Below are 115,343 nucleotides of genomic sequence, written 5' to 3'. Positions count from 1 at the left end.
TTCGAATGATGTAGTTAAACAATCGATTGAATTTTCTGAACGGAGCTTATTTAAAGATGCAGCTGGTGCACATCGTGTCGGCTTTAGCCTGGATACAAGCTTGTTAACCAACCTTAAAAATAGCTTTGCTGAAATCAAAAGTGGCGCAGATGTAAATAAAGCTGCACTTGCAGAATTGTATAAACAATTTGCAGAAGCAGCAGTACGTCATTTTATGAATGATTTTAATAAAACATTAGATTTGGGCATGATCAAACGCAAAGCTGCGGATATCGGCTCATCTGCTGTGATTAAAGCCATTCATATTGCAATTGATAAAATCTTTCCAAATTTGACCAAAGATGAACTTATAGCACTTGCTGAAGCACATGACGATATGTTCAATTTGAACTAAATATTGTCTTTCACAAAAAACCTAGCTTAGCTAGGTTTTTTTGTATGAATAACCATACTATCACGGATGAAGAACAGATCACGTGATAGCATCGCGCCCAACTTCATGTGGGCGGATGATAACGATTATGCCTTTACAATCAGATATTCTGCTAAAATTTTTACGCAATTCTCCACGCGATGGGCTCAGTATCAAAAATGAGCATCATTTTTTCACACGTATTCATCTTGATCCGTGGCTATGCCTTTTTATACTGCTGACTGCTTGTCTCGGCTTAATGACCTTATATAGTGCTTCAGGTCAAAATACGTCTATGGTTTTAAAACAAGCCATGAGTTTCGGCATTGGATTTGCCGTCATGTTTTTTCTAGCACAAATCCCACCTAAAATTTACCAAGCATTATCACCATTTTTTTATGTTTTTGGTTTGTTGTGCCTATTTGCAGTATTTGCATTTGGTGAAGTCCGCCTTGGCGCTAAGCGTTGGATTGGTATCCCCGGATTCGGCAGTGTGCAACCCAGTGAGTTTATGAAAATTGCTATGCCCATGGCCGCTGCATGGATGTTATCGAGAGCATCTATCCCGCCTGCTTTGAGTAGAATTTTTAAAGCATTATTACTCACGTTAATTCCATTCTTTTTGATTGCAAAACAACCTGACCTAGGAACATCTGCATTGGTCTTAGCAAGTGGGATTTTTATTTTTAAGTGGCTTGTCATGGAAATTAATTGGTAGTGCAACGGCACTCATTTCTATTATTGTCCCTATGCTTTGGGAGTTTCTATTACATGACTACCAAAAAACCCGAGTACTGACTTTATTTAATCCTGAGGCAGATGCATTAGGTGCAGGCTGGAACATTATTCAATCCAAAATTGCCATTGGCTCAGGTGGATTCTTTGGAAAAGGCTATTTAAATGGCACGCAGTCTCACCTTCATTTTTTACCTGAAGGACATACAGATTTTATTATTGCTGCTTTTTCTGAAGAATTTGGACTGATTGGCATCATCATTTTATTTTCGCTTTATTTGGCCATTATTTTACGAACACTGCAAATTAGTATGCAATCCTTTCATCATTATGGAAAATTGCTCGCAGGTGGCTTAGGTTTGTCTTTTTTTGTATATATTTTTGTAAATGCAGGAATGGTTAGCGGTATATTACCTGTAACGGGTATTCCTCTGCCGTTCATAAGTTATGGCGGAACTGCAATCATTACTTTGATGGCATCTTTTGGCATCGTCATGTCGATTTACACCCACAAATAAAATTCGTGGAATTGAGTTTTTATGCATACACACTTTTATAACAAACTGAAAAGCATTTTATTAATTACTGGCGCGTTATCGCTGACCAGCTTTTGCCAAGCTAACGATTTTCAATCCAACCCTGCTTACCCCAGCTTTAAACAAAAAACCATGCAAACCTATGGTTTAACAGCCGAACAGGTTGATTGGGCGATGAATGGTGCGAAAAATATACCCAACATTATTAGTATTATGAACAGACCTGGTGAAAGCAAACCATGGTATGACTATAAAACCAACTTTTTAGCCAACAGCACGATTCAGCGTGGTGTCCGCTTTAAACAACAATATTCCGACACACTCAATCGTGCTGAACAACAATTTGGAGTTCCACAATCAGTCATTTTAGGCATTTTAGGTGTAGAAACAGGTTTTGGCTCAAATAAGGGTTCATTCGTGACCCGTGATGCGCTCGCAACCCTAGGTTTTGGCTATGAACGTCGTGCTGCTTATTTCCAAGATGAGCTAGCAGCTTTAATCGCTTGGTCATACCGCGATGGGATTCCAACCAACTCGGTAGTTGGCTCATACGCTGGCGCAGTGGGTTACCCACAGTTTATGCCGAGCAATGTAGCCAAACTCGGTGTCGACTACGACGGCAATGGTCATGTTGACCTTAGAAATTCCGCTGTAGATGCCATCGGCTCGATTGCAAATTATTTAGCACAACATGGCTGGCAACGTGACCAACCGATTGCATTTGCAGCCCGTTATGCTGGCAATAATCCAGATAGCGTTATTTCTAAAGATTTAACACAGCCCGTACCCTACGGTGTGCTAAAGGCTCAAGGCATTAGCCCATTGAATCCTATCGTAAAAATAGATGACTTAGATCTTGTGAATGTCATTCAATTGCAAGACAGTTATGGGCCAATTTATTACATTACCTACCCCAATTTTCAAGTCATTACCACCTATAACAAAAGTCGTATGTATGCCACTGCTTTATGGCTCCTAGGTAACGAAATTACAAGCCAATAAGGCTTGTAATTTAAAACTGACAAAAAATGTCAACATTTTTTTTAGCCAATTTGATCACATTTCGCACTTTCTACATATCTTGTTACATTATTGATTATTTTTTATACAACAAATGTTATTTTTTCGTACAATTTTAAATTATTTTAATTAAACACTAGACAGCGGAATCGGAGGATGAATATTATCCATTTCGTTAAATGTAGTTGCAAAAGTGAAATATCAGACATGTTGGTATGAATATCAATCACTTGAATGATTCATGCTAAATGTCCTTGGGAGATAAACAATGCAGTCGTCGATTATTAAATATATCTTAGCGGTCGCTACCACAGTTGCCCTGAGTCAATCGCAAGCTGAGATGGTTCAATCATCATCATTCAATAATGATAATGATCATTCACGTCTAGCCGCTCGTGCCCTCAACAAAGAAGCACAGAGCTTTAATTCAAATTTTAAAAACCTAAGCAGCCTTTCAATCACTGAGCGTTCTGGCGATAAAATTCGTCGCGAAACAATCGCTGCTAAAATTGAAATTCCTGAAGACGAGCCTTCAGTGATTGAAAAACTGAACGATGTTGCATCAAACACCGTACGTCGCTTTAGCCAAACAGGTACAGCGTCATGGTATGGTCGTCAATTCCACGGTCGTAAAACTGCCAGTGGTGATACATTCGATATGAATGCATTGACAGCAGCACATCGTAGCTTGCCACTCAACTGCTTTATTCGTGTAACGAATAAAAACAATGGCAAAAGTATTGTTGTAAAAGTAACAGATCGTGGTCCATTCCACGGCAACCGAATCTTAGACTTGTCTTATGGTGCTGCAAAACAACTCGGCATTACCAACAGTGGTACAGCAAGAGTCAATATTGAACGTGTAGATGGTCCATCTTCATAAGGCTCCCTATGAATTTGCATACATTTAACAAAAAAACCGCTTATGCGGTTTTTTTATATCTTGTGTTTATATATGGGCTTCACGTATATCAGCTCCGCCCTATCTTGATCCAACATTTTTTTGCTTCGTTTTGACCAACACATCAAACTGAATTATATTTTTAGCTATACCCGATTAAACTACGCGAAGGACATCGCAATGAAAACTATTCAGGAATGGTTTGATGAATATAGCGAAAGCCACCAAGATCCCACTAATAAATTAATGCATTGGGTCTGCGTGCCAACCATCTACTTTTCCATCATCGGCATCTTGGCCAATTTTAGTGTGTTGTTGGCGGCATTGGTGTTTATTTTAGCCCTCATTTTTTATGCGCGTTTAGATGTCGTATTAGCCATTGCAATGGCTGCCCTCACCTTGGTCATGGCATGGCTTATTTTTCTCTTACCGAAGGGCTTTGGTTTATATATTTCGCTGTTTGTTTTGGCATGGATTGGCCAATTTTATGGACATAAAGTTGAAGGGAAAAAACCTTCTTTCTTTAAAGATCTTCAATTTCTCCTGATTAGCCCTATTTGGTGCCTAGATGCATACCTAGGTAAAGTTAGCGCAAAATGGGAAACACGCCATAAAACGCAAATGACGAGTATTTAGCACATATATTTTTTAATTATGCTGAGAATTACTTTTTAAAATGTATTTTTCAGCTTTTTTAGTCTATTTCAATATGCAATTCGAAGGGCTTAAGCAAAGTTAAAATAAATACAGCAATCCATAAAAAAACAATAAACTTGCCACAATACTGAGGAGCATTTTTTGGGTGATTGCTGTTATTAAAATGCAAAAAATAGCACCATAAATATATTCATTATGCCCCATGCCTTTCCATGTAGCATGATCAAAAAACACGATAGGTGTTGCAATTGAAATCATTAAACAGGGTACAGCATATTTCAGCATACACATCATAAATTTAGGCACAACAACACCTGTTTTCGGCTCCAAAAAAAGATAACGATTAAAAAATGTCACCATTGCAAGACTGATTAATAATACCCAACTCATGTTTAAGCCTCCTGCAATGTATCGAGACATGCTGATACAAACATACCGCTCAACCCAGCAAGTAAAATCGCCACATCCAATTGCATCCACGTTAAAACAATGGCCATAACAGCAGAAACACATATCCCAACGATCGCAATTTTATTTTTAATGAGAAGAATCGCCATCACAATAAAAATGGACACAATCGAAAATTCTAAATGAAAGCTATTTAAATCGGGAATCCGAGTAGCCAAACGTATTCCTACAAGGCTAAAACCCACCCAACAGACATAAAAGCTCAAGCCAGCCCCAAGTAAATACCAATATGGACGGTGATGTTTTAACATTGCTGTCGCGTATAGCTCATCTGTCAGTAAAAAGCCAATCGTGATGCGTTGAATAAGTGGCCTATGACCGATGTCTTTTTGAAGTTGTAATGCATATACAAAATGCTGACTGGTGAGAAAAAAATAGTTAACACAATACTAAAAATTGATGCGCCTGCAGTCAGCATACTTAAACTGACCAGTTGCGCAGTGCCAGCAAATACCAATGCTGACATTCCTAAGGCTTGCATAAATGTTAATCCAGCATGCACAGCAACAGAACCTGCCAGCACAGCCCAAGGAATAACAGCAATTGATAATGGCAATATATCTTTCATGCCCTGCAAAAAACCTAAAGATGGGTGTTTATTATCCTTACAATCTGACCTATTCATCGCCAACCACTCAATTCAACATTTTGACCTTGCCAATATGCAACTTCAGCACGTGTGATACTTGTACAAAATTGCTCATGTTTTTACTCAAATAGTAGAAGCACACGTTGAATAAGCTTCAATTGTCTTAACACAAGATCATCTTATTTATGATGCAATGTATATTGAGCAGGTGTACAGCCTAAGGATTTTTTAAAATGTCGATTAAAATGGCTTTGATCTGAAAATCCGCACAATTGCGCTGTAATGGCAATCTCTTGACCCTGTTTTAATAATTTTAATGATTTACGTAAACGGCACTGGATGAGCCATGCATGTGGTGGCAATCCTGTATGCTTTTTAAACTGTCGTAACAAATACCACTGGCTTAAGCCCACCATTTGCGCTAAATCCGCAAGCTGGTGCTCTTTTTCTGGCTCAGCGACTAAAAGATCTTGGATAATTTTTATTTTATCCTGCACCTCGGTGCATATTTTAAGTTGTTGTTTTTGTTTAGCATACTTACTGCACAAATAGGCCACAGTTGACACATATAAACTTTGTTTAAACAACACATTTTTAGGTTGTATTAACAAGTCAAAGAGTAAATTTAATTGTTCAGCTAGCCCCTGATCATGTATGACAGCTTAAGGAAACCAAGGTGCCATACTACGCTCATTAAAAAATCGCAGCTCATCTCTTTGATCATTTCAGGTGTTGGATAAATAGCTCGATAACACCAACCCGTTTCAACAGCCGATGATCCCGTATGCACCTCATCAGCATTGACTAAAATAATGTCACCTTTGCGTGCAATATGTTGAGAGCCCGTACGTAAGAAGGATTGCGCACCTTCATCAATCAAACCAATACAATAGCCCTCATGTGTATGTTTTGAAAAATGTGTTTGTTGATAGGATGCTTTTAAGAGCTCTAAGCCCCCCCCCAACTCTTGGACATGCCAATAATCTACAAACTCAATCACATTAGTGTCTTGCATACTCATTCCTACGCGCTAAGAATTTACATTAGCAAGAACGTATGAAAAGCATAGAACAAAATTGCTCTCCACTTCATAAAATATACAATTATTGGTAAATTTTACCCTGATGTTTCAGCCAACCATCCACATGGCGACCATTTGGATCATGATGCGTCCAATGAATTACACCACCTTGCGCCGAATATTCGTACTCACCATAAAATTCCACAGTATCTCCTTTTTGCAAATGATCAATTCGCGGTGAAAGATCAATATTATGTGCAACCAATACTGTCTGCCCATTATTCAACTTTAAAATAAATTTTTGATGGCGCGATCCTTCGTTATCATCTTTTAACACAGCTTTAACTGTACCGACAGATTGCACCTGTACATTACTTTTCTGTTGAGCAAAGGCTTGCTGAATTTTTGCAAGGTCATCCTGCGATACAGTATCTGTATTTTTTTGATGATCAAATGTTTTAGGCGTTTCTTTTGGCTGAACTTTGGACTCATTTGCCTGTTCAGCTACAGATACCTGCTGCGATACAGATTGCTCTGATTTAGACCCTACATCTAAACCCAAATATGCTGCAATCAGTAAAACGATGACCGAGCCAATTCCAAGATGTGTTTTATTCGCCATTTTTAATCTATTTCTTCCTCTATTTGCTCATTATCTTAAAGCAGTTCATCACATTCTAAATGCACAATTTTGCTGCAAACTTACAAAACTTAAAATAATGTTCATATAAAAGTGCAAACATAAAAAAAGCCCCCAGTGGGGACTTTTTTTAACACTTAATTTTTAGCGAAATCGCAAAAAATTATTGTGCAGCAGCAGCTTGAGCAGCAGCAACTTCGTCAGCGAAGCTCATTTCTGCTTTTTTCTCAATACCTTCACCAACTTCGAAACGTACGAAGTTTGCTACAGTAGTTGAAGTCGCTTTAAGAATTTCAGCAACTTTCTTGTCGTTGTCAATTACGTACATTTGGTTAACAAGTACAACTTCGTTAAGGTACTTTTGAACTGAACCAGTAACCATTTTTTCAACGATGTTCGCTGGTTTACCAGATTCAAGTGCTTTAGCTTCAGCGATTTCTTTCTCTTTAGCGATAAGATCAGCAGAAACGTCAGCTTCAGTTACAGCAACTGGGTTGAACGCAGCAACGTGCATTGCCAAACCTTTACCAGTAGCTTCGTCACCTGTGTAAGATACAACAACACCGATTTTTAAACCGTGTTTGTAAACAGCAAGGTTTTCGCCTTCAACGATAGTTGCGCGACGAACTTGGATGTTTTCACCGATTTTTTGAACAAGAGCAATACGAGCTTCTTCAACTGTAGCGCCATCTTCAAGTTTTAATTCAGCAATTTGAGCAGCATCAGTTACGTTTGCAGCAAGCGCAGCAGCAGCAACTTTAGCAGAGAAGCCAGCAAAGTTTTCGTCTTTAGCAACGAAGTCAGTTTGGCAGTTAACTTCTAAAAGAAGCGCTTTGTTACCTTCTTGAGCGATAGTGATCGCACCGTCAGCAGCAATGTTACCAGCTTTTTTAGCTGCTTTTGCTTGACCAGATTTACGAAGGTTGTCAATCGCTAATTCGATGTCACCGCCCGCTTCTGTTAATGCTTTTTTACATTCCATCATCGCAAGACCAGTACGGTCGCGCAATTCTTTAACCATGCTTGCTGTAACTGCAGTCATGTTATTCTCCTAAATACGGTAGAAAATGAATTCTTTTTAGAACAGAAACGGCCCAGAGGTATCTCATGGGCCGCCTGCATACATAACGCTTACTTTGCCACCATCACATGTCGCAAAAATGACAAGCTCACGTCAAACGCATTAAGCCTCAGAAGCAGGAGCTTCTTCGCCTTTAGCTTGTGCATTTGCTTGTGATTGAGCATATTCTTTACCAGCAAGAATCGCGTCAGCCATAGCAGAAGCATAAAGAGTAACTGCACGGATCGCATCGTCGTTACCAGGAATAACGTAGTCTACGTTGTCTGGGTTAGAGTTTGTATCAACGATACCGATTACAGGAATACCAAGGTTTTTAGCTTCTTTAATTGCAATAGCTTCGTGATCAACGTCGATTACGAATAATGCGTCAGGTAAACCACCCATGTTTTTAACGCCGCCAAGACCGCGTTCAAGTTTTTCCATCTCACGAGTACGTTCTAAAGCTTCACGTTTAGTAAGCTTAGCGAAAGTGCCATCTTGAGATTGAGTTTGAAGGTCTTTTAGACGGTTGATTGACTGGCGAAGAGTTTTCCAGTTAGTCAACATACCACCCAACCAGCGGTGATCAACGTATGGTTGACCTGCGCGTTGAGCTTGTTCACGGATGATTGCAGAAGCTGCACGTTTTGTACCAACGAACAAAACTTTGTTCTTTTTGCTAGCCAAGTTGTTAGCAAAGTTCAAAGCATCATTTAACGCAGGAACAGTGTGCTCAAGGTTGATGATGTGAATTTTGTTGCGCGCGCCGAAGATGTATTCGCGCATTTTTGGATTCCAAAAACGTGTTTGGTGACCGAAGTGAGCGCCAGCTTGAAGAAGGTCGCGCATGCTTACGTTGTAATCTGCCATTTTCTTTACCTTAAAGTTTGGGTTAGGCCTCCATATACCCGCATTCTCCACCTAAAAAGGCACCCAGAGATATGTGTCGATATATGTGCGGATTTTAATGCCCCATCGCACAAAGCTCGTGAAAGATATTCACGAAAAAGCATTTGATAAAATGGGCGGCTATTTATACCATAGTCACATACAAATTTCCAAAAGTTTTTAGAGATCATGAACAGTACTTACGAAGCTCCCCGCCGTTTAATTAAAACTCCAGACGAAATTGAAAAAATGCGTGTGGCTGGTCGGCTGGCTGCAGAAGTTTTGGATATGATCAAACCGCATATTGTTCCAGGTGTGACTACCCTCGAACTTGATACGATTTGTCATGACTATATTGTCAACAAACAAGATGCTATTCCAGCATGTTTAGGTTACGGTGCAGCGCCTGGTCGCCCAGCGTTTCAGCATGTAATTTGCACATCTGTTAACCACGTGGTATGCCACGGCATTCCATCTGAATCTAAAGTGCTGAAAAAAGGCGACATCCTCAATATTGATGTGACTGTAATTAAAGATGGTTATCATGGTGACACCAACATGATGTATATCGTCGGTGGTGAAACATCTATTTTGGCCAACCGTTTGTGTAAAGTAGCTCAAGAAGCAATGTACCGTGGTATGGAAACTGTTAAACCTGGTTCTACCATTGGTGACATTGGCCATGCGATTCAAAAATATGTTGAATCTGAACGTTTTGGCGTAGTACGTGAATATTGTGGTCACGGTATCGGCACAGTGTTCCATGATGAGCCACAAGTATTACATTATGGCCAAGCAGATTCAGGCATGATTTTAGAAGAAGGCATGACTTTTACCATTGAACCTATGGTAAATGGTGGTGACTGGAAAACTAAACTTCTTGGTGACAAATGGACTGTGGTAACTAAAGACCACAGTTTATCTGCTCAATACGAACATACGATTTTAGTGACTAAAACCGGTATTGAAGTATTAACTGCACGTCCAGAAGAAGATTTATCACGCTTCCAAAACTAAGTGTGAGATAAACATAAAAAGGCCGCCCTGTTGCGGTCTTTTTTATTGCGCATGTGAAATGGTATATCACTCTATTTTTCTCAAAAAATTTAGATTTAATCTGTAGTTCTCTTTTATCCATATTCATATTAATGGCTAAAAATTCAAAATAAGTTGAAGTCTCCACTTCATTTTTATGCTTTTTCAAAATTTATGTAGACTTTTTTATGATTAAGCCAATTCACACTCCCCTTTATGCACCATTTTAGGCTAAGATAATGTGCTTTTTAATTTTTAATCCCTATAAGAAGGAATACTGCCGTGGACGTACGTCTCTCTGATCGTGTAAATGCCATCAAACCGTCCCCAACTCTTGCTGTAACGAACAAAGCAGCTGAATTGAAAGCTGCGGGTAAAAACGTTATTGGTTTGGGCGCTGGCGAACCTGATTTCGACACACCACAACACATCAAAGATGCAGCAATTGCAGCAATTAACAACGGCTTTACAAAATATACAGCTGTTGACGGTACTCCAGGCCTTAAAAAAGCAATTATCGCAAAATTAAAACGTGATAATAATCTTGACTATGCAGCAAACCAAATCTTGGTTTCTTGTGGTGGTAAACAGTCATTCTTCAACTTAGCACTTGCTTTGTTAAACAAGGGCGATGAAGTGATCATCCCTGCACCATTCTGGGTAAGCTACCCTGACATGGTCATCATCGCTGAAGGCGTGCCTGTAATTGTAAAATGTGGTGAAGAACAACGCTTCAAAATCACACCTGCTCAATTAGAAGCAGCAATTACTGACAAAACTCGTTTAGTTGTTTTAAACAGCCCATCAAACCCAACAGGTATGATCTACACTAAAGCCGAATTAGAAGCTTTGGCTGAAGTTCTTCGTAAATACCCAGAAGTTTATATCGCTTCTGACGATATGTACGAACCAATCCGTTGGGACGACGAATTCTATAACATCGCAACTGTAGCGCCTGACCTTTATGACCGTGTAATCGTTCTTAACGGTGTATCTAAAGCTTATGCAATGACTGGCTGGCGTATCGGCTACGCAGCGGGCCCTGCTAAACTGATTGGTGCGATGAAAAAAATCCAATCTCAATCAACTTCAAACCCAACTTCAATTTCACAAGTTGCTGCAGAAGCTGCATTGAATGGTCCTCAAGACGTTCTTGAGCCAATGATTGAAGCATTCAAACGCCGTCACGACTTAGTTGTGAAAGGTTTGAACGACATCAATGGTATCACTTGCCTTCCTGCTGACGGTGCATTCTATGCATACGCAAACATCCGTCCTTTAATTCGTGCAAAAGGTTTAAAATCTTGCACAGAATTCTCTGCATGGTTGTTGGAAGAAACTGGTGTTGCAGTAGTTCCTGGCGATGCATTTGGTCTAGGTGGTTACATGCGTATTTCTTATGCAACTGCAGACGAAGTACTTGTAGATGCGCTTGCACGTATTAAGAAAGCTGCTGATTCAATCGAAGGCGTAGATGCTGCGATTGCTTCAATTGCTGCTGAAAAATAATTTGATTTAAATATCAAATTTGAAAAACCCGCGAATTTCGCGGGTTTTTTTATACCTACTCATAAGTCATGAGATAAATCAAAGCACTCCATCTTCCCACACAACCAATTAAATGAAATTCACGATTCAAGCTAGATCAGTAAGCTCATTTGGCCTTTTTTCCAAAAAAATTAACTCAAATACAAAACCTAAAAACTTAAAATTGACTTTTGCATTCAAATATTGAATTTGCATTCTTTTTATATATTCAGCTATGTTATTCAAACCAGTTCCTTTTTAGAACCCACAACCAACCACAAAATTAATTTATCTCGAGAAATAGCAATGAATATAAAAGAAATGACTGGACTTGAAATTTTAAAGGCAATGATGCAAGGCCAAATTCCACCAGCAAGCATTAGTGAAATCATTCCTATGCAACCGCAAAAGATTGAACAAGGTCATGTAGAGTTTGTTGTACAAGCTGATCAGCGCCATTTAAACCCACTTGGTGGGGTACATGGTGGCTTTGCCGCAACGGTATTAGATACGGTCACAGGATGCGTCGTACACTCAGCATTAGGTGCTGGTATCGGCTATGGCACGATTGATCTCAATGTCAAAATGTGTCGCCCAATCCCTAAAAACCAAGAGCTACTAGCAATAGGTAATTTAATTAATATCAGTAAAAATTTAGCCATTTCGGAAGGGAAAATTATTGATGCTGAAGGAAAGATATATGCACATGCCACTGCAACATGCATGATTATTCATCCTTAAAAAGTTTTCTGCTCGCATGGTCATGCGAGCATTTAATTTTTAACTTTAAATAGCGGACTGCAATGCACGAATTAATTGATGCTGCGTCAAATCAATTCGATTGCTACCTTTCTGAAAGCAATAATATTTGAGTGTGCTATCTAGCTCAACACTTAACACTTTCTGTTCAGACACAGACCAGACTTTTGATCGGTTTGAACCAGAGAGTGCACTACCCGCCAACTGAAATAAAAACAGATCATGATCACGCTGCAAGGGAATGCGACGGCCGTCATCCTTATGTTCAAAGCGCAAATGACAAGAGGCATTAATTAACCACTTTTCACTAAACCATAATTGCAATAAATCACCCAACTGCAAGTCACGATGACCCAAAGGCCAAACGTTAACATACGCACCTTCTACAGGTGTTTGATATTGAGTTTGATCAGCAATAATCGACAAGTAGTTGTCTTGATAGAATTTGAAATTTGAGAAGATTTGAGAAATGCTAAGCGTATTCATTCGCTTTCTCCTATTTAGCCATTTTAGTGCTGGCAAGTTGGGTTTAAATCCACACTGTCTAAGCTTTCGCCTAAACGCTCTGTTGTTAAATTCAGACTATCAACTGAATTTTATTTTTGCAAGCCCACATTTAACATTTCAGTAAAATTAAATTCTTTTGCGCAAATAAACAACATCCAAATCAAATATCAACGAAAGATCGCAATTTCTTCTTGACCCTCCCTCAAATGTCCTTATAATCGCACTCAGATTCTCCCATAGCTCAGTCGGTAGAGCGACGGACTGTTAATCCGCAGGTCCCTGGTTCGAGCCCAGGTGGGAGAGCCAAATACTTAAAAAAACCGTTCATTGCGAAACGGTTTTTTTATTAACTATTATTTTTACTTTTCTTTCTTTTCATTCCTTTTAATCATCTTTACTCACGATTAACTTGCACTCTAGCTCAAAAAATCCAACATCCTTACAACACAATGCTAAACAAGCAACAAACCAAACAGAGTGTTTCTCAACATCTCAATTCAACAGATTTAACACCCACCCAATACCCAGCCTTAAAAATAAAGTTCTTTCAAAAAGTAAAAAATGATTTATGAGAAAAGTCTAATACTGCTTAAATTTAGCATCAATTTTTAAAAAACATTTTAGCAAGATTATGCAATATCGTATTTAACAAGCATTTTTTTTGATTAAATAAAATTTACGACTTGTCAGCAAAATACCAATATTGATAAATAGCTAAGAAAAACAAAAAAACCGCATAAATGCGGTTTTTTTGGTTGCATTGACTGCAACATAAAGCAATCGCATGGGCGTAAAGTCCCACTTATATTGCTCTATATAGAGAAAATAACCATATTTTTAATCTTTGTCAAAGTTTCAATATAAACCCACAACCCTTTTAAACCATAAAACCAACGACAAAAATTATAACAACAGTCTAAAACTTCTCTCAACTCAAGTTAGATATCACATGCCCTATTGATTCAAAAAAATGCCGACTTCAAGTCAGCATTTTCATGATCATGTTATTCAACAACGTTAAATGCCAATGTGTATTTATAACGTTTTAACTGATCCCCTTTTGCAGTAAACGGTTGCTGATAATCTACAGTCAAAAGATACTGGCCTTGATCTTTAATCACAAAATTTAAGTGACCTTTATCATCAGATTGCAGGGTTTGATAAACACGATCTGTACGTTCAAAAGCATAACTTTGTGCCAACACCGATGCTTTTACATCTTTCACACCTTGAGCAGAGTCAACAACTTGCAACTGAATTGGCTGATTTACTTTCAACGTATTTGGATGACTTATAAAACGCACATCAAAACCTTCATGCACATGCTTTACAGAAACATCTGACATAGTACGACGTGAAATAAAAGTTTCTATAATTTCCTGTGTTTCTACAGTTTTAACTTTGCTATTTTTTTTCAAATCAGATTGATACACCACATTTGCTTTAAGCGGCTTAGCTTCATCACGTTTTGCTTGAATTAGCGCTTTCCACCGCCCATCAACCAAAGCAAAGCGAGATGCAGAACCTTGTTTTACGCCACGAATACGGTAAGTACCATCTTGTTTATTTTCTAAACTAAAACTACTTAATGTTTGAGTTTTTGCCCAAGCATCATCTGCAATTTCAATTTTTTCACCGTCAGGCGTGTGATAGTGGAATTTGAAATTCTTAATCGCGATCTCAGACACAAAAGGATTGTCATAAAAGCCTGAAACCACTGCGCTATAATTATTAAAAGTCTGATAATTTAATGGTGCATTATAAGGATAGTGCGCAAAACCTGCTGTACTCAACAAGCCCAATGACAAGAACATCCAAGGTTTTAAAAAAGAATGCATAAAAATTTGAATCATCGATTAATAATGTCGACATTTTAAAAACCAAAAACCCAATTGTAAATGATTATCAATTATATTTATTTATTGGTATAAAAAATCCCCCATTTATGGAGGATTTTTTTAACTTAAGCAGCCTGAACTGGCACACCACTATGAAAACGAAATAATTCATCAGGTGAACTAATCAGATTCTTTTCTACTTCACGAATATGATCAATCCGCTCCTGAATATCTTCTTTCGGGTTTTTCAGTTTAGACGTCGTAGCTACATCCATTGCAAGCGACAGATAGTCCTCATAATGGCGTGATTCAGACTTAAGTAAATAACGGTAGTAACGACCTAACTCTTCATCTACACGCGGTGCAAGCGCATAAAAACGCTCACATGAGCGTGCTTCTACAAAAGCACCAATCACCAAAATATCAATTAAGGCTTCTGGCTCATAAGTACGTACTTCTTTTCGCAAACCACCCGCATAACGACCAGCACTAATTGCCGTCCACTCTTGACCGCGCTTTGCCATCAACTCAAGCACTTGTTCATAATGAAGCATTTCTTCACGCACCAATTGCGCCAGTTTAATCTGTAAATCTGAGAAAAAACTGTAACGGAACATCAAGTTCATGGCCGTGCTGGCAGCCTTCTTTTCACAATTGGCATGATCCTGCATCAGGATATCCAAATTATCCACTGCCATATCCAACCATGCAGTTGGCGTTTCACAGCCCAAGAAGCCAATGACTGGCTTCATGAGTTCATCATAATTAATATTCGACATTATCTTTACTATTTAATTAACGAGCGGCTTTAATCACAGCTTTCATCTGTTGCACAGCTTGTGCCAAACCAACAAATACAGCATCTGCAATGATTGAGTGACCAATGTTTAATTCGTGAATCTGTGGGATTTTCGCAATTGGCGTCACATTGTCAAGGTTTAAACCATGCCCAGCATTTACAATTAAGCCCTGAGATGCTGCATATTCAGCACCTTTCACAATACGCTCTAATTCATGTTGCTGTGCTTCTGCTGTTTCGGCGTCCGCATAAGCACCCGTGTGCAATTCAATGGTCGGCGCACCACATGCAACAGCCGCATCAATTTGCGCAAAATCAGCATCAATAAATAATGACACTTCACATCCGATTGCTGCTAATTCTTGTGTCGCTTTTTTAACATCTTCAAAATGCCCCACCACATCTAAACCACCTTCTGTGGTAACTTCTTGGCGTTTTTCAGGCACAAAACAAACATGATGAGGTTGGATCTCTTTTGCAAAAGCCACCATTTCATCTGTAACTGCCATTTCCAAATTCATGTGTGTTTTTAATACAGGACGCATACGACGCACATCATCATCTTGAATATGACGACGGTCTTCACGCAAATGCAAGGTAATACCCTCTGCACCTGCTTGTTCGCAAATCAGCGCCGCATTTACAGGATCTGGGTAAGTGGTGCCACGTGCTTGTCTTAAAGTCGCGACATGGTCAATATTTACACCAAGTAATGCAGCCATAATATTTTCCTAAATTACGCTTTCGTTTGAGAATTCTGTATCCAAAGCTGGCGACTTTTTAAAGGTCTGTCACCCAACAAAGAGCTAATCATTTGCCGATAGAGCTTAGAGAGTAATTGTAACTGTTCTGAATTAAAATCCATACCCTTTTCATAATTACACATAGACAAGATCTGCTGTCCACTTAAGCTCGCTCGACTGGCTTGCACAATCGGCATAAAGCCTGCATTCAGTTGAAACTGATAATACTGTAGGGGATTAATATCGGCCTGTGATGCATCAACAGAAAAGTCTAATGGATAACCCAATTCTTCAATCAATTCATGTTCAAATTTTCTTAAAATTTGCCTTAAAAATTCATTTGGATTGATCTGCCGGGCCATCGTTTGCAAACTACTTAGGGTTTCTGCATATTGTAAAAATGTTTGAGGCATTTCTACTTCTAATGGGCATAGTCGCAACAAAATTTCATTTAAATAAAAGCCAGAAAAGAAGGCATCACCAAAAAAGAAAATCGGCTGATTGACAATTTCTAATTTTGTAAAATTTTTTAGATCAGATTTACCTGATGCTTGCAGTGAGATTGGCTGATATTGAGGAGGTGGCGTTTGCCTAAGAATACCATCGACACGGCCGTGTTCTTGTGTAAATAAATGCACAATATGACTACGTTCACGGTATTTTCTATGATGGATGAGATAACCATGCAAAATTTCATTACGCATGATTCAGGCAATTATTCCTTGCTCTGTTTATCTTGTTCTTTACTGCTATCTTCTTCACCATCTGGAATGATAGCTCCAACTACAGCTGCAGTGCTTTTCACTACACCTTTCGTCGTTTTATACGCAACTTTAACAGGAACAGTCACAATTTTAGTAATACAGCCTTGTAGTAAAAAAACACTCGCTACAATGAATACAACTTTTATCATGACCATTCCTTTTAAAGTTTAAACTTTAGATATCGCTATATCCTAAGCTTTTTAATGCACGCTCATCATCAGACCAACCGCCTTTCACCTTAACCCACAGTGTTAGCATGATCTTTTGTTCGAACATTTTTTCCATGTCCACACGTGCATCCATACCAATTTTTTTCAGCTTCGCGCCTTTTTCACCAATCACAATGGCTTTTTGACCTGGGCGATCCACAAAAATAGTTGCATCAATATAAGTACATGCCGCCTTCGGACGACCTGTTTTTGGATTGATGGTTGCTTCTTCTGTTTTAAATGATTCAATTTGAACCGTTAAATCATACGGAAGTTCTTCACCCAATTGACGCATAATCTTTTCACGAATCACTTCAGATGCAAGGAAGCGCTCTGAACGATCTGTAATTTGATCCATTGAATACAGTGGTGGCTGGAATGGCAAATACTTTTCAATTGTGTCACGCAGGTGATCTAAGTTTGCACCACGTAATGCTGATACAGGAACAATTTCCGCAAAATTCATCAGTTTTGCACGTTCTTGAATCAATGGTAATGCGTGGTTCTTGTTTTCTAGCGTATCAATTTTATTGATCACAAGAAGCACAGGCATATCTGCATTTTTAAGTTTTTCCAAAACTAAATCATCGTTTTGAGTCCACTTATCTGCGTCAATCACGAATAACACAAGGTTAACGTCACGCAGTGCCGAATGCGCCGCACGGTTCATCATTTTATTGATAGCGCGAACTTCTTTTTTATGCATCCCTGGTGTATCCACAAATACAGCCTGAGATTTTTCTCGCGTATCAATACCAACAATTTTATGTCGTGTAGTTTGTGGCTTACGTGAAGTAATAGACAATTTTTGACCCAAAATATGGTTCATTAATGTCGACTTACCTACGTTTGGACGACCAACAATCGCCACAAAACCACTTTTGAAGTCTGACGGAATTTCAGTACCTTGGGCACTAAAAAACTGACTAATTAAATCGTTACTGTCGCTTTGCGACTCGTGATCAGCATCAACGTGATCGGAATGAGTAGTCATTAAGACTTTTGCTCCAAAATTTTTAAAATATCAGCCGCCACTGCTTGTTCAGCAAAACGACGACTTGATCCTTCACCATATTGCACAGCAATACCCTCAACAATACATTCAACTTTGAAATGCTGATTTGGAGCATCACCTTGAATATCTATCACATCGTAAACCGGGAGAGGCTTTTTACGTGCTTGTAAATATTCTTGCAATCGCGATTTTGGATCCTTCAATTGATCTGTTGGTTCAATGTGGTCTAAATAAGGTACATACCATTTCAGCACGATTGGCTCTAAAACCTTCAGGTCTTGGCAATCCACATAGATTGCACCAATAATCGCTTCTACCGTATCTGCCAGTATAGACTCACGATGATGACCGCCAGATTTCAACTCACCCGTACTTAAAATTAAGTTTTGGCTGAGTTTTAAATCGTTAGCAATTTTACCAAGTGCTTCCTGACGTACAAGCGTTGCACGCATACGCGTTAAACGCCCTTCATTTTCATCAGGATAAGCGTGGTATAGATAATTGGCAATTATCATACCCAACAATGAATCGCCTAGATATTCTAAGCGTTCATAGTTGTATTTGTGGCTCACCGATCGGTGGGTCAACGCCAGTTTCAGCAATTCAGGCTGTTTAAACTGATAACCGATTCGACTCGCTAAACGGGCCTCATTTAGCTTGGACTGAGCTTTGATCAAAACGTTTCTCGAACTTTAACACAATATCTATATTCAATAAGAATGGCTTTCTTATCTCATAATCTTTATTTACTTGGATACCACTTACATTTGTGACTTGAGCAATATCCGCAAACTTAACATCTCTTATGTTGTTCATTGATAACCGACGATCCATCTCTTGAACAAATTTAGCAGGTGCAAGGTTTTTTTGCCCATTTAACAATTGCTCTTCGATTTGATTATTAATCAATCGATCATCTAAATATGGTCCCCAAACAGCAACTGCAATTTTAATAATAAATGCAATACCTATGACTGCAAATAGAATTGCAATATAAGACGCCCCTTTTTGATGTCGCATTTTTATTTTCCTAAAGACATATTAATCGATCGCACCATTTCGACCAAATGATGGGATTTTAAAGCCAGGCTCTTTATGCATCCATTTGTAGAATGCACGACCTGTTAAGTTCTCTTCTGGTACAAAGCCCCAAAAACGACTGTCAGCACTTTGATCACGATTATCCCCCATCGCAAAGTAATGACCTTCTGGCACTTTCACTTCCCAATATAAACCATTTTCATTGGCATACTTACCATTGTCAACATAGTTGATAAACGGTGCTTGACGCGCAACATTCACCCCTTCAAGTTCACGCATCGTAAATGTATGCGTACCTAAAGTTTCTTTATGATAAATAGACGTTGGTGTATCTAAACTATCTTTGTCTCGACTAAATTCAGTCGGAACTTTTGGAACCTTTTGACCATTAATAATCAACTGCCCATGATCATATACAATATGATCCCCTGGCAAACCCACAATACGCTTAATATAACTAATTGTTGGTTGTGGTGGATAACGGAAGACCACGACATCGCCACGCTCTGGCTCGCCTACGTTAATAATTTTCTTATTCACGATTGGTAAGCGTACACCGTATTCAAACTTATTCACCAAAATAAAATCACCTGTTTCTAAGGTTGGTACCATAGAGTCCGAAGGGATATTAAATGGTTCATATAAAAATGAACGCAGAATAAGTACAACGGCTAATACAGGCCAAAAATCATAAGCCCATGTAATGATGACATTTTCATTACCCTTGCCCTTGGTTTGTCTTTGTTTCCAAACCAGTTTATCCAACAGCCACACTAAAAAGAAAATTAATGTAACTGGTACAAGGATTAAATTAAAATCAAAATCCATGAGCTAAATGACCTCTGTCTTTATTATCTTTCTACTTTCAATACTGCAAGGAACGCTTCTTGTGGGATTTCAACACTACCCACTTGTTTCATACGTTTCTTACCTTCTTTCTGCTTCGATAAAAGCTTTTTCTTACGTGATACGTCGCCGCCATAACATTTTGCCAATACGTTTTTACGCATTGCTTTTACGGTTGAACGAGCAATGATTTGAGCACCAATGGCCGCCTGGATTGCCACATCAAACATTTGACGTGGAATCAAGTCTTTCATTTTCTCAACCAATGCAATACCACGATGACGTGCATCTTGACGATGACAAATCATTGCTAAAGCATCTACCTTATCACCATTAATTAACACATCAACCTTAACTAAAGATGAAGACTCGAAACGAACAAAGTTATAATCAAGTGATGCAAAACCACGTGAGCATGATTTCAACTTATCAAAGAAGTCCATGACAACTTCAGCCATCGGAATTTCAAAGGTAATTGACACTTGGTTCGCCATAAACTTCATGTCTTTTTGCACACCACGGCGCTCTACACACAATGTCATTACATTACCCAAGTACTCTTGTGGAACTAAGATATGACATTCTGCAATCGGTTCACGCAGGTCTTCTACTGTCGAACCATCCGGCATTTTAGATGGGCTATCAATGTAAATGGTTTGACCATTTTTCATGACCGCTTCATAAATTACTGTAGGCGCTGAAGAAATAAGGTCTAAATCGTACTCACGTTCTAAACGCTCTTGTACGATTTCCATGTGTAGCATACCTAAGAAGCCACAACGAAAACCAAAACCTAAAGCATCTGAGCTTTCTGGTTCAAAGAACAACGCTGAGTCATTAATTTGTAGCTTGTGCAATGCTTCACGGAATGGTTCAAACTCGCTGGCATCAATTGGGAATAAACCTGCATAAACCTGTGGCTTCACCTTTTTAAAACCAGGCAAAATTGCAACATCTGGTGTGCTTGCCAAAGTAATGGTATCACCTACTGGTGCACCAAAGATGTCTTTAATACCCGCAATAACGAAACCAACTTCACCCGCTTCTAGGATGTCAGTTTCGGTATGTTTTGGATTAAACACACCCACAGAAGTAATAATGTGCGTTTGACCTGTTGATTTCATCAACATTTTGTCACCTTTACGCACACGACCTTCTTTAATTCGTACCAGCGAGACAACACCTAAGTAGTTATCAAACCAAGAGTCAATGATCAATGCTTGTAATGGTGCATTTCGATCGCCTTGTGGCGCTGGAATCACATCTACCAAACGCTCAAGCACGCCTTCAATGCCTAGGCCTGTTTTTGCTGAGCATGTTGGCGCATCGGTTGCTTCCACGCCAATAATGTCTTCAATTTCTTGAATTACACGTTCTGGCTCTGCCTGTGGTAAATCAATTTTATTTAGAACAGGAAGAACTTCTAACCCTTGCTCAATAGCGGTATAGCAGTTTGCTACTGATTGTGCTTCTACACCTTGTGCAGCATCTACAACCAACAATGCACCTTCGCACGCAGCAAGTGAACGTGAAACCTCATACGAGAAATCCACGTGTCCTGGTGTGTCAATAAAGTTCAGCTGGTATTCTTCGCCATTTGGATGTGTGTAGTACAAGGTAACTGAGGCAGCTTTAATGGTAATGCCACGCTCACGCTCAAGCTCCATAGAGTCGAGGACTTGCGCTTGCATTTCTCGATCTTGTAAACCGCCACACGTTTGAATAAATCGATCGGCAAGCGTCGACTTACCGTGGTCGATATGCGCAATAATCGAGAAGTTACGAATGTTTTTAATATCAACAGATTTTTTAGCTTGCGCCATGGGCTACCTTGAACAAAATAAAACGCTATGCATTAAATCTCATGCATAACAAAAGCCGAATAGAAATTGCCGTGGATTATAGCAGATGGTTTTTTTAAAGTATCGAAAATAATGAACTCGTTTGCGTGCATTTCTAACCCAGCTAAACAATGAACCTAACTTGTATGTTCCCCAGTCATATCCTCTGTATGATACTGCTGAAAGTCCGTTGGATTTTGATCTGCATCTAGCGGCTGATAAGCTTGGGTAAATGAAGGAGATAAACGTTTTGGTCGACCTGTGGCAATTTCAATACAAGCCCATTGCGTATTGCCCATAAACAAAATTGCACGATCCTTTGGTCGATAAAACATATATTGGCGATATGAATACAGCGCATTAATATCACTAAGCCATGTTCGCAAAATAATTTCATCCCCCAACATCGCAGCTTTGCGATATTGAACATGATGTTCTACCGCAACCATGGCATGTTTTAAAGCCAAATATTCATTTAAACCTAAACCTAAAGCTTCGATATGCGCTGTTGCTACATCTTGCATCCAACTTACATACACCACATTATTGACGTGACCCAATACATCTATATGTTCTGGCTGTACTGTCAGTTTTAAATCAAATGGGGTACTCATGTTGGCCTTCATTTTTACTTTTCAAGATCCCTACAGTCTACGGTAAAACACATATAGGTAAATGACCAAATATTAAAAAACCGTTTCTTTCGAAACGGTTTTTAGCTATGCATTCATCAATAACCAGTTTTTTATTGAATACGCATTCCAACGATTGCACGTTGCCCTTCACGAATAATCGCCACTCGTGCAATCGTTCCTTTTTTCAGCTCAGAAACGGCTGATACAAAATCATTGGCATTATTAATGGTCTTATTGTTTAGCTGTGTCACCACATCGCCTGGCAAAATTTTCGCTTGGGCAGCAATACCATCTCGTAAGACATCCTGAATTAAAACACCACCCTTAACATCTAAACGGCTTAATTCAGCTTCGGTTAAATTGCGAATACTCACTCCCAAAACTGGCCCTTTACTTACCGGTGCCTTATTTTGTGATTGTGCAGGTGTATCATCTGGAGCAACCACTAAAGTCGCACTAATATTACGGCGCTTATCATCACGTAATACTTCTAATTGAATCGTTTGATTTGGCACAGATCGATTCAAGTTATTTAATAAATCAGAAGTTCTTGAAATTGGTGCACCATCTAATTTTAAGATGACATCACCCGCTTTTAATCCTGCTCGAGCAGCTGGAGAATTTGGAGTGACTTGAGTAATTAAAGAACCTTCAGGTTTAGATAAGTTATAAGACTCTGCTAAATTACGGTCAATATCTTGCAAACTCACCCCTAAATAAGTTCGCGTAACTTTACCGTTCTTTTTCAATTGCTCTGCGACATCCATTGCAACATCAATAGGAATAGAGAATGACAAGCCCATATAACCACCCGTTCCACTAAAAATACGTGAGTTCACACCCACGACTTCTCCACGCTGGTTAAACAATGGACCACCTGAGTTACCTGGATTTAGCGCGACATCTGTTTGAATAAATGGTACTGAGGTTTCCCCCATCATATTACGCATTTTTGCACTGACAATACCTGCAGATGCTGAATAATCAAATCCGAATGGCGATCCAATTGCTAAAACTGGCTCACCCACTTTTAATTGCTCAACATTCCCCGTGCGTAGTTCAGGAAAATTAGTCCCTGTAACTTTTAATAAAGCCACATCGGTACGTTCATCACTACCAACTACTTTGGCATCAATTTCACGGCGGTCATTCAATACAATGGTGACTTTAGATGCATCTTCCACAACATGGTGGTTCGTGAGTAAATAACCATCTTTACTGATAAAAAACGCACTACCATACGCAGTTTTTTCTTGTGGCATACGTTGCTGCGGAATAATAACTTGATTACCGAAAAAACGCTTCAAAATCTCAGGGACTTGCTGTTGTAGTAGTTCTTCTTGACTTAACTTTTTAACTACATTCACACTGACCACAGCAGGACTGACCTGCTCTACCAAATTGGAAAAATCGACAGGTGCCGCCGCTTGAACTTGCGTCGCCGCTACAGTGAAAACCGCCGCGTATAATCCTTTTTGTAGGTATTGGTTTTTCATAACAAGTATGCATCCCTTTTTATTGAAGTTTTGAAATAAAATTGTTTTTATCACAAAGTAAAAGCTTCATTCGTAACAATATGTTTAGATATACATCCTAATAAACAATAGCTTAATTATTCCTTAAAAACACACGGTGTATGAATAATATTCATCATTTTTCAATCAACAAAGGCTTGCCTTTTTGATTAAAAAGCGCTGTTATTACCAAACTTTTTTCAAATTAGCTTAATGGATATGCCTAATTTAGAAACAACACATCATTTTGATGTAATTATTGTAGGTAGCGGTGGTGCTGGCCTGAGTTTGGCCTTGTCATTACCCGCACATTTTAATATTGCAGTTTTGGCTAAATCGACACTCACCGATGCCAGCACTTATTATGCACAAGGCGGTGTGGCTGCAGTACTAGATAAAACCGACTCACTTGAACAACATATTGATGACACCATGATTGCTGGTGCATATTTATGTGAACGTGATGCAGTCAAACAGACGGTAGAGGGCGGTAAACCCTCCGTCGATTTTCTACTCGATCATGGTGTGCAATTCACCCTAGATCAGGATGAACAATTACACTTAACCCGTGAGGGTGGCCATTCACAGCGTCGTATTATTCATGCTGCAGATGCGACAGGGCGCGCAATCTCGACTACCTTAGTACAACGGGCACAAGAAAAACAAAATATTCATATTTTTGAAAACTATATTGCGATTGATTTAATTACTTCGCAGAAGCTTGGCCTTGCAGGTAAGCATCGAGCTTTAGGCCTATATGCTTTAGACGATCAAAATAATCAAGTCCACACGTTCCTTGCACCATTTACCGCACTGGCATGTGGTGGTGCAATGAAAGCTTATTTGTATACCTCAAACCCAGACATTGCGACAGGTGATGGCATTGCGATGGCATATCGTGCGGGTTGTCGTGTCGCAAATATGGAATTTAACCAATTTCATCCGACCTGCTTATACCATCCTCAAGCACGTTCTTTTTTAATTACAGAAGCCATGCGTGGTGAAGGTGCATATTTACGCCTTCCAGATGGCGAACGCTTTATGCTCCGTTTTGATGAGCGTGCCGAACTCGCACCACGTGATATTGTCGCACGTGCAATCGATTATGAAATTAAACGTTTAGGCATACGTCATGTTTGGCTTGACATTAGCCATAAACCTGCTGATTTTGTCAAAGAACACTTCCCGACACTCTATGAGCGTCTATTGGAATTAGGCATCGACATTACTACAGATATGATTCCTGTGGTACCTGCTGCCCACTATACCTGTGGTGGTGTGGTGGTTGACGAAAATAGCGAAACAGATATTGCAGGATTATATGCAATTGGTGAGACATCTTATACGGGCTTACATGGCGCCAACCGTATGGCAAGTAACTCACTTTTAGAATGCTTTGTCTACGGTATGGCCGCTGCCAAACATATTGAAACGCATCTACAGCCTGAGTATGTTTCTCCTGAAGTTCCTGCTTGGGATGATTCTCAAGTTACCAATCCTGATGAAGATGTCGTGATCTTGCAAAACTGGGATGAATTACGTCAAACCATGTGGAATTATGTGGGGATTGTACGTACGACCAAGCGTTTGCAACGTGCTTTGCATCGAATTGAAATGCTTAACCATGAAATCACAGAATACTATCAAGACTATCAAGTCAGTAAAAACCTGATTGAATTACGCAATTTGGTTTTAGTTTCGGAAATGATTGTACGCTGTGCGATGGAACGTAAAGAATCTCGTGGATTACACTTTACACTTGATTATCCAGATTTGGCTCCTGAATTACGTAAAACCGTTTTAGCACCTCCTAATTTCCAAGTCGATTGCCCACTGGTGAACGAAGACTAAAACAATGTAAATCATTGCAAACGATTTTAATAAAAAAACGCATCAGGTCGTGGCTTACACGGCCTGATATTTACCCGATTTTCAGCCTGCTATGGATGATGAATTCCATAAGCCTCTTGAGCAGCCCGAAAGCTCAATAAGTGTAATTGCACCAAATCTTCTAATTTTTGATAGCCACCTGCTAATACAAACATCATGGGTATTTGACTGCGATGCGCGAGTTTAAACACCATTTCTTCACGCTTTTGAATGAGTTCAGTACTGAACCATGAAGAACCAAAAGGATCTGCTTGATGACAATCCATCCCTGCTTGATACACAATTAAGTCCGCTCCCCAGTCTTTTGCCATTTGAAAAGCCTCATGCACGGCCAGCGTATATTGTGCAAAACTGCCTTTATCTTTATGAACATGCCGTGTCACGGAACGTGGATATGTAGGGCAACCAAAAATTAAGCCATAAATACTAAAGTTAAATAGATGACTGAAGCGTCGCGTAAATTCAGCAGTACCGTCTCCACCGTGTTGATCACAATCTAAAACAAATATTCTTTTATTGGGAAACTGCTGTGCAACCAGTGCCAAACCATTAAATGTGCAAAATGACCCACCAAATTCAGGCATCGCATGATGAAATCCTTGTGCGATATTGGCAGCAATACCATTTTTCCATGCCAGTTCTGCAGCCAAAATTTGCCCTGCATTAATATTGAGTACTGCATCACGTAGCTGTGTATTCCACGGTTTAAAACCAGAAAATGTGGCTAATTTTTCAGGTATTCCAGTATTAACAGCATCAACATAAATTGGGTCATGTAACTGTTTTAAAATTTCTATATCCAGAACTTCTGGCCTGTGGAAACGAATATTAGGCCATGTCCCCAATGCATCTGCAACCGCTTTAAGCTTTTCCATACTATTGGTATGTGTATGTGCCACATACTGAGCTGAATAGCAGACATTTAACATGCAAATTATTCCAATTGTGCTAAAGCAACATCCATTAATTGTTGTAACTCTGTGGTCCCTGGGCTAAATAACCCATTGGCCACTTGCTGTTCAAAATGCGTACTAAACGCTCGTTTTCGATGTACTGGAGAAACAGCCAAAGTAGTTAATCTTAAAAACCAGAAACCATCAATGGCATTATGTGGAATGATATAGCCACTATATTCTTGGTTTGGAATTTTTTGCGCAATCTGCGTAATGTCATAATCTACTGAAAATAAAGAACCCGCAGGAAGTCGTACTCCGTTCATAATCACTGGGCGCAAACTAATACAAGAGTGATTATCTCCCATATTCATTTTTTCCATGAGTAGAGGCTCCCCCTGTTCATCAATAAAAATATTAATTTCACCCTGTCTTAATACTCTACGATGTGCAATTTTTAGAAAAAAATTCTCTGCCATTGGGCAAGAACCCACTTTAGGCTTTTCACTCCGATTTTTTAATTCAACCACCCCAGTTCCATCACGGGTCTTAGGCAAAATGACATCCTCAATTAAATCGCAAATGAGCTTACTTTCCTCTAGCTGTGCATGTTGACTCAGTCCACGTAATGCCTTTTGACGCTGATATTCCGCTTGTAATTGTTGCTTATAATCCGAGTCTGGCGCATGTGCTAAGAATTGTTGAACTTGCAGATTTTGATCCAGATTATGCCAGTCATTGACCTCTAGCTGATACGAACTACTTTGGTCTTTTAACTGGCGTAAGTTTTTAGCTTCCCATGTCTCAAATAACTTTAAATCTTGATAATCTGCGATATCTCGTGCGGTATTTACATACTCAGCGAGCACACGTGTGGCCTGAGTATAGCCACAACCACGACGTTCACTTTGATGTGAATAATGTTCATTGAGCATTTCACTCAGTTTTACAGACAAAGGATGTACACGAGAAGTGAAAAGCTGAAGGACTTCATGATCTTTATCTGCCATTTTTATTATTCCTGTCTAACTGTTTTTATTATATTTTTTATTTTTTTTTGCAACATAAGTATTTTGTATGTCAGTCCATTTTCCCGCCTAGTAGCCAACATAAACACCAACAATTGCAATAAAGTTGGCATTTATATTCGACAAATGGTCATGCGCATTTTTCATTTACATGATTAGTCTTTATTCAGCCTCACGTGTTGGAGGGATCGAATATGTTCCTGTGACATGCGCGACGGGATCTTCTGAATCAACTGAATAAATCCACACCTCTCCCACAACCAATACTTTACCTAATTTGATTAAGCGGCATTCAGCCCGCAAATTTAATCCCCCAGTAGGCTTGCGTAAAAAGTTAATGTTCATATTTGTGGTGACAGCCAGCCCCACTAAACCAATTTCTCCCAAAATGGCCACATACATTGCAAGATCGGCCAATGCCATCATGGTGGGTCCTGAAATGGTTCCGCCTGGGCGAATATCAATGCTACTCACTTTCCACAATACGGAAGATGAACGTTCATCTACAGCCAAAATTTCACACTTTTCTAAACTCGGCGGATAGACCAATGATAAAAATTGAACCACCTCTTCCAGTTTCACAGACATTAAAAATCACCCATCACGATGTAATGGATGATTTTTAAAGTAGTTTGCTGGTGAAAACTATGACCATTTGGACAAGTGTAGTGAATTTATTTATCCAGTCATCGCAGTATTATTCATACATGGTCACAGATCTATGCAAAACTTATAAGTAGTTCATTGCTTGTGTAAAAACATGTTCAGGGCTTTGTGTCGCATCTAAGCGTTTCACACGCTGTGGTTCACGCATTGCCAAACTTGCATAACCAGACCTTACTTTCTCAAAGAAAGTGACTTTCTCTTGCTCAAAACGATCCAGCGCACCACGTGCTCGTGCACGATCCATACCCAACTCAATAGGCGCATCTAACCAAAATGTGACATCGGGCATACGACTAACAAAATGCTCATTTAGCATCTGTAGTTTGCTTTCACTTAAACCTCGGCCTGCACATTGATAAGCAAAACTTGCATCAGTAAAACGATCACAAAGTACGATTTTCCCTGCTTCTAATGCTGGCATAATCACTTGTGCAATATGTTGCGCACGTGCGGCATACATCAGTAGAAGCTCAGTATCATTACACATTTGCTCTTCGTGATTTACTGCCAAAAGTAAGCCACGAATCTGCTCTGCCATAGGTGTACCCCCTGGCTCACGTGTAAGAATCACATCTTGAGCTTGGCTTTGAAAGTGCTCATAGATTTTACGAATGAGCGTGGTTTTACCAACCCCTTCAGTACCTTCAAAACTGATAAACATGCTCACTCCTTATTTCTTCGAACGTATCACAGCAAGATACTCTTGCACTGCGCGATTATGATCTTGCAAATTTGCGCTAAATTTATGCCCACCATTGCCAGTTGCAACAAAGTAAATATTGTCTGCAGCATCTGGATGCATAGCCGCTTCTATGGCTTTTTTACTTGGTAAAGCAATTGGCGTTGGCGGTAAGCCACTCATGGTATAGGTATTATACGGCGTTGGCGTACGCAAATCCTGACGGGTAATATTGCCTGTATATTTATCACCCATGCCATAAATCACGGTTGGGTCGGTTTGTAAACGCATGCCTAATTTTAAACGGCGTACAAATACACCTGACACCTGTTCTAACTCACTGTCGAGGCTGGTTTCCTTTTCAATAATGGATGCCATTACCAGCGCTTCGTATTTATCTTTATATGGCAAATCTGTTGCACGATTCGCCCAAGCTTGATCTAAAGCTTTCATTTGACGGCTGTATAAGTCTTTTAAAATCTTTTTATCCGACTCACCTTTGGCAAAGAAATAAGTATCTGGTGCGAATAAGCCTTCAGGATGGTCAAAAGGAATATCTAATGCCTTTAACAGCTCAGCTTGAGATAAATGAGATACATCATGTTGTACCAATGGATCTTTTTTTAGTGCTTCAATCAATTGTTTAAAGGTTGTGCCTTCAATGACTAAAATGCGATTCATTTGAGCATTATCAACATTTGAAATCATTTGCATAACTTCGCGAATGCTCATACCTTCACGCACTTCATATACACCCGCTTTTAAGGTGTCGTGTATCATCAATTTTTGATACAGCTTCAAAACAATTGGAAAACTAGCTTTATCTTCCTTCACCAATCGATCGATAAAACCTGAATATGTATCGCCCTGACCAATGGCGAGCATCTGTTTTTTACCCTCAATTGGATAAGACTTAAACAAGCTCGACCATAGTACAGCACAGAGCATCACAGCCATGAGCAAAAGCACAAGTAAAATGACTTTTGGCTTTTTAGAAGCAGGCTGTGGCTTTTTATTTTTAGATTTTGGCTTAGCGGATGACATATTCATGAATCTGATTTAATTGAAGGATATGAAACAATTCAGTACAGGCCTGAACATCTAAAGGTGTCGCATTTAAGTGTGAAACAATTTTCATTGGGTGTAAGGCATTGCAAAAAAATAAGCTTTGAATATTTACTATCTCACTCATATCTATTGAGCGTTGCACACACTGAACGCCAGATTGTTGCATACGCATTAAGATGGCTGCCCGCATTACACCATGTACGCCATTATAACGAAGTTCTGGCGTAATCCATGAATCGTTTATACGAATAAAACAATTACTGCTCACACCTTCAACAACTGTCCCTTGTATATCTAAAACGAGTGCTTCACTCCAATTGCTTTGATCGGCCTCTTGTTTAAGCAATACTTGCTCTAAGCGATTCAATGTTTTAAGACCCGCCAAATTAGGCATACTCAGCCCTATCGCCTGCTCCAATACACCACTTTTAATGATGTCGTATTCAAAATTAGTTTGCGCTTTAGGATAATAAAACAGCCATACATCTGCAGGGTGCTGTGGCCAACTATAACCTCGCTGTCCTTCACCACGGCTCAACACAATTTTGACTGTGCCCGACGCTTTTGCATTTGCCTGAACAATTAATGCTAATGTTTTTAAAATAAGTGATAAATCTGCGTTTAGCCCTAATCGCTCATTGGCATGTTGTAAACGTGCCCAGTGTAAATCGTGTAATTCAAGTTGCCCTTCACGTAAACGCGCGGTACTAAAGCAACCATCCCCATAATGAAAAGCACGATCCGACAAAGCAATTGTTGCCTGTTCTGCCCCATTTTTAAAACACAGCATGCACTACGCCCCGCCTTAGCAACTTAATTTTGCGCCTAGTTTAAAAATTGTGAGTCACAATTCCTAGTGTTTATTGGTATTGCATTTTTACAGATATCAAATGCATTTCTTATTATTTTTTCTAAAAACAATCAGCAGATATTCTGCACCCAAGCTATCTGATAAATCAAAATCCAAAGGATAAATAATCATGCATACACTTAAAATTGGGGTATTGGCGGCACTCATTTCAGCGACGTCATTCAGCGCTTTAGCAAAAGACTTTCTCAACGTTTCATACGATCCGACACGCGAACTATATGATAACTTTAACAAAGACTTCGGTGAGTATTGGAAAAAGAAAACTGGCCAAGATATTACATATAAACAATCACATGGTGGTTCTGGCAAACAAGCTCGTTCTGTAATTGATGGCCTAGGTGCTGATGTCGTTACTTTAGCGCTCGCTGCCGATATTGATGCCATTGCAGAAAACTCAAATTTATTGCCTAAAGATTGGCAAAAGAAATTTCCAAATAACTCAACACCCTATACTTCAACCATTGTCTTTTTAGTGCGTAAAGGCAACCCGAAAGGCATTAAAGACTGGGGTGATTTGGTTAAAAATGACGTAGCCATCATTACACCTAACCCTAAAACATCCGGTGGTGCACGTTGGAACTACTTAGCAGCATGGGCATGGGCAAAACACCAAGCAGGCGGTAATGATGCCAAAGCACAAGAGTTTGTACGTCAAATTTATAAAAACACCAAAGTGCTAGACTCAGGTGCACGTGGTGCTACCACTACATTTGCTGAGCGTGGTATTGGGGATGTACTCCTAGCTTGGGAAAATGAAGCCTTCCTTGCACTACGTGAACAGCCGGGTAAGTTTGAAATCGTGACACCGTCTTTGTCTATTTTGGCTGAGCCACCTGTGGCTATTGTAGAGAAAAATGCCGAAAAAGATGGCAATCTGAATTTAGCCAAAGCTTATCTTAACTACTTGTACTCACCAGCGGGTCAAACCATTGCAGCAAACAACTACTATCGCCCACGTAATAGCGCTGTAGCTGCCAAATACACGTCTGTATTTAAGCCATTAAAGTTAGTCACCATTGATAAAGAATTTGGTGGCTGGTCTAAAGTACAGAAAAAACATTTTGATAACGGCGGTATATTTGATCAAATCGTAAAAACCAACAGCGCAAAATAATTTTTATTCGATATTCAAACGCTTATTTTTATATCAAACAGCAGCAATCTTCGGATTGCTGTTTTTGTTAGTCATGCCTTCAGCACACTTATCTTATAATTTCATATTAAATTCATTTTTTATTATTTTTTATGCATAAAGATTGGCGCTATTCTTCTCTGCATTGATAAACATTCAAAAAATTGAGGTCTGTATGCGCTTTTCAGCACAATTGAAACTTGGGGTAATCGCCCTCGCAGTATCAACATTTTCTTTAGGTGCTGCTGCCAAAGACTTTTTAAATGTTTCTTATGATCCGACACGCGAATTATATGAAGCGGTAAACAAAGACTTTGGCAAATACTGGGAAAGCCGTACAGGACAAAAAATTAATTTCAAACAATCTCATGGTGGGTCAGGCAAACAAGCTCGCGCCGTGATTGATGGCCTCGATGCTGATGTTGTAACTTTAGCCTTAGCTGCCGATATTGACGTCATTGCAGAGAAAACCAAAATCTTACCAAAAGATTGGCAAAAAAAATTACCAAACAATGCCACACCATATACCTCAACTATTGTGTTCTTAGTGCGTAAAGGCAATCCAAAAGCTATTAAAGACTGGGGCGACTTAGTTAAACCAGGCGTAGGTATTATTACACCTAACCCTAAAACTTCGGGTGGCGCACGTTGGAACTACTTAGCAGCATGGGCATGGGCAAAACACCAAGCAGGTGGTAATGATGCCAAAGCACAAGAGTTTGTACGTCAAATTTATAAAAATACGAAAGTGTTAGACTCAGGTGCACGTGGCGCAACCACAACTTTTGCTGAACGTGGCATTGGCGATGTACTCCTAGCTTGGGAAAACGAAGCATATTTGGCGCTTCGTGAACAACCAGGCAAGTTTGAAATCGTAACGCCATCATTGTCTATTTTGGCTGAGCCACCTGTTGCAATTGCCGAAAAAAATGCAGAGAAAAAAGGCAATAAATATTTAGCACAAGGTTATTTAAATTTCTTGTATTCACCACGTGGACAACAACTAGCAGCTGAAAACTTCTACCGTCCACGTAATGAAAAAACTTTAGCGCAATACCGTCACGTATTTAAACCACTCAAATTGGTCACGATTGATCAAGAGTTTGGGGGCTGGGACAAAGTACAAAAAGCCCACTTTGATAATGGCGGTATCTTTGACCAAATCGTAAAAACGAATAACGGAAAATAATTCCGACACCGTATAAGGAGTATAGACATGACGCATACTGTAGTTGTTCCTGGTGTAGGCGGTAGTGAATACAATCACTGGCAGTCTTGGCTTGAACGCCAGCTCATGTCATGCTCACGTGTACAACAAAAAGATTGGAACCAACCTATATTAGAGCAATGGATTGCACAATTTGTGCAAACCGTAGCTCCAATACAAGACCAAATTCAGATTGTTGCGCACAGCTTTGGATGCTTAACCACTGTAGCTGCTCTTACACAGCACCCAGAATTCAATCAAAAAATTAAAAAATTGATTCTGGTTGCACCAGCAAACCCTGCTCGCTTTGGTGAGGCTGGTTTTGCTCGTGATAGTCAAAATGACTATGAAGCTTATTTTCATCAATTAAGCATTCATGTCCCAACGACTTTAATCATTAGTGAAAATGATCCGTGGTTAGCTTTTGATGATGCACAGCGTCTGGCAAAATCTTGGCAATTGACACCAGTCAATGCGGGACTTGCAGGACATATTAATGTTGCGTCTGGTTTTGGGCCATTTCCTGAAGTATTTAACTATCTTGTTTCAGAAAAAACCATGCCACATATCAGTAAAGCTGATGACAGCAAGTATTTTTTTAAATTTGCAATTTAGTCATCGCCACTTATGCTTGAGCCAATTTTTCATATTTTTGTTGACTGACTTCAGTCAACGTTCTCTCTTTGAGGAGTAATCATGTCGCAGCGATCCCGAGTGCTGCCAGGATTTGGTCTGTCTCTAGGCTTTACCCTAGCGTATTTGTCTTTAATTGTGCTCATTCCTTTATCTGCGGTGTTTATCAAATCGTTAGGTATTGGTTGGGACGGTCTTTGGGAAATTTTAAGTTCTGAGCGAATTTTAAAATCCTTACAATTAAGCTTTAGTGCCGCCATTATTGCGGCCTTAATCAATGTCGTATTTGGCTTATTGTTGGCTTGGTGCTTAGTGCGCCATACCTTCCCAGGTAAACGTATTGTTGATGCCTTAGTTGACTTACCTTTTGCATTGCCAACTGCAGTTGCAGGTATTGCCCTAACGTCGCTGTATGCACCAACAGGCTGGATTGGTCAGTATCTTGAGCCCATTGGCATTAAAGTGGCATATACCCCGATTGGTATTACCCTCGCTTTAATTTTTATTGGTATTCCTTTCGTTGTACGTACCGTACAACCTGTACTGAGTGACTTGGAAACTGAGCTTGAAGAAGCTGCTTCTGCTTTAGGTGCAAACCGTCTGCAGATTGTGACCAAAGTGATTCTGCCGATTTTATTCCCAGCACTTATTACAGGCTTTGCACTCGCATTTGCACGTGGTGTGGGTGAATACGGTTCAGTCATTTTTATTGCAGGTAACCAACCGTTCAAAACGGAAATTGCGCCACTAATGATCATTTCTCGCCTAGAAGAATATGACTATGCAGGTGCAACGACTATTGCTGTCGTTATGCTGGTTATTTCGTTTGCAATTTTGTTCCTCATTAACTTGGTACAAGCTTGGGCGAGCCGCCGTACAGGGAGAACTGCACGATGAACGTAAACAGCAATGCTTTAGCTGAAAAATTGCAGTCACGTGATGCAACGCGTGAACCGACTTGGGTTCGTCGTACACTCATTATCATTGCCATGATTTTCTTTGCCAGCTGCTTAATGTTGCCATTGGTACTGGTATTCGTTGAAGCCTTTAAGCAAGGGGTCGGTGTCTATTTCCAAGCTTTGGTTCATCCAGATACTTTATCTGCAGTTAAACTCACCTTGCTTACGGCGGCAATTGCTGTGCCATTGAACGTCGTATTTGGTGTGGCTGCTGCGTGGTGTGTTGCTAAATTCAATTTCCGTGGTAAGTCTATTTTAACCACCATTATTGATATGCCATTTTCAGTATCGCCTGTTATTGCAGGTTTAATGCTGGTACTGATGTTTGGTACTCAAGGCTGGTTTGGTGGCTGGCTCATGGACAACGACATTAAAATTTTATATGCCGTTCCTGCGATTGTATTAGCCACTGTGTTTATTACAGTACCTTTTGTTGCACGTGAGCTCATTCCTTTGATGGAAGCACAAGGTACCGAAGAAGAAGAAGCTGCGATTGTTCTTGGTGCTTCAGGCTGGCAAACCTTTTGGAAAGTCACACTTCCAAATATCAAATGGGGCTTAATTTACGGCGTGATTCTGTGTAATGCACGCGCAATGGGCGAGTTTGGTGCGGTGTCGGTTGTTTCTGGTCATATTCGTGGTGAAACTAACACCCTACCCCTGCACGTCGAAATTCTTTATAACGAATATACCTTCAGTGCAGCTTTTGCGGTTTCATCTCTCTTGGCATTACTGGCAATTATCACCCTGATTTTAAAAACATGGGTTGAAATCCGCCAAGAGAAACAAGACAAACGCAATAATGATTCAACAGCTTCTTAAGGAATGACCTCATGAGTATTCAAGTAAAAAATATTGAAAAACACTTTGGTGCATTCCATGCGCTGAAAAATATTTCACTCGATTTTCCAGATGGCCAATTGGTTGCACTCCTTGGCCCATCTGGCTGTGGTAAAACAACCCTGCTACGTATTATTGCTGGTCTAGAATCTGCAGATGGTGGTCAAGTGATTTTAGAAGGTGAAGATGCGACCAATGTGCACGTTCGTGAACGTGAAGTTGGTTTTGTATTCCAGCACTATGCCTTGTTCCGCCACATGACTGTATTTGACAATATTGCCTTTGGCTTACGTGTACGCCCACGTGCTACGCGCCCTTCTGAAGCTGAAATTAAAAAACGTGTAACGCGTTTACTTGATTTGGTTCAACTGGGTTTCTTAGCGGATCGTTATCCTGCTCAATTGTCTGGTGGTCAACGCCAACGTATTGCTTTGGCACGTGCTTTAGCTGTTGAGCCACGTGTACTTTTACTCGACGAACCATTTGGTGCCCTCGATGCCAAAGTACGTAAAGAACTCCGTCGTTGGTTGCGTACTCTTCATGATGAATTACATATCACCTCTATTTTTGTAACGCATGACCAAGAGGAAGCTCTGGAAGTTGCCGATCAAATTATTGTGATGAACAAAGGTAATGTTGAGCAAATTGGTTCGCCACGTGAAGTCTACGAAAAACCAGCAACACCGTTTGTGTTCGACTTTTTAGGTCAAGCTAACCGTTTTGAAGGTCAAAATAGCAATGGCATTATTCAAATTGGTGAAGACCGCATTCAATTGCCACAAGCACCAAATTCGCCACAAGGCCCAGTGATTGCCTTTGCCCGTCCTGATGAACTGCGTATTCATGCACAGCCTCAAGACAATGCCATTCAAGCAACGTTCTTACGTGAAGTATGGATTGCAGGCAAAGTACTGGCTGAACTACAAGATCGCCAAGGCAATTTAATTGAAATTACCCTTACACCAGATGATGCAAAATTGCACCAATTCCGTCCAAATCAGACGGTTTGGTTAAGTGCTACTGCTTTGCATTTATTTGAAAATCAAGTCGCATAATACTTATAGATGGGGCTAGGAAAGCCCCATCATTTTTGAGGTAGTCAGAATTATGAATTTCCAACAACTTAGAATTATTCGTGAAACCGTTCGACAAAGCTTTAACCTTACTGAAGCTTCAGCAGCGCTTTACACTTCACAATCTGGCGTAAGTAAACATATTAAAGATTTAGAAGATGAACTTGGCGTACAACTTTTTATTCGTAAAGGTAAGCGTCTTTTAGGCTTAACTGAGCCTGGCCAAGCTTTACTTGGCATTGTAGAACGCATGTTGGTCGATGCCGATAATATTAAACGCCTTGCCGATGACTTTAACAAAGTAGACGAAGGTACATTGACCATTGCCACCACACATACCCAAGCGCGCTATGTGTTACCGCCGATTGTGAATCAATTTAAAAAAGAATTCCCTAAAGTTCATTTGATTTTACAACAAGCAAGCCCAGTCGAAATTACAGAAATGCTGTTACAGGGTGAAGCAGATATTGGTATTGCAACTGAATCACTTACAACTGAAAGTAATCTAGCAAGTGTGCCTTACTATAACTGGCAACACAGTATCATTACGCCACAAAATCATCCATTGGCAAGTCAAGACAATATCCAAATTGAAGACCTTGCCCAATATCCAATTATTACTTATCACGGTGGCTTTACAGGTCGTTCTAAAATTGACCAAGCCTTTGATGATGCAGGCTTAGATGTCGACATCGTAATGTCTGCCCTCGATGCCGATGTTATTAAAACCTATGTAGAGCTGAACATGGGTGTGGGCATTGTCAACAATGTTGCTTATGACAATGAACGCGACTATCGCCTAAAACAAATTGAAACGGATATTTTTGGTATCAACACCACATGGCTTGCCGTACGTAAAGGTCATTTATTACGTGGCTATGGTTATGAATTTATTTCACTCTGCTCACCTGATGCAGATATTAAAGCGCTGAAAAAAGTCGCCTACCCAGAAGATTAAACATAAAAACATAAACAAAAAGAGGCTTCGGCCTCTTTTTTTATCTTAAAAAAAATTTTTTGTGCTTTTTTTAACTTACACTATGGAACAAAAATCACCCAATATTAGGCCCGTTTATGAAACCTGCATCTATGCTTGCGCTACTCCCCCTATGTATCGCATGCCACACGCAAGCAGCAGCGCTCGAACGATCTGGTCAAAGTACATTAGCCTTCCTCGAACCCAACAATTATACGGAATTTAATTTTGGCGTTGTTACGGGCAATCTAAGTGGTGAAAACTCAAATAAAGAAGAGTTGTCCCAAGTCCTGAATGTCACTGATTTTTCAACAGGGAACTTAATTGAAGATTTCCATTTTGTGCAAAGTGCTATTAAATTACAGCTCAATCCACAGGTCTCAGTAGGATTATTACTCGATCAACCCTTTGGCGTTAAACTGAATTATGACTATTCACCTGAATCTATTCTTGGACATGAACAATTAGAAGCTATTGATATTCATCTTAAATCAGAAAATATTACTGCACTAATGGGGTATCAACCCACACCTCAATGGAATATTTATGGTGGATTGGCCTATCAAAACTTTGGTGGCGACCTGAACTTATTTGGACAAAGCTTCTATTTTTTTAACGGCTACAACGTCACCTTAAAAAATGATCGAGCATTAGGATGGCTGGGAGGTATCAGTTATCAGATTCCTGAAATTGCATTACGGGCCAACTTAACTTATCGCTCTAGAATCAAACATAAAAATCAAGCAATTGAAAGCACAGCCATGCATGGCGATTTTTCCGATCGCACTGAAATTGTCACACCTCAATCTGTTAATTTTGACTTTATGAGTGGCATCACCACACATAATCTGATTTATGGTTCTGTAAGATGGGTGGATTGGTCAAATTTTAAAATTAAGCCTAAAGGCTTTGACCAAATTATTCAAAATACCATTTCCGATTTTAAGGCCTTAACACCCACACCAGAAATTTCTGCATTTATTCAGGCATTGGCTAATTTTAATTTAATCGATTACCAATCAGATCAATGGTCAGCCAAAATTGGTATAGCGCATCAGCTCAATGCTCGCACTTTCGCAAGCTTAGAAACGGTATGGGACAGTGGTAGTGATAATCCCGCTTCAACCATTAACCCCGCAAATGGTTATAACGGATTAGGCACAGGTCTTCGTTATCAATTTAGCCCCAAAAGTTTTATTTCTGGTGGTTTGTACTATTTAAAATTTAAACCCTCCAAAGAAGACAAGGGCAGTATTTCAGTAAGTTCTATTTCAACCTTAGATGACCGTACTGCTTGGGCTTATGGTCTAAAAATTGGGCATTTCTTTTGATATTTCAATCGCGAATCTTTTAATATCAGACCATAAAAAAACAGGCCGGAGCCTGTTTTTTTATATGCGGTGAATGCAGCTTACCAATGGTAGCTCACACCCACTTTGCCGACTGGAAGCCATTCAAATTTATCATCATTGGCAATTTGATTCGCTTCGTCATCGACTGCAGCCTGCGCGCCCGTTGGGTTGCCGCTGACTGGACTTAAATTATACTGAGACAATTGTACAGAAGGATTGCCGGTATAATAAGCGCCTACTTCACCGAACACACCCCAGTTTTTATTGATTTTTGGCGCCCAGCCTAAACCAAGGTATGGCGCGATATCATTTTTATATCCCATGGTGCCGCGCACACCGCCTTGACCGGCTGCTGTACTTGCAACTTGGTAGTTTTTACCGTCAATAGATAAGGTTTCGCCCGGGTTGATACGTTTTTGCAGGTCATAGTCGTTATCGATATAGCCAATACCCGCTGCAACATATAAACCTTGCGCCCAAGGGTTTTCACTTGCGCCCCAAGGACGGATTTCAGCGTTTAAATAGACATTGTTGTTTTCCATGTCTAAATCGTATTTAGTGCCGTTGACAGATACATCATCGGTCCATGAAATATCGCCACCGTTATAACCTAGAGCTAAACCAACATAAGGATTGGCTGTCCAAAGTAAAGCACCACCATAACCTGTTGTACCCACTTCAAGGCGTGCGCCAGTTGGAATCAGTTTATTTTGATCAAATGCATAGCCATCATGCACAACTGCTGAATCGGCCATTGCTGTACCAGCTGTAGCCAACATTGCAACTGCTAGAATTGTTGTATGTAGAGCTTTCATTTTGTTTCTCCTCTCAAATAACAACATTAGATAAATTGTTTTACAAATTGATTTTTCATTCTGAGTTGCAATATAAATTAGATACCGATCACGTTTTATTCAAATTTTGCTGAGTTTTTGTTATTTTTTGATACAAATTTGACTGAGATATTGATTTTTAATTTATTTAGAGCATTTTTTAACCACATCTCGGCTTGGTTTTTAACTTCCATTCATTTTAATTATTAATTCCGATCTATTGGTTATTTTCCATCTATTTTTAGCCCAATTTAGTGTAAAATCGATGAAAATTTTTTTCTGGATGGAAGATCATGTCTCAGCTTTCAACAATCATTGAACAAGCGTTTGACAACCGTGCTAACTTCACTGCAGCAAACTGCCCTGCTGAAGTACGTGCAGCAGTTGAGGAAGTAATTGCTGGCCTTGATAACGGCTCTTTACGTGTAGCTGAAAAAATCAATGGTGATTGGGTTGTTCACCAATGGGTTAAGAAAGCGGTATTGTTATCTTTTAAATTAAATGACAACAAGCCAATCGAGTCATGTGACCTTCAATTCTACGATAAAGTAGACACTAAATTCACAGGTTGGACTGAAGAACAATTTAAAGCTGCAGGTGTACGTGTTGTACCACCAGCTGTAGCACGTAAAGGTTCTTTCCAAGCGAAAAACGTTGTATTAATGCCTTCTTATGTAAACATTGGTGCTTACGTTGACGAAGGTACAATGGTAGATACATGGGCAACTGTAGGTTCATGTGCTCAAATTGGTAAAAACGTTCACCTTTCAGGTGGTGTAGGCATTGGTGGTGTACTTGAACCACTTCAAGCTAACCCAACAATTATTGAAGACAACTGCTTCATCGGTGCACGTTCTGAAATCGTTGAAGGCGTAATCGTAGAAGAAGGTTCTGTAATTTCTATGGGCGTGTTCATTGGTCAATCTACTAAGATTTATGACCGCGCAACAGGCGAAATTCACTACGGTCGCGTTCCAGCGGGCTCTGTGGTAGTTGCAGGTAGCCTTCCTTCTAAATGTGGTACTTACAGCCTATATGCAGCAATTATCGTGAAAAAAGTTGACGCTAAAACACGTGCGAAAACAAGCTTGAACGATCTTCTACGCGACGAATAATTTTTTATTCATCTCTTTTGTGTCTCTACGATCAGTCATGATCGTAGAGATTTTTGTTTTCTAAACTATGGTTTAATTTTGCTATGAGTACGCTTCGATCTTCCGCCATTCCTGTTTCTGATCCTTCTGCGGGTTTACGTATTACGGAGATCTTTTATTCATTGCAAGGCGAAGCCAATGCAGCGGGTTTACCGACTGTATTTATCCGTCTTACAGGTTGCCCTCTACGTTGCACCTATTGCGATACCACATATTCGTTTGAAGGTGGTCAACGCCAATCATTAGAAGAAATTATTCAAACCACACTCGACTTTAAAACGCCTTATATTTGCGTTACAGGTGGTGAGCCCTTAGCTCAGCCCAATGCACTTCCACTCATGACCAAACTTGCAGATTTAGGTTGCCAAGTGTCATTAGAAACCAGTGGTGCTTTGGATGTGTCCAAAGTAGACCCTCGTGTATCTAAAGTTTTAGATTTAAAAACCCCAACTTCCGGCGAATCTGCACGGAATTTGCTTAGTAACCTCGATTATTTAACTGAGCACGATCAAATTAAATTTGTCATTTGTAATCGTGAAGATTATGAATGGTCAAAACAGCAAGTTGAACAGTTCCAATTGCATCAAAAAGTCAGCACCGTATGGTTCTCTCCTGCGTTTGCTGTAGAGAAAGGTGCTGTACGTCTTCCTCAACTTGCACGTGATCTTGCGCAGTGGATTTTAGATGACCATCTCCCTGTCCGCTTCCAACTTCAGTTGCATAAACTTCTTTGGAATGACGAAACTGGTCGTTAATAGTATTAAAGAATGTTTGGAGATTTGAACATGCGTCCTCGCGCGATTGTCTTATTATCTGGTGGCTTAGACTCTACTACTTGCTTAGCATGGGCACAGTCAAACTATGAATGTATTGCGCTTAGCTTTATGTATGGTCAACGCTCAACGACTGAATTAGTCGCTGCACAGCAACTGACTAAACAAGCAGGTGTTGAACACCGTGTAATTAATATCGACTTGGGTAATTTAGGTGGCTCTGCACTTACTGATCACAGTATTGAAGTACCTGACCATGAGCAAGAAGGCATTCCTGTTACTTATGTACCAGCACGTAACACGATTTTCTTATCTTATGCCCTCGCAGCAGCAGAAGTTTTTGGTGCTGAAGCAATTGTCATTGGCATCAATGCCGTTGATTATTCAGGCTATCCAGACTGCCGTCCTGAATTTATTGAGGCTTTTGCTAACATGGCGCGCTTAGCAACAAAAGTTGGCGTTGAAGGAAAACCTCTTAAATTTGAAACACCTCTGTTACATTTATCCAAAGCAAATATCATTCGCTTAGGTATAGAACATGGCGTAGACTATAGCCAAACGGTGTCTTGCTATCAAGCAGATGACCAAGGACGTGCTTGTGGTAAATGCGATAGCTGCCGTCTGCGTAAGCAAGGCTTTGCAGATGCAGGAGTTGCAGATCCAACACGTTATATACCGGTATAACAAGGTAGAGTTTATGAATATGCTAAAATCAAACATTATGCTTTCTATTGCAGTATCTGCAACAGCACTATTTGCTTCTGTTGCTCATGCTGACAATGACAAATTACAGCAAGCTTATAAAAGCACTAACGTTAAATCTGCGTTAATTAATGTTTGTAAAGAAGAAACTGGCAAAGGTAAAAAGCTATCTGCTGCTGAAGTCAGCAAATACTGTACTTGTGCTGTTGAAGCAGACGGTCGTTTGACGAATGCACAAAAATGGGACATCCAAAGTGCAATTAACCAAAAGAAAAGCCCTGCATCTTTAGCTTTTGTTCAAAAACAAAATAAAGATTTACAAGCATGTTTTGGCCCTCAGTTAACAGGTAAATTAAAAACCTTAACTGAAGAAGCAATGAAATCTGCTCAAGCATCTAAATAATTTTTTGATGCACTAAAAAGCCTGCAAATTGCAGGCTTTTTTATCTTTGGCAATCTCTTGCTTACGTATATCCAAGCACTCACTGTACCTCTTCGTACGAACTTCTGTATGATAGATTGATTATCTTCACTATATATTTTGATATAACAGCATCATTTTTGAAGGAACAGCCCATGTCTGATTTGACCCTACCTCAACACGCCTTCCCTGCAACAACAGGTGAAGTCAATTTAGCTGAATTGGCAACTGAATGGCTGATTGTTTATTTTTACCCAAAAGACTCAACGCCTGGCTGTACCACACAAGCAGTCGGCTTTTCTTGCTTAAAAGACCAATTTGATGCACTTAATACCACGATTATTGGTATTTCACGTGACTCCGTAAAAGCACATCAAAACTTCACTGAAAAGCAAAACCTCAGCATTAATTTAATCAGTGATAAAGAAGAAGTTCTTTGTCAGCTATTTGATGTCATTAAAGAAAAAAATATGTATGGCAAAAAAGTGATGGGCATCGAGCGTTCGACGTTTATTTTCCATGAAGGTAAATTGGTAAAAGAATATCGTAAAGTAAAAGCTGCTGGGCATGCTGAAGCAGTTCTAGAAGACCTAAAAGTCCTTCAATCTGCATAAGCACAAGCACCGCGCGCGACAAAATTACACGCACTTTTTCAAGCAAAGCTTCTCAATCAGCCTATTTTAAAATAGGCTTTTTTATTACTAAAAGATTAAAGACCAAGCAATGCTCCACATCACCAGCGCAATGAGACCATCTAAAACTTGCCATGCTTTAGGACTTTTAAACACTGGAGTTAATACACGTGCTCCATAACCCAGTGCAAAGAAAAATAACCATGATGCCGTAATTGCACCTGCTGCAAAATATGCAACAGCCTCAAATTGTGCAGAAATAGAGCCCAATAGAATAACGGTGTCTAAATAAACATGTGGATTTAACCATGTCAGACTTAAACTAATGAATATCAAATGTTTTAAGCCTTGTACACTTGCATTATTGAGTTCAATAGCAGACTGGCCACGTCGTGCTTGCTTAGCATGCATATAGCCATACCAAAGCAAAAATAATGCACCGCCCCATTTTGCTAATTGCACAATTTCTGGATAATGTTGCAACACTGTTGCAAAACCAATCACACCTAAGACAATCAAAATTGAATCTGATAGCGCACAGCTCAAGCAAATCCAAAACACATGCTCTTGTCTTAAGCCTTGCTTTAATACAAACGCATTTTGCGCGCCAATCGCCACAATTAAACTAAGGCCAACCAAAAGACCTTGAATATAGGTATGCCACATAAGCATCAAACATGAAAAAGATGAGGCTTATTATCAATGCTTCTGTTTAAAATTGAGTATTATTAAGAAAATATCAACCTAACTAAATTATTTTAAGTAAAGATCAATATGCTGAACCATAAACAATGCGATGCATTTTTAGCGGTGGCTGAAACAGGCAGTTTTGAGGCTGCGGCCATCCGTTTATCCATTACTGCTTCTGCTGTGACTTTGCGTGTACAAAGCTTAGAAAAAAACTTGGGACATATTTTAATTGTGCGTGAACGGCCATGCTATGTAACAGATGCTGGACGCAGTCTATTAAATTACTTACAACATAACCGATTACGTGAACAGGATTTTTTACATCAATTAACTGGGCAGGCTCAGAGTTTTTACACGGTCAATATTGCGACCAATGCCGACTCGCTCGCGACTTGGCTACTTCCAAGCATAAAACCCTGCTTAACTCAGCATAAAATTATTGCGCATTTTCATGTAGATGATCAGTCCGAAACGCATCTATTAATGCAAACAGGCTTAGTCAATGCCTGTATTTCCGCAGAGCCACGTGCTATGCAAGGTTGTATTGCACAGCCTCTAGGCCAAATGCGCTATCGCTTAGTGGCAAATCCTGAGTTTGTAAACACATGGTTTAGTCAAGGTCTCACACGTGAAGCCTTAACTCATGCGCCAGCGATTATTTATAACAATAAGGATCAACTGCATAGCAACTTGCTTTTGCAACATTTTGGATTAAGCCCCGCATGCTACCCACACCATGTTATTCCCTCATCTTCCGCTTTTGCTGAGGCTATTTTTATGGGTTTAGGTTTTGGCCTAGTCCCAGACCACCAAATTGAGCAACGTTTAAAGACAGGGCAATTAATTGATTTAATGCCAAAGCTAAACGTTGAAATAACGCTATATTGGCATCATTGGAAGCAACAAGCCTTGGCTCTTGATCAACTGACACAACACCTTTTACAGCATGCAAGTGAAAATATGAATGGTGCTATTAAGTAATTAATCTTATCCAAATGAATGATTAAAATAGCGAGCACATTATTTTGACTGTAACTGCCCTTTTAAACGAATATTCACTTTTTCCCCTACGCCACCATAGGCCTTTTTCATCCCAAAATCACTGCGGTTAATTGAACCCACTGCGTTCACATCCAATAGCCTTGGATTGGCTGTATTTGGCTTGAGTAAGGTCATAAATACTGTTGGTTTGGTAATGCCTTTTAAGGTCAAATTGCCATAGACGTTATAATGATCGGCATCAATAGGAACAAATTCAGTGCTCTTAAACATCATGGTTTTATATTGATCGGCATCAAAGAAATGTTCACTCAAAATCATTGGCCGTAATACAGGTGGATTAAACTGCAAACTGTTGGATGATAAAGTCACAACGACTGATGCATTTTTAGGTTGATTGATATCAAAATATAAACGTGCCTGAGCCTCGTCTGAAACACCTTGTACCACCGTTAAACCGACAGTTTTAATATCAAAACTAACCAAACTTTCTTTGGTTAGCCCCCAGACTTCTGCATGCGAAGTTGAATAAAGCAATGCTGATATACCAACACTTGCCCCAACTTGCATGACACCCCTCAGCCTCATGAACAACACTCCACGCTACCTAAAACGTAGCCTTATATTTATAATTGCTGTATTCCACGCCTTGCATAGTAATTGGCATTAAAATACAAGCTTAGGATAAATTGCTTTTGTCTTGATTTTTGAAGTGTTTTTGTAACTGCTTGTATGTATCCGTGATTTGAAAATTCTGTAAAAATTTTACTGTGCCTGCTGGAAATGCATGTTCATCAATCTCACCGCGGTAATACGCTTCACGGATGGGTGTTGCAGACATAGCGCCTTTTAAGCTTTCTAGCTCAACCAAAGGCCATTCTGGGAAGAATTTTAAATAATAAGATGAGTCATCTTTAAAATGCCCAATTAAACCAACTTTTGCATTCTCATCCACTATTTCAGCAACCAACGATTTCACCAGTTTTTGCCATTTCTCATCGTTATACACATCAATCACATGCACAAATTTAATCCGTACTTGATCTGCTTCAGAAAAATTCGACAAAATCATCTGCTCACGTTCAGTCGCTAAAAATGGATTTTTGATATTGCGTTCATTTTGTGCCGAGCCCAAAGCCAAAAGCACATTGCTACTTTGTTCTAAGGCAATTTTTATCGTTTGCAGGTGCGCCAAATGAAAAGGCTGAAAACGACCGATAAAAACCAAATAATCGAATGTATATTTCATATCAAATCAAACTTTTTATGAACTGAGCAGTTGTGCCACTGGCTGAAATATGCGACATAATGTCGGGCATAAAATCAAAACGAACTTTAACGCAAGGATAGTACGATGACACTGAGCTGTATTCAACAACCTCATGAACATTTGAATGCGAATTTGGACAATGGCGTACTGACCTTAGCCATTAACCGCCCTCAAGCAAAAAATGCGCTGTACAGCGAACTCTATCTTTGGATTGCCAAAGCGCTAGATGAAGCAGATCAAGACTCGTCTGTGCGTACGGTTATTTTACGCGGTGCAGATGCAGACTTCAGTGCCGGCAATGACATGCAAGACTTTATGAAGTCTGCTGCCATGAAAGATCAAATTCGCGCTGAAGATGGCCCTCCATTTGTACTCTTAAAATCTGCTGCAAAATTTTCTAAACCGCTCATTGCTGCGGTACGCGGTGTTGCCATTGGCATTGGTGTGACGATTCTTTTGCATTGTGATTTAGTCTATGCAGACAATACTGCCTTATTCCAAATTCCTTTTGTGAGCCTTGGTTTATCGCCTGAAGGTGCTTCAAGCAAATTGCTTGCACGCCAAGCAGGCCACGTAAAAGCAGCTGAATTACTGCTTACTGCAGACCGCTTTAACAGCGAAAAAGCGCTTGCGACCAATCTCATTAACAGCATTGAAGAAGATGTCTACACAACTGCTCAGAAAAAAGCAGCTCAGCTTGCAGCATTACCGCTTGCATCATTGGTGCAATCTAAAGCGCTTATGAAACATGATGTCGATGAAATCGTGTCGTGGATTGACCATGAAGCGGTGATTTTTATGAGCCGTGTCGGTTCTCCTGAAATGATGGAAGCTGTGGCTGCCTTTATGCAAAAGCGCAAGCCAGATTTTTCTCAGTTCAATTAATCTTAAAACTGCATCATCGTTAACAGAAACCATCCAAAATTTTGGGTGGTTTTTTTACATTTGCCCCCATCTCTATTGCAAAACAATCATGGTACATTTGTTATGACTGAATCTCAGAACACTGAAAAAAAGCGCTACTTTGAGCCTGCGCCTGAAGGCATCGATATTGAAAATTTTAAAAAAGTAGTTCAAAGCCGTCGTTCAGTACGTAAATTTACGGATAAAGCGATTCCAAGCGACGTATTAGATGAATGCTTAGACCTCGCCCTGCTTGCGCCAAACTCATCAAATTTGCAGCCTTGGACTTTTTATGTTGTGCAAAACCCTGCAAAGAAGAAACAGCTGGTAAAAGCCTGTTTAGGTCAATTGGCAGCGAAAACCGCAGCTGAGCTGATTGTATGTGTGGCGCGTACTGACCGTGTAGATGAAATGGCAAAACTGAATATTTCTGAATTTCCATTTCCTGAAGCACCTCCTGCTGTGCAGAAGTATTACAAGTTCATTCCTTATAACTACAAAACAGGTTACTTCAATGCACTAGGTAACTTTAAGAAAGTCGCTTTCAAAGTTGCACGTACATTGGATAAACAATTGCCTGTGACTGCCTTTAATGAAGCAGATGCGAAACTTTGGGCAAGTAAAACCACAGCCTTGGCTTGTGAAAACTTAGTTTTAGCTTTGCGTGCTTATGGTTTTGACAGTTGCATGATGGAGGGTTTTGATGAGCCGTTGGTGAATAAAATTTTAGGTTTAAATAGTCAGCAATACCCTGTGATGGTGATTGGCGCAGGTGAACGTGCAGCAGATGGTGTGTTCTTTCCGCAGTATCGTTTTGACCGTGATTTATTTATTCAGAAGGTTTAATTCAAACTATATTTACGTTTAGCAGTAATATGAGACGCGGAAATGTCATCAGCAGCTGTACGAGGCAGGACTCGATTCAATAATTATCGTTTTTGCGATGTTATTCATCACATGACGGAATATAACGAGTTCTGCTGATGACAATGGTTTTGCCTACTTTTCCCGAAAGAAAAGTAGGTCGAACCGAAGGTTATTCCCAAAAGTAAAATGTCTAATAGCAAGACACCGCTACAACCTTATTCTTTTAGAACGTTATATCCACCATTTGAATAAACTCAAAAGCTGGCTCTTCATAAGGATGACTTGCCTTTAAAGCTCTTGCTACCTCGCTCGCCCTTTCTTCAGACACTATCGTTTCCACTCGCCATTCTGGAATTTGCTCCAAAGCGTCCAGCTCACCTATAAACGGATTTGCGCCTTTAACAGGTTTAAATTGCCCTGTACCTAAAACTTGCCAAGCGCAGTGTTCATAGTTTCCTATACCGCCTGCACCTGCTTCAAAAATCGCAAGTTTTGTAGATTCAAGATGTGATTCGGGTACGTAGTAGATGAGTTTGAGCATTTCTATTTAAGATGTATTTCATTAATATCAAAATAATAATATGAAGCGGTTAGTACAATGTCTAATAAAAATTCAAAAACAGATTTAGTTTTAACTTCAGCTGAGAACCTTGCAGATGAAATTCTCTTTAAAACTGCCAACACTTTTTTAGAAAATGCTGCTAAATCCATTCCCTTTGCATCACTTATTAGCAGCTCAATTCAAGCTTATACACGATTTCGAACGCTTAAGGAGCAAAAACAACTTTTAGCTTTTATTCAAGAAACAGAAGCTAATAATCAAGATTTTATAAAACATTTTTTTCAAGATAAACACAACACTGAGCTCGGTTTAGAGCTACTAGGTATATTGGATCAAACCTATTTAGAGCATCAAGCTCGAATGATTGGACGCGCTGTTTTATTAAAATATAATGGGGAAATATCAAAGCAAGAATTTGATAAATATACTTATATTATTACAAAGTTAAACAATCACTTAATTTATTTAATTCAATCTCTAGTTAATACTGGAAAGGATTTTGAAGCTGAAATGCATGATACTGGAAACCCTTTAATTACTGTTATCGGCGTAGGGATGCAAATGTCTTTTCCTAGTCCCAATATGGACTTAGTTAGTTTTGGATTCCTAGAAGAATACTCAAACGAAAATAAACAAATGATAAACTCTCTTTCTCAATATCGAAGAACTCAATTCTTTTATCAATTTTACGAAACCATTTTCAAAGACTAAATCTAATCACATGACTAGCGACATGGATGTCGTCCGTTAGACTGTGGGACAGGACGTCCCATCAGTCTGACAAAGCATTTTTGTTACTTTTGATGCTTCAAAAGTAAGGCTAAAATTACTATTAACTCATTACAAAAGATCACATCTGCAACGCATAACCCAAAACTAAAAACACTAACTGCAAACATATAACTGCACCAAAAAGCTTCCAGCCCTTTTTACGCAGCGCAGACTTATCAACTGCCGAATACTCTACTGTTTTAATCATGTCATCACCTCATCATGAGTGTTGATACTGAACTCGTTTAGTTAGCCATCTTTCTTTTATTTTGCATAGTTATTGTGCATAAATTACACACTAGTATGTTTCCACAAATATAAAAGCAAAATCTAAACCAAGTTCAGCATGGGAGACTGCAAAAGTTGCAGACACAAAAAACCACCAAATAGGTGGCATAATAATGAGGCATCTTAACCAATGTTTTAATATTTTTCCATAAGGTAAAATTAAGAAATTATTTTACAATATTATTTATTACATAAATTACTATTAGCCAATGTCATTACAGTTCCATCCAAAGCCTGACTAAATGCTAAATGCGCTTTAAAACGTATTTTAGTATTCATGGTAATTGCACTGATATCTTTAACAACCGTCATTGCTTTCGGCAAAGTATCTACTGGAAAACGTTCATAGATGCACCCTATCGCACGTGATTTCTCAAATGAAATATGTTTAACCTGCGCTAGGTTCTGTTTATCTACTAATAGGCTATTTTGTAATTGCACCGCATATTGGCTAACTGCCCTTTGCTGCTCTATCTGTTTAAAATTTTGAGCGATATAAAGATCAATATCATCACGAATACCATTCAGATCTGTATCCGAACCCATTAAATTGTGATCAGTATTCAGTTGAAGTTGTCCGCTTCTTTTTTCCACTTCATTGAGCTGTACAACATTCTGTCGCCACATATACACTTCACAGCCATTCAGAAAAATAATACTCGGAATAACAATAAGGGGAATTTTTACTAATTTTTGTAGATTCATAAGTTATCTATATTTTTATTTTAGCAACTCATCTTAAACGAAAAGCTGAACCATTTAAAACGCTGAAGGATGATTATCCCATTGCCATAAAAAAAGCCCCTTTCGGGGCTTTTTCAAATTGTTGATTAAATCAATTAACCAATAAATTTACGGGCATTACGGAACATACGTAACCATGCACCATCTTGATCCCAATCTTCTGGTTTCCAAGAGTGCTGAATCGCACGGAAGTTACGTTCAGGGTGTGGCATCATAATCGTTGCACGGCCGTCTTTAGACGTTACACCTGAAATCGCTTCTGGCGAACCGTTCGGGTTCATTGGGTAATGCTGCGTTGGGTTGCCTTGGCTATCTACATAACGCAAGATCACTTGATCGCCAGCATTCAATGCTGCAATGTTTTCTGCGCTTGTAACCACACGACCTTCACCATGTGCTACAGCGATAGGAAGAATCGAACCTTCCATACCTTCTAACAATACAGAATTTGATTTTTCAACGCGTACGTTTACAGCACGCGCTTCAAACATCTCTGAAGTATTGCGGTGGAAACGAGGCCAAGCTTCTGCACCCGGAATTAACGGCGCAAGCTGAGACAGCATTTGACAGCCGTTACAAATACCTAGAGAGAATGTTTCATCACGGTTGAAGAATTTCTCAAATTGGTCACGAAGTTTTGGATTGAACAATACAGATTTAGCCCAACCGCCGCCTGCGCCCAATACGTCACCGTAAGAGAAACCGCCACATGCTACTAAACCTTCAAAGTCATCAAGACTGATACGGCCAGCAAGCAAGTCGCTCATGTGTACGTCTACAGTGTTGAAGCCGACTTTATCGAATGCAGCAGCCATCTCTACATGACCGTTAACACCCTGCTCACGCAGAATCACCATGTTTGGACGGCGTTCATTGATGTACGGTGCTTCGATTGGCTCGTTCAAATCAAATGTTGGTTTTGCAATTAAACCTGCATGTGATTTGTCCGCGATTAATGCATATTCTTGATCCGCAGTTTCTACGTTATCACGCAGACGTTGGATTTGATGTGACACTTCAGTCCATGCTTGCTGTAATTCAGCACGGTCTAAGCTCAAACCATTTACAGTTAAAGTATCTGTATCGTTTACAGTACCTACAACTGCAATTGCATCTTTAAGGCTAGACGCTGCAACTTCAGCTTCTAATGTAGCCCAATCCGCTTTGCTGATTTGAAGCACTGCACCAATTTCTTCTGCAAATAGGCTAGCAGTAGATTGATCTTCAAGTGCTGCACCTAGGCGTGAAGCGAACATCATTTCTGCAACAGTTGCCAATAGACCGCCATCACCAATGTCGTGATACGCTTTAATTAAGCCACGGTTGTTCCAATCTTGAACCAATGCAAAGAATGCTTTGAAGTCATCGAAGCTGTCTACGTCAGGTGTTACAGAACCGATTGCTTTATAAACCTGAGCAAGGATCGAACCGCCAAGACGGAATTGACCTTTAGAAAGATCGATACGTACCAGTACAGACTCGATATTTTTAAGTTCAGGTGTCAATATTTTGCGAACATCAGTCACAGGTGCGAATGCTGTGATCACGCCTGACATTGGAGAAGTTACAGATTTATCTTCGCCTTCGTCATTCCACGTTGTACGCATAGACAATGAGTCTTTACCCACTGGAATTGCGATACCGAGTGCAGGACACATTTCCATACCGATGGCTTTAACACCTTCGAATAGCGCTTGGTCTTCACCTTGTTGACCTGCAGCAGCCATCCAGTTCGCAGACAATTTAATGTCGCTGATTTGGTCGATTTTTGCAGACATGATGTTTGAAATCGATTCTGCTACAGATAAACGTGCAGAAGCAGCAGGATTCAACAATGCAACTGGCGGACGTTCACCCATTGCCATTGCTTCACCTGTATAACCTACAAGGCTAGTCGTTGTTACTGCAGCATCCGCTACAGGCACTTGCCACTTACCGACGAACTGATCACGTGCAACCATACCTGTAATCGAACGGTCACCAATGGTGATCAAGAACGATTTAGACGCAACCGTTGGGTTTTTAAGAACGCGGTAAATCGCATCTTTCAAATCTGTTACTGTTTCAGCAGTGAAGTCATCGCCTTTACGTTCAATCGTTTCGTATGAACGGCTCATACGCGGTGTACCGCCAAGCATTACTTGCATTGGCATATCCACAGCTTTGTTTTCAAACAATGGATCGTTTACTGTCAATTGACGCGCTTCAGTTGCTTCACCAAGTACGGCGAATGGGCAGCGTTCACGTGCACATAGTGATTCAAATAATTCTAATGAGCTTGGACGAATTGCCAATACATAACGCTCTTGCGCTTCGTTCGACCAAATCTCCATTGGAGACATGCCTTTTTCCAATGATGGAATTTTACGAAGATCAAGGATTGCACCTAACTCGTGATCGTTCACAAGTTCAGGCATTGCATTTGAAATACCGCCCGCACCCACGTCATGTACAGACACGATTGGGTTATGGTCTTCCATGCGCCAGCAAGCATCAATCACTTCTTGGCAACGACGTTCCATTTCTGGGTTTTCACGCTGTACAGATGCGAAATCTAGGTTTTCACCTAACTTACCGCTGTCTACAGAAGACGCAGCACCACCGCCTAGACCGATCAACATTGCAGGACCGCCAAGTACGATTAAAAGATCGCCCGGTTGGATTGCATCTTTTTCAACGTGGTCAGGACGGATGTTACCGTAACCGCCGGCAATCATAATTGGCTTATGGAAGCCTTTTACGTCACCATTTACATTTTGTTCAAATGTACGGAAGTAACCATTTAATGCAGGACGACCAAATTCGTTGTTAAACGCAGCACCGCCCAATGGGCCTTCAATCATAATTTGAAGCGGAGATGCCATACGAGACGGCTTGCCGTAGTTTTCTTCCCAAGGCTGTTCAAAGCCCGGAATATTCAAGTTAGAAACAGTGAAACCTGTTAAACCTGCTTTTGGCTTACCGCCACGGCCTGTTGCGCCTTCATCACGGATTTCACCGCCTGAACCTGTCGCAGCACCTGCAAATGGAGCAATTGCTGTCGGATGGTTATGCGTTTCCACCTTCATTAAGATGTGAGCAGCTTGGCTCTTATATTTGTAAACGTGCTGACCTGTTTCTTCGTCTTTTTTCGGATAGAAACGTTGAGTGTCAAAGCCCACGATCACTGATGCGTTGTCTTTATATGCAGACAAAACGTCATCTGGAGATTCTTTATAGGTGTTCTTAATCATTTGGAACAATGACAATGGCTGAACTTCGCCATCAATTGTCCATTCTGAACCAAAGATTTTATGACGGCAGTGCTCAGAGTTTGCTTGAGCAAACATCATCAATTCGATGTCATGCGGGTTACGGCCAAGCTTGTTAAACGCTGCAACTAAATAATCAATTTCTTCGTCAGATAGTGCAAAACCAAACTCAGAGTTTGCTTTCACTAAAGCGTCTTTACCTTGACCTAAAATATCAATTGCATTTAATGGCTTTGGTTCAGTTTCAGAGAACAGCGCAGTCGCTTCTTCAATTTGATTGAACACGCTTTCTGTCATGCGGTCATGCAATGCCAGTTTTACTTCATCAGAAACAGCATTTACGCCCTTCAAAGTAAATAAAACACCGCGTTCAAGGCGATGAACCGGTGTATTACAGTTTGCAAAAATATCCGTTGCTTTCGATGACCACGGAGAGATTGTCCCAACGCGTGGCGTCACTAATATTTGGACTTCATCACTTGCTGGCTGGCGCAATTCAAAAGATTGACCATCATTAAGCAGCTGTAAAGCAGATTGCTGTTGCTGTTCGCTTAGCGCTTGGTCAAATAGATAGACCAATTGGCTTTCAATTTCTTGAACAGAACTAATCGAAGATAGACGTGTTAATAGTTGCGTTTTCTTAAAAGAAGAGTGTGCTGGTGCACCGGCCACGATAAACATGCTGATTTTGGCTCCACGGGCTGGTCTTTTGAACCAAGCCGCAATGTGACTTGAAGAGAGCGCATATTCTACTGTGAATTAGTTAAATCAGCTAGATGCCAAAAGCAGTTTCTATCCGAGAATGACACAAGATTTTTTAAATTTTGTTTTTATATTCAGTAAGCAATATTGAATCTAGTCGCACAGATTACCATAGTTTTAATTGTAAAAATTATTAATTCTAAATAATTCTCTATCTGATGAATTTTTCAGCATATAAGCGTCTTACCGCATACAATTTACCCTAGCGCAAAGCGCTATAAATACTGACGCTTTTGATTCAAAATTCACTCAATATTCACAGCAATTAATACCAGCCTTATTCTTTCTCAGGCTTACTTCAGGTTTTGACTATCTACATAATGCAGTAAATTTAAAACCGCTTCTGAAGCCAGCTGCAATGATGCAGGATCAATCAAGTCAATGGTGTCACAAGCCTGATGATAACAAGGTGCAAACTCCAAAACGTCACCCTGCATCTGCTCATTAAATAAAATGATTGAGGCCACTGGAACTTTCCCAAGGAACGGCGCAGTATCACTCGCTGTTAAAGTCGAAATATCTTTTTTAACCGCAACTCCTTTTTGCTTAAAAAATTTGCTTAAGACCTGCTCCAATGCCGCATCTCCTTCATGCACGGGTACGGCGCGCAGCCCATCCAGCAGCGGTTTGAATTCTGCATCTTTCATACCGCGCTCTTTCAGCATTTTCTCCATTTCATCTACAGAAGATTTCGTCGCATCTGCAATCATAATTTCTGGATTTTTTGTTCCTACCATATCAACATTAATATATGCCAACGTATGCTCGAGTTGTGAAGGGGTCATACTTTTAACAAAGGCCTGTGAACCGCCTATGCCTTCTTCTTCAGAATCCCAAAAAGCTAGATAAACGGTATTGTTCGGTTTGTTTTCCGGTTTTGCATAATGGTGCATCAATTCCAGCAGCAGCGCAGTGCCTGAACCATTATCGTTAATCCCCGGACCTGTTTTCACAGAATCATAATGTGCACCCACAATGACCGCGTCATCTATATTTTTACCTTTGATTTCGACAATAATATTTTGACCAACCACTTTTGCTCTATTTTCAAAGGCAATCATCTGCGCTTGGAATCCTGCTTCATTGGCTTCATTCATAATGTATTTTGCACTTGCCAGCCCACCCGCAGTTCCTACCGCACGGTTGCCTGCATGTTTTACAGCAATATCCTGTAAAGCCTGCAAATGCTCCATCATTTTCGTGCTGCTGAGTGAAACTGTAGAGTATTGAACTTCTGCTGGCGAAATACCCAGTGTTTGAACCGAAGCACAGCCAAATAATGAAATACTGCAGCCAATTGCCAATAACGGCGCTAAAAAATTAAATTTCATTCAATTCCCCTCATCTTTATATGCATCAATATTTAGAGAATTCTAATTCAGCATATATATGAGGATATAGGCACTTTAAGTAAGTCACTGCCTCTTCATTTTTCAAAAATTGTTAAGCTGATTTGTTTAAAGTAAAGCCGGCGGCAGCAAATTCAATCACGCCATTTTCTTTGACATAAACTTTCCAGTCTTCCAGCAATTCATGCAATTTTTCTGGATACCGCTCTGCCAAATCATCAGTTTCACCAGCATCTGCTGCCAAGTTATACAGCTGCCACTGATTTGGGCCATTTGGCGCAGGGATAAATAAGGCTTTCCAATCGCCTTTACGCAATGCTTTTTGCCCGAACAGCTCCCAGCCTGTAATGTGGTCTGCATCATGAATATGATCTTGCTGCTGGTTTAAGTATGGCAGAATACTTTTACCGCGCAGCGGCACTAAATCACGGCCTTTGTATTGTGTACCCGGATGCTGTACATCCAAAACATTTAAAAGTGTCGGCAGCCAATCCATCACGGTAAGAAACTCATGGCTAATTCCTTGCTGACGCCCAAAACCTGTGTGCTTAATAAAAGCTGGTGTACGGATGCCACCTTCACTGGTATGCGCCTTATATAGCCGCGCTGGCGCTGTAGCTGCCTGTGCCCAATGTTCGCCATACCAGACATACGAATTGCCATTGCCGATATTTTCAAAACTATTGTCATAATACTTAGAAATCACCGTTGCCAAATCAGGGCCAAATACTGGCAGCGCTTCCAGCTGCGCGCCTTCTGCGCCATTATCAGACAGGAATATAATAATCGTATTGTCGTATTGCCCTGTTTTCTTTAAATACTCAATCACACGGCCAACGTTTCGATCCAGCCGATCCACCATCGCAGCATAAACTTCCATGGTGCGCGCAGATTGCTTCTTATCAGTATCAGACAGCTCATCCCAAAATTTAGTTTTCGCCAGTACTGGATGAATCGTTGCATCTGCCCCGACCAAGCCCAGTTCGCGGACACGATCCAAACGTTTTTGACGTAACACTTCAGGGCCTGCATCATATACACCCTGATATTTTGCAATATCATCACGATGAGCTTGCAGTGGCCAATGTGGCGCCGAAAATGGCAGGTAAGCAAAAAAAGGACGGCTTGCACGAGCTGTATCATCTGTTAAATAGTCCAGCAATTTATCCGTAAAATAATCTGATGAGTAAAAGTCAGCTGGAATTTCATGAATATATTCGTCATTTTCAGCATATAAACCGCGTGTCACTTTTAACAAACCCGGCACTTCTTCTTCAGGTATATCTGCTTCAAATGCATAATGATTGGCAGCCCCTGGCAATAAGGTAAAAGACTTTTCAAAACCGCGCTTTGCTGGAAAACGGTCCGCTGTTAAGCCCAAATGCCATTTGCCCGACATCACCGTGTAATAGCCCGCATCCTGCAGCAATTCAGGCAAAGCCGCCACCTGATCATTCAAATAGCCTTCATAGCCCGGCTGACCTTTTTGCTCTGGCCGAATAGACTCTGCCATCGAACCAAGTCCAGCCAAATGGTGATCTGTGCCTGACAGCAGCATCGAGCGGGTTGGCGAACAAGTTGAAGCCGTATGAAAATTGGTAAAACGTAGTCCTTCCAGCGCAATTGCATCTAAATTGGGGGTTTGTATTTCCCCACCAAAGGCACCTAGGTCAGTAAAACCCAAATCATCTGCGACAATGAGTAAAATATTTGGCTGCTGTTGTGACATCTGTTTTTATCTTCGTTTTTATAAAAAAACTACAGTGCCTGAAAACAGGACTGAAACCCTGTCAAAGATTTGACAATCTCTAGCTAAATTTCCGCAAAGCTATGCACTGAATAGCGTAGGAAAAGTGTCAAACTATAACGCGTTGCTCTAGTGCATTTCCTGTAATTTTGGCATGATGCATACAGTAAATAACTGAATAATGATAAATGACTCACATGCGTTGGCTTGAACTGCTCTCCACAGTTCGTATCGGCAGTAAAAAACAAAGTTCTGAACAGGCGCGCAGCCCTTTTCATAAAGACTATGACCGTATTATTTTTTCGCAAAGCTTTCGCCAGCTCAACCGCAAAACCCAAGTCCATCCGCTGACACAGCATGACGGCATTCATACGCGTTTAACACACTCGCTCGAAGTGTCTTGTATCGGCCGCTCACTTGGCATGCTGGCTGCTGAAAAAATTAAAGATCAGCTTCCGGTTTGGATTTCCCCTGCAGATGTCGGCGCAATCATTCAAGCTGCCTGTCTGGCACATGACATTGGCAACCCGCCATTTGGCCATGCTGGTGAATATGCCATCCGTGAGTGGTTTGATGACGCATCACATACCGATTTTTTAAAAGACTTAAGCCCTGAGCAAGAAGCCGATGTACGCCAATTCGAAGGCAATGCACAAGGCCTGCGCTTACTGACTAAAATTGATTATCACCCCAATGACGGCGGGATGCGCTTAACTTACGCAACCTTAGGGGCTTACTTAAAGTATCCATGGCTGTCCAAAACCATTGCGTCACAAGGCAACACGCCAGCCAGTAAACGCGCAAAGTTTGGCTGCTACCAATCTGAAAAAGAAATATTGCAGCAAATTGCTGAACAGCTCGGCCTGATCCAGCTCGGTGATTTCCACTATTGCCGTCACCCGCTGACCTACTTGCTCGAAGCTGCCGATGACATGTGCTATGCCCTAATTGATTTGGAAGACGGTATTATTCTCAACATGCTGAGCTATGAAGAAGTTGAGCCTATTTTTCTGAATTTGATTGGCGACTATGGTATTCCATCTGAGCTTTCAATGAATACCACGTGGCAGCAGAAAATTGCCGCGCTGCGCGGGCGCGTCATGAAACGCCTAGTAGATGAAGTGACGACCGCTTTTGCCAAACATCATTTTGAAATTCTTTCAGGCCAGCTGCAAGGCAGTCTACTGGACTATTGCCCAAATGATATTGGTCAAGGCATTAATCGTGCTAAGGATTTAGCACGGGATAAAATTTTTGAACATCCGCAAAAAGCTGGTTTAGAAATTATTGCGCATCAAAGCTTACAAAATATTTTAGATGCGTTCATTCCGCTAACCACGCCAAATAAAACGCTGAGCTTTAAAGAGCAGCGCCTAATGTCTATTTTACAGCGTTCAGGCACACAATTTGGTGAAGATCACTATGAAAACATCATGAGGGTATTAGATATTATCTCTAAATTTTCAGACCATCAGGCCTATAATTTGTCGCAAGAACTACAAGGCAATAAAGTTGGTTTTTTTTAAACCTATTCATTAAAAAAATTTTTGTAGAACAGTGAATTAGAATAGAATCTTTCGATGTTAAAAATGTAAATATCATAATTAGGAGAATAACTAAATGCTTAACTGGAATGATGATAAAACTATAAATGAAATCTTATACACCTCACTAACTCTCGCCACTGCTAAAACAGGCCAATCATTAATCGGCGAAGCAGATCAGGCTGCACGTAATGCAATTCATTTTTGCCAACAAACTCCCCCAGTATCAGGATCTTTTACCCAAATCAAAAACGCTTATATTTTTAAAAATGTCAAACATGATAATTTTGGTGGGGTGAATGCAGCGATCGATGGCATTGTCAAAATCACACCTTCAAATCCAATTATTCGGGAAGATCTAGAAATAACGCTTACGACCATTGAAATGAACTTAACTATTGAATATTTAGAAGGTAATGAGTTTATTCAAGGTGACAAAAATACTTAGCTCGGACGAATTACAACAACGACTGTCAAACCACACACACAAAGTCGACTCATTAACGCGCAACAAGCGAGTAAAATTAGATTGGTTAATAAATCAGATCAACTTGTTGTTTACTCCCAAACAAAAAAAAATCGCTTTGCTATGACTACATATACTTTAACTGATTTTGAATCTGCACAATATTCAACATTGGATCAAAATGAGAATAAAATTAATTGGTTATCAACCAAAGCAAAATTACATGTAAAAAATAGTCCCATTGGCACCTATGAAGTTAGCTTCGATAATCAAGAACAACCCTTTATGATGGATATCCATTTTCCTATTTCGGGACATCTTGAAATCAAAGATCAAAACTCTTCTAACCTCATTCGTATAAGTGCAGATGAAAACGCCAAAAGATTTAATTATCAAGTTTTCCATCAAGGTAAGCCTCAGGATAAAATAACTAAAGATTGGGAAAATTTCTTAGGTTGGGAATCTGAAATTTATTCATTTTTATAAAGATAATTTTTATATTCTATTTTATAAGTTGATATTCATTCGAATGAGCTTAAACAAACATTTAATTTGAGTTTGTTATTTAGGGCCAAACAAATTGTTTATAACAATGAGCAATATTATGCATAATATTGCTCACTCAATTTACACTTTTCGTTTAAGAAGATAACTACATGATCGGATGCCTGATTGGTGAAGTGCTGGCGCTTGAAGCCCCAACTGTACTTTTAAATGTAAATGGCGTTGGCTACGAAGTTGACACCCCGCTCTCAACATTTTGCCAATTGCAAAAAGGACAAAAAGTCACTTTATGGACCCATTTGGCTGTACGCGAAGATGCTCAGCTGCTTTATGGCTTTGCCAATGCGCAAGAAAAAACCATTTTCCGCACACTGATTAAAGTGAATGGTGTCGGCCCTAAAATGGCACTTGGCATACTATCCACCTTAAGTGTCGAAATGCTAATTCATACCGTTGAAAATGGCGATGTGAAAACACTGGTGAAAGTACCAGGTGTAGGCGCCAAAACAGCTGAACGTTTGATGATTGAACTGCGTGACCGTTTTAAAGCCATGTCAGCTGTATCTGTTCCAAATAACTCGACCAGCCCGCAAATTCAATTTACGGGCAACTCCGCTGTGGCTGAGGCAGAAGCTGCTTTACAATCTTTAGGCTATAAACCTGCCGAAGCACAAAAATTAGTGAATGCGGCTAAAGGTGACTTTACTGAAGCCAGCGATATTATTCGAGCGGCATTAAAGTCGATGAATAAATAAGCCACTTAAAAAACATCCCGGCCTATTATTTGATATGTGCTGGCGACATGGATGTCGCCGTTAAACTGTGCTAAAAGAATGTAGCATCAGTTTAACAAATGGGTTTTGTCACTTTTGCCCAGTCAAAAGTGAAAATCGCCTATACAATAGGTATAAATAGTCCAAAAGTTATTTAAGGCAGTGCTCACATTGACCTTGAGTTTTAGAGATTAATTACATCAATATGCAAGACCGTCTCATCAGTGGCTCCGAAAAACCCGAAGACCACTTCGACCGCGCCATTCGCCCAACATCCCTCGAAGACTACATCGGACAACCCGTCGTACGCGAACAAATGGAAATCTTCATCGGGGCTGCCCGTGGTCGTGCTGAAGCACTCGATCACACCTTAATTTTTGGCCCACCAGGTTTGGGTAAAACCACACTGGCCAATATTATTGCCCGCGAAATGGGTGGTAATCTAAAGTCCACTTCAGGCCCTGTATTGGAGCGTGCAGGCGATTTAGCCGCGATGCTGACCAATCTTGAAGAAGGCGATGTGCTGTTTATTGATGAAATTCACCGTCTTTCACCAGTCATTGAAGAAATTTTGTATCCCGCAATGGAAGACTACCAGCTGGATATTATGATTGGCGAAGGCCCTGCTGCCCGCTCCATCAAACTAGATTTACCTCCATTTACGCTGGTGGCAGCAACCACTCGTGCAGGATTGCTCACCTCGCCACTGCGTGACCGTTTTGGTATTGTGCAACGCTTAGAGTTTTACTCTGTCGAAGACTTAACACATATTGTTAGCCGTTCAGCCAATCTCATGGATGTGCCCATGACCGCTGAAGGCGCTCAAGAAATTGCCCGCCGTTCACGAGGCACACCACGTATTGCCAACCGCCTATTGCGTCGTGTACGTGACTATGCACAGGTCAAAGGCACTGGCGAAGTCACTCAAGATATGGCACAGCGCGCATTGGATATGCTCAAAGTTGATAAAGATGGATTAGATATACTGGACCGTCGCTATTTATCTATGCTTCTAGAGCGTTTTGACGGTGGGCCTGCTGGCGTTGAAGCACTCGCCGCCGCCATGGCTGAAGACTCTGGCACACTTGAAGATGTCATTGAGCCATACTTAATTCAGCAAGGCTATGTGATGCGTACAGCACGCGGTCGCATCGCAACCAATATGGCTTATTTACAATTTGGAATGACTCCACCAGAACCCAAAGATAAATAAGGCCTAGACCACAAGATAAAAAAGCAACTTCGGTTGCTTTTTTATCTTTCAATTGAGTGAATAATGCAGTGAAAACCTAAAAAAACGTCTTCAAATTTGGGTTGAAATCAACATCCTTACAGCTCATAACATGCCATATAAATATGAGCGCTTAGTTAAAAAAGATACTTGGTTTTTTATTTTTAAAATCATAATCATAATCATAATTTATACAAATGAATAAAATCGTCTTCCTCAGTCGCAGAAATCACATTCCAACTACATTTTAAACAATAAAACAACAATTCATTCATCAAAAGATCTTGTTTAAAACATAATGCTCAGTTAATTTTATAAATGTGATTCATTTAACACTATTTTTGTAAAATGTAAGTTAAACAATAAAACAGCGGAACATAAAAATAAAATCTAAACCCGTATAGCCAGATCAAAAGAAGTACAAAAGTTTTATTGCTGTTCTATGTCAGCGTACATAGACAGCAATAAAACACTTAAATTACTTAATACTAAAGGGAAACGGTCATGAAAAATTTTATTTTATTTGCGTGCGCATCTTGCATAGCAACAGTTGCTTTAGCAGATTCATCTTGGCAATGTGCCAATTCAATTGCTGAAATATCTTGTGCTAAACAAGGATATTGTCAAATTCCTCAGAACCTAAACAATACATTTAGCATTACCATTAAAAATAACAACCAAATTGCCGTATGTGCGCAAAATAACTGTTGGCGTGGTTCTAGCCAAGCCGTACAAAATGGCAACCAAACCACCTATGCCATTAAGCAATTTAGTTGGACTACCCTTGATCAACCCAATAGTGAATACCTACTCGCTGTAGATCAAAATACACAGCACTTATCACTACAAGGTGCAGGTAAAAAATATAATCTACAATGTGTGAATGCCTAACCCCATACACCTAGAGGAATGAGAAGGATATTATATGCACCACATCAGGCTGTGAGCGCTAGCACATCGAACAAAAAGAATACCCTGTGCTAGCGATCTTCCAGTTGCTCATTTGAGCTTGAATTGAACTACTCAATAATAATTCTAAGCTATTAAAAATTTATGCCTGCTCCTACTGCATGCAATGACTGGTCTTTCTAACTTTTAAAACACCAAATACTCTTATAGAAGTCGAATGCTGATCAAATAAGCTACAGCCTTGCAGAGCAATCTAGATTTGAAATCTTGTGCCATTGGACTAAGCAGTCATAGTGCTAAAATTTTCGCTCACAACGCTTGACCTTTAGCTAAGTAAAAGTCAATTTAAAGACCTTAATCTTAAGCTCAATCACAGCAATCATTTTAAAATAGATCCAAAAACGGAATAAACACATGGCGAATAAATTCGAGTTCAATATTCGTGTCTATATTGAAGATACTGATGCAGGTGGCATCGTCTACCACGCCAATCATATTCGCTTTATGGAACGCACTCGCACCGAATGGCTTCGCGCATCAGGCATTAGTCATTATTGGCATCAAAAAGACTATAATTTTGTCGTACATAAAATTAGTGTGAAATATGCACGCCCTATACTTATGGATGACTTAATTACCGTAACTGCTTCTGTGGTTTCATGTAAAGCTACGTCATTTGTATTGCAACAAAATATTTATCGTGGTGAAATTATGCTTGCATCGGGTGAGGTCGAATTGGCATGTATTAATGCAGATATGCGACCAACCCGACTTCCTGAAGAAATTCGTGATCTAATTCTAAAAGAATTGGAACAAGATTAAAAAAATTACTTGGCTTAATGTAACTATGGCAACACAACTAGAATCTTCTCTGCACGTCACTGATCTAATTTTACAGGCGAGCCCTGTTGTACAGCTGGTGATGCTTCTCCTTCTATTCGCATCACTGTATAGCTGGTATCTGATTGCCAAATTGCATTTAAGCTATAAAAAAGCCCAGACCGATGATGAACATTTCCAAAAAATCTTTTGGTCTGGTGCTGAACTAAATACGCTATATAACAATGCCCAACTCAACTCTAAGCGTGTTGGCCTCGAAGACATTTTCTATCAAGGTTTAGGCGAGTTTTTAAAACTTAAAAAGCGTCAAGCAAGTTTGCCACAAAGCATTGAAAGCACCGAACGTATTTTGCGTGTTGGTTTAAGCCGTGATCAAAGCTATTTAGAACAAGGCCTTGGTGCTTTAGCCAGCATTGGCTCTGTTGCGCCTTATGTGGGTTTATTTGGTACTGTTTGGGGCATTATGAATGCATTCATTGGTCTTGCAGATGTTGACCAAGTGACTTTGGCAACGGTTGCGCCAGGTATTGCAGAAGCCTTAATTGCAACAGCCATCGGTTTATTTGCCGCAATTCCTGCTGTACTTGCATTCAACCATTTTACTGCTAAAGGTGAAGCAATTTATTCAGATCGTGCCTTATTTTCTGAAGAAATGGTGGCTTTATTACAACGCCAATCTTTGGGTTCTGATCAGGAACAAAAATAAATGGCTATTCAACGTTCTGGACGCTTTGAGCGTATTAAAAAGCCCCTAAAAAGTGATATGAATGTGGTTCCCTACATTGATGTCATGTTGGTGCTTTTGGTTATTTTCATGGTCACTGCACCCATGATTACCACCGGTGTAAAAGTCGACTTACCACAGGCCAATAGCAGTCCTATTCAATCTGAAGACCGCCCTGCCATTGTGACTTTAGAAGCTGACGGCACAATTAAACTTGAAGATAAAACCCATAAAAATGATGTACTCAGTTTGGCTGAGCTGACTGTGGCATTAACAGATGCTCAAAGTCAGGCAAAAGCTGAGCAAAAGCAATTGAGCGTACTCATAAATGGTAGCGAATCTCGCCCTTATGGCGAAGTCATTAAACTTATGTCCGCATTACAAGATGCAGGATTATCTCAAGTTGGATTACTGACCGAGCCATTAAAATAATTTATGAAAGATTTTAAGAAGCCTCCGTTTAAGCAAAAAAAAATTGCCATTGGTTTTACGCTCGGCGTACATATAGTGGCAGTTGTTGGTTTGCTTTATCTCGGCATGAGTAAACCACCTGAACCCCCTAAACAAATTAAAACGGTTCTGATCAAACCAGAAGATTTAAAGCCTGTTACACGTGAAGAAACAGCCTTTGATGAAACTGCACATGAAAATATTGCACCTGAGATCACACAAACTGCTGAGCCGAGTCAAGAGCCTGCACCGGTTGTTCCAACAGCCCCACCACCACAAACAATACCAACACCTGCACCAACGCCTGCAGTAGACACTAAAAAGCTAGATGCTCAAAAAGCGGCGCAGCAAGCTAAGTTAGCCGAAGAAGCTGAACGCAAAGCGGCAGATGATGCGAAACGTGCAGAACAAAAACGTTTAGCTCAAGAAGCGAATCAGCAAAAAGCGAAAGCCGAGGCTAAGGCAAAAGCTGAAGCTCAAGCACAAGCCGAAGCAGATATTAAACGCAAAGCTGAATTAGAAAAGGCAGCGCAAGATGCCAAACGCCAAGCGGATTTGAATGCTAAACGTCAAGCTGAAAATGCAAAATTAAAAGCAGATGAGGCAAAACGTAAAGCTGAAGCAGACGCGAAGGCTAAAGCTAACGCGAAAGCCAAGGCAGATGCCGACGCCAGAGCGAAAGCAAATGCAGAAGCGAATAAACGTAAAGCAGATGCTGATGCCAAAGCAAGAGCCGATGCAAAAGTAAAAGCAGATGCAGACGCCAAAGCGAAAGCAAATGCGGAAGCCAATAAACGTAAAGCTGACGCGGATGCGAAAGCAAGAGCCGACGCTAAGGCCAAAGCAGATGCTGATGCCAAAGCGAAAGCAAATGCGGAGGCCAACAAGCGTAAAGCAGAAGCTGATGCGAAGGCTAAAGCCGATGCAAAAGCTAAGGCAGATGCAAAAGCCAAAGCAGATGCAGAAGCGCGTGAACGTGCTGCCGAAGAAGCCAAAGCCTCGTCTGCACGTAAAGCTGCTGAAGAAGCTGCTGAGAAAAAAGCGGAAGCGAAAAAAATTGCATCGTCTGCAAAACGTGATTTTGAAAATAAAATCCGTCGCGTATGGGACACACCTTCTGGTTCAGCAGGTAAAACTGCAACTGCACGAATTAGCTTAACCGAAAGTGGTTCAGTTCGTTCCGTGGTTGTCACAGCCAGCGATCCTGATATGAAAGCGAGTATTGAAGCGGCAGTTCGTGCCGCTGCTCCCTATCCAATGCCATCAGATCCTGATGCAAGACACGAAGCCATGACTTTAACGTCTACGTTTAGGTCTGCAAATTAAATACAAGCTATTCAACATCTTTAAAATCCCTGCACATCTGTCAGGGATTTTTTGCAAGTGCTTCAAATAAATCACTAGACTAATATGCTCAATAAAATGCAATTAATAACCCTAAAAATTCAAAATAATTCCACATTCCGCAGTTAATTTATATGCATGGAAAATACTGTCATAAAAAATTCACTGCCTAATGAACACTGCAACACAACAAGCTGATAATATTTGGACAGTTTTTCACACTCCAATAACAGATTAATCATAATGTGATGCTTTTAATATTTTTAAAACATGCCATTATATGACACATTCACAGTAACAAAAATTTATAGATTTAGAGTATTCAGCGAATGATGGAAATGACGCGTAAACATCTGCTTTGCTTAGCCGTTTTGACTGCATTTAGTCCTGTTTTAATCACTCAATCCCATGCACAGTTGCATTTGGAAATTACCAAAGCACCTGAAGAAGCCCCAAAGATTGCCATTATTCCTTTTGCCAATGATCAAAACATTTATCCAATTGTCGAAAATGATTTAAATCGTTCAGGCAAATTTAGCAGTGCATCGAAGAATCTTCCTGCAACAGCGGCATTAAATGCACCCAATGCAGAAGCTTGGCAAGCAGCGGGTATTCCGTATGTTGTGACAGGTAACCTAAAACAAACTGCGGACGGTTCATACGAGATTCAATATCAACTCTATGATGTTGAAAAAAAACAGTATCTACTCAATGAACTTTTGAATGTGCCTGCTTCGCGTACACGCCAAGCAGCACACATGATTAGTGATGCAATTTACGAAGCACTCACTGGCATTAAAGGTGATTTTACTGGCCGTATTGCTTATGTATTACGTAATCCTGCTACACCAGAACAACGTTATACCCTACAAATAGCAGATACAGATGGCGAACAACCACGTACCGTATTAACCTCGCGTGATCCTATCTTATCGCCTGCTTGGACACCGAATGCAAAAAAAATCGCTTACGTTTCATTTGAAACCAAACGACCTGCAATTTACATTCAAGATTTAGCGACTGGCAGTCGCGAAAAAGTTGCAAGTTTCCGCGGTTTAAATGGAGCACCAAGTTTCTCACCTGATGGTAAAAGCATGTTGTTTACAGCATCTATGCACGGCAACCCAGAAATTTATCAAATGGACTTGGAAACCCGCCAACTACAGCGTATGACCAATGACAGTGCAATTGATACTGAAGCACGCTATGCCCCAGACGGGAAATCTTTTATTTTTACCTCTGACCGCGGTGGCTCACCACAGATTTATCGTTATAGCTTTGCCGATGGCAGCAGTAAACGATTAACTTTCCGTGGTGCATTTAACGCTCGTGGCACCCTGAGTGCTGATGGTAAAAAACTGGCATTGGTACATCGTCCAAGTGGTAGTAACTACAAAGTCGCAGTACAAAATATTGACTCGGGTGTAACCAATATCTTAACGCCGACCAGCTTAGATGAATCACCAAGTTTTTCTCCAAATGGACAAATGGTGGTCTACGCAACACGTGAAGCCAATCGTGGCCTTCTATCAATCATGTCACTTGATGGTCGTTTCCGTATGAACTTACCAAGTGAACAAGGTGAAGTTCGTGAACCCGCATGGGCACCAAAATAATATTTACTTTTAAAAACTTTATGGAGATATAAATATGCAAGCAATTAAACTTTTTGTTTTACCTTTATTGGCTACCGCTGTTGTGATGACTGGCTGTGCAAGTCGAAAACCAGTGAATGTTGCTGAAGCAGGTCAAAATCCATCAACTTCTACAACTGTAAACACTGAAGGTCTTAGCGAAGACGCAGCTTTAAATGCGCAGAACCTTGCTGGTGCATCTTCAAAAGGTGTTACGGCTGCCAACAAAGCATTTTTAGCAAAACGCGTTGTGCACTTTGATTACGATAGCAGCGAATTAAGTAATGATGATATCCAAACATTACAAGCACATGCGCAATTTCTAATGGCCAATGCAAACTCACGTGTTGCTTTAACAGGCCATACAGATGAACGTGGTACGCGTGAATACAATATGGCACTTGGTGAACGTCGTGCAAAAGCAGTCGAAAGCTTCCTTGTAACAACAGGCGTAAATGCCAACCAACTCGAAGCAGTAAGCTACGGTAAGGAAATGCCGATTAATGCGGGCCATGATGAAAATGCATGGAAAGAAAACCGTCGCGTAGAAATCAACTACGAAGCTGTTCCTCCATTACTTAAATAAGTCGCACATTTGCTCAAGTAAATCATTTTACTCAAGCAATAAAAAAAGCCCTCATTCATGGAGGGCTTTTTTTATTGCTTAATGTTTGAAGGAAATGCTACCAGAATATGTTATTCAGCTGATTCAGCAGGCTCTTCTGAACTTTGCATAGACTCAATAAGATCATGCTTATTAAATTTTTTATATTCAGGCTTAGCGTCGTAACCACTCCAAGCTTCCTTAACCTTTTCTGCAGAAATTTCATCCAATGAAATTCCTTCTGTAGGTGATGGAGTCGCATCAAATTTTTGAATCGTCATTGTTGTGCTCCTATGTATTAAAAATCAATCCCCATTCCTTCAACATAGCATGTTCTTCTAGACTTGCAAGCGCAAAATCACGGCAAATAGTCGAGTTTAATTGTTCTTTTAACTCATTCTCATCTAAAATACGCACATATTCAATTCCGATCATTTTGACCGCTTTATTTTGGAGCCATCCAGTTATGTCACGTTTAAGCTTATCCCAATTTTTACAACAACAAAGTGGAAATTTAACGCCTGCTTTAGCTCAAGTTATTGAAACTATTGGTAATACGTGCAAAGACATCGACGTACTCCTTCAAAAAGGTGCTTTAGCTGGTGTATTAGGTAGTGCTCAACACGAAAACGTGCAAGGCGAAGAGCAAAAGAAACTCGACGTTATTTCAAATGACTATCTTATCGATGCTTTAAAAGTTCATCCACATGTTGGCGGCTTAGCTTCTGAAGAACTTGATGAGTTTACACCAGCACAAGAAAATGGTGATTACCTTGTGTTATTTGACCCACTTGATGGTTCAAGCAACATCGATATCAATATGTGTGTAGGTACAATTTTTTCAATTTTGCCAGCTAAAAATGCGGTAACGCAAGCTGAAGACTTTATGCAAGCAGGCCGTGAGCAAGCAGCTGCAGGTTATGTCCTCTATGGTCCATCGACCATGATGGCATTAACAGTCGGCGCTGGTGTTGTATTCTTTACTTTTGATCCAGAAACTAAAGAATTTTTATTAACTGCTGATGCAATTCAAGTAGCCGCAGATACCAAAGAATATGCAATCAATGCATCAAATGCACGTCATTGGGAAGCACCTGTACAACGTTATATCGATGAACTACTTGCAGGTAAAACTGGCCCACGTGAAAAAGACTTCAACATGCGTTGGGTTGCATGCATGGTTGGCGATATTCACCGCATCTTATGCCGTAGCGGTATCTTCATGTACCCATACGACTTAAAAGATCCGAAAAAAGCTGGTCGTTTACGTTTAATGTATGAAGCGAACCCAATGAGCATGCTTATGGAGCAAGCTGGTGGCGCATCAACTACAGGTCGCGTACGTATTCTTGATATTCAACCGACTGAATTACACCAACGTGTTCCTGTCATTATCGGTTCTAAAAACGAAGTTGATTTAGTCACAAGCTACCACAACTAAAACCTTATTTTTCTATAGACCCATAGTACCTTGTACTATGGGTTTTGAGTCTCCCCAATATGTCTATTGTATTTTTAGAATCTAAAGATAATGCCAAAATTAAACACCTCCGTGGTTTAATTGAGCAAAGTAGCTACCGAAAAAAACAAGGTCAAACCGTACTTGAAGGTACACATCTTGGTTTAGCGTGGGTTGAACAAAAACGTCGTATCAACTCGATTTTCACCACAGAAAAGTACCTCGAACATCCAGATATCTGCGATATTTTAGATGAATATGATGGCTCAGTTTTTGTCATTGCCGAAAGCTTGTATCGAGACCTCAGCACTTTAGGTACAACCTTGCCCTTCTTAGCGATTGTTGACCTGCCAAGTTCTAGCCAAGCATTACAATTTGATTTAGACACGCTTATTTTAGAAAACGTACAAGATCCTGGTAATGTTGGCACCTTGTTACGTTCAGCTGCTGCTGCGGGTATTCAGCAAGTTGTATGTACTAAAGGTTCAGCATCACTTTGGTCGCCTCGCGTGCTCCGTGCAGGCATGGGTGCTCATTTTTCAATTAAAACCTTTGAAAACATTCAACTCGAAGATATTTTAGAACGCTTTGAAATTCCAGTTTATGTGACCAGCTCACACCGCTCAACCAGTTTATATGATCAAGACTTAAAACAGCCTAGCGTTTGGGTTTTAGGCAATGAAGGTCAAGGCGTAAGCGAATATGCACTTGCGCATGCAAAAGCTGTAAGCATCCCACAACCAGGTGGTCAAGAATCATTAAATGTTGCAATCGCAGGTTCTGTTTGCTTCTTTGAAATGGTTCGCCAACGTATTTAATCGTTATTTTATTTTAAATCGGCTAGCCGATTTAAAAAAATAGATTACACTAGAAAAATAACAAGTATTTTTGTCAACCAAACCATTATTTTCAACGTTATATGTAGTATGAATTTGGAAATAATGGTGGGTATCCAATGACAGGATTTTCCATCTCTATGGATTTAGCGCCTAAACAGTCAGACAGTACACCAGCTAGTGTTCTTAAGAGCACGGCTGAGTCTCGTCTAAAAAACTTCATGCATGAAGTGACTGGTCGCGCCCTTGTCATGATCGAAAGTGCAACACAAGGTCAACAAGGTATTGCAATGGACTTGGTTCAAGAAGCCTTTATTTCATTACATAAGTCCTATGCAGAAAAATCCACAGAAGAATGGTATCCATTGTTCTACACCATTTTAAATAACAAATTACAGGATTGGCGTCGTAAAGAAGCGCGTCGTGCACAGCCCTTCTCTTTTTTCAGAAAAGTTTCATTAGATGATGACGAATTTGAAGTACAAGATGTGGTTGACGAATCGACCCCAAATCCCTCTGATTTTTTAACTCAAGCAGTGACTGCAGAAGAAATTCAAGAAGCCATTGCTCAATTGCCTGTGCGTCAACAACAAGCATTTATGCTCCGCGCATGGGAAGGCTTTGACACGCATACCACTGCAGAAATTATGAATTGCACCGAAGGCAGTGTTAAAACGCATTATCACCGTGCAATTCAGGGCCTTCGCGCCTCATTAGCACATTTAAATCCCAATTTGGGAGGGTCATCCGAATGAAGCAAGATGATTTTGTAAAAAACGTGAGCCAAAAGCTTGATCGGCTTGCACAGCAACATCAACATAAAGCACAAGTGATGAATAACGTGCTTGACCAAATCCATGAGAGAGAAACATCTCGTTATGGCTTATGGAAAATGTCTAGCTTTGCACTCGCCGCAGCTATTGCTGGTTTTATTGTATTACCTAATTCAGTCACTTTGAATGAAAAACCTGATACTCAAGTTATTTCTACACCTAAACTTTCACCTCAAATGGTTGAAGATTTAGAAATGTTAATGGTTTTGGGTGAGGATAAATCTTCTCATGGTAGCTAAAAAGTTAGCATTGGCATTTTGTGCATTCAGTTTTCTGCAAACTAGCTTTGCGGGCTTTGAACGTTTTTGGATTTTTTCAAAAGATGCCAATACTCAAGTCAGTGATACCTGGGACTCTTTGTCTGATGCTGAACAACTGGCACTGATTAAACGTTATCAGTCATTGAAAGAAATTCCATCTGAGCAAAGTACCAACTTACAACAACGTATGGATTGGTTTAATCAGCTGCCTGATGCAGATAAGCAACGTATGCGCGAAACTTGGCAAAAAATGAGTACTCAAGAACGTAAAGACTTGGCTCACCGCTTACAACGTGCTGCACCTGATGATCGTGCTAGTATTCGAGAAGAATACATCAATAAATATTTAAAGGTTGAAAATCTTAGCCATTAATGATGCATGACAAGCTTAAAAAGCTCATTAAGATGCCAGCATAATCGCTGGCATTTTTGCATAAATTGCAACATTAAATCCGTAAGTACAAACTACTTTTAAATAATGCGATAAAACTTCAACATAACTACTCTGTCAAATAGGTACAAAAAAGCCAGTACATGAGTACTGGCTTTTTATATAAAGGGCTAGCCATAAAATAATACATAGCTAACCAAGACTACAGATTATGCTTTTGATTTACGACGGAATACTGCTAAGCCCATTAACGCAAATACACCCAATACTCCCATAGAGCCTCCACCACCACTCGATGAAGTATTGGTGTTTTTAGCTGCATTTTTAAGTGTAATGGTAGCTTGATTTGATTCCGTACCTTCAGAATCAAATACTGAATATTTCACAGGATAATCAAACTGACTGAGATTATTTTTCACAGAAAATTCAATATTGCCACCATAGCATGTCTCACGTGCATAAGCTTCAGGACATGGCCCACTAAATTCAGCTTTAAAGTTTAAACCTGCAGGAATCGTGTCAAATTTAATTGCTGTGTTCTGACCTAACGCATTTTGGAACCAGATTTTTTTACCAGCAGGTACTGTATTTTCTGGCCCATCTCCGTGATCGTGATCATTTTCCAACGGATTAACGCTTACCGTTAAATTATTATTACTACTAATGCTGTATTCATCAGATACAGCCACTGGCGCAATGTTGTTAAATGTAGACTTTAAAATGCCTGAAGATGTAACTGTTGGATTTTCTTTATCCGTTAGCGTATATGTGCAATAACCAATTACACCTGGAGCGCTCACCGCACCACTAGTACGATACAATACTACCTGTTTTAAACTTGAATTCCACTCACAGACTAAATCAGAATCAGCCCCAGTATTCACTACAGTTGGTATACCGCTGTTAATCACCAAATCTGTACCTAAGCCAAGTGTTTTCACACTGACGTTATAGTGATCTGCATCCAAGCGTTTAACAATTTGATTCCCAGAAGCATCCGTTGTTTTTTCACTCGCCAATGCTAACTTGAATGGATCGAAATAAATCGCACGATATTTCAAATTCGCTTTTAAGCTATTTAAATATGGCTCCATTTCAGATAAATCATCTTGGTTCGCAATTTTGTATTGTTTAAAGTTTGGATCTTCAATGTCTTTTTTCAGTTGATCAACAATTTTTTCATAGCTATCAACCAAGGTCACCAAAGATGTATTTTTTAAGTCTTGTACATCTGCAGCGGTTAAGTTCATTACTTCAACTGAACCAATTTCACACAGGTTACGTTGATCCGGTGATAACAATAACGTCGCATCAATGACACGCTGAATCCCTCGTTGATCCGCTGAAACGGTACTAAAGGTATTACAGTTAATAGAAGAGACATCAAATAAGTCATAGCCCGTTGAATATCGCTTAGGATAATACAATGGTAAGAAAACGTTATATGCAGATGCTGGCATTAAATTCGACAAGATATTCGACATCACTGTATTACTGACATCGACATTTTTATAGTCATCTACTGCTTCATCTAATGCAGACTTTGGTAAATCACATTTTGATGCGCTCAGTTCTAAAGCATTGTTAAAAGCAATGAAGCTTAATTCATCATCAGGTTTTGCATTATTTATAAAACGACATGATTTAGAGTTTGCAATATTTTTACCATTATATGCAAAGACATTAAAGCCTAATTGCTTAGTACCATTTTTGTCATAATACAGACCCGTATATGCATCATTTTCTACAATAGTATTATTCGCAAGAACGATATTTGAGTACTGACTTAATAAGTTATTTCCTTCTGATATCGCCTTAATCACGCTACCATTGTTTGGATTTGCAATATTTTGCGCAATGGTATTAGTCGATATCGTAGCAGAGACATTTCCACAAAAGTCTAAAATACTTTGGTTATCCGTCGCGCCATTTTTAATAATACTGCTTTGCAATAAGCTAAGAACAGGCTTGCTATCACTCATATTGCTGACGCAATCCATGGCTAATACGCTACCTTTCGTAGCTTTATTGCCTTGTAATAATGTACTGTTAATCGTTAAAGTTCTTTCACCATTTTGTGCCAAAGCATAGATTGCACCACCAGCCTGTACGGCAGTTGAATCTAGAATTGCACTTCGGTTTAAAGACAAATTACCGCCAGAAAAAATTGCACCGCCCAAATCAGCTTTACCATTTTTCAATGCGACATCGGTCAAGTCTAAATTGGCAAAAGTTTGCGCTGTATTAAAGATACGATGTATTCCATCTCCAACAATAAAGGTTTTTAAATCCTCATAAGCAGGATAAGCATCTGTAAGCACATTGCGTTGATCGTAGTTATAGCGTGTCGCACCTCGAATATCGACTGCTGACTCTGGCTTTAATTCTCCACGAGTCAACTTGTATCTACCTTCCTTCAACTGAATAACATCAGCTTGTGTAGAATTGGTATCACCTGCGCTACAACCACCAAACGCGGCATTTTTATGCGCCGCAAAAATGGCTTCACGTAAAGAACAGTTATCTAAGTTTTCACCATTCTCATCTTCAAATGTGTTGACTTCAATGGTTTTTTCTTCTGCTGCCATCAATGACATCGCAGAAAGAACCATGAGCGCTAACAATCCTTTTTTATAATTTTTCATGGCAATTCCCTTCTTATTTTTTTAGACGGCGTAAACCAATCAATCCAAACAAGCCCATTAATCCATAAAGGCCAAATGCGCCACCGGAGGTTTTTACAGACTTACTATCAATATCGTTGTCTGGTTCTTGATAAATACGGACTTCCGCAGAAATATACTTATTTGCTGGGTTATAACGTGTTGAAGACGTTACGACTTGAAGCTCAAAAATATCAGCGCCATGCCAAGCACCATTTGGAATATATTCTAAATCGCCATTCAAATTGAGCGTTGTTTTTCCTTTAGATACCGTTTGAGTCTGTTTGATGACTAAGCATCCATCTTGCCAAGCTGCACCTGTTGGGTTTTTACCAACAACAGCATCACATTGTTCTTTTGGAATTAAATCGCTATCCCCCAAGTATTGAAGGATATTAAATTTAGCGGTTTGGCCTGGTTTAATGTCATCACCAATACGTGGAATACTGGTTGGAACAATAATTTCAATTGCACCACGGTCGCACCACAAATTATTTGTTTCACGACTCTTATCACGCTGGTCCGTACTTTCACACGCTACGAATTGCTTATTTCCATTCGCTTCAGTTTGGCCTTTATTCAAGATAGGACCAGAAAAAATATCGGCAAAACTTACTAAAATACGTGGACGCAAATAACCCAAAAATGCATTGTTAGGAACGCTATATGGACACAATAATGAAGTTGTATCATCATTTAGATTCTTACAAACACCTTCGTCTTCACCCGCAATTAAATCATTTTTTGCCCATACCGTATTATTATTTTCAACAGCCGCCGTTGGACATTCAGCAGTCAGTAAGTTGTTATAAATAACGCTTTTATCGGTACTTTGATCTACAACTTTACAGTTCATTGAGCCACTGGCAGTACCATTGCCCAACAAGATACTATTTGCAAGATATCCCTGTCCGTCTTGAACATCTAGCAAAACACCACCACCATTTTTAATAATAGTGAGGTTATTTAAACCAATGCCATCTTTAAGATTCAGTGCAAAACCTGAATTTTTAAAAAATGTTGAATTGGTAATTAAATGATCACGTGCTGGAAAAACTAATGAACTTGCATTCGCCAATGGATTTTCGGTATAAATCGTCACATCGCCCGTATTTCCTTTAAATACAGAAGAAGCGATCCAGAAATTTGGCGCAACACTATAAATCGCCGCTCCGTTATTGGCTTGGTTATTTTCGAAGAGCACATTATAAGTTTGAACGACGCTGCCTAAAGAGGCACTTTCACTTGAAAAACCAACATTATAAATAGCACCGCCTTTATCTGCACGGCCACCTTTTAATGCACTACTTTGCAGTGTTAATTTCTCATTATTATAAATAATACCGCCTAAACTTGCACAAGCACTGTTTCCACAACCTTGAAAAGAAACTTCTTGGAAGTTGACTGTAATCAAAGCTTTATTGCCATCATCAATATGGAAAATTTGATCTTGGCCATCCATTTGAATCGTGGCATTGTTTAAGCCAACCGCGACTGATTGATTTTCAGTACTATCATAGGTGGTTTTAAGGGTCAAACCTGCTTTTATATCAATACGGCTTTTTAATTTATATGTTGCTTGTTTTTCAAGCAAAATAATTGAGACGGCACTCTCGCCACCACAGCCGTGATAGCCTTCTTTTGGCATGCCTGCATTAATATATTGAATTGCTTCACGTAGAGAACAAACACTATCATCTACATCATTATCATCAGTCGTTGTTACTGCAATTTCAGCACTATAGGCGTGCCCTGCAAAACACAGTAAACCCATGACTATGCTCCGTTTGAGCATCACATTCTCCTTGATTTTTTTTTATCTTTTTATATTTCGCTGTTCGTTCCTGACAGCTACATACTATTTTTGTGTACTTTGTCACAGCTAGAGCAATTACTCAAGTTTTTTATCGATTAACGGTATTCATCAATCAGTGCATAAATTTGACGTAAATTTGCATGGCTAATTTTCAGCTTTTCACCTTTAAGTAGTTGAATTAACTGCTCAAGCGTTTGTAATAATACCGAGGTTTGATGCGGGCCATGTAAAAGTAAATAATCTATGATTTGCGGGTCAATATGTATTCCTCGACGGTTCAACACTGAAGTGACCAAAGCCTGTCGATCTGCATATAAACTACCATTTGGCACCTTTACACTCACCGCTTGTGTTAAACGCGACTGTAAATCAGGTAATTCTAGTTTGAGCTCAATGGGTGCAAAGCGGGATGAAAACACCAACTGCCCACCGCCTTCATTATTATAATTGATTAAATGAAATACTGCTTTTTGCCAATGTGGTACACCGCTAATCGCTTCAATGTCATCTAGTGCCACCAGATCATAACGATCGAGCGATGTAATCGCTTCTGTCGGGGCATCTAACAGTTCTAACAACGAAACTTGTATCGCGGTTTTACCAATTTCCAGATATGAATCGCAAATCGCCGAGAGTAAATGGCTCTTTCCAGACCCTGCTCCCCCATAAACATAAAAGCGATTCATGAGACCTGCATGTAGCTGTCGAACCGCATCAATGACATGCCCCCAGCTCGGCCCTGAAAAATCACTGATTCGGGCATCAAGTTGGGGTTCTATATCTAATTGCAATTGACGCATTTATTAAGCAGGCCTTATCTATCTTTATTTTCTGGTTTTTCAATCTTACTCGAATTTTCAGCGTCTTGCAGTGTATTTAGCGCGCTGTCTTTCAATTCAATATCAATATTGGCTTGTTCGGTTTCAATGCTAATTGAACCTGCACCATGAGTATTCACATGTGCGTTTGCACCAACATATATTGTACTACGTTCATAAGTCTCATGCGCATGGCGCAATAACACCACAATAACCGCAGCAACAGGTAATGCAATCAACATGCCCAAGAAACCAGCCAACTGTGCACCAGCCAAAACAGCAAAAACTACTGCAACAGGTGATAACCCAATTTTATCGCCTAAAAGGAAAGGTTGTAGAATATAGCCTTCTACAGCCTGACCAATTAAAAATACAACCAGCACCAGTACCAACTGCATCCAATCCATACCAAATTGGAAGAAAGTTGCAATGACAGCAGCAATAATACCTACCGCAAAACCTAAGTAAGGAATAATACTGGCTAGGCCTGCAATCATGCCGATAATTAAACCGACTTCCAAACCAATAACTTGTAGCCCGACTGCATATACCACGCCAAGCAAAAACATCACCAAGAACTGACCTTTTACAAATGCACCTAATACACTGTGACATTCACCTACAATTGTCATGGTGCTAGCTTCATATTGGCGAGGAATTAAACGACGCATACGCTCAAGCATCGGCTCCCAATCCAGTAAAAAATAAAAAGCAATCACTGGAATAAGTACAACCGTACCGCCAATTTGGATAAAGTTCAGACCAGACTGTGCAACCTTCATCAACATCGCTTGAATGCTGTCTGCACTATAATTTGTTTGGATATATTCCATGATTGCCGCCGACATCTGCTCGGTGTCAATTTCCATTGGCACAAGATTAAATGTATGAGACAGCCATGGCAGAAAGGTATAATTAATCCAATGAATATTTGCAGGAATATTTGTTTTTGCATACATTAATTGTTGCCAAATGAGAGGTACCAAGTACCAAATGGCAATCGTTAATGCGACACCAATACCGACAAATACTACGCTGATTGATATCCAGCGAGGTAAGCCAATTCGATGTAGTTTATTCACCAAAGGACTAAACAAATAGGCGATTAAAAAAGCACCTACAAAAGGAATCACCACAGGTTTGAGTAAATAAATAACCCAAAGAATAAGTGCAATGCCAGCCAGAATAAAAATGCGGCGCAAGGTGCGATCGCCCATAAAACTCACCTTTATGTCAGTGTAATCGTTATAAAAGAGAAATATTTTAATAAAGATAGCATTTTAGCGCATAAATAACATAAGAGTTTCGTTTATTCAGGTTATAATCGCCGCGCGAATGCGGAGACTTCATTATGAGCAACTCAACTTCTACCCCAAACACTGGTTTAAGCTACAAAGATGCAGGTGTCGACATTGAAGCGGGCGACGCGTTAGTCGATCGTATCAAATCAGTCGCTAAGCGCACAAAACGTCCTGAAGTAATGGGCGGTCTAGGTGGCTTTGGCGCACTTTGTAAAATTCCTAAAGGTTATGAAGAACCTGTCCTCGTATCCGGCACAGATGGTGTTGGTACTAAATTACGTTTAGCATTGAATTTGAACCGTCATGACACAATTGGTCAAGATTTGGTTGCAATGTGCGTAAACGATCTTTTGGTTTGTGGTGCTGAACCATTATTCTTCCTCGATTACTATGCAACAGGTCACTTAAATGTAGACGTTGCTGCTAATGTCGTAACAGGTATTGGCGCAGGTTGTGAACTTGCAGGCTGTGCGCTTGTAGGTGGCGAAACTGCTGAAATGCCAGGCATGTATGAAGGTGAAGATTATGACCTTGCAGGCTTCTGCGTAGGTGTAGTTGAGCAAAGCAAAATTATTGATGGCTCTAAAGTTAAAGCGGGTGACGTTTTAGTTGGTGTTGCATCAAGTGGCGCGCACTCAAACGGTTATTCACTTCTTCGTAAAATTTTAGATGTGAAAAACGTTGATATGACTCAAATCGTTGATGGTCGTCCACTTGCTGATACAGCGATGGAACCAACACGCATTTATGTCAAACCAATTCTTCAGTTATTAAAAGAAGTTGATGTACACGCAATGGCGCACATCACAGGTGGCGGTTTACCAGGTAACCTACCTCGCGTACTTCCAAATGGTGCTCAAGCTGTAGTCAATGAAGCATCTTGGGAATGGCCAGAATTGTTCAAACTTCTTCAAAAAGAAGGTGGTGTTGAACAATTTGAAATGTACCGCACATTTAACTGTGGCGTAGGTATGGTATTGGTTGTTGATGCTGCAGATGCAGAAAAAACAGTTGAATTGCTCAATAGTCTTGGCGAAAAAGCATTCGCAATGGGTCATATTGCAGACAATGCTGAATCTGTTGAAGGCGCTGACGAAAAAATCCGTGTGATTTTTGCATAAGCACTTCCAATGATTAAAATTGCTGTTCTTGTTTCAGGAAGTGGCTCTAACCTTCAAGCCTTAATCGATGCAAATCTATCTGGGAAAATTGTTGGAGTCATTTCAAATAAACCTGAAGCATTTGCACTACAACGTGCAAAAAATGCAAACATTGCAACTGCAGTGATTGAGCATAAACAATATCCAAATCGTGAAGCCTTTGATGATGTGATGCATCAGCAACTACTCGACTGGGATGTTGATTTAGTCATTCTTGCAGGCTTCATGCGGATTTTAAGTGCCAAATTTGTGCATGCTTGGGAAGGGAAAATGATCAACATTCACCCTTCTCTATTGCCTCATTACAAAGGCATGCATACGCATCAACGTGTACTCAATACAGGTGATGCCCTACATGGTTGTACAGTTCACTACGTGACTGGAGAACTCGATGCTGGCCAAGCGCTTGCACAAGCAGTGCTTAAAGTGAATACGCATGATACTGCTGACAGCTTAGCAAACCGCGTACATGTTTTAGAACACATCATTTACCCACAAGTAGCTGAATGGATTTGCACTGGCACCATTCAACACACTGAAAATGGTGTACTGTTCCGTGGTCATCCAATGACTGAAGCAGTTCAATTCTGCAAATTTTAAGCCGTATATCAGATATAAAAAAACGCATCCTAGGATGCGTTTTTTATTGTGCTGAACCTTAGTTCTGCTAATTTTTTGTTGCAAGCAACTGCTTAAGCAAATTCGCAACTTCGACAGGTTGCTCTAATGGAAACATGTGCCCGCCTTCGGTCATACGTAGTGGTATGTCAAATTTTTTGCTCACCTGTTGCGGGAACTTATGTTGCAAAAACGGACTGCCTTTAGGCACCAGCAACTGTGCAGGAACTTTGGTCTTTGACTGTGGTAGCCAATACCAAGACGGATTCGTGTTGAACATTTTGACTTCATCATATTTGCTAATGGTCAGTTCTACACCACCGCGAATATGGTCTTCAGTCAAAGCATAGTCAATATAGTGTTGAAAACACTCTGGATCGAAATCTTTATAAAAGCCTTTCGTCACTAAAGATGTAAATGCTTGCTCACGAGATTCCCAATGATCACGACGATTTTTTGACAGTCCTGCAGGTGACAACTTATCCAACATTTTAAGCTTCAAAGTTTTCACTACATGTAACATGAATGATGCAGTGCCAGTCACAAACGGCGGATCCATCAAAATAAGTTGTGAAAACAATTCTGGACGTTGCTGCGCTGCTTTAAAAGTTAGTACCGCACCTAAAGAGTGACCAAGACCAATGACTGGGCGCCCTTTGGCTTGCCTTACAATACTATCAATCAGTTGTTGTGTCAGACTCTGCCAATGATTATCAATAGGATAACGGCGATCTGGGCCAATAAGTGGCACATAAATCACGTCAAAGTCATCTTCAAGTGCTTGAAAAAACTTGGTGTACACTTGTGCAGGTACACCATTGGCATGTGCAAAATGAATAATCGGCTTCATTGTAATTTTGCACTACCTTCAGTCTGTACTTGCTGACTTAGAGACGTTGCAAAACCTTGTCCAATTGAAGCCCCCATACGACCTAAAATTGAATCGAATGGACTATATTCAACGGTATAATTCACAGTTTTATCAGTTTTTAATTCACGTTTTAAACTTTGAATACTGCCAGTACGGTCTGCAATACCCAATTTAACTGCTTGTTCACCAGTCCAGAATAAACCAGAGAAAATCGCTGGATCTGTAGATTTTAGTTTTTTACCACGACCCTGTTTAACCGCATTAATAAAGTGGTCATGGACATTATCCAATACACCTTGTACATGTGCTTTTTGTGCAGGATCTACAGGTTGAGTCATCGACAGTAAGGCTTTGTTTTCACCCGAAGTCATGGTGCGATCTTCTACACCTAACTTTTGCATCAATTGATTGACGCCATAATTTGGCATAATCACACCAATTGAGCCAACTAAACTTGATGGGTTTACAATAATTTCATCTGCTGCCGAAGCAATATAATATGCACCTGAAGCACCAGTATCACCAATCACGGCATAAAGTTTTTTATCTTTGTGCTGTTGTTTTAGATACTGAATTTCTTGCCAAATTTCGTCAGATTGAACAGGTGAACCACCTGGTGAGTTAATATTTAACACCACAGCTTTGCTCTGTTTATTTTCAAAAGCACGCTTTAATGAACGAATGGTATCTGTGCTATTTACACTTTGTTTATCCGCTGCAATCGTTCCAACAATATCAACAACCGCAATGTGTGAACTTGAAGCGGCTGCATCACTTGAAGTTGAACTTGCAGTACTACAGCCCTTACCTAAAGCAACCAATACAAAAAGGATATAAGCAAAGGTCAAAAATTTAAAGAAAATCCCCCAGCGACGTGTGCGACGTTGCTCTTCAACTGACGCTAAAACCGCTTTTTCTAAGATTTTCCATTCATTGCCAGTAGGCTGATGGACGTTATTTGTTGATGTTGTCTTCTGAATTTCACTTTCAGGCTTTGGTGGCCAATCGGACATAAAAAATCCAATATTCAATTATAATGTTGTCCCATTATATACATGTAAATGGTGAAAACTGTCTATACCACGCAATTTCGCCTATAATTAATTTAATTTTTCTCCATTTGAAATAATCCAATAAAACATGAATGATCAAAGCCCTCATAACGCCACCCACCGTGCATTGAGTTTTATCAGTCGTATGCCGATTCAGTTCTCGCGTTTTTTTGCTCGTGGATTAGCGGCATTGGTCAATACTTTCAAAATTTCAAAGACTTCTGCCACAATTCGCTTAAATTTAAATATTGCACTGCCAGAACTCGATCAGACAACACGTGAAAAAATTACAGAACAAGCGATTCGTAATGAGTTAAGTTCATATTTTGAATTTTTCAGCATTTGGGGTTCATCTGCTGAGAAAAATTTAGCGCGTATAAATAAAGTATATGGCGAAGAGTTTTTTTACGAAACTTTAGCTAAAAATAAAGGCTTAGTTTTGGTGGTCCCACATTTTGGTACTTGGGAAGTCATGAACGCTTGGTTTGCCCAACACAGCAAAATGACCATCATGTACAAACCCGTCAAAAATGAAACTGCGGACCAGTTTGTGCGTAATGCACGTAGCCGAGAGCAAGCCACACTTGTCCCTACAGATGAATCTGGTGTGCGCCAAATTTTCAAAGCGCTCAAACAAGGCGGTATGACCGTCATATTACCTGATCATACCCCTAATGTTGGCGGTGACATGATTGAGTATTTTGGTTTACCCCTGGCAACCAGCAATCTGAGTGCTAAACTGATTCAAAAAACCAAATGTGGTGCTTTATTTGTCTATGCAATGCGTAATGAAGATGGGCTTTTTGATATACACATCGAAAAATTAGATTCACGTATTTATGAAGGTACGGCAAATGATGGCTCAGGTGTAATTTTCTCAGCTCTAGAAAATCTGATTCGCCGTTATCCAGAACATTATCATTGGAGTTATAAACGCTTTAAGGCCAATCCTGTTTTAGAAGATATTTATAACATAGCACCTGAACAAGCGATTGAAATTGTGCAAACATTGCGTTCAGAGACTGCACACTTAAAACACGTGGATTACACTGCGCAAAATACCGTAAAGGCATAACACTTCAACAAATTTCGAGCTCAATGATTTAACCATTGCCATTGATCTCGAAATGCGATGAGCTGTATTCGACCATCTTTGGCTTTAAATTCTATACTGCCTTTTTCGGCTGTACTCAACAGCGGGATATTTAAAGCCTTCAGTCTTGCCAGAGTTTCTTTACTCGGGTGTCCATAGCGGTTCCACTTTCCAGCCGATGCAATAGCCAATTTAGGCTGATAGTGCTGTAAAAAATCAAATGATGAACTGTGTCGACTGCCATGATGGCCCAAGACCAACACATCGACTTGTAAATTTGGATAAGCTTTTAATAACTCATATTCCGTTTGCCAGCCTGCATCCCCCATCAATAAATAGGATTGATAAGGCATTGCATGGTTCATTCGAATGTACAGCACACATGAGTTTTCATTACGCTCAGCCCCTGCTCTCACCGCTTGTATATTATTGGGTGAAAGGACTTCTATCTGTACATTTTCCCATTGCCAAACTTGTCCCTGTTGACAGTATTCAAATTGTGTTGCATTAGGCACAGCTACATGCTCACTGGCATATAAGCTTTTAATTGCCAGTTGATCTTGTATAGAAAAATAGGCCCCACTATGATCTTGATCTAAATGCGTCAACACCAATTGATCTATGCTTGATAGTCCTTGCCTCGACAGAAAAGGCAAAATAATATTCTTACCAATACTAAATTTCTGCTCATCATAATAACCACCTGTATCGACCATCATGCTGTGCCGACCTTCACGCACCAAAATAGACTGACCTTGCCCTACATCTAATACCGTGAGTTGAAAAGGTTGCGGTGTATAGGACTTCAAGCAAATCGCAACTAAACCTAATAACAACCACGCTTTCGGTACAATGCCATCTGGAAGATAAAAAATAAAAATACATAGGCTCAGAAGTAAAATCGTCGCAGGATTAAAAGTAATATTTAATAATTGTGGATTAAATACATGGTCAATTACATTCAATAGGCTCAAAAGTAGCGTTAGACAAAAATCATTGAATTGAAAAATCACCGATGCAATGCCCGGCGCAAAAAAATTAACGAACGCCGCCAGCACATCTAAAGGTACAACCACCAAACCTAAGCTTGGAATTGCCAATAAATTACTTAAAGGTGCAATCCAAGCCACCTGCTTAAAAAACAGTGCCATCATGGGAAAAAGTGCTATAAAAATTTTCCATTGTGATGTGATCAGCACATGAAGGGATAAGCGCAGTTTGACCCACCAAGCCGTATTGGCTTCAAGCGATTGCTGTTGTAGCCAAAGTGTTTGATAAATTCTGAGTAAAATAAAACATGCGCCATAAGACAACCAAAACGCTGCCGATAAAATACTAAAAGGATCAAATAACAATAAAAGCGTTGCACTATAAACCAATAACTTAAGGGCATAGACTCTTAAGCGTAAAACCAACATGCCACTGGCAACGACCGTCATAATAAAAGTTCGCATTGCAGGAATTTCAAAACCCACAAAAGCACAGTACACAAATACACAGCCCATAAATGGCCAAATTAAAATAAATTGGCGTGGTATTTTTAAATACAACCGCGGTGCAAATTTGCGTATGCAACGCGTGATGATCCAACAGATCAACATGGCAAAAATTAAGACATGGGGCCCAGATATGGCCAACAAATGACTGATGCCAAAACGTTGAAATTGATCTACGGTCGCTTCATCTAATAAGCTTTTATCTCCTGTTAATAAGGCCAGTAACAATCCTTTATGTGCTAAGGGCAAATGAAAGATTTTGACTCTAAACGCCAGCCTTTGTTTTTCAGTCCACAGACGAAACTGAGGGATTAACTTTTGCTGTTGATACAAAATATCGCTATAACCCAATGCTTTAATTTGAGCTTCATTTAGCGCTATGGCACGTTTAACTCTAAAAGTGGCCTGAATATTTTGCTGGAGTAACCATTGTTCTTGATCAAATACACCAGCAGTTGCATAAGTGTGCGCAGGCTTTAACTGGCCTTCGAGTTGATAATAATGACCTAATTCCAACTCTAAATCTGAAGATGAAACCGTCTTGGTTTTAGGCAAATAAAGTAAATACTGCAAAGGTTGCCGAGCGGCATTTAACACCATAACGCGTTGTTGAATACTGTGTTCACTATATTGATTTAAAGCATGCACATAAACCAATATGCTGGTATTTTCAGGCTGATGTACTGTGTAATGTAACCGTTGCTTAAGTTGTTGATTGGCGTACGCAAAGCCCAAATAAGCACCTAAACACAAAATCAATGCCGTACTTAATGTTTTGAATACAATGCCTTTTTGAGCAATAAATTTACTACTGATGATAATGAATACAAAGCTCAGTAAAGCCAATACTGTGCTCATCTGCGCATCAAATCCTGTTGTTCCCATCCACGCTGTGCCAAAAATCCAGCCCAAGCAAAAACAAAGCAACATATTTTTTATTCTAATATTTTATGATTGCTGGCAATAATAAAGCCCACCGAGGTGAGCTTCAATTCATAGCGGAATATTCCAATAATATGCTTATAGACCAAGCACTCAAATGATACTCAGTGATCGACCCAAACACCATCTTGCATGTGCAAAACAGCATCTGCGGATTTTGCCAATTGCTCGTCATGCGTCACAATCAGCATCGCCATATTAAATTCTTGACGTAACTCCGAAAGTAACTCAAAAATTTTCACCGCAGTTTTACGGTCAAGGTTACCCGTTGGCTCATCTGCCATCATCAGTTTGGGTTTAGTCACTAAAGCGCGAGCCAAAGCCACACGCTGACGCTCACCACCTGATAATTCGCCTGGTTTATGGGTTAAACGATGAGACAATCCCACACGTTCAAGCAAATACTCAGCTTGTTGGTTTACTTCTTTAAAATTTGTCCCTTTGCGAAGCATCAATGGCATCGCTACATTTTCTAAAGCGCTAAATTCAGGCAATAAATGATGAAATTGATAAACAAAGCCTAAATGCTCATTACGGATATAACCGCGCTCAGCCTCACCCAAATTGTCAAAACGGCGTCCCTGTACAAATACCTGCCCCGTTGTTGGGCGATCTAGGCCACCCAAAACATGAAGCAATGTACTTTTACCTGAGCCACTCGAACCCACAATCGAAATAAACTCGCCTGTTTTAACCTGAAGCGACAAATTACGAATCACATCAACAGTTGTTTTACCATCGGTAAATGACTTACTGATATTTTGCGCATCTAAAACTACATTACTCATAACGCAATGCCTCCGCAGGTTGAATTTTAGCTGCACGCATTGCAGGGTAAATCGTTGCCAAGAAACTCAACAACAATGACAACACCACGATTAAACACACATCTTGCCATCTTAAATATGATGGTAAATAGTTAATAAAGTAGGCATCAAACATGTGTAAGCCTAATGCTGTATTTAACCAACCAACAAAACCACTAATCCCTGAAGCTGCAATAATTCCCAAAATTGCACCAGACACCGTACCAATCACCCCAATAATGGTGCCTTGAACCATAAAGATTCGTGTAATTGTCCGCGGTGAAGCACCTAAGGTACGTAAAATTGCAATATCTGATTTTTTATCCGTAACAACCATCACCAAAGAAGAAACAATATTAAACGCAGCAACCAAGACTATTAGGAACAAAAGCAGACTGACCATGGCTTTTTCCATTTGAATCGCACTAAACAAATTCCCGTGGGTATACGTCCAATCCGAAGCATAGAAGTTTGCAGGTAACTCACGCACAATTTCTTGTGAAACTTGTGGCGCCATAAAAATGTCGTCCAACTTCATTCGTATGCCTTGCGCACCATCTGGTAAGCGCAATAAAGTAGATGCGTCATTTAAGGCAATATAGCCCATCATAGAATCGACTTCTGCACCAATACTAAAAATCCCCACCACTTTAAAACGCTTAAAGCGAGGTACAACCCCTGCAGGCGACGGCGTTGCTTCAGGCAATACCAAGGTAATACTATCATTTAAGCCCAAACCTAAAGCGTCAGTCATTTGCTTACCCAGCACAATACCAAACTCACCTTGTTTAAGGTTATCTAGGCTACCAGCGATCATGTGATCTTGGATAATTGAGACTTTTTTCTCATACTTTGGTTCAATACCATTGACCATAATACCAGCAACTTGGCCTTGTGCTGTCAGCATTCCCTGCAATTGCGTAAAAGGTGCGACACCTTGAACATGGGAATGATGCTCAATTTTCTTTGCAAGATCGGGCCAATTTGTTAAAATTTGTGTTGATGAAACAGTGGCTTGAGGTATCATTCCTAAAACACGGTTTTTCAACTCACGGTCAAACCCATTCATTACGGAAAGGACCGTAATGAGCACAGCCACACCTAACGTGAGGCCGATCATAGAAACCAAAGCAATAAAAGAAATGAAGTGGTTACTGCGCCGTGCGCGAGTGTACCTCAACCCAATATATAGCGAGATCGGTTTAAACATAACCATCTAGTCCGAGGTAATTTAATTATGGAAAATGTACAGCATCAAAGCGGTTTAACGGAACGTCGCGTAATGTCTCGTATCGATGCTGCCTTGCGCATCAACTATCAGATTATTTCTGATGAAGTTGCGCTAAATGATCCTTACGATCCTAATTTTATCTTGCCGCGCTATTTTCTACTACTTGCAGAGTTAGATCAATTTGATCATGCGCTCAACTACGAATTAGAACAATTAGCTGAAAAAGATCAACAAATTTCTCGAATATTATCCTTATTCAACCAAAAGTTAAACCTGATTACGGGCTCTTTATACGACGCAATTGTACAAAGCATGTTACCAGTACCTGAGCATGTGAATTTTTCAGAAACAGGTTTAAGCTTTTTTAGCGACCGTCCAATCATGGAAGGCACCTATTTACACATGACGCTTAGTCATCCTGAAAATTTCTTTCATATTGCAGCGACAGCGCATGTAGTTTATAGCCGTCAGGAAGAAAATGGAAAATATCGTACGGGTGCATACTTTATTACTTTACACCCGCAAGACCGTGTAAAAATTGCAGAATGTGTAGAACTCACACAAAGTAAAAACTGAGGTCTTTATTTTTTCAGGTTGTGGGCGAGCGTTCGATTCGCCCTAAAATCTTTATAAAAATAAACACATAACCCAAAAAGTAAAACTGCAGTACCGCACAATACCAACAATGTTAATTTTTCATGGTTGAATACTGCCCCCACCACAATCGCTAACATGGGCGTCATCACTGTGGTTAAAGACAATGTCGTCGCTTTAATATTTTGCACCAATTTAAAATAGCAGAACATTGCAATCAGCGACGCCATAATCACAGCATATAACAAGGCCAACACTGACTTAGTGGAAGGCATCTGAGTGGGTAAATCTACCCAAATAAAAGGCACCATACATAATGCAATGAGCGAAGAAATTAAAATAGAGCCCGTTGCTTGGGCTATTGGATTCAGAGGCGCATTGACTTTTTTTACCCAAAATATAGATGCACAATAAATCAGCACACTCATAAGCATGAGTAATATACCTATAGGCTGTACATGCTGACCACTACCACCCATACAGATAATTCCAAGGCCACATACTGCAATACACATACCTAACCATTGCAGACGATGCAAATGCATACGAAAAACAAAATGACCAATCAACCCAGTAATAATGGGAGCTAAACCAAACATTAAGGCAATAATGCCTGAGCTTAAATAACTGGTTGCCATATACGTAAAAATTTGCGAGCCAATAAAACTACATGAACCAGCAATATAACTATGTATGGACTGTGCGTCATAAGGCAATGCTTGGCGCATAAGGAGCAATAACACACCAGCTAAAGGCAAAGCTAAGAAAAAACGTAGTGCTAAAGCCCAATATAGGTTGATATCTTCCACACTCCATACAATCGCCAAGGGCGTTGTGGCCCAAATGATGATCAATAGCACATACGTGGACATGAGATTGAGTTTTGAAGGCATGGGGCTTATACCGAGGTCTTACGTTTTTGTTTCATAATGGTCTGGTCTAAACTACTTGAAAACTCACGCTTATCTCGCTCTGAAATCGGTGGTGGCCCACCTGTTTGTACCCCTGCACCACGTAAGGTGTCCATAAAATCACGCAGATGAAGGCGGGCTTTCACATTGGCTATTGTGTAAATTTCACCACGTGGATGAATAGCAATCCCGCCTTTTTCAATCACTTGCGCTGCCAGTGGAATATCTTGCGTCATCACAATGTCGTTTTCTTTCATCCGATCGATAATTTCTTTATCGGCCGCATCCGCACCACTCATGACCTGAATAGAATTAATCCGTACCGATGGTGTAATGCCCACGTTTTGATTGGCAACAAAAGTGACTTCGAGTTGATAACGGTCTGATGCGCGAATAATGACATCTCTAAGAATGCGAGGTAATGCATCGGCATCTACCCAAAGTTTAAATGGCAACAAAAAAACGCTTCCAACACAAAATACAAAGAACTAGTGTAGCAAAGAAGCATGACAACTCGATGCCAAAGCTCTACGATTTACCACATAGAATTCAAATCAATCTACTTATTTACATATATAAAATGAATGAAAGAATCTACAAAATGGCAGTTATTGCCAATCCTTTGCGCCATAGTTGAGAGGTTTTTTGGCATATTCTTAAAAATTTGCACTATTTCATTGCGATTTTTTCATGACTTGACTTGAAAATTGAAAATAACCCTCGATTTAATATATAGATAACAACCCAGCATCAATTGTGTATATGAAAAATCAAAATAGACCAGAAATTATCACCATTGAAGACCAAAACTTCGGTAGTCATATTGAACATTGGTCCCTGCTGACAGATCAACCTGCCTCAGACGTACCAAAATGGTTAGGCCAAGCGCTTGATCAACCTATTATGCCTATGGGGCTTTGTACTGCTGAATGTGATATGGATGCGACGACATGGCTCATTCAAGGGCCAAATAAAGCATCTGTGCAACTCTCCCAAGTGATTGCTGTAGAAAACAATAAACCGAAAGCAGTAAAAACCGCATTTCCGTGCTTTGATAGCCCGTATAAAGTTACGGCCAAAGTCGAACGGATTATTCGTTGCACAACCAACACACAAGCGGTCTTACAACTCAATGTTGGTGGCAATAGCGTGGTCTATGCTTTTGATAATTTATATAGCGTAAATTCTGCACACTATGACAAAGCACAAAATTATGCAGTACAGTTAAATGCATGGGCATATCAATTAGAAGCCGTTGCTGAACAAGAGCAATTGGTGGTTGATGATCCTGCTTCAATTAAACATCACCGTGCTTTAAATGACATTTTGGCACAGCATAATGGTGTGGCGCCAGAAAACTTACAAGACTTGCTCGATGCTTGGGAGCCTCAATCTGAAGATGACAAAGCGCCTGTTACTGTTAACTTTTCTAAAATGGTTGCTTACCTATACGGCGAAACACTCGGTCAAGAAGATGAGGCGTGGTTCCAAGGCAGTATTGTAGGTAAAACTGAAATGCAATTTATGCAACAAAGCTACACACTCTATGATGTTACGCTCATTCATGAGGAAAACCAGCCTGCAGTATTGATGCGTATTGCTACCCGTGATGCGAATTTTAAAGATTTTCAAATTGGTCAATTTATTCGTGGTAACGTTTGGCTACAAGCGAATATTTATAGCAAAGCTTAGTCCTCAGTAACGACTTCGCTTCAAAAGTAAAAAACAATCATCCCTGCACATGCAGGGATTTTTATTTAATTAAAATCAATTATTTAAAGATATTCCATTGATTTTATTTCATTAATTTTTAAGCAACATGCTGGTCATAAAACTTTAATTAAATAGAATTACCCACAGTTTTAGATTTATTAATGCTTTTTAAATTCATTTTAAAATACACTTATCCACAATTTTAAATTCAAAAACTATCTTAAATAAATCACAAAAAATATACCGATATAATCATAAAATGCCTGCAAGAAATAGAAATAGCCTTAAAAATACGTTGCTTAATGTAGATGCTCATCCTTGGACTAATAAAATAAAAGCATTGTGTTATTTAATTGAGATTAGTACTTTATTTAATCAATTATTTGTGCTAAAAATGCAATCTTGAAATAGGAATTAACGATAAATAGATCGGAAAATAAATATCTATGAAAATCGTGCAAGAAGAAAATATTCAGAGCGTCGAACACCAACTGAATTCTCGATACCAAGTCGATGGAATGTCATGTCTATTTTTTGCATTAGGCATGTTGATGTGCGCATATATTTTGCATACATTTATTCTTTAATTTCCAAACAAATACAAAAAAAGCCCATCAATTTGATGGGCTTTTTTCGCTACAGAAATTATGCATTACGTTTTGCAAAATCATCCATAAAGTCAACCAAAGCTTGTACGCCTTCAAGCGGTACAGCATTGTAAATGCTCGCACGCATACCACCTACTGAACGGTGACCCGCCAAATTAAGTAAGTGATGTTCTTCAGCTTCTTTCAAGAACTGTTTTTCAAGCTCAGGCTTAGCCAAAGTAAATGGTACATTCATAATTGAACGGTTTTCTTTAGCAATTGGATTTGCATAAAAGTCGCTTGAATCAATATAGCTATAAAGCAGTTCAGCTTTTGCAAGATTGGCTTTATGAATGGCTTCTACACCACCTTGTGCAAGTAACCATTCAAAAACTAAACCTGATAAGTACCATGCATAAGTTGATGGCGTATTCACCATAGAATCATTTTTTGCTTGTGCAGAATATTTCAAAATACTTGGAATTTCAGCTTTTGCTTGATCTAACAAATCATCACGAACAATAACGATTGTTAAGCCAGCTGGGCCAATATTCTTTTGCGCACCAGCGTAAATTAGACCGAACTTGCTGACATCAATTGGTGCAGACAAAATACTTGAAGATAAATCCGCAACCAAAGGTTTATCAGTTTCTGGAATATTCGCGAATTGAATACCACCAATCGTTTCATTGTCTGCATAGTGTACATAAGCAGCATCTGCAGATAAATTCCATTCACTTTGGTCTTTAATTGCAAGCTTACCGTCTACAGTTGTACCCGCTTCAACAACATTAATGTCGCCATAGCGCTGTGCTTCTTTGAGTGCTTTTTCAGACCAAATCCCTGTATGGATATAATCAGCTTTGCTGTTTTTACCCAATAGATTCAGTGGAATTGCAGAAAACTGCAATGATGCACCACCTTGTAAGAACAATACTTTGTAGTTCTCTGGAATATTCATGAGCTTGCGTAAGTCTGCTTCTGCTTTTTCAGCAACAGCAACATAGTCCGCACTACGGTGGCTCATTTCCATGATCGAAAGACCCTTGCCTTGCCAATCGAGCATCTCAGCTTGAGCTTTTTCTAAAACGGCAGTAGGTAATGCAGCAGGACCAGCACAGAAGTTGTACGCGCGCATGATTTTTCCTTTCAAAGTGAAACACAATAAAATGATGGCATTTAACCACAGATAGCCTGTGCTTGCAGTAAATTAAGTTGAAAAAATTTCAATGCTGTCGGACATTTAAAGCTAAAACTTCAATAAGGCGCTGATCTTTTTGTGAGTTTTACTAATAATATTTCCTAACCTACACATACAAGATCATTCAATTTTTTTGCTGGATTGAATTTCATTCGATCTATTACCTAAATGCCTACCCCAATTTAAACCGACTGAGATCACCTTCATGTGTGAGCTATGCCTTTTCAATTGCGCAAAATTTTCCTTAAGCTTCATACTGTTTTGCGTCCAATTTTCAGCTTATACTCAAGCTAAATAAAGTATATATTTCAAACAGAATTAAAAAATTGATATGCATGCGGTGCGAATTAAGCTGTTCTTTGTTTTATACTGCAGTTGAAAATACGGAGAATCGATTGAATGTTAAAATATTTCGTACATTTCAATAGTGCAGATTTATGCCTCAATACAATGATAAAAATGAATAGCGCAACAAAATGTACAATGCTAGTTTGCACGTTGCTGGCAAGTCCATTCTGCACAGCACAAAGTATGAGTTTTCAACAAGCCGAGATTGATTTACTCAACAACTCCTACAGTAATCAAGCCAATTTAGCATTACAACAAGCCTCACAACTAGAAGCTGAAGCCATTAAAGGCATTGGCTTACCCCGCGTGGATCTTAACGTACGTGCATACGCTTTTCATAATGAATTAGACGTGCCTTTAGGGGCCGTTAAAAATAACCTTGAGCAGTCGCTCACGAATGGTTTAAATGCCAAAATTGATGAGTTTAATTTAGGTGCAATTGCAGACCCACTCAAAGAAAGCTTAAAACAACCTATCCATGACGGTGTTGGTTTAATTCCAGATTCGTCACAGGTTGTATTGGATGATCAAGTGATTCGTCCTTCTGTCTCTGTCATGATGCCTCTTTACACAGGTGGCTTAACCCAGAGTGCCAAAGACGTTGCTAAAATCAAAGCACAGCGCAGTGAATTAACCACGCAGCAACAACAAGACACACAGCGTTTTGAGTTAATCCAAGCCTATTTTAATGCTCAACTACAAAAACAATTATTGGCCAGTAGCCAATCCAATCTCAGCGCGATGCAACTCCACTACCAAAATGCACTTAAATTAGAACGCCAAGGCTTTATCAGTAAAGGTCAGCGCATGCAATTTGAAGTGGCTCAAAATAATGCAACACGTTCTGTCAATAATAGCCAAGCACAGTACCAAGCCAGCTTATTTAAGCTGAATAATCTTTTACACCATAGCCAAATTAACGATTTAACCACGCCACTGTTTATTAACACCCAACCGCAACGTGCGCTACAACAGTGGCTAGATAGTTTTGCAAATGAATCCACACTCATACAAAAAATGCAGATGGACACTGCACTAGCCAATGCCAATGTAAAAGTTCAACAGGCAAGCAAAAAGCCGAATGTATTTGCCTTTGGTGAATACAGCCTAGACAGCAATCAAAACTGGATTGTGGGTGTCGGTGCCAAATACAATCTTTTTTCAGGTATCGATAAAAACAAAAATGTGCAAGCTGCCGAATTACAACGTTATGCCTCTGAACTATTAACTGCACGAACCAAGCAAGAAATTGAAAATACAATTTTTAGCGCATTTAGCGAGGCACAAACTGCACAGCAAAGTGATGTGCTGCTACAACAAAATATAAAGGCAGCTCAAGAGAACCTACGCATACAGCAATTATCATTCAAAGAAGATATGGGTACTGCGACCCAAGTGATTGATGCACAAAATACACTGAACGGCTTAAAAGCCGAAACAGCATTGAATGCTTTTAAATATGTCATGTCATTGGCAACATTATTACAAAGCCACGGCTCGATACAGCAGTTTCAAAGCTTTATCAATCAACCCAATACACACTACATTCGTTAAATTCACATGGGGAATCGTATGAATCAGGATCCAAATTCAAAAGAGACCATAGAAGAGCTCCCAAGCCCTGAAACGAATGCTAAAAGTGATGTAACAGCAAACAGCAGGCTCGATCATTCAGATTCAACTCAAAATCGTCATTCCGTAGCTCAATCTGCACCCACGTCAGCTGAAAATCAGAAACAAGAGCAGACAGAACCCACAAATATGCAAAAAAAACCCGTTTCGAGCATCGTGAAGCTGATTGCAATTGTGCTACTGATTTGTGTATTAGGACTGATTGCTTTTGGACTCTGGAAAAGTTATCAACCCAAAGAGGTAGAACTACAAGGTCGAGTTGAGGCAGAAACCATTCATATCGCGACTAAAGTGCCGAGCCGAATTGAAGAAATTTATGTGCATGAAGGGCAAAAAGTACATAAAAACCAAGAATTAGTACGACTATATAGCCCAGAAGTCGATGCTAAAAAACAACAAGCACTTGCCAGCTTACAATCTGCTTTAGCTTTACAGTCCACCACAGATCGCGGCTCACAAGACGAAAATATTGCCAGCTTATACGCCAATTGGCAGTCGTTAAAAGCTCAACAAGAATTAGCACAAACCACCTATACCCGCGGTGCTCATTTGTTTCAAGAAGGTGTTATCTCTCGTCAACGTCGTGATGAAATGCAGGCAGCCGCGCGCTCTTCTGCACAAATGACTGAGGCCGCTTATCAGCAATATGCCCGTGCACAACGTGGCAGTACGCCCCAACAGAAATCTACTGCCGACGCACAAGTCGACATTGCCAATGCTGCAGTTGCTGAAGCCAATGCGCTTGAAGCTGAAACTAAATTGCTCTCACCAGTAAATGGAACCATTTCCAAAACCTATGCCAAACCGTCTGAGTTAGTGGCAATCGGTGTGCCTGTGGCCAGTATTATTTTAGATGATGACATTTCAATTAGTTTAAATGTTCGTGAAGATCAATACCGTTCGGTCTATCAGGCTCAAACCATGCAAGGCTATGTTCCTGCCTTAGATAAAACAGCAAACTTTAAAGTAAAAAATATTGATGCCGAAGGTGAATTCGCCACCATCAAAACGACGCGTCAAACAGGCGGTTATGATATTCGAAGCTTTAAAGTGCATTTAGTGCCTGAGCAGGCAATGCCCGAGTTAAAAGTGGGGATGAGTGTCTTATTTAAAGTTAAAGAGGCACCATAAGTATGTGGGCAGGGATCAGCCGTGAATGTCGCTACTTATTAAAACACAAATGGGATTTGTGTTTGGTCAGCCTTGCCCCCCTATTTGTGATTGTTCTATTTAGCTGTATGTTTGCCCAAGGTAAACCGTCTCATTTACCCATTGCAATATTAGACCAAGACCACGGTGCCTTAAGTCAAAACATTGAACGCTATTTGGCACTCAATGAAACACTACACATTCAAACAGTCAGTGAAAACCAAGCTGAAATAGAACATCTATTGAACCAAAATAATATTTGGGGCTATGTGTTGATCCCTTCGGGTGCAGAACAGCGCTTTGTACAAGCCAAAGATGCTGAAATTAGCATTATGTATAACCAAAGCTATTTTAGCGTAGGCAATACTATTTCTTCTGCCATGCTGGTAAGTACCTTACAAGCACTCGCTAACTTTGCAGGACAAAATTATTTAGAACAAAAAATTCCTTATTTGGAAGCTCCTACACCAAATGTCAAAATATCTGCACTTTACAATCCAGGCTTAAATTATGAGTTCTATTTAGAACCTTATATGATTCCGGCAATATTGCATTTGTTGCTCTGTTGCTGTGTGGCCTTTGCTGTTGGGCAAGAGTTTAAGTTTAATCGCGCTCAAGATTGGTTAAATCCGCAAGGTTTGTTTTACGCCCTCCTCTCTAAAAATTTAACCTACGTCGCGATTTTTAGTGTGTGGACTTGGCTCTGGATGTTTTGGCTGATTGATGTGCGAGGTTGGTTTATTGCTGGCCATTTGTGGTTGATTCTGCTGGCTCAAATTGTATTTTATAGTGCCTATGCCTTTTTAAGCAGTGCCTTGGTCTTAGCCACAGGTAATTTAAGTAAAACCTTCGGCGTGATTGCCGTTTATGGTGGCTCATCCTTAAGCTTTGCGGGCGTGACTTTGCCTTTAAATAATGCCCCTCTATTTACCAAGTTTTGGGCGCATATTATTCCCTATACTCCTTATGCCAAATTACAAACTGAACAATGGGTGATTGGTAGCCCTTTAAGCTCCTCAGTACAGCCCTTATTGGTATTGTTGGTCTATGCGCTCGTATATGGTGCGCTGGCCTATCTATTTTTAAAGAAACAAGCACGAGGGCTTAAACCATGAATAGCCTGCTGTATTATTTCTGCAAAACCTTTAAAGATATTTTTGCCAATTCATCTATTTTAACTACACTGATTTTATCAGTTGTGCTCTATAGCTTTTTTTATCCAACGGCTTATCAGGCACAGCAAGCTCAATCCATTCCCATTGTAATTGTAGATGAAGAGCAAAGTGCCATGACGTCAGCGATTATTGGTCAAGTTGCTCAAAGTCCAAATGTTGAAATTAAAGCCGTGACTGCAAATTTTTTAGATGCCGAGAAAATGGTTCGGCATCAGCAGGCTGATGGTATTTTATTATTACCAGAAAACCTCAGCCAAAGTATACGACGCGGCGAAGAAGGTGGGATTGGACTGTATTTAAGTGCGGTTAATTTTTTAAAAACCAAACAAATTGGCCTCGGTTTGGCCAGTTCAATTGAAAACTCATTGAAGGAATACACAGAAAAATTTGGCAATATTTCGCATTTCTCCCCCGCTCTTTCTGTTCATCAAGTGCCTTTGTTTAATACCTTATCTGGTTACGGTAGTTATATTTTTCCAGCAGTTGCACCTTTAATTATTCATCAAACGATATTACTGGGGTTGTGTATGCTCATTGCAGGTTATCGTGAACAAGGCTGGACTGCCCAGCCTAAAGAACTCGTTGCCATTTTCCTTGCAATATTATTCATTGGCTGTTTGGGATGTTTTTATTTATTTGGTTTTACCTTCTGGCTTTATGACTACCCACGCGGGGGAAACTTTTGGGGTATGTTACTTGCTGTACCTATCTATGTAGGATGCATTATTTCTTTAAGCATGCTCTTAGCTTCATTTTTAGATATGCCTGAACGCGCTGGACACCTCATTGTATTTACATCTATTCCGCTCTTTCTATTAACAGGTACAGCTTGGCCATTGGCCGCGATGCCTGAATGGATGCAATCTTTCTCAATGCTTCTACCTTCTACCCAAGGGATACAAATGTTCATCCAACTCAACCAAATGGGTGTAGAAACTAGTCTTGTCGTACCTAAATTAATTTATTTAAGCTGTTTTATGGCCATTTGCTTCACCATTGCTTATTTCAGACTCACCGCTAGAGCTAAATTGCATTGATTCTTCATTTTCATCTACTTTATAAATAAAATATAACTTAAAAATCGATTTCATAACTAAAACTGTCCCAAATATAACCAAATAGAATAGCAATGATTAAATTTTGTTGGCCGATTCACCACAATCGATTCACAATAAAGTTCTCCCAATCCGCTTTTTCTCGCCATGAATACTCTGTTTTTTAATACGGGTATGAGGACCTTTTGCGGATTTTATTTCTAGATAACTTTTTTCAGAGCTGAGTATGAAAAAAATTAAGATGAGCCTTGCGTGGCAAATCGTTATTGCGCTGATTTTAGGTATACTTGTAGGCTCATTCCTTCACTATTCTCCTGAATATCGTGATGCCCTAGTGAGTAATGTTTTAACTCCATTGGGCTCAATTTTCATTAACCTCATCAAAATGATTGTGATTCCACTTGTGGTATCAATGTTAATTTTGGGTATTGCAAATACGAGTCAAGGGGCAAGCCTTGGTAAGCTTGGTTTCAGAACGATTTTGTATTTTGAAATTATTACCACAGTTGCAATTTTAGTGGGTTTAGTTGCTGCAAACATTTTCCAACCAGGTGCAGGCATTGACATGTCTAGCCTCACCCAAGTGGATATTTCTAAATACCAAGAAACGACCCATGCAGTTAGTGAGCAATCACATAGTATCGTGCAAACTGTATTATCGCTGATTCCACCAAACTTCTTCGCAGCTCTCACTAGCGGTCAAATGCTACCGATTATTTTCTTCTCGGTGATGTTTGGTATTGGTTTAGGTGCTTTAGATCAAGAAACAAAACAACCTTTACTTAATGTATTGAATGCCGTTTCTGAAACCATGTTCAAAGTAACGCACATGATTATGAAGTTTGCACCGCTGGGTGTATTCGGTCTGATCGCTGCAACTGTTGCGAACTTTGGTTTTAGTTCTTTATTGCCTTTAGTAAAATTGGCATTATTGGTTTATGGTGCAATTTTATTCTTTGCTTTTGTTGTTTTAGGGTTGGTTGCCAAAATTTGTGGTTTCAGCATCTGGACCATTATTAAAATCTTGAAAGACGAGCTCATTCTTGCATATTCAACAGCAAGTTCTGAAACTGTATTACCTCGTATCATGGAAAAAATGGAAGCTTACGGTGCGCCAAAACCGATTACTAGCTTCGTGATTCCAATTGGTTATTCATTTAACCTAGATGGTTCAACACTTTATCAAAGTATTGCCGCAATCTTTATTGCGCAGCTGTACGGTATCGATCTTTCAATTGGCCAACAAATTATTCTAGTACTTACACTCATGATCACCTCTAAAGGCATCGCAGGTGTTCCTGGCGTATCTTTCGTGGTACTTCTTGCAACATTGGGTAGTGTAGGTATTCCTTTGGAAGGCTTAGCATTTATTGCAGGTATTGACCGTATTTTAGATATGGCACGCACTGCATTAAACGTAATTGGTAACGCACTTGCGGTACTGGTTATTAGTCGCTGGGAAGGCCAATTTGACACTGAAAAACAAAAAAATTATCACGAGACGATGAGTCAACGCGGATAATACTTTTTTCAAGTCAAATCAAAATGGACGTTTCGGCGTCCATTTTTTATGGCTTCAATTCCAAGGTTAATGTTGCTGTGGCCAATACACTACGGGTTAAACTCATTAAATAGATATATGACACATTACAAGCTATTTAGCCCATACAATGAACTTTCAACTTACTTTAGGTTGCTACAAAAACCCGTATATAAAAAAGGACGCTTATGCGCCCTTTTTAATCAGATCTAATTAAATATACTCAGATTATTTAGTTGATTCACCAAATACTGACAGATTCAAATTACGAATTTTGCTACTTCCAGCGGGTTTATCGAAACTCACATCGTACTGTACTAGATTTTTATTGCTGTAACCATATTCATAGGTCACCGTGTATAAAGATGGCTTTTCTGTTGATGTTTCAATGTGTTTAGAAACAATATTTTTACGTGTGTAGTCTTGCTTTGGAATTGTGCGCGTAAATTTACGTAGCTCTTTTTCATTTTGCATAAACTTGGCTTTCAGTTCAGGCTCGAAATATGGATATAGTTTTTCAAGGTTACCTTCACGTAATTGATCGTATACGGCTTGCGCAACTTGAGCTTGTTCCGCACTTGGATCAGCTATGGCATTTTGTCCAATTTGACCACAACCCGACATCACTATTGCACAACCGAGTAAAACTATTTTTGCCTTCATATCCACGCTTTTCCACATTTCAGGTCTGTAGTATATACATCATTATGACCATATTATTTAAGTTTAGAAATAAAAAAGGACGCCGTAGCGCCCTCTTTTAAGATCATGACTTAGTCTTCTTCAGGCTCATTTAAATCGTCTGATTCAGTTTCAGTTTGATCCATAATAGTTGAGTCATCTACCAATTGCTCTGCATCAATCGCTGAAACTTCTTCTAAAATTTCATCTTCTTCTACAGCTTCAATAGCTTCAACACCCACCAATGTTTCGTTGTCACCCAAACGGATTAAGCGAACACCTTGTGCGTTACGACCTGTTTGTGCAACTTCAGAGGCACGTGTACGAACCAATGTGCCACCATCAGAAATCAACATCAATTCTTTCGATGCATCAATCGCAACAGCACCCACTAACTCACCATTACGGTCAGAAGTTTTAATGGCAATAACACCCTTACCACCACGTTTCTTGGTTGGGAAGTCATCTACAGGAGTACGTTTACCATAACCATTTGCAGAGGCACAAAGCACTTCGCCAGTTTCTGGTACAACAACCAAAGAAACAATACGGCTCAAGAAGTTAGCATCCGAATCTTCATCATCAGAATCTACATCTACTTCTTCTACTTCTTCAGATTGCGCAGCGCCAATCGTTACACGCATACCGCGTACACCTTTGGCTGAACGGCCCATGGCACGAACATCAGTTTCAGCAAAACGAATCGCCTTACCTTCATTCGAGAACAACATAATTTGCTGTTCGCCATCCGTAATCGCTACACCAATTAAGGTATCACCTTCGACCAACTCAAGCGCACGTAAACCATTTGAACGTACATTTGAGAACTGGTCTAATTCAACGCGTTTAATCGTACCAAATTCAGTTGCCATAAATACGTAGAAGTTTTTACGCAAGTTTTCAGCAAGTTCTGCAAATTCAGCAACAATTTCATCGTCCAAATCAGTTGTAGAAAGCTCTACACCTAATTCTTTCAATTGAACACGCAATGCATCCGTTAGGTCATCACCATCTGCAATCTCTGCAAAAGCAGCTTCTAGTGCATCGTAGTGATTCGCAATAATTTCATTTTGCTGCAATTGTGCTTTATTTGCTTTCACAAACGTGCGGAAATCAGCTAAACGCTCTTTGAATTTCTTCGGCGCATCAATCACAGGAAGAATCGCTGTAATTGTCTCATTGTCATCCAGTGGCAATAAATTCACCATTGGACGGCCTTTGGCACCGCGAGATGCTTGAGGCACTTCAAACACACGTAAACGGTAAACCTTACCTACGTTCGTGAAGCAAAGCACTGTTGCATGGCTTGATGTCACAATCAGATGCTGAATGTAGTCATCTTCTTTCATTGAAGTTGCAGACTTACCACGACCACCACGACGCTGTGCAGCATAATCAGATAATGGCTGTGTTTTTGCATAACCTGATTGAGAAACAGTCAGTACCATTTGCTCTTCAGGAATTAAATCTTCACGAGAGAAGTCAATACGTGACTCTACAATCTCAGTACGACGCGCATCGCCATACTGTTGCAAAATCAGCGCAAGCTCTTCTTTAATCACATTCATCAATAAATTGAAATCATTTAAAATTGCAGTGTATTCAGCAATTTGAGAAAGAATTTCAGAATATTCAGCTTGTAATTTATCTTGCTCTAGACCAGTTAAACGATGTAAACGAAGCTCTAGAATCGCACCCACTTGCGTTGGAGATAAGCGATAAATATCGCCAGTCAACCCAAATGGACGGCTTGGATCTTCACCTTCAATTTCGTCTGGACGTACAGATACTGCACCTGCTTTTTCAAGCAATGCAACAACACCGCCACCTGCCCATTCACCCGCTTGCAAGCGCTCACGTGCTTCAGCAGGGTTCGCAGAGGTTTTAATGGTTTCAATAATTGCGTCAATGTTAGCAAGCGCAACAGTTAAACCTTCTAAGATATGACCACGTTCACGCGCTTTGCGTAGTTCGTACATGGTACGACGTGTAACCACTTCTTGGCGGTGACGAATAAAGGCTGCAATAATATCTTTTAGATTCATCAACTTTGGCTGGCCATTGTCTAAGCAAACCATGTTGATGCTAAATGAGTTCTCAAGCTGTGTGTTTTGGAATAGGTTATTCACCACAACTTCAGCGTTTTCACCACGCTTTAAGTCAATGGCAATACGCATACCGTCTTTGTCTGACTCATCACGAAGTTCAGAAATACCTTCCAGTTTTTTCTCTTTAACCAACTCAGCAATACGTTCAATCGTTTTCGCTTTGTTGACCTGATAAGGAATTTCTGTAAATACGATGGTATTACGACTCGTTTTTGCATCTTCTTCAATGTGGTATTTACCACGAATATGCAAACGGCCTTTACCTGTACGGTAAGCATCAACAATACCTGATTTACCGTAGATGATGCCACCCGTAGGGAAATCTGGACCAGAGATATGCTCCATCAAACCTTCAATTGAGATTTGTGGGTCGTTGGCATAAGCCAAACATGCATTAATCACTTCCGTCATATTGTGTGGCGCCATATTGGTCGCCATACCTACTGCAATACCCGCTACACCATTAATGAGTAGATTAGGTACACGAGTAGGCATTACTTGAGGAATACGTTCAGAACCGTCGTAGTTATCTTCCCATTCAACGGTATCTTTTTCTAAGTCAGCCAAAAGCTCATGCGTTAATTTACGCATACGAACTTCGGTATAACGCATTGCAGCGGCACTGTCACCATCGACAGAACCAAAGTTACCTTGGCCATCGACCAATTGGTAGCGCAAACTAAAGTCTTGTGCCATACGAACAATTGTTTCGTATACAGCATAATCACCATGCGGGTGATATTTACCGATCACGTCACCAACAACACGGGCAGACTTTTTGTATGCTTTGTTGTAATCATTGCCCAATTCGTGCATTGCGAACAGCACACGACGATGAACTGGTTTTAGACCATCACGTACATCAGGCAATGCACGAGATACAATCACGCTCATCGCATAATCGAGATATGAACTTTTCAGCTCATCCTCAATGGCAATCGGTCTAATTTCCGATACGCTCATGCATACTCCTTGTTATACAAGCAGAATTCTGCCCGCATTTATATATCGTAAAATCAGCTAAAAATTGGTTCAAAAAAACCGAACCAATATTAAAAATTCAGTCGGCCATTATAGCACAAATAGCATCGTTTTTGCGTCAAAGATTACGATCTATAACTATGATTTTTTGTGTGTATTTTCAGCATTTTCACAAATATTTAACAGCTGTATTTTAATCACTTCATACACCTTTAATTATTCTGTAATCGCCTCTTCAACGGCTTATTCTTTTTAAATCTTCTACATGCATTTAGCGTGAACTAGATCACCTTAAGGCTAGCATACGCCGAAGTAACATCATTAAGCTATGCGCTCTATTTGGACGCTATACCAGATTACTTTTACTAGGCATGACAAAGGGGTAATTAAATACCCTCAGCATGCGTATTTTCTCATCTATGCACCATTTAAAGCTTTCGCCTTATTTCTACATTATAGAAAATTTACACAAATCTAAGCTCAATAAAAAACGCCCTTATGCATGATGCATAAGAGCGTTTTTTGAACTAAGTTCAGAAATTAGATTTTAGATACTAATTCTGGAACTACAGTGTTCAAATCACCTACTAACCAGTAGTCAGCTACTGCGTTAATTGGCGCTTCTTCATCTTTGTTGATCGCAACGATCACTTTAGATTCTTTCATACCTGCCAAGTGCTGAATCGCACCAGAGATACCTACAGCGATATACAATTCAGGCGCAACGATTTTACCTGTTTGACCTACTTGCATGTCGTTTGGTACGAAACCAGCGTCAACCGCAGCACGTGAAGCACCTTGAGCAGCGCCTAGCTTGTCAGCTAATGGGTCAAGTACAGCGTGATAGTTTTCACCTGAACCAACACCGCGACCACCAGATACAACAATGCGAGCAGCTGTTAATTCTGGACGTTCTGATTTCACGATTTCTTCAGAAACGAACTTAGAGATACCAGCGTCGCCAGTTGAAGCAGCAGCTTCAACAGCAGCAGAACCACCTTCAGCAGCAACAGCATCAAATGCAGTACCACGAACAGTTGCAACTACAACTGATTCACCAGATTCTACAGTTGCAATCGCGTTGCCTGCATAGATAGGACGTTTGAAAGTTTTAGGACCTTCAACAGCAATGATGTCAGTGATCATGCTTACGTCAAGAAGCGCAGCCGCACGTGGAAGTACGTTTTTGCCCGTTGTCGTAGAAGCAGCAAGGATGTGAGAATAACCCGCACCGATTGAAGCAACTAATTTAGCAACGTTTTCAGCCAATTGATTAGCATAAGCCGCGTCATCAGCAAGTAATACTTTGCTTACACCCGCAACTTTAGCTGCTTGGTCTGCAACTGCTTGCGCGCCAGAACCAGCTACCAATACAGTGATATCACCACCGATTTTTTGCGCCGCAGCAACAACGTTTAAAGTTGCACCGTTAAGTGCTTTGTTGTCGTGCTCAGCGATAACTAAAATACTCATGATTTTATCCTTCTGTATTAGATCACTTTCGCTTCGTTTTTCAATTTTTCTACAAGCTCATCTACAGATTTCACTTGTACGCCAGCTTTACGTTCAGCAGGAGCTTCAACTTTAACAGTTTTAAGCTTAGTTGCTGGAGAAACGCCATAATCAGCTGGTGACTTAGTATCAAGCGGTTTTTTACGCGCTTTCATGATGTTTGGAAGAGCCGCATAACGTGGTTCATTCAAACGTAAGTCAGTTGTGATGATTGCTGGAAGAGAAAGCTCAACAGTTTGTAAACCACCGTCGATTTCACGAGTCACTTGTACTTTGTCGCCTTCAACTTTAACTTCTGAAGCAAAAGTACCTTGACCTGCGCCAAGTAAAGCACCCAACATTTGACCAACTTGGTTAGAGTCGTCATCAATTGCTTGTTTACCAAGAAGAATCAATTGAGGTTGTTCAGCGTCTACTACGCCTTTAAGGATTTTTGCAACTTCAAGCGCACCTAGTTGGCTATCATCAGCTTCAACTAGAATACCGCGGTCAGCACCAAGAGCCATAGAAGAACGAATTTGTTCTTGAGCTTCTTTAGGACCAATAGAAACAACAACGATTTCTGAAACAGTTCCTTTTTCTTTTAAACGAACCGCTTCTTCCACTGCGATTTCACAGAATGGGTTGATAGACATTTTAACGTTAGTAAGGTCAACCCCACTATTGTCCGGTTTAACGCGAACTTTAACGTTGGCATCAACCACACGTTTTACAGCAACAAGAGCCTTCATGTAATCCTCGGCTGTTTTAGCAAATGTAAATGTTATGAAAAGTTATAATAACTCTTCACTTAAAATTTTTTAGGTGCCCTATCTTGCAATGTGTATGGCATTTCGGTCAAGTCACAATTATCGAAAGACCTGTAAAAATGCGTAAATTTCCTTGAACTAATGGTTCACATTTTTATATCGCACTTGAATTGGACTGTTTTTCATAAAGTTTTTGTTATTTTTTAACCATTGATTTATATTATGTTTTTACCTGATTTACATCATCAAAAGTTTTGATCGATCTATTTTTAGATGTTTATCCACTCAATATGGCTCGCTTAAATGCGCAGATTGCTTGTAATCGGGATTATGTCATTTAAGACAGAATAGTTTTTCATCTTATTTTTTATACAATCTAACAATAAATCAGATGTCCTATTTTTTAGCTTCCATTCTTGTGGCTGTGACTCAAAACCCAAAATACATCATGATTCAAATCATAAAAAAAAGCCCGTTTAGATAAAACGAGCTTCTTTAAAGTACTTAACTGGTTCTAGTGCGTATGTATTTTTAATTTGAAATTAGCCAAATTGCTGCCAATCCCAATAGACCGCCAGATGTACCATCAATCCATTTTTGTTTGCGTTCATCAATATGGGTTTTTGCGCTAATTTTTGCAAAAACCAAACTCAAGGCGCAGTACACGATAAAGATCAACCCAATAAATACCAATGAAAGTAATAGGCCTTGAGCAACTGTATTGCCTGCTTTATCTATAAACTGAGGCAGAATTGCAAAATAAATCAACATGCCTTTGGGATTAAGCAATGCCGTAAAAAAGCCCTTCTTAATCGGTGAACTGGTGCTTTTATTTTCAATATGGATCGCATTTTTACTAAAGACCGACTTTAACAAGGTCACAGCCAGATAAATTAAGTAAGCAATCCCCAGCCAACGAATAGTTTCAAACAAAATTGGGAACGATACAATAATAGCTGCTAAGCCTAATGCGACCAAAATGGAATGCACCAAATAGCCCGAGCAAATCCCTAGAGTTGCCATCATGCCTGCTTTTGCATCCTTACCCATCACTTGAGACAGAACAAATAGCATATCTGGCCCTGGTGTAAAAATTAGCGGTGTAACCGTTAAAGCAAAGAGTACTAATATAGACATTTTCCTTTTCCTATCGCGTACTGATGGAAAAAATAGTATCTTCGAATTGCGCTAAAATATGATTTCAAATATTCTAATAAATTACTTATTTTTAGAATTATATTCTATTTTATGAAAATTTCTTCCAAGTCTATTCTAGTAAAGCTGGATCGTATTGATAAAAATATCATTCACTCGCTTCAAAGTAATGGTCGCATGCAAAACAATGAATTGGCCAAAGCCATTGGGCTTTCACCTTCATCTTGCTTAAGACGTGTAAAGTTATTAGAAGAAGCTGGCGTAATTCAAAGCTATACCACAGTGGTAGACCCACAGCGGATTGGTTTTCAATTGTTATTATTTTCTCGAATTTGGTTGGTTGGCCAAGATGCCGAAACAATCGATTTATTTATCGAAGCAATGAAAGAGCTACCCCAAGTCATGGAGTGCTATATTATTTTAGGTGAGTGCGATGCCATGCTAAAAGTCGTGGTGCCAGACTTAGAAAGTTACCGTAAGTTTCAATCAACGCATTTGACCAAAAAAAATGGCATTACCAGCGTAAAAACGGATGTTCCAAGTCAAATCGTGAAACAGAGCTACCAATTACCTTTAGAAGATTTATAAGTCTTAAAAGATTTATCAGTCTGCCCATGTCTTATTTACGTGAGTCATCATTCAACATAAAAGAGATCAACAATCAGGATGAATTGATGATCTATCTTTCGCTTGTCTCATTACTCTTTATCTACAGACTGATTGTCTAAAAAGTCTCGATGAATATGGCTTAAATTAATAAGCTCGTGGTCTTTTAAATTAAAAATCTGCCAAACAGCAATTGCATCTTCTTTTAGGTCTACAGCAACAGTCGGTTTGGTATAAATTTGCCATTGTAGATCTGAAATCCAAACATAATATTGTTGGCTTGCCTCATGATAAGCCAAAACTTTACCTTCAGCATTAATGCCCTGCACCTTCGCACCCTCGGGCAACGCTGCTTCTATTTTAGGCAAGCTAATTTCGACAAAATGTTTAATTTGTCGTAAACCATAGCCGATAAAAATATCTTTCTGCGCCGGGCTGAGCTGGTTATATTTTTCTTGAAGATTGGAAATCATTGTTTCTGCCTAGTTTTTAAATCAAATTCTTTATATTGCATGGGTGCTTAAGGAATGCATTTTCTGTATGGTTTTCATTGAGTTCAGCCATACGATTGCGACTATGTTTTATCCATCTCTATTCATCTAGCAGTTATACGCTATTTTTATACTTGAAAAAGTGACTATTTATTATTCTACATTAGTACAAAAGATCAATTTAAGTCATTTTAAAGTAGAAAACAAACATAACAAATTGAATTTAAATACATAAATAATTATATACAGCGCTTAAAAATTTAATATAGAAACGAAAAATTCAAAAATTGCTGTGAATCTTCTATTTTTATGTCACTTTTAAAGCATTAAATTCTCGATAAATGCTGATACTTTTTATTCTAAAATTTTAAATCAAACACTAAAAACAAGAATAATCAAAACCATACATGGCACAAGCATTGCATTAGAAAGTCTACAAACATACATTTCTGGGGTAGGCTTCATGTTGGGTTTTAAAAAAACAATTTTACTAATCTCTCTTTCAGGTTTTCTAACCGCATGTAATGACTCAAAAGATAGCAATTCAGCTTCTGAAACAATCCAGCCAGTACCCTTTAATCCTGTTGAAGCCAGTATTGCTGATGTGCATCAATCGATTCAAACCAAAGGTGCAACGTGCGTTCAAATCGTGCAAAGCTATTTGGATCGTATTCAGGCCTATGACAAACAAGGACCAACATTAAACAGCATCATTTCTGTTAATCCTACAGCACTGAAAGATGCCAAAGACTTAGATGATTACTATGCCAGTACAGGTAAACTGAAAGGTGCTTTACACTGTGTGACAGTATTGCCTAAAGACAACATTGATGCCATCAACATGGCCAATACAGCTGGTTCTAAAGCACTGATTGATAATTTCCCACAAGACGATGCATACATTATTAAAAATATTAAAGATCATGGTGGCATTATTTTAGGTAAAGCCAATTTAGATGAGTTTGCCTTTGGGTTTGGTGGTAGCTCTAGCCATAAAAATGGTGGACAGACCAAAAATGCTTACGATCTGAGCAAAGGCCCAGGGGGTTCATCCGCAGGTACAGGTGCTGCCATTAATGCAAGCTTAGCCCTGATTGGTATTGGAACAGATACAGGTGGCTCAATTCGTATTCCATCATCATTACAAGGCCTTGTTGGTTTGCGTCCTTCACTACGTCTAGTTAGTCAAGATGGCATCATTCCTCTTGCACCAACACAAGATACGGCTGGCCCGATGTGTCGTAAAGCCGTCGACTGTGCCATTTTAATGGATAGCATGACGGGTTTTGATCATTCAGCATCTTCAAATCAACGCAATGATTTTGACCGTTTAGCACCATTATTAAGCACTGAAAGCGAATATAAAACCTTGTTTTCAGTACCAACAAGCTACGTGCCTACAGCAGATAATAACTTACAAGGAAAACGTATTGGCTTAGTCCGTGCACTATATGCTCAGCCGAATAATGCGGGCGTATTCACTGAGGACGGCCAATTAATTAATCAAGCAATGGATCAAGCAGTTGCCAAATTAACCGCAGCGGGTGCCATTGTTGAGGAAGTAACAATAGATGATTTATCTACGATTCTTAGCACTTATTCAAGTTTGTCTTCTTATGAGTTTAAAATTTCACTTACTGACTATTTAAAAACCACACGAAGTATTTTTCAGTCTTATACCGATTTGCAAAACAGTGGCTTAATGATTTCAAGTTTTAATAACTATGACCGTGACAGTACGGCGCAATCATTTATTGAGGGTTATCACCTGAACACCGTCGTACGTGCACCACATGTCCGTGGTAGTTTAAATAAAGCCTTAGATCATACCGATGCAACGGGACAACTTACAGGGACCAGCTATGATGCGCTTGCTTATCCAACCATGCATGCTTTGGCGCCAAATTTAGGCCGTAGCCCATCGGCGGGGACCAATAATCGCCTGAGCCCATTTAGTGGCTTCCCTGCACTTTCAATGCCTGCAGCACAAGTGGTTGCGAGTACCAGCCAATATCCAATGAACGTCAATATTGAATTTATTGCACGTGAATTTGATGAGCCTACACTATTTAAAATAGCAACAGCATTTGAACAAATTAACCCAGTACGCCAAACACCCGTACATACGCCTGCTTTATAAATATTGGGCGGACTCATCTGCCTTATAACAAGCACAAAATAAAAAGAAGGCCATGCCTTCTTTTTATTTTGTCTTACTTTTTCAATTGTGCTCTGGGGTGCGCCTGATCATAAACTTGTGCCAAATGATCAAAATCCACATGGGTATAAATTTGAGTTGTGGTTAAATTACTATGCCCCAACATTTCTTGTACGGCGCGTAAATCTCGACTATTCGACAGCATATGACTGGCAAAACAATGTCTTAACAAATGCGGATGGAGATCAATATTCACCCCTGCACGTTGCGCTTGTAGCTTCACGCGATTTTCAATTTGACGCGCACCAAGTGGGTTTCCCTTTTGGGTAATAAAAACATTTGCTTCTGGGACAAAGTCCCCATGCCACAGCGGATAAATTTGTAGCCACTGCATAACGGCATCTTTGGCTTTCACTCCAAAAGGAACTACACGCGTTTTATTGCCCTTACCTGTAATGCGCAGTAACTGTCGATTAAAATCAACATCCTTAATTCTTAAAGACTGTACTTCTGCTAAGCGTAATCCACTGGAATATAAAAGCTCTAAAATCGCTTTATCTCTGAGCCACATCTGCTGTTGTGCTTCTGAAGCTGGTGCAGGCTGATCTAAAATTTGATTGACCGTTTCTATATCGACTAAACCGGGCAATGGACGAGACTGTCGTTTGAGCTGAAAATCATCTGCTGGGTTAAAGGCCATATATTGCCCCTGTTCAGCCCACTTCATAAACTGGCGTACAGCCGATAATATGCGTTGTAAACTACTCGAACTCAGTTGTTGATGTTCAACTTTAGAACCTAAAAACTCACGTAAATCTGCACTTTCAATATCATTTAAGTTGAGGTTTCGCGTCGCACAAAATGCCAAAAAATCACTGACATCGCGTTCATAAGCGTGCAAAGTATGTTCCGATTGATTTTGGATTTTTCGTTCTTTTAACCACATAGATAGCAATACTTGTGGCTCAAATCCTTCTAACATACTTCAGCACTCCCACTGAGCTAAATAATGAGCAATAAACGTCGCGGTTTGATCTGGATATTTTTCTGCAAACAGATGATCACCACCTTCTAAAATGTGAAGTTCCGCTTTAGCAAAGGCGGACTGTAAATAAGTGCCCACCGCGATAGGGCTCACGGGGTCCTGATCTCCCCACAGCAATAAGACAGGCTGTAAAATGGTCTGTAATTGCGGGCTGTAATCAATACTTGCTGTACAGAACCAATCTGGATAGTTTAAATATTGTTGTTGATAAGCACTACGCCAATCTTGCGCCTGAAAAGGCGCTAAGTTCACTCCACCAGAGGTTGCCAGTAAAACTAAGCCTTTCACCAAGTGCGGTTTTTGCAATGCTGCTTGCACTGCAAAAATACCCCCCATTGACTGCGCAATAACAATGCATTCCTGCTCAATTTGTTCTAATGCGTATTGAGTCAAACTTGCAAAATCATAGACATCTGCATGCGAAGGTTGCATGCCGAATGAAGGGTATGCAATCACTTTTTGAGATGTAAAATTACCAAATGTGCGCTTAGCCAGCCGTTGCTGGACAGGTTGCCAAAAAGCTGTGCTACCCGATGCGCCTGGTAAAAAGATCAGTTGCATAGTTTTTAATTGATGAAAAATATCTGATTAGAAACAGCATAGCTGATTTTTACCCATAAAAAAGCACCTTCATTTGAAAGTGCTTTTTTCGTTTTCCATATTTAGCCTGGTTTTGGCTTAAGCTTGGAAATATCGCAAATCTAAACGGCCTTCGTAAACGGTCGCAGTCGGACCTGTCATCCAAACTACATCGCCTTCTTTCCATTCAATTTGTAGCTTACCGCCAGCCAATTCAATTTCGACTTTGCTTGAAAGTAAACCACGGCGCATACCCGATACAGCAGCTGCACATGCACCTGTACCACAAGCTAAAGTTTCACCGACACCACGTTCAAACACACGCAAACGCGCATGCTTTTCATCAATGATTTGCATAAAACCAGCGTTTACACGTTGCGGAAAACGCTCATGAGATTCAACTTGTGGGCCAATACGTGGCACATCAGCTGTAATCACATCAGGAACAATGGTCACCGCATGCGGATTACCCATATTCACCACATCAATTGTCAACTTTTCATCATTGGCTAATGCAATGTCATACAAGTTTTCAGGCTCTTCTGCCAAAAATGGAATTTCTTGTGGCAAGAATTTTGGATAGCCCATATTAACGCGAACCCAACCATTTTCACCCAATTCAGGTTCAACAATACCTGCTTTGGTTTGTACCTTAATTTTGGTTTTTGTGGTCAATTGGCGCTCGTGTACAAAACGCGCAAAACAACGTACCCCATTACCGCATTGCTCTACTTCAGAACCATCTGCGTTAAAGATACGGTATTTAAAATCTGCATTTGGTACATCTGGTGGTTCTACAATCAACAATTGATCAAAACCAATACCAAAGTGACGATCCGCTAAACGCTGAATCGTTAAGGCATCTAAATAAACACGTTGGCTAATTAAATCTAAAACCAGAAAGTCATTGCCCAAGCCATGCATTTTGGTAAATTCTACTAACATCTCGAATCACTCCTTAAGGCAAAAGACGTTCACGTTCCCATAACGATTCTATTGTTTCGCGTTCACGAACTAAGTGTGATTGCGCACCATCGACCATCACTTCAGCTGCACGACCACGGCTATTGTAGTTCGAACTCATCACAAAACCGTATGCGCCTGCGCCCAATACAGCAAGCACATCATTTTCTTGAATGGCTAATTCGCGCTCTTTACCTAAGAAATCGCCAGTTTCACAAATTGCACCCACCACATCCCAAGTTTTTGTTTCAGCTTGAGGATTTGGTGTAACTGCTTGAATGTCCATCCATGCTTCATAAAGCGCAGGACGGATTAAGTCATTCATCGCTGCGTCAATAATGGCAAAATTGCGGTGATTGGTTGGTTTAAGCAAATCAACTTTGGTTAATAATGTACCTGCATTGGCAGAAATACTACGACCCGGTTCCATATAGACTTTCATACCAAGTTTTTCTAAAGCAGGTTTCATGGCATTGGCATATTCTTCTACAGAAGGTGGCGTTTCATCTTTATACGTCACGCCCAAGCCACCGCCAATATCGATATGCTTAAGATGAATACCTAAAGTTTTTAAATGATCAATCATGATCATGATGCGGTCTAAAGCATCAACAAATGGCTGCGTTTCAGTTAACTGCGAACCAATATGACAATCAATACCCACAACATCTAAATTCGGTAATGAAGCAGCATATTGATAAGTTTCATATACGCTGTCTGATGGAATGCCAAATTTATTTTCTTTTAAGCCCGTCGAGATATATGGATGTGTTTTAGCATCAACATCTGGATTCACGCGTAATGAAATCGGCGCTTTTTTGCCAAGTTTCGCTGCGACATTTTGAATACGATCCAACTCTGCATAAGATTCAACATTAAAACATGCAATGCCAACTTCAAGTGCTTTTTGAATATCTGCTTCAGTTTTACCTAAACCAGAAAATACAATTTTAGATGCATCGCCACCCGCTTTGAGTACACGAGCCAATTCGCCACCGGTCACAATATCAAAACCTGCACCAAGCTTGGCCAATACATTCAAAACCGCAATGTTGGAGTTAGACTTCACCGCAAAACAAATTTGATGGTCGATAAAGCTAAATGCACGATCCATATCTAAATAATGCTTTTCAAAAGCCGCTTTAGAATAGACATATAGTGGTGTGCCGTATTGCACTGCGAGCGCTTGTAATGAACATTGCTCAGCATGCAAAACCCCATTGATGCGGGTGAAACTCATGAAAGTATCCTTGCTTAAATCAAATCAGATGTAGTTTTTGAAGCTCTGGCTTCGGTCTCTGCAGACTACTGAGCTGGTGCCTGTTGCTCATGCACGTCCTCAGCTTTTTTTTCTGTATTCTGATCTGAATACAGTAAATATTTTGCACGTTTGTCAGCGTTCGCATCGCCTGGCAAATGTAATGCGCCCGACTGGCCACAAGCAGTCAAAAGTAAACTGCCCAAGAAAAGCATCACCACCTTGCAACTCATAACACGGTTCATACGCGTACCTAAAAATATTTTTTCCGAGTATAACGTGATCAACACACGGATAAAAGAAAAGCCCACGATTTCTCAATAAGCTGATCCTGACTCTGATTTAAAATTAGGCAACTTTGATTTGCTTTGGGCTTTGTTGCACAAACCTATCGTTAAGGGCTTATTCCACAATATAATTTCCAAATGAACAAGCCTGCACCTAAAATTTATCGTACCACCAATTGGTCTTCTTATAATCGAGCATTAATAAATCGAG

General features: G+C 39.9%; 112 protein-coding genes, 1 tRNA gene and 3 pseudogenes (1 of these 116 running past the window's edge). 56 read left to right on the top strand and 60 right to left on the bottom strand.

Features of this window, described 5'->3' with window-relative positions; genetic code table 11:
• From DYI81_RS11100 to DYI81_RS11080, 5 genes and pseudogenes are all read left to right on the top strand, one after another.
• Positions 1-394, top strand: partial view of a hypothetical protein gene (locus tag DYI81_RS11100; protein ID WP_117007533.1) — the 3' portion only. The gene continues 260 nt to the left of window position 1, outside the view; the window shows 394 of its 654 coding nt (coding positions 261-654); the start codon falls outside the window, past its left edge; its stop codon occupies positions 392-394.
• 127 nt (positions 395-521) lie between these two features.
• Positions 522-1,665: pseudogene (rodA, locus tag DYI81_RS11095) on the top strand (rod shape-determining protein RodA).
• A 21-nt stretch (positions 1,666-1,686) separates the two neighbouring features.
• A complete protein-coding gene (gene mltB / locus DYI81_RS11090; protein ID WP_117007532.1) occupies positions 1,687-2,685 on the top strand; it encodes a lytic murein transglycosylase B in 999 nt (332 codons plus the stop codon).
• A 286-nt stretch (positions 2,686-2,971) separates the two neighbouring features.
• Positions 2,972-3,586 (top strand): septal ring lytic transglycosylase RlpA family protein, encoded by a 615-nt coding sequence (locus tag DYI81_RS11085; protein ID WP_106985882.1) that lies wholly within the window; start codon positions 2,972-2,974, stop codon positions 3,584-3,586.
• 198 nt (positions 3,587-3,784) lie between these two features.
• Positions 3,785-4,240, top strand: a complete 456-nt coding sequence (locus DYI81_RS11080; RefSeq protein WP_117007531.1) for an Mpo1-like protein — start codon at positions 3,785-3,787, stop codon at positions 4,238-4,240.
• Between the two features lie 99 nt (positions 4,241-4,339).
• Here DYI81_RS11080 and DYI81_RS11075 read toward each other — a convergent pair whose 3' ends face one another.
• From DYI81_RS11075 to rpsB, 6 genes and pseudogenes are all read right to left on the bottom strand, one after another.
• Positions 4,340-4,651: an AzlD domain-containing protein gene (locus tag DYI81_RS11075; RefSeq protein ID WP_117007530.1), complete on the bottom strand. Its 312-nt coding sequence runs from the start codon at positions 4,649-4,651 to the stop codon at positions 4,340-4,342.
• A gap of 2 nt (positions 4,652-4,653) precedes the next feature.
• Positions 4,654-5,354 (bottom strand): annotated as a pseudogene (locus DYI81_RS11070) (AzlC family ABC transporter permease).
• A gap of 143 nt (positions 5,355-5,497) precedes the next feature.
• A pseudogene (locus DYI81_RS11065) lies at positions 5,498-6,333 on the bottom strand (AraC family transcriptional regulator).
• Between the two features lie 88 nt (positions 6,334-6,421).
• Complete coding sequence (locus DYI81_RS11060; RefSeq protein WP_117007529.1) at positions 6,422-6,961, bottom strand: DUF3465 domain-containing protein; 540 nt, start codon at positions 6,959-6,961, stop codon at positions 6,422-6,424.
• A gap of 181 nt (positions 6,962-7,142) precedes the next feature.
• Positions 7,143-8,021: a translation elongation factor Ts gene (gene tsf / locus DYI81_RS11055; protein WP_106985887.1), complete on the bottom strand. Its 879-nt coding sequence runs from the start codon at positions 8,019-8,021 to the stop codon at positions 7,143-7,145.
• A 141-nt stretch (positions 8,022-8,162) separates the two neighbouring features.
• A complete protein-coding gene (gene rpsB / locus DYI81_RS11050) occupies positions 8,163-8,909 on the bottom strand; it encodes a 30S ribosomal protein S2 (protein WP_106985888.1) in 747 nt (248 codons plus the stop codon).
• A gap of 207 nt (positions 8,910-9,116) precedes the next feature.
• On the opposite strand from rpsB, the gene map reads away from it, so the two are divergent.
• The 3 genes from map to DYI81_RS11035 all read left to right on the top strand — a co-directional run bounded on the left by map (position 9,117) and on the right by DYI81_RS11035 (position 12,230).
• Positions 9,117-9,944, top strand: coding sequence for a type I methionyl aminopeptidase (gene map / locus DYI81_RS11045; RefSeq protein ID WP_117007528.1), 828 nt, complete (start codon positions 9,117-9,119; stop codon positions 9,942-9,944).
• Between the two features lie 300 nt (positions 9,945-10,244).
• Positions 10,245-11,471: a pyridoxal phosphate-dependent aminotransferase gene (locus DYI81_RS11040; protein ID WP_117007527.1), complete on the top strand. Its 1,227-nt coding sequence runs from the start codon at positions 10,245-10,247 to the stop codon at positions 11,469-11,471.
• A 324-nt stretch (positions 11,472-11,795) separates the two neighbouring features.
• Positions 11,796-12,230 carry a PaaI family thioesterase gene (locus tag DYI81_RS11035; RefSeq protein WP_117007526.1) on the top strand — a complete coding sequence of 145 codons (435 nt, stop codon included), beginning with the start codon at positions 11,796-11,798 and terminating at the stop codon, positions 12,228-12,230.
• Positions 12,231-12,275: 45 nt separating this feature from the next.
• Here the strand turns inward: DYI81_RS11035 and DYI81_RS11030 are convergent, their stop codons facing one another.
• Entirely contained in the window at positions 12,276-12,734 is a 459-nt protein-coding gene (locus DYI81_RS11030) for a hypothetical protein (RefSeq protein WP_106985892.1), read from the bottom strand.
• 251 nt (positions 12,735-12,985) lie between these two features.
• Between DYI81_RS11030 and DYI81_RS11025 the strand changes: the two genes are divergently transcribed.
• Positions 12,986-13,061 (top strand) — tRNA-Asn (locus tag DYI81_RS11025).
• 698 nt (positions 13,062-13,759) lie between these two features.
• Here DYI81_RS11025 and DYI81_RS11020 read toward each other — a convergent pair.
• The 12 genes from DYI81_RS11020 to DYI81_RS10965 all read right to left on the bottom strand — a co-directional run bounded on the left by DYI81_RS11020 (position 13,760) and on the right by DYI81_RS10965 (position 23,982).
• Entirely contained in the window at positions 13,760-14,593 is an 834-nt protein-coding gene (locus tag DYI81_RS11020) for a DUF4198 domain-containing protein (RefSeq protein WP_117007543.1), read from the bottom strand.
• Positions 14,594-14,718: 125 nt separating this feature from the next.
• The gene (locus DYI81_RS11015) at positions 14,719-15,372 is read right to left on the bottom strand and encodes a tRNA-(ms[2]io[6]A)-hydroxylase (protein WP_106985893.1); all 654 of its coding nucleotides are present in this window, start codon (positions 15,370-15,372) and stop codon (positions 14,719-14,721) included.
• 16 nt (positions 15,373-15,388) lie between these two features.
• The gene (gene pdxJ / locus DYI81_RS11010; RefSeq protein ID WP_106985894.1) at positions 15,389-16,114 is read right to left on the bottom strand and encodes a pyridoxine 5'-phosphate synthase; all 726 of its coding nucleotides are present in this window, start codon (positions 16,112-16,114) and stop codon (positions 15,389-15,391) included.
• 14 nt (positions 16,115-16,128) lie between these two features.
• Entirely contained in the window at positions 16,129-16,842 is a 714-nt protein-coding gene (gene recO / locus DYI81_RS11005) for a DNA repair protein RecO (protein WP_171356351.1), read from the bottom strand.
• Between the two features lie 8 nt (positions 16,843-16,850).
• Positions 16,851-17,048, bottom strand: a complete 198-nt coding sequence (locus DYI81_RS11000) for an NF038104 family lipoprotein (protein WP_117007524.1) — start codon at positions 17,046-17,048, stop codon at positions 16,851-16,853.
• A 25-nt stretch (positions 17,049-17,073) separates the two neighbouring features.
• Positions 17,074-18,102, bottom strand: a complete 1,029-nt coding sequence (gene era, locus DYI81_RS10995; protein WP_106985896.1) for a GTPase Era — start codon at positions 18,100-18,102, stop codon at positions 17,074-17,076.
• A complete protein-coding gene (rnc, locus tag DYI81_RS10990; RefSeq protein WP_106985897.1) occupies positions 18,102-18,800 on the bottom strand; it encodes a ribonuclease III in 699 nt (232 codons plus the stop codon). The genes era and rnc overlap by 1 nt, the downstream gene beginning before the upstream one ends.
• Complete coding sequence (locus tag DYI81_RS10985; protein WP_117007523.1) at positions 18,772-19,143, bottom strand: DUF4845 domain-containing protein; 372 nt, start codon at positions 19,141-19,143, stop codon at positions 18,772-18,774. Before DYI81_RS10985 ends, rnc begins: the two co-directional genes overlap by 29 nt.
• 21 nt (positions 19,144-19,164) lie before the next feature.
• Positions 19,165-19,992: a signal peptidase I gene (lepB, locus tag DYI81_RS10980; protein ID WP_117007522.1), complete on the bottom strand. Its 828-nt coding sequence runs from the start codon at positions 19,990-19,992 to the stop codon at positions 19,165-19,167.
• A gap of 23 nt (positions 19,993-20,015) precedes the next feature.
• Positions 20,016-21,833 (bottom strand): translation elongation factor 4, encoded by a 1,818-nt coding sequence (gene lepA / locus DYI81_RS10975; RefSeq protein ID WP_106985900.1) that lies wholly within the window; start codon positions 21,831-21,833, stop codon positions 20,016-20,018.
• A gap of 155 nt (positions 21,834-21,988) precedes the next feature.
• The gene (locus DYI81_RS10970; protein ID WP_117007521.1) at positions 21,989-22,465 is read right to left on the bottom strand and encodes a thioesterase family protein; all 477 of its coding nucleotides are present in this window, start codon (positions 22,463-22,465) and stop codon (positions 21,989-21,991) included.
• A gap of 131 nt (positions 22,466-22,596) precedes the next feature.
• Complete coding sequence (locus DYI81_RS10965) at positions 22,597-23,982, bottom strand: Do family serine endopeptidase (RefSeq protein ID WP_117007520.1); 1,386 nt, start codon at positions 23,980-23,982, stop codon at positions 22,597-22,599.
• A gap of 231 nt (positions 23,983-24,213) precedes the next feature.
• On the opposite strand from DYI81_RS10965, the gene nadB reads away from it, so the two are divergent.
• Positions 24,214-25,851, top strand: coding sequence for an L-aspartate oxidase (nadB, locus tag DYI81_RS10960; protein ID WP_117007519.1), 1,638 nt, complete (start codon positions 24,214-24,216; stop codon positions 25,849-25,851).
• A gap of 89 nt (positions 25,852-25,940) precedes the next feature.
• Here the strand turns inward: nadB and DYI81_RS10955 are convergent, their stop codons facing one another.
• The 6 genes from DYI81_RS10955 to pabC form a co-directional block, all read right to left on the bottom strand.
• The gene (locus DYI81_RS10955; protein WP_117007518.1) at positions 25,941-26,819 is read right to left on the bottom strand and encodes a histone deacetylase; all 879 of its coding nucleotides are present in this window, start codon (positions 26,817-26,819) and stop codon (positions 25,941-25,943) included.
• Positions 26,820-26,824: 5 nt separating this feature from the next.
• Positions 26,825-27,793: a hypothetical protein gene (locus tag DYI81_RS10950; RefSeq protein WP_117007517.1), complete on the bottom strand. Its 969-nt coding sequence runs from the start codon at positions 27,791-27,793 to the stop codon at positions 26,825-26,827.
• Positions 27,794-27,973: 180 nt separating this feature from the next.
• Positions 27,974-28,399: a PaaI family thioesterase gene (locus tag DYI81_RS10945; RefSeq protein ID WP_117007516.1), complete on the bottom strand. Its 426-nt coding sequence runs from the start codon at positions 28,397-28,399 to the stop codon at positions 27,974-27,976.
• Positions 28,400-28,541: 142 nt separating this feature from the next.
• The gene (gene tmk / locus DYI81_RS10940; RefSeq protein WP_117007515.1) at positions 28,542-29,138 is read right to left on the bottom strand and encodes a dTMP kinase; all 597 of its coding nucleotides are present in this window, start codon (positions 29,136-29,138) and stop codon (positions 28,542-28,544) included.
• Positions 29,139-29,147: 9 nt separating this feature from the next.
• Positions 29,148-30,200: an endolytic transglycosylase MltG gene (gene mltG / locus DYI81_RS10935; RefSeq protein WP_117007542.1), complete on the bottom strand. Its 1,053-nt coding sequence runs from the start codon at positions 30,198-30,200 to the stop codon at positions 29,148-29,150.
• A complete protein-coding gene (gene pabC, locus DYI81_RS10930; RefSeq protein ID WP_117007514.1) occupies positions 30,187-31,014 on the bottom strand; it encodes an aminodeoxychorismate lyase in 828 nt (275 codons plus the stop codon). The genes mltG and pabC overlap by 14 nt, the downstream gene beginning before the upstream one ends.
• 190 nt (positions 31,015-31,204) lie before the next feature.
• Between pabC and DYI81_RS10925 the strand changes: the two genes are divergently transcribed.
• From DYI81_RS10925 to DYI81_RS10890, 8 genes are all read left to right on the top strand, one after another.
• Entirely contained in the window at positions 31,205-32,209 is a 1,005-nt protein-coding gene (locus tag DYI81_RS10925; RefSeq protein ID WP_106985910.1) for a sulfate ABC transporter substrate-binding protein, read from the top strand.
• 193 nt (positions 32,210-32,402) lie between these two features.
• On the top strand, positions 32,403-33,416 hold the full coding sequence (locus DYI81_RS10920) for a sulfate ABC transporter substrate-binding protein (RefSeq protein WP_117007513.1): 1,014 nt from the start codon (positions 32,403-32,405) through the stop codon (positions 33,414-33,416).
• A gap of 27 nt (positions 33,417-33,443) precedes the next feature.
• Positions 33,444-34,049, top strand: a complete 606-nt coding sequence (locus DYI81_RS10915; protein ID WP_117007512.1) for an alpha/beta hydrolase — start codon at positions 33,444-33,446, stop codon at positions 34,047-34,049.
• Positions 34,050-34,130: 81 nt separating this feature from the next.
• Positions 34,131-34,964: a sulfate ABC transporter permease subunit CysT gene (cysT, locus tag DYI81_RS10910; protein WP_117007511.1), complete on the top strand. Its 834-nt coding sequence runs from the start codon at positions 34,131-34,133 to the stop codon at positions 34,962-34,964.
• Positions 34,961-35,848: a sulfate ABC transporter permease subunit CysW gene (gene cysW / locus DYI81_RS10905; protein ID WP_117007510.1), complete on the top strand. Its 888-nt coding sequence runs from the start codon at positions 34,961-34,963 to the stop codon at positions 35,846-35,848. The genes cysT and cysW overlap by 4 nt, the downstream gene beginning before the upstream one ends.
• Positions 35,849-35,859: 11 nt before the next feature.
• Positions 35,860-36,921, top strand: a complete 1,062-nt coding sequence (locus DYI81_RS10900) for a sulfate ABC transporter ATP-binding protein (protein ID WP_106985915.1) — start codon at positions 35,860-35,862, stop codon at positions 36,919-36,921.
• Positions 36,922-36,973: 52 nt separating this feature from the next.
• On the top strand, positions 36,974-37,897 hold the full coding sequence (locus DYI81_RS10895) for a CysB family HTH-type transcriptional regulator (RefSeq protein WP_106985916.1): 924 nt from the start codon (positions 36,974-36,976) through the stop codon (positions 37,895-37,897).
• A 116-nt stretch (positions 37,898-38,013) separates the two neighbouring features.
• Positions 38,014-39,246: an outer membrane protein transport protein gene (locus DYI81_RS10890; protein ID WP_117007509.1), complete on the top strand. Its 1,233-nt coding sequence runs from the start codon at positions 38,014-38,016 to the stop codon at positions 39,244-39,246.
• 80 nt (positions 39,247-39,326) lie between these two features.
• Here the strand turns inward: DYI81_RS10890 and carO are convergent, their stop codons facing one another.
• Entirely contained in the window at positions 39,327-40,082 is a 756-nt protein-coding gene (carO, locus tag DYI81_RS10885) for an ornithine uptake porin CarO type 1 (RefSeq protein ID WP_106985918.1), read from the bottom strand.
• 311 nt (positions 40,083-40,393) lie between these two features.
• Between carO and dapD the strand changes: the two genes are divergently transcribed.
• The 5 genes from dapD to DYI81_RS10860 all read left to right on the top strand — a co-directional run bounded on the left by dapD (position 40,394) and on the right by DYI81_RS10860 (position 43,764).
• Positions 40,394-41,215, top strand: a complete 822-nt coding sequence (dapD, locus tag DYI81_RS10880) for a 2,3,4,5-tetrahydropyridine-2,6-dicarboxylate N-succinyltransferase (protein WP_117007508.1) — start codon at positions 40,394-40,396, stop codon at positions 41,213-41,215.
• 83 nt (positions 41,216-41,298) lie between these two features.
• Positions 41,299-42,009, top strand: a complete 711-nt coding sequence (gene queE, locus DYI81_RS10875) for a 7-carboxy-7-deazaguanine synthase QueE (protein WP_117007507.1) — start codon at positions 41,299-41,301, stop codon at positions 42,007-42,009.
• A 30-nt stretch (positions 42,010-42,039) separates the two neighbouring features.
• The gene (gene queC, locus DYI81_RS10870; protein ID WP_106985921.1) at positions 42,040-42,711 is read left to right on the top strand and encodes a 7-cyano-7-deazaguanine synthase QueC; all 672 of its coding nucleotides are present in this window, start codon (positions 42,040-42,042) and stop codon (positions 42,709-42,711) included.
• A gap of 13 nt (positions 42,712-42,724) precedes the next feature.
• A complete protein-coding gene (locus tag DYI81_RS10865; protein ID WP_106985922.1) occupies positions 42,725-43,132 on the top strand; it encodes a hypothetical protein in 408 nt (135 codons plus the stop codon).
• A 173-nt stretch (positions 43,133-43,305) separates the two neighbouring features.
• A complete protein-coding gene (locus DYI81_RS10860; protein WP_106985923.1) occupies positions 43,306-43,764 on the top strand; it encodes a peroxiredoxin in 459 nt (152 codons plus the stop codon).
• Positions 43,765-43,851: 87 nt separating this feature from the next.
• Here the strand turns inward: DYI81_RS10860 and DYI81_RS10855 are convergent, their stop codons facing one another.
• The gene (locus DYI81_RS10855; RefSeq protein WP_117007541.1) at positions 43,852-44,448 is read right to left on the bottom strand and encodes a LysE/ArgO family amino acid transporter; all 597 of its coding nucleotides are present in this window, start codon (positions 44,446-44,448) and stop codon (positions 43,852-43,854) included.
• A 108-nt stretch (positions 44,449-44,556) separates the two neighbouring features.
• Between DYI81_RS10855 and DYI81_RS10850 the strand changes: the two genes are divergently transcribed.
• Positions 44,557-45,453, top strand: a complete 897-nt coding sequence (locus DYI81_RS10850; protein WP_117007506.1) for a LysR family transcriptional regulator ArgP — start codon at positions 44,557-44,559, stop codon at positions 45,451-45,453.
• Positions 45,454-45,492: 39 nt separating this feature from the next.
• On the opposite strand, the gene DYI81_RS10845 is transcribed toward DYI81_RS10850, so the two are convergent.
• Both DYI81_RS10845 and DYI81_RS10840 read right to left on the bottom strand, forming a co-directional pair.
• Positions 45,493-46,041: a YceI family protein gene (locus tag DYI81_RS10845; protein ID WP_120364873.1), complete on the bottom strand. Its 549-nt coding sequence runs from the start codon at positions 46,039-46,041 to the stop codon at positions 45,493-45,495.
• A 109-nt stretch (positions 46,042-46,150) separates the two neighbouring features.
• Entirely contained in the window at positions 46,151-46,720 is a 570-nt protein-coding gene (locus DYI81_RS10840) for a nicotinate-nicotinamide nucleotide adenylyltransferase (protein ID WP_117007504.1), read from the bottom strand.
• A 105-nt stretch (positions 46,721-46,825) separates the two neighbouring features.
• Between DYI81_RS10840 and DYI81_RS10835 the strand changes: the two genes are divergently transcribed.
• Both DYI81_RS10835 and DYI81_RS10830 read left to right on the top strand, forming a co-directional pair.
• Positions 46,826-47,626 carry an enoyl-CoA hydratase-related protein gene (locus DYI81_RS10835; protein ID WP_106985928.1) on the top strand — a complete coding sequence of 267 codons (801 nt, stop codon included), beginning with the start codon at positions 46,826-46,828 and terminating at the stop codon, positions 47,624-47,626.
• A gap of 102 nt (positions 47,627-47,728) precedes the next feature.
• Complete coding sequence (locus DYI81_RS10830; protein WP_117007503.1) at positions 47,729-48,490, top strand: nitroreductase family protein; 762 nt, start codon at positions 47,729-47,731, stop codon at positions 48,488-48,490.
• 244 nt (positions 48,491-48,734) lie between these two features.
• Here DYI81_RS10830 and DYI81_RS10825 read toward each other — a convergent pair whose 3' ends face one another.
• Complete coding sequence (locus DYI81_RS10825; protein ID WP_106985930.1) at positions 48,735-49,052, bottom strand: NGG1p interacting factor NIF3; 318 nt, start codon at positions 49,050-49,052, stop codon at positions 48,735-48,737.
• 57 nt (positions 49,053-49,109) lie between these two features.
• On the opposite strand from DYI81_RS10825, the gene DYI81_RS10820 reads away from it, so the two are divergent.
• Complete coding sequence (locus DYI81_RS10820; protein ID WP_117007502.1) at positions 49,110-49,784, top strand: hypothetical protein; 675 nt, start codon at positions 49,110-49,112, stop codon at positions 49,782-49,784.
• Positions 49,785-49,923: 139 nt separating this feature from the next.
• Here the strand turns inward: DYI81_RS10820 and DYI81_RS18240 are convergent, their stop codons facing one another.
• The 5 genes from DYI81_RS18240 to DYI81_RS10800 form a co-directional block, all read right to left on the bottom strand.
• A complete protein-coding gene (locus DYI81_RS18240; protein ID WP_252383555.1) occupies positions 49,924-50,052 on the bottom strand; it encodes a KGW motif small protein in 129 nt (42 codons plus the stop codon).
• 260 nt (positions 50,053-50,312) lie between these two features.
• Positions 50,313-50,837, bottom strand: coding sequence for a hypothetical protein (locus DYI81_RS10815; protein ID WP_117007501.1), 525 nt, complete (start codon positions 50,835-50,837; stop codon positions 50,313-50,315).
• 134 nt (positions 50,838-50,971) lie between these two features.
• On the bottom strand, positions 50,972-54,808 hold the full coding sequence (purL, locus tag DYI81_RS10810) for a phosphoribosylformylglycinamidine synthase (RefSeq protein WP_117007500.1): 3,837 nt from the start codon (positions 54,806-54,808) through the stop codon (positions 50,972-50,974).
• A 374-nt stretch (positions 54,809-55,182) separates the two neighbouring features.
• Positions 55,183-56,220 (bottom strand): M20/M25/M40 family metallo-hydrolase, encoded by a 1,038-nt coding sequence (locus DYI81_RS10805; RefSeq protein ID WP_171356350.1) that lies wholly within the window; start codon positions 56,218-56,220, stop codon positions 55,183-55,185.
• A gap of 112 nt (positions 56,221-56,332) precedes the next feature.
• Positions 56,333-57,967 (bottom strand): arylsulfatase, encoded by a 1,635-nt coding sequence (locus tag DYI81_RS10800; RefSeq protein WP_117007499.1) that lies wholly within the window; start codon positions 57,965-57,967, stop codon positions 56,333-56,335.
• 206 nt (positions 57,968-58,173) lie between these two features.
• On the opposite strand from DYI81_RS10800, the gene DYI81_RS10795 reads away from it, so the two are divergent.
• The 12 genes from DYI81_RS10795 (at position 58,174) to pal (ending at position 68,990) form a co-directional block, all read left to right on the top strand.
• On the top strand, positions 58,174-59,511 hold the full coding sequence (locus DYI81_RS10795) for a deoxyguanosinetriphosphate triphosphohydrolase (RefSeq protein WP_106985643.1): 1,338 nt from the start codon (positions 58,174-58,176) through the stop codon (positions 59,509-59,511).
• A gap of 94 nt (positions 59,512-59,605) precedes the next feature.
• Positions 59,606-59,977, top strand: coding sequence for a hypothetical protein (locus DYI81_RS10790; RefSeq protein ID WP_117007498.1), 372 nt, complete (start codon positions 59,606-59,608; stop codon positions 59,975-59,977).
• Positions 59,978-60,118: 141 nt separating this feature from the next.
• Positions 60,119-60,481: a hypothetical protein gene (locus DYI81_RS10785; RefSeq protein ID WP_130125666.1), complete on the top strand. Its 363-nt coding sequence runs from the start codon at positions 60,119-60,121 to the stop codon at positions 60,479-60,481.
• Between the two features lie 170 nt (positions 60,482-60,651).
• Positions 60,652-61,254 (top strand): Holliday junction branch migration protein RuvA, encoded by a 603-nt coding sequence (ruvA, locus tag DYI81_RS10780; protein WP_117007496.1) that lies wholly within the window; start codon positions 60,652-60,654, stop codon positions 61,252-61,254.
• Positions 61,255-61,477: 223 nt separating this feature from the next.
• Positions 61,478-62,485 (top strand): Holliday junction branch migration DNA helicase RuvB, encoded by a 1,008-nt coding sequence (ruvB, locus tag DYI81_RS10775; protein WP_117007495.1) that lies wholly within the window; start codon positions 61,478-61,480, stop codon positions 62,483-62,485.
• A 522-nt stretch (positions 62,486-63,007) separates the two neighbouring features.
• Positions 63,008-63,394 carry a hypothetical protein gene (locus DYI81_RS10770; protein ID WP_106985647.1) on the top strand — a complete coding sequence of 129 codons (387 nt, stop codon included), beginning with the start codon at positions 63,008-63,010 and terminating at the stop codon, positions 63,392-63,394.
• 432 nt (positions 63,395-63,826) lie between these two features.
• Positions 63,827-64,234 carry a tol-pal system-associated acyl-CoA thioesterase gene (ybgC, locus tag DYI81_RS10765; protein WP_106985648.1) on the top strand — a complete coding sequence of 136 codons (408 nt, stop codon included), beginning with the start codon at positions 63,827-63,829 and terminating at the stop codon, positions 64,232-64,234.
• 25 nt (positions 64,235-64,259) lie between these two features.
• Positions 64,260-64,958 (top strand): protein TolQ, encoded by a 699-nt coding sequence (gene tolQ / locus DYI81_RS10760; protein WP_106985649.1) that lies wholly within the window; start codon positions 64,260-64,262, stop codon positions 64,956-64,958.
• Positions 64,959-65,408 carry a protein TolR gene (tolR, locus tag DYI81_RS10755; protein ID WP_106985650.1) on the top strand — a complete coding sequence of 150 codons (450 nt, stop codon included), beginning with the start codon at positions 64,959-64,961 and terminating at the stop codon, positions 65,406-65,408.
• Between the two features lie 3 nt (positions 65,409-65,411).
• On the top strand, positions 65,412-66,752 hold the full coding sequence (gene tolA, locus DYI81_RS10750; protein WP_117007494.1) for a cell envelope integrity protein TolA: 1,341 nt from the start codon (positions 65,412-65,414) through the stop codon (positions 66,750-66,752).
• Positions 66,753-67,102: 350 nt separating this feature from the next.
• Positions 67,103-68,386 carry a Tol-Pal system beta propeller repeat protein TolB gene (tolB, locus tag DYI81_RS10745; protein WP_165382492.1) on the top strand — a complete coding sequence of 428 codons (1,284 nt, stop codon included), beginning with the start codon at positions 67,103-67,105 and terminating at the stop codon, positions 68,384-68,386.
• Positions 68,387-68,420: 34 nt separating this feature from the next.
• Positions 68,421-68,990: a peptidoglycan-associated lipoprotein Pal gene (gene pal / locus DYI81_RS10740; protein WP_106985653.1), complete on the top strand. Its 570-nt coding sequence runs from the start codon at positions 68,421-68,423 to the stop codon at positions 68,988-68,990.
• Between the two features lie 110 nt (positions 68,991-69,100).
• On the opposite strand, the gene DYI81_RS10735 is transcribed toward pal, so the two are convergent.
• Positions 69,101-69,289, bottom strand: coding sequence for an NF038105 family protein (locus DYI81_RS10735; RefSeq protein ID WP_106985654.1), 189 nt, complete (start codon positions 69,287-69,289; stop codon positions 69,101-69,103).
• Between the two features lie 10 nt (positions 69,290-69,299).
• A complete protein-coding gene (locus DYI81_RS17945; protein WP_165382490.1) occupies positions 69,300-69,443 on the bottom strand; it encodes a hypothetical protein in 144 nt (47 codons plus the stop codon).
• Between the two features lie 31 nt (positions 69,444-69,474).
• Between DYI81_RS17945 and DYI81_RS10730 the strand changes: the two genes are divergently transcribed.
• From DYI81_RS10730 to DYI81_RS10710, 5 genes are all read left to right on the top strand, one after another.
• Positions 69,475-70,449 (top strand): class 1 fructose-bisphosphatase, encoded by a 975-nt coding sequence (locus tag DYI81_RS10730; protein WP_106985655.1) that lies wholly within the window; start codon positions 69,475-69,477, stop codon positions 70,447-70,449.
• 59 nt (positions 70,450-70,508) lie between these two features.
• Positions 70,509-71,285 (top strand): RNA methyltransferase, encoded by a 777-nt coding sequence (locus DYI81_RS10725; protein ID WP_106985656.1) that lies wholly within the window; start codon positions 70,509-70,511, stop codon positions 71,283-71,285.
• A gap of 158 nt (positions 71,286-71,443) precedes the next feature.
• Positions 71,444-72,058 carry an RNA polymerase sigma factor gene (locus DYI81_RS10720; protein ID WP_106985657.1) on the top strand — a complete coding sequence of 205 codons (615 nt, stop codon included), beginning with the start codon at positions 71,444-71,446 and terminating at the stop codon, positions 72,056-72,058.
• Complete coding sequence (locus DYI81_RS10715; protein ID WP_106985658.1) at positions 72,055-72,375, top strand: hypothetical protein; 321 nt, start codon at positions 72,055-72,057, stop codon at positions 72,373-72,375. Before DYI81_RS10720 ends, DYI81_RS10715 begins: the two co-directional genes overlap by 4 nt.
• Positions 72,365-72,769, top strand: coding sequence for a DUF3106 domain-containing protein (locus DYI81_RS10710; RefSeq protein WP_106985659.1), 405 nt, complete (start codon positions 72,365-72,367; stop codon positions 72,767-72,769). The genes DYI81_RS10715 and DYI81_RS10710 overlap by 11 nt, the downstream gene beginning before the upstream one ends.
• 227 nt (positions 72,770-72,996) lie before the next feature.
• Here the strand turns inward: DYI81_RS10710 and DYI81_RS10705 are convergent, their stop codons facing one another.
• The 4 genes from DYI81_RS10705 to cxpE all read right to left on the bottom strand — a co-directional run bounded on the left by DYI81_RS10705 (position 72,997) and on the right by cxpE (position 79,301).
• The gene (locus DYI81_RS10705) at positions 72,997-75,432 is read right to left on the bottom strand and encodes a CSLREA domain-containing protein (RefSeq protein WP_117007492.1); all 2,436 of its coding nucleotides are present in this window, start codon (positions 75,430-75,432) and stop codon (positions 72,997-72,999) included.
• Positions 75,433-75,445: 13 nt separating this feature from the next.
• Entirely contained in the window at positions 75,446-77,245 is a 1,800-nt protein-coding gene (gene rbtA / locus DYI81_RS10700) for a rhombotarget A (RefSeq protein WP_117007491.1), read from the bottom strand.
• 116 nt (positions 77,246-77,361) lie between these two features.
• Positions 77,362-78,066 (bottom strand): DnaA regulatory inactivator Hda, encoded by a 705-nt coding sequence (hda, locus tag DYI81_RS10695; protein WP_106985661.1) that lies wholly within the window; start codon positions 78,064-78,066, stop codon positions 77,362-77,364.
• 14 nt (positions 78,067-78,080) lie between these two features.
• Entirely contained in the window at positions 78,081-79,301 is a 1,221-nt protein-coding gene (cxpE, locus tag DYI81_RS10690; protein ID WP_117007490.1) for a chloramphenicol efflux transporter CxpE, read from the bottom strand.
• Positions 79,302-79,435: 134 nt separating this feature from the next.
• Here cxpE and purM point away from each other — a divergent pair, with 134 nt between their 5' ends.
• On the top strand, positions 79,436-80,506 hold the full coding sequence (gene purM, locus DYI81_RS10685; RefSeq protein WP_106985663.1) for a phosphoribosylformylglycinamidine cyclo-ligase: 1,071 nt from the start codon (positions 79,436-79,438) through the stop codon (positions 80,504-80,506).
• Positions 80,507-80,515: 9 nt separating this feature from the next.
• Positions 80,516-81,145, top strand: a complete 630-nt coding sequence (gene purN / locus DYI81_RS10680) for a phosphoribosylglycinamide formyltransferase (protein ID WP_117007489.1) — start codon at positions 80,516-80,518, stop codon at positions 81,143-81,145.
• 67 nt (positions 81,146-81,212) lie between these two features.
• Here the strand turns inward: purN and DYI81_RS10675 are convergent, their stop codons facing one another.
• Complete coding sequence (locus DYI81_RS10675) at positions 81,213-82,013, bottom strand: alpha/beta hydrolase (RefSeq protein ID WP_106985665.1); 801 nt, start codon at positions 82,011-82,013, stop codon at positions 81,213-81,215.
• A complete protein-coding gene (gene sppA / locus DYI81_RS10670; RefSeq protein WP_117007488.1) occupies positions 82,010-83,047 on the bottom strand; it encodes a signal peptide peptidase SppA in 1,038 nt (345 codons plus the stop codon). Before sppA ends, DYI81_RS10675 begins: the two co-directional genes overlap by 4 nt.
• Positions 83,048-83,174: 127 nt before the next feature.
• On the opposite strand from sppA, the gene DYI81_RS10665 reads away from it, so the two are divergent.
• Positions 83,175-84,161, top strand: coding sequence for a lysophospholipid acyltransferase family protein (locus DYI81_RS10665; protein ID WP_117007487.1), 987 nt, complete (start codon positions 83,175-83,177; stop codon positions 84,159-84,161).
• 20 nt (positions 84,162-84,181) lie between these two features.
• Here DYI81_RS10665 and DYI81_RS10660 read toward each other — a convergent pair whose 3' ends face one another.
• The 3 genes from DYI81_RS10660 to DYI81_RS10650 form a co-directional block, all read right to left on the bottom strand.
• Complete coding sequence (locus tag DYI81_RS10660) at positions 84,182-86,605, bottom strand: DNA internalization-related competence protein ComEC/Rec2 (protein WP_117007486.1); 2,424 nt, start codon at positions 86,603-86,605, stop codon at positions 84,182-84,184.
• Positions 86,606-86,721: 116 nt separating this feature from the next.
• Positions 86,722-87,405 carry a lipoprotein-releasing ABC transporter ATP-binding protein LolD gene (lolD, locus tag DYI81_RS10655; protein ID WP_106985669.1) on the bottom strand — a complete coding sequence of 228 codons (684 nt, stop codon included), beginning with the start codon at positions 87,403-87,405 and terminating at the stop codon, positions 86,722-86,724.
• Positions 87,398-88,633, bottom strand: coding sequence for a lipoprotein-releasing ABC transporter permease subunit (locus tag DYI81_RS10650; protein WP_117007485.1), 1,236 nt, complete (start codon positions 88,631-88,633; stop codon positions 87,398-87,400). Before DYI81_RS10650 ends, lolD begins: the two co-directional genes overlap by 8 nt.
• Before the next feature lie 27 nt (positions 88,634-88,660).
• Here DYI81_RS10650 and DYI81_RS10645 point away from each other — a divergent pair, with 27 nt between their 5' ends.
• Positions 88,661-89,230: a PilZ domain-containing protein gene (locus DYI81_RS10645; protein ID WP_106985671.1), complete on the top strand. Its 570-nt coding sequence runs from the start codon at positions 88,661-88,663 to the stop codon at positions 89,228-89,230.
• 5 nt (positions 89,231-89,235) lie between these two features.
• Here DYI81_RS10645 and DYI81_RS10640 read toward each other — a convergent pair whose 3' ends face one another.
• Both DYI81_RS10640 and DYI81_RS10635 read right to left on the bottom strand, forming a co-directional pair.
• On the bottom strand, positions 89,236-90,141 hold the full coding sequence (locus tag DYI81_RS10640) for an EamA family transporter (RefSeq protein WP_117007484.1): 906 nt from the start codon (positions 90,139-90,141) through the stop codon (positions 89,236-89,238).
• 5 nt (positions 90,142-90,146) lie between these two features.
• A complete protein-coding gene (locus tag DYI81_RS10635) occupies positions 90,147-90,617 on the bottom strand; it encodes a YaiI/YqxD family protein (protein WP_106985673.1) in 471 nt (156 codons plus the stop codon).
• Between the two features lie 304 nt (positions 90,618-90,921).
• Here DYI81_RS10635 and DYI81_RS10630 point away from each other — a divergent pair, with 304 nt between their 5' ends.
• Positions 90,922-91,851 (top strand): hypothetical protein, encoded by a 930-nt coding sequence (locus DYI81_RS10630; protein ID WP_106985674.1) that lies wholly within the window; start codon positions 90,922-90,924, stop codon positions 91,849-91,851.
• A gap of 666 nt (positions 91,852-92,517) precedes the next feature.
• Here the strand turns inward: DYI81_RS10630 and serC are convergent.
• Complete coding sequence (serC, locus tag DYI81_RS10625; protein ID WP_106985675.1) at positions 92,518-93,597, bottom strand: 3-phosphoserine/phosphohydroxythreonine transaminase; 1,080 nt, start codon at positions 93,595-93,597, stop codon at positions 92,518-92,520.
• A 546-nt stretch (positions 93,598-94,143) separates the two neighbouring features.
• On the opposite strand from serC, the gene DYI81_RS10620 reads away from it, so the two are divergent.
• The 5 genes from DYI81_RS10620 to gltP all read left to right on the top strand — a co-directional run bounded on the left by DYI81_RS10620 (position 94,144) and on the right by gltP (position 100,541).
• Positions 94,144-95,562, top strand: a complete 1,419-nt coding sequence (locus tag DYI81_RS10620) for a TolC family protein (RefSeq protein ID WP_228198767.1) — start codon at positions 94,144-94,146, stop codon at positions 95,560-95,562.
• 18 nt (positions 95,563-95,580) lie between these two features.
• Positions 95,581-96,771: an efflux RND transporter periplasmic adaptor subunit gene (locus DYI81_RS10615; protein ID WP_117007483.1), complete on the top strand. Its 1,191-nt coding sequence runs from the start codon at positions 95,581-95,583 to the stop codon at positions 96,769-96,771.
• Between the two features lie 2 nt (positions 96,772-96,773).
• Complete coding sequence (locus DYI81_RS10610; RefSeq protein ID WP_117007482.1) at positions 96,774-97,904, top strand: ABC transporter permease; 1,131 nt, start codon at positions 96,774-96,776, stop codon at positions 97,902-97,904.
• A complete protein-coding gene (locus tag DYI81_RS10605; RefSeq protein ID WP_117007481.1) occupies positions 97,901-99,001 on the top strand; it encodes an ABC transporter permease in 1,101 nt (366 codons plus the stop codon). Before DYI81_RS10610 ends, DYI81_RS10605 begins: the two co-directional genes overlap by 4 nt.
• A 244-nt stretch (positions 99,002-99,245) precedes the next feature.
• Positions 99,246-100,541: a glutamate/aspartate:proton symporter GltP gene (gltP, locus tag DYI81_RS10600; RefSeq protein WP_117007480.1), complete on the top strand. Its 1,296-nt coding sequence runs from the start codon at positions 99,246-99,248 to the stop codon at positions 100,539-100,541.
• A gap of 246 nt (positions 100,542-100,787) precedes the next feature.
• Here gltP and DYI81_RS10595 read toward each other — a convergent pair whose 3' ends face one another.
• The 5 genes from DYI81_RS10595 to DYI81_RS10575 all read right to left on the bottom strand — a co-directional run bounded on the left by DYI81_RS10595 (position 100,788) and on the right by DYI81_RS10575 (position 107,727).
• The gene (locus tag DYI81_RS10595) at positions 100,788-101,222 is read right to left on the bottom strand and encodes a DUF3887 domain-containing protein (protein WP_106985682.1); all 435 of its coding nucleotides are present in this window, start codon (positions 101,220-101,222) and stop codon (positions 100,788-100,790) included.
• Between the two features lie 110 nt (positions 101,223-101,332).
• Positions 101,333-104,311: a DNA gyrase subunit A gene (gene gyrA / locus DYI81_RS10590; RefSeq protein ID WP_117007479.1), complete on the bottom strand. Its 2,979-nt coding sequence runs from the start codon at positions 104,309-104,311 to the stop codon at positions 101,333-101,335.
• 558 nt (positions 104,312-104,869) lie between these two features.
• Positions 104,870-105,802, bottom strand: a complete 933-nt coding sequence (locus DYI81_RS10585; RefSeq protein ID WP_106985684.1) for an FAD-binding protein — start codon at positions 105,800-105,802, stop codon at positions 104,870-104,872.
• 17 nt (positions 105,803-105,819) lie between these two features.
• On the bottom strand, positions 105,820-106,572 hold the full coding sequence (locus tag DYI81_RS10580; RefSeq protein WP_106985685.1) for an electron transfer flavoprotein subunit beta/FixA family protein: 753 nt from the start codon (positions 106,570-106,572) through the stop codon (positions 105,820-105,822).
• A gap of 549 nt (positions 106,573-107,121) precedes the next feature.
• Entirely contained in the window at positions 107,122-107,727 is a 606-nt protein-coding gene (locus tag DYI81_RS10575; RefSeq protein WP_117007478.1) for a LysE family translocator, read from the bottom strand.
• A gap of 111 nt (positions 107,728-107,838) precedes the next feature.
• Here DYI81_RS10575 and DYI81_RS10570 point away from each other — a divergent pair, with 111 nt between their 5' ends.
• On the top strand, positions 107,839-108,333 hold the full coding sequence (locus DYI81_RS10570; RefSeq protein ID WP_106985687.1) for an Lrp/AsnC family transcriptional regulator: 495 nt from the start codon (positions 107,839-107,841) through the stop codon (positions 108,331-108,333).
• A gap of 110 nt (positions 108,334-108,443) precedes the next feature.
• On the opposite strand, the gene DYI81_RS10565 is transcribed toward DYI81_RS10570, so the two are convergent.
• Positions 108,444-108,824: a hypothetical protein gene (locus tag DYI81_RS10565; protein WP_117007477.1), complete on the bottom strand. Its 381-nt coding sequence runs from the start codon at positions 108,822-108,824 to the stop codon at positions 108,444-108,446.
• 481 nt (positions 108,825-109,305) lie between these two features.
• On the opposite strand from DYI81_RS10565, the gene DYI81_RS10560 reads away from it, so the two are divergent.
• Positions 109,306-110,982: an amidase gene (locus DYI81_RS10560; RefSeq protein WP_117007476.1), complete on the top strand. Its 1,677-nt coding sequence runs from the start codon at positions 109,306-109,308 to the stop codon at positions 110,980-110,982.
• Positions 110,983-111,055: 73 nt separating this feature from the next.
• Here DYI81_RS10560 and xerA read toward each other — a convergent pair whose 3' ends face one another.
• The 5 genes from xerA to DYI81_RS10535 form a co-directional block, all read right to left on the bottom strand.
• Entirely contained in the window at positions 111,056-111,982 is a 927-nt protein-coding gene (xerA, locus tag DYI81_RS10555) for a site-specific tyrosine recombinase/integron integrase (protein ID WP_117007475.1), read from the bottom strand.
• A gap of 3 nt (positions 111,983-111,985) precedes the next feature.
• Positions 111,986-112,606, bottom strand: a complete 621-nt coding sequence (locus DYI81_RS10550) for an alpha/beta hydrolase (RefSeq protein ID WP_117007474.1) — start codon at positions 112,604-112,606, stop codon at positions 111,986-111,988.
• A 117-nt stretch (positions 112,607-112,723) separates the two neighbouring features.
• Complete coding sequence (dapF, locus tag DYI81_RS10545) at positions 112,724-113,569, bottom strand: diaminopimelate epimerase (RefSeq protein ID WP_106985692.1); 846 nt, start codon at positions 113,567-113,569, stop codon at positions 112,724-112,726.
• A 13-nt stretch (positions 113,570-113,582) separates the two neighbouring features.
• Positions 113,583-114,827, bottom strand: a complete 1,245-nt coding sequence (gene lysA, locus DYI81_RS10540; RefSeq protein ID WP_117007473.1) for a diaminopimelate decarboxylase — start codon at positions 114,825-114,827, stop codon at positions 113,583-113,585.
• A gap of 65 nt (positions 114,828-114,892) precedes the next feature.
• A complete protein-coding gene (locus DYI81_RS10535; protein WP_117007538.1) occupies positions 114,893-115,078 on the bottom strand; it encodes a lipoprotein in 186 nt (61 codons plus the stop codon).
• Positions 115,079-115,343 lie beyond the last annotated feature (265 nt).

Source organism: Acinetobacter sp. SWAC5 (assembly GCF_003419885.1).
Taxonomy (GTDB): domain Bacteria; phylum Pseudomonadota; class Gammaproteobacteria; order Pseudomonadales; family Moraxellaceae; genus Acinetobacter; species Acinetobacter cumulans.
This window is presented reverse-complemented; position numbering and strand designations above follow the sequence as displayed.

What these genes read in the sequence shown, in the direction of transcription:
- dapF (WP_106985692.1), bottom strand. Translation starts at nt 113,569, where the DNA reads ATGTTAGTAGAATTTACCAAAATGCATGGCTTGGGCAATGACTTTCTG.
- DYI81_RS10970 (WP_117007521.1), bottom strand. Translation starts at nt 22,465, where the DNA reads ATGAGTACCCCATTTGATTTAAAACTGACAGTACAGCCAGAACATATA.
- DYI81_RS10565 (WP_117007477.1), bottom strand. Translation starts at nt 108,824, where the DNA reads ATGATTTCCAATCTTCAAGAAAAATATAACCAGCTCAGCCCGGCGCAG.
- DYI81_RS10835 (WP_106985928.1), top strand. Translation starts at nt 46,826, where the DNA reads ATGACACTGAGCTGTATTCAACAACCTCATGAACATTTGAATGCGAAT.
- mltB (WP_117007532.1), top strand. Translation starts at nt 1,687, where the DNA reads ATGCATACACACTTTTATAACAAACTGAAAAGCATTTTATTAATTACT.
- DYI81_RS10985 (WP_117007523.1), bottom strand. Translation starts at nt 19,143, where the DNA reads ATGCGACATCAAAAAGGGGCGTCTTATATTGCAATTCTATTTGCAGTC.
- tolB (WP_165382492.1), top strand. Translation starts at nt 67,103, where the DNA reads ATGGAAATGACGCGTAAACATCTGCTTTGCTTAGCCGTTTTGACTGCA.
- DYI81_RS10660 (WP_117007486.1), bottom strand. Translation starts at nt 86,605, where the DNA reads ATGTTGCTTTGTTTTTGCTTGGGCTGGATTTTTGGCACAGCGTGGATG.
- DYI81_RS10610 (WP_117007482.1), top strand. Translation starts at nt 96,774, where the DNA reads ATGTGGGCAGGGATCAGCCGTGAATGTCGCTACTTATTAAAACACAAA.
- sppA (WP_117007488.1), bottom strand. Translation starts at nt 83,047, where the DNA reads ATGTCCGATTGGCCACCAAAGCCTGAAAGTGAAATTCAGAAGACAACA.
- DYI81_RS10900 (WP_106985915.1), top strand. Translation starts at nt 35,860, where the DNA reads ATGAGTATTCAAGTAAAAAATATTGAAAAACACTTTGGTGCATTCCAT.
- DYI81_RS10920 (WP_117007513.1), top strand. Translation starts at nt 32,403, where the DNA reads ATGCGCTTTTCAGCACAATTGAAACTTGGGGTAATCGCCCTCGCAGTA.
- ruvB (WP_117007495.1), top strand. Translation starts at nt 61,478, where the DNA reads ATGCAAGACCGTCTCATCAGTGGCTCCGAAAAACCCGAAGACCACTTC.
- DYI81_RS10645 (WP_106985671.1), top strand. Translation starts at nt 88,661, where the DNA reads ATGGAAAATGTACAGCATCAAAGCGGTTTAACGGAACGTCGCGTAATG.
- DYI81_RS10615 (WP_117007483.1), top strand. Translation starts at nt 95,581, where the DNA reads ATGAATCAGGATCCAAATTCAAAAGAGACCATAGAAGAGCTCCCAAGC.
- DYI81_RS10860 (WP_106985923.1), top strand. Translation starts at nt 43,306, where the DNA reads ATGTCTGATTTGACCCTACCTCAACACGCCTTCCCTGCAACAACAGGT.
- gyrA (WP_117007479.1), bottom strand. Translation starts at nt 104,311, where the DNA reads ATGAGCGTATCGGAAATTAGACCGATTGCCATTGAGGATGAGCTGAAA.
- lysA (WP_117007473.1), bottom strand. Translation starts at nt 114,827, where the DNA reads ATGAGTTTCACCCGCATCAATGGGGTTTTGCATGCTGAGCAATGTTCA.
- purL (WP_117007500.1), bottom strand. Translation starts at nt 54,808, where the DNA reads ATGTTTATCGTGGCCGGTGCACCAGCACACTCTTCTTTTAAGAAAACG.
- DYI81_RS10890 (WP_117007509.1), top strand. Translation starts at nt 38,014, where the DNA reads ATGAAACCTGCATCTATGCTTGCGCTACTCCCCCTATGTATCGCATGC.
- DYI81_RS10850 (WP_117007506.1), top strand. Translation starts at nt 44,557, where the DNA reads ATGCTGAACCATAAACAATGCGATGCATTTTTAGCGGTGGCTGAAACA.
- DYI81_RS10770 (WP_106985647.1), top strand. Translation starts at nt 63,008, where the DNA reads ATGAAAAATTTTATTTTATTTGCGTGCGCATCTTGCATAGCAACAGTT.
- ruvA (WP_117007496.1), top strand. Translation starts at nt 60,652, where the DNA reads ATGATCGGATGCCTGATTGGTGAAGTGCTGGCGCTTGAAGCCCCAACT.
- DYI81_RS10840 (WP_117007504.1), bottom strand. Translation starts at nt 46,720, where the DNA reads ATGAAATATACATTCGATTATTTGGTTTTTATCGGTCGTTTTCAGCCT.
- DYI81_RS10820 (WP_117007502.1), top strand. Translation starts at nt 49,110, where the DNA reads ATGTCTAATAAAAATTCAAAAACAGATTTAGTTTTAACTTCAGCTGAG.
- rbtA (WP_117007491.1), bottom strand. Translation starts at nt 77,245, where the DNA reads ATGCTCAAACGGAGCATAGTCATGGGTTTACTGTGTTTTGCAGGGCAC.
- DYI81_RS11015 (WP_106985893.1), bottom strand. Translation starts at nt 15,372, where the DNA reads ATGTCGAATATTAATTATGATGAACTCATGAAGCCAGTCATTGGCTTC.
- tmk (WP_117007515.1), bottom strand. Translation starts at nt 29,138, where the DNA reads ATGTTTATCAGTTTTGAAGGTACTGAAGGGGTTGGTAAAACCACGCTC.
- DYI81_RS10720 (WP_106985657.1), top strand. Translation starts at nt 71,444, where the DNA reads ATGGATTTAGCGCCTAAACAGTCAGACAGTACACCAGCTAGTGTTCTT.
- ybgC (WP_106985648.1), top strand. Translation starts at nt 63,827, where the DNA reads ATGGCGAATAAATTCGAGTTCAATATTCGTGTCTATATTGAAGATACT.
- DYI81_RS10945 (WP_117007516.1), bottom strand. Translation starts at nt 28,399, where the DNA reads ATGTCTGTGAAACTGGAAGAGGTGGTTCAATTTTTATCATTGGTCTAT.
- pdxJ (WP_106985894.1), bottom strand. Translation starts at nt 16,114, where the DNA reads ATGGCTGCATTACTTGGTGTAAATATTGACCATGTCGCGACTTTAAGA.
- DYI81_RS10805 (WP_171356350.1), bottom strand. Translation starts at nt 56,220, where the DNA reads ATGAAATTTAATTTTTTAGCGCCGTTATTGGCAATTGGCTGCAGTATT.
- rpsB (WP_106985888.1), bottom strand. Translation starts at nt 8,909, where the DNA reads ATGGCAGATTACAACGTAAGCATGCGCGACCTTCTTCAAGCTGGCGCT.
- DYI81_RS10675 (WP_106985665.1), bottom strand. Translation starts at nt 82,013, where the DNA reads ATGAAGCCGATTATTCATTTTGCACATGCCAATGGTGTACCTGCACAA.
- map (WP_117007528.1), top strand. Translation starts at nt 9,117, where the DNA reads ATGAACAGTACTTACGAAGCTCCCCGCCGTTTAATTAAAACTCCAGAC.
- DYI81_RS10620 (WP_228198767.1), top strand. Translation starts at nt 94,144, where the DNA reads ATGCTAGTTTGCACGTTGCTGGCAAGTCCATTCTGCACAGCACAAAGT.
- DYI81_RS10855 (WP_117007541.1), bottom strand. Translation starts at nt 44,448, where the DNA reads ATGTGGCATACCTATATTCAAGGTCTTTTGGTTGGCCTTAGTTTAATT.
- lepA (WP_106985900.1), bottom strand. Translation starts at nt 21,833, where the DNA reads ATGGCGCAAGCTAAAAAATCTGTTGATATTAAAAACATTCGTAACTTC.
- DYI81_RS10735 (WP_106985654.1), bottom strand. Translation starts at nt 69,289, where the DNA reads ATGACGATTCAAAAATTTGATGCGACTCCATCACCTACAGAAGGAATT.
- DYI81_RS10790 (WP_117007498.1), top strand. Translation starts at nt 59,606, where the DNA reads ATGCTTAACTGGAATGATGATAAAACTATAAATGAAATCTTATACACC.
- DYI81_RS18240 (WP_252383555.1), bottom strand. Translation starts at nt 50,052, where the DNA reads ATGATTAAAACAGTAGAGTATTCGGCAGTTGATAAGTCTGCGCTGCGT.
- DYI81_RS10800 (WP_117007499.1), bottom strand. Translation starts at nt 57,967, where the DNA reads ATGTCACAACAGCAGCCAAATATTTTACTCATTGTCGCAGATGATTTG.
- DYI81_RS10710 (WP_106985659.1), top strand. Translation starts at nt 72,365, where the DNA reads ATGGTAGCTAAAAAGTTAGCATTGGCATTTTGTGCATTCAGTTTTCTG.
- DYI81_RS10955 (WP_117007518.1), bottom strand. Translation starts at nt 26,819, where the DNA reads ATGTTAAATGTCTGCTATTCAGCTCAGTATGTGGCACATACACATACC.
- pabC (WP_117007514.1), bottom strand. Translation starts at nt 31,014, where the DNA reads ATGCTGTGTTTTAAAAATGGGGCAGAACAGGCAACAATTGCTTTGTCG.
- DYI81_RS17945 (WP_165382490.1), bottom strand. Translation starts at nt 69,443, where the DNA reads ATGATCGGAATTGAATATGTGCGTATTTTAGATGAGAATGAGTTAAAA.
- DYI81_RS10640 (WP_117007484.1), bottom strand. Translation starts at nt 90,141, where the DNA reads ATGCCTTCAAAACTCAATCTCATGTCCACGTATGTGCTATTGATCATC.
- DYI81_RS10630 (WP_106985674.1), top strand. Translation starts at nt 90,922, where the DNA reads ATGAAAAATCAAAATAGACCAGAAATTATCACCATTGAAGACCAAAAC.
- DYI81_RS10730 (WP_106985655.1), top strand. Translation starts at nt 69,475, where the DNA reads ATGTCACGTTTAAGCTTATCCCAATTTTTACAACAACAAAGTGGAAAT.
- cxpE (WP_117007490.1), bottom strand. Translation starts at nt 79,301, where the DNA reads ATGGGCGATCGCACCTTGCGCCGCATTTTTATTCTGGCTGGCATTGCA.
- DYI81_RS11000 (WP_117007524.1), bottom strand. Translation starts at nt 17,048, where the DNA reads ATGATAAAAGTTGTATTCATTGTAGCGAGTGTTTTTTTACTACAAGGC.
- DYI81_RS10595 (WP_106985682.1), bottom strand. Translation starts at nt 101,222, where the DNA reads ATGAAGGCAAAAATAGTTTTACTCGGTTGTGCAATAGTGATGTCGGGT.
- pal (WP_106985653.1), top strand. Translation starts at nt 68,421, where the DNA reads ATGCAAGCAATTAAACTTTTTGTTTTACCTTTATTGGCTACCGCTGTT.
- queE (WP_117007507.1), top strand. Translation starts at nt 41,299, where the DNA reads ATGAGTACGCTTCGATCTTCCGCCATTCCTGTTTCTGATCCTTCTGCG.
- hda (WP_106985661.1), bottom strand. Translation starts at nt 78,066, where the DNA reads ATGCGTCAATTGCAATTAGATATAGAACCCCAACTTGATGCCCGAATC.
- DYI81_RS10895 (WP_106985916.1), top strand. Translation starts at nt 36,974, where the DNA reads ATGAATTTCCAACAACTTAGAATTATTCGTGAAACCGTTCGACAAAGC.
- DYI81_RS10950 (WP_117007517.1), bottom strand. Translation starts at nt 27,793, where the DNA reads ATGGCAGATAAAGATCATGAAGTCCTTCAGCTTTTCACTTCTCGTGTA.
- DYI81_RS10575 (WP_117007478.1), bottom strand. Translation starts at nt 107,727, where the DNA reads ATGTCTATATTAGTACTCTTTGCTTTAACGGTTACACCGCTAATTTTT.
- lepB (WP_117007522.1), bottom strand. Translation starts at nt 19,992, where the DNA reads ATGGATTTTGATTTTAATTTAATCCTTGTACCAGTTACATTAATTTTC.
- tolR (WP_106985650.1), top strand. Translation starts at nt 64,959, where the DNA reads ATGGCTATTCAACGTTCTGGACGCTTTGAGCGTATTAAAAAGCCCCTA.
- DYI81_RS10965 (WP_117007520.1), bottom strand. Translation starts at nt 23,982, where the DNA reads ATGAAAAACCAATACCTACAAAAAGGATTATACGCGGCGGTTTTCACT.
- DYI81_RS11030 (WP_106985892.1), bottom strand. Translation starts at nt 12,734, where the DNA reads ATGAATACGCTTAGCATTTCTCAAATCTTCTCAAATTTCAAATTCTAT.
- DYI81_RS10580 (WP_106985685.1), bottom strand. Translation starts at nt 106,572, where the DNA reads ATGAAGGCTCTTGTTGCTGTAAAACGTGTGGTTGATGCCAACGTTAAA.
- era (WP_106985896.1), bottom strand. Translation starts at nt 18,102, where the DNA reads ATGACTACTCATTCCGATCACGTTGATGCTGATCACGAGTCGCAAAGC.
- DYI81_RS10815 (WP_117007501.1), bottom strand. Translation starts at nt 50,837, where the DNA reads ATGAATCTACAAAAATTAGTAAAAATTCCCCTTATTGTTATTCCGAGT.
- DYI81_RS10795 (WP_106985643.1), top strand. Translation starts at nt 58,174, where the DNA reads ATGACTCACATGCGTTGGCTTGAACTGCTCTCCACAGTTCGTATCGGC.
- DYI81_RS10915 (WP_117007512.1), top strand. Translation starts at nt 33,444, where the DNA reads ATGACGCATACTGTAGTTGTTCCTGGTGTAGGCGGTAGTGAATACAAT.
- DYI81_RS10665 (WP_117007487.1), top strand. Translation starts at nt 83,175, where the DNA reads ATGAATGATCAAAGCCCTCATAACGCCACCCACCGTGCATTGAGTTTT.
- DYI81_RS11080 (WP_117007531.1), top strand. Translation starts at nt 3,785, where the DNA reads ATGAAAACTATTCAGGAATGGTTTGATGAATATAGCGAAAGCCACCAA.
- DYI81_RS10825 (WP_106985930.1), bottom strand. Translation starts at nt 49,052, where the DNA reads ATGCTCAAACTCATCTACTACGTACCCGAATCACATCTTGAATCTACA.
- tolA (WP_117007494.1), top strand. Translation starts at nt 65,412, where the DNA reads ATGAAAGATTTTAAGAAGCCTCCGTTTAAGCAAAAAAAAATTGCCATT.
- DYI81_RS10585 (WP_106985684.1), bottom strand. Translation starts at nt 105,802, where the DNA reads ATGAGTATTTTAGTTATCGCTGAGCACGACAACAAAGCACTTAACGGT.
- tolQ (WP_106985649.1), top strand. Translation starts at nt 64,260, where the DNA reads ATGGCAACACAACTAGAATCTTCTCTGCACGTCACTGATCTAATTTTA.
- DYI81_RS10845 (WP_120364873.1), bottom strand. Translation starts at nt 46,041, where the DNA reads ATGCAAGTTGGGGCAAGTGTTGGTATATCAGCATTGCTTTATTCAACT.
- queC (WP_106985921.1), top strand. Translation starts at nt 42,040, where the DNA reads ATGCGTCCTCGCGCGATTGTCTTATTATCTGGTGGCTTAGACTCTACT.
- DYI81_RS10650 (WP_117007485.1), bottom strand. Translation starts at nt 88,633, where the DNA reads ATGTTTAAACCGATCTCGCTATATATTGGGTTGAGGTACACTCGCGCA.
- DYI81_RS10715 (WP_106985658.1), top strand. Translation starts at nt 72,055, where the DNA reads ATGAAGCAAGATGATTTTGTAAAAAACGTGAGCCAAAAGCTTGATCGG.
- DYI81_RS10785 (WP_130125666.1), top strand. Translation starts at nt 60,119, where the DNA reads ATGACTACATATACTTTAACTGATTTTGAATCTGCACAATATTCAACA.
- DYI81_RS11060 (WP_117007529.1), bottom strand. Translation starts at nt 6,961, where the DNA reads ATGGCGAATAAAACACATCTTGGAATTGGCTCGGTCATCGTTTTACTG.
- DYI81_RS10535 (WP_117007538.1), bottom strand. Translation starts at nt 115,078, where the DNA reads ATGAGTTGCAAGGTGGTGATGCTTTTCTTGGGCAGTTTACTTTTGACT.
- DYI81_RS10925 (WP_106985910.1), top strand. Translation starts at nt 31,205, where the DNA reads ATGCATACACTTAAAATTGGGGTATTGGCGGCACTCATTTCAGCGACG.
- cysT (WP_117007511.1), top strand. Translation starts at nt 34,131, where the DNA reads ATGTCGCAGCGATCCCGAGTGCTGCCAGGATTTGGTCTGTCTCTAGGC.
- purN (WP_117007489.1), top strand. Translation starts at nt 80,516, where the DNA reads ATGATTAAAATTGCTGTTCTTGTTTCAGGAAGTGGCTCTAACCTTCAA.
- tsf (WP_106985887.1), bottom strand. Translation starts at nt 8,021, where the DNA reads ATGACTGCAGTTACAGCAAGCATGGTTAAAGAATTGCGCGACCGTACT.
- xerA (WP_117007475.1), bottom strand. Translation starts at nt 111,982, where the DNA reads ATGTTAGAAGGATTTGAGCCACAAGTATTGCTATCTATGTGGTTAAAA.
- DYI81_RS10605 (WP_117007481.1), top strand. Translation starts at nt 97,901, where the DNA reads ATGAATAGCCTGCTGTATTATTTCTGCAAAACCTTTAAAGATATTTTT.
- cysW (WP_117007510.1), top strand. Translation starts at nt 34,961, where the DNA reads ATGAACGTAAACAGCAATGCTTTAGCTGAAAAATTGCAGTCACGTGAT.
- DYI81_RS11085 (WP_106985882.1), top strand. Translation starts at nt 2,972, where the DNA reads ATGCAGTCGTCGATTATTAAATATATCTTAGCGGTCGCTACCACAGTT.
- lolD (WP_106985669.1), bottom strand. Translation starts at nt 87,405, where the DNA reads ATGAGTAATGTAGTTTTAGATGCGCAAAATATCAGTAAGTCATTTACC.
- nadB (WP_117007519.1), top strand. Translation starts at nt 24,214, where the DNA reads ATGGATATGCCTAATTTAGAAACAACACATCATTTTGATGTAATTATT.
- DYI81_RS11075 (WP_117007530.1), bottom strand. Translation starts at nt 4,651, where the DNA reads ATGAGTTGGGTATTATTAATCAGTCTTGCAATGGTGACATTTTTTAAT.
- dapD (WP_117007508.1), top strand. Translation starts at nt 40,394, where the DNA reads ATGTCTCAGCTTTCAACAATCATTGAACAAGCGTTTGACAACCGTGCT.
- DYI81_RS11020 (WP_117007543.1), bottom strand. Translation starts at nt 14,593, where the DNA reads ATGCATTCTTTTTTAAAACCTTGGATGTTCTTGTCATTGGGCTTGTTG.
- DYI81_RS11035 (WP_117007526.1), top strand. Translation starts at nt 11,796, where the DNA reads ATGAATATAAAAGAAATGACTGGACTTGAAATTTTAAAGGCAATGATG.
- purM (WP_106985663.1), top strand. Translation starts at nt 79,436, where the DNA reads ATGAGCAACTCAACTTCTACCCCAAACACTGGTTTAAGCTACAAAGAT.
- carO (WP_106985918.1), bottom strand. Translation starts at nt 40,082, where the DNA reads ATGAAAGCTCTACATACAACAATTCTAGCAGTTGCAATGTTGGCTACA.
- DYI81_RS10570 (WP_106985687.1), top strand. Translation starts at nt 107,839, where the DNA reads ATGAAAATTTCTTCCAAGTCTATTCTAGTAAAGCTGGATCGTATTGAT.
- DYI81_RS10865 (WP_106985922.1), top strand. Translation starts at nt 42,725, where the DNA reads ATGAATATGCTAAAATCAAACATTATGCTTTCTATTGCAGTATCTGCA.
- serC (WP_106985675.1), bottom strand. Translation starts at nt 93,597, where the DNA reads ATGCGCGCGTACAACTTCTGTGCTGGTCCTGCTGCATTACCTACTGCC.
- mltG (WP_117007542.1), bottom strand. Translation starts at nt 30,200, where the DNA reads ATGTCATCCGCTAAGCCAAAATCTAAAAATAAAAAGCCACAGCCTGCT.
- gltP (WP_117007480.1), top strand. Translation starts at nt 99,246, where the DNA reads ATGAAAAAAATTAAGATGAGCCTTGCGTGGCAAATCGTTATTGCGCTG.
- DYI81_RS10550 (WP_117007474.1), bottom strand. Translation starts at nt 112,606, where the DNA reads ATGCAACTGATCTTTTTACCAGGCGCATCGGGTAGCACAGCTTTTTGG.
- DYI81_RS10705 (WP_117007492.1), bottom strand. Translation starts at nt 75,432, where the DNA reads ATGAAAAATTATAAAAAAGGATTGTTAGCGCTCATGGTTCTTTCTGCG.
- DYI81_RS10725 (WP_106985656.1), top strand. Translation starts at nt 70,509, where the DNA reads ATGTCTATTGTATTTTTAGAATCTAAAGATAATGCCAAAATTAAACAC.
- DYI81_RS10830 (WP_117007503.1), top strand. Translation starts at nt 47,729, where the DNA reads ATGACTGAATCTCAGAACACTGAAAAAAAGCGCTACTTTGAGCCTGCG.
- DYI81_RS10560 (WP_117007476.1), top strand. Translation starts at nt 109,306, where the DNA reads ATGTTGGGTTTTAAAAAAACAATTTTACTAATCTCTCTTTCAGGTTTT.